Source organism: Nocardia sp. NPDC056541 (genome assembly GCF_042794235.1).
Lineage (GTDB): Bacteria > Actinomycetota > Actinomycetes > Mycobacteriales > Mycobacteriaceae > Nocardia.
On the sequence record NZ_JBHTUD010000023.1, the window covers coordinates 1 to 91,322 of the forward strand.

The following is a 91,322-nucleotide window of genomic DNA, read 5'->3' on the forward strand; positions in this document are numbered from 1 at the left end:
GGCGGCCCGGCCGCGGACCGGCCACTTCGTGGCCGTCCCTCCCTAGGGGTCGGGAGTGCGGTGGCTGGGTTGGGTGGGTTGTTGAAGACGGGGACAGGCTGGGTGTGGGCGGTGGGTTGTTGAGGAGGGGGACGGGTTGGGTGTGGGCGGTGGGTTGTTGAAGACGGGACAGGCTGGGTGTGGGCGGTGGGTTGTTGAGGAGGGGACAGGCTGGGTGTGCGGTGTTGGTTGGTGGGGAGGGGGACAGGCTGGGTGTGAGGTGTGGTTGGTGGGGAGGGGACTGGGTGGGTGTGGGGTGTGGGGAATGCGGTGGGTGGCTCGTAATAGTCGTTTGCGGGGCGGGTAATCAACGAGACGGTTGCCACGTGGGGACTTCGCTGCCGGGATCGGCCGGGGCGGCTACCGTCTATACATGACTGGACCGGCGCCCCTTGACCTTGCTTCGATCCGACGCGCACCGAAGGCCTTGCTGCATGATCACCTCGATGGTGGTCTGCGGCCCTCGACGGTGCTAGAGCTGGCCGCTGATTGCGGTTATGACGAATTACCCGCTGCCGATGCCGAGAGTTTGGGGGCGTGGTTTCGTGACGCCGCCGACAGCGGATCGCTCGAGCGGTATCTGGAGACGTTCGCGCACACGGTCGCGGTGATGCAGACCCCGGAGGGGCTGCGCAGGGTGGCGCGGGAGTGCGCGATCGACCTCGCCGCTGACGGAGTGGTGTACGCGGAGGTGCGGTTCGCGCCCGAGCAGCACCTCGAAAAGGGCCTCACGCTCGACGAGGTGGTCGAGCACACCCTCGCGGGGTTCCGGGAGGGCGAGGCGATCGCGGCGGAACAGGGCAACGTCGTTCGGGTGACGTGTCTGCTCACGGCGATGCGGCACGCGGCGAGGTCGCGGGAGATCGCGGAGCTGACCGTGCGGTTCCGGGATGCCGGGGTGGGCGGGTTCGACATCGCGGGCGCCGAGGCGGGATTTCCTCCCACCCGGCACCTGGACGCGTTCGAGTATCTGCGAGCCAATCACGCGCACTTCACGATTCACGCGGGTGAGGCGTTCGGCCTGCCGTCGATTCACGAGGCGCTGGCGTTCTGTGGCTGCGATCGGCTGGGCCACGGAGTGCGCATCACCGACGACATCAGCGTCCCGGGCGACATCGAGGACGCCCAGCTCGGCCTGGTCGCGAACTACGTGCGCGATATGCGGGTGCCGCTGGAACTGTGTCCCTCGTCGAATGTGCAGACCGGCGCGGTGCCCTCGCTGGACAAGCATCCGTTCGACCTGCTGGCCCGCCTGCGCTTCCGGGTCACCGTCAACACCGACAACCGCCTGATGAGCGACACCTCCATGAGCGAGGAGATGCTCAAGCTGGTCGACACCTTCGGCTACGGCTGGAGCGACCTGGAACGCTTCACCATCAACGCCATGAAGTCGGCCTTCATCCCGTTCCCGGACCGGCTGAAGATCATCGACGAAGTGATCAAGCCGGGTTACGCGGTCCTGCTCGGTTGACATGAATCAGGGGTGGCACCGTATCGGCGCCACCCCTGATCTGTCGAGAACTACTCGCTGACGAGGCGTGCTTCGAACGCACGCTGCAAGTCGCGGAACTGCTGGGCCTCCGACGCGTACGGCGGGTTCGGCGCCATCCGGTTCGGATCCGGGTTGAGCAGGTACGAGACGTACCAGCCCAGCGGGTTCGACTGTGCGAGAGCCGTTTCGACGCTGTCGTCATCGGCGTAGTCGGCCGCGTCGCTGAACAGTTCGACCGCGAGGTCGAGCTGTTCGATATCGACCGCCTCCGGTCCCTCGGCCAGATCGTCGACCAGACCGGTGAGCACGTAGACGTTCTCGTCGGTCACCTCGACCTCGAGCGAACCGTCCACCGCCGCGGTCTGCACCTCGGCGTAGGTCGACACCCGCGACAGCTCGTGCTCGTGATCGTCGGCCAGGTAGCGGGCCAGTGCGCGCTCGGAACCGAAGACGGTGATGGTGCTGCCGTCACCGAGGAAGATCGGCTCGTCGTCGAGGTAGCAGCGCAGGGTGAACTGCTCGCCGTCGGAGGTGACGATCTTGACGGGGTCGATGCCGACCTCGTCCCAGAAGGACTCCTCTTCGTCCTCGTCGGCCGCGGAGAGGTCGACGTTCTCGAACTCTTCCTCCTCCTCGGCGGCATCGTCGGCGTCGACCTCGTTCTCCTCGGCCGCCAGCAGCTCCGCCTCGGCGACGGCCACCGCGGCCGCGTCGACGTCGGGTGTGCTGACGACGCTGTCGATCGCGTCGAGCACGTCGTCCCAGCCCTTGACGATCGCGGCACCGACCTGGTCCCACAGCTCTTCACCGTCGCGGCCGACGAATGTGCTCGCCCCGCTGGCCAGCGCACCGAGCACCGGGTTGTTGCCGAAGAACTTGGTCACCACGTCGAGCTCGCACACCTCGGCGATATTGCGCACCATCGCCAGGGTGTCCTCGAGCTCGCCGACGACGTCGACGTCCGGGTCGCCCGCCGCCAGTTCCGGCACGGAGACCAGATCGAAGCTGAAATTCTCCTCCGGCTCCAGCTCAGCGGCCGAAAGTCCGGCGATGACCGCCCAGGACGGGTGGTCGACGAGGTCGTTGTCGGAGTTGGTGCGGATGAACGCCGCCAGCTCCGCAACGGACTCGAATCCGTAGAGGTCGTCCTCGTGACCGAGGAACGCCTCCCACTCGTCGTCACCGTCGCGCCAGCGCGGTGCCCACAGGGTGACGAGATCGCCATCGGTCAGACCGAGCTCGATCGGGACGATGTCTCCAGAAGCCATGACGCGAAGCCTAGCTAGCTCGAGCGCCGGGCACTATCCGGCCCGGGTGCTAATTGCCCGTCGGGCTGTGCACTCGGGCCGGCGAGCGATTCGTTCAGTGTCGCAATGATGTTGGAACGTGCCTCACCGGCGGTCTCGGTGGCCTGTTTGCAGGCCGACAGGATGAGTGCGGCGGCCTCGGTGGGCGCCAGCGTGGTGATGGCTTCGTCCAGCGTCAGGGCGACGAGGGCGCCGTCGCTGTTCACCTCGGCGGTGACCAGCCCGTCCTCGGTGGTGAACCGCCCGTTGACCTGCTTCAACCCGTACAGCGCGGCCTCGAGCGCCTCGAGTTTTCCGGTGACGCCCGCGACCAGGGCATCCATTTCCGCACTCACAGTGGCCTCATCCAACTCGTCTGACCGGTGTCGGCGTCGTCGATGCGATCGAGCTCGTCGACCGCCTGACGCCGGGTGGGCAGGTTCATCTTGTCGAGCAGTTCGTCGGGGATCTGCGCCTGCTCGCTGTAGACCTCGCGCAGGCGAGCCGCGGCGGCGATGGTCGAGCGCCGGGTCAGGCGCAGGATCTCGTCGGCCAGCGCCTGTGCGCCGAACTGGTATTCACTGCGTTCGAACTTGAGCGCGATCGGCAGACCCATGCTGGTCGCGCGGACCGAGATCGTGCCGGAGCGGTTGGTGCTGACCGCGGACTCCACATTGGGGACCTCGGGGATCGGCGTGCCGCTCATTCGGTAGGCCTGTAGAAGCCGTAGAACTCCATGCCACTGTTCTCCGTTCGGATGGAACTGATCGAAACCGGATCGCCCGCCTCGACGAGCTGCCCGTTGCCGACGACCATGGCGACATGGCCGTCCCACACCGCCAGATCGCCCGGCATCAGGTCACCGGGGGATACCTGAGGATTGCCGATGTGCTGTTCCTGCGCCAGCCGTGGCAGTTCGACCCCGGCCTCGCCGTAGGCGTACTTGGTGAGCCCGCTGCAGTCGATGCCCGACTGGGGGTCGTTGCCGCCCCAGACGTACGGGGTGCCGACGGCGCCGATGGCCGAGCGGACCGCGGTCGCGGCCTTCTCGTTGGGCGCCTCGACGGTGCTGCCGTCGGGCAGGGTGATCTTGACGCCGGTACCGGACCCTGTCGACGAACCGGCCGATGACCCCGTCGATCCGCCCGTGCCCGCGGAGGTCCCACCCGTGGTGGTCGACTTCGAGGAGCTGCTGCTGCTGTTGCTGCCGCCCATCGCTGTCGACAGGCCGGAACCCATGGCGCTGAGCACTGTGCTGCCGGTGCTCGCCGCGGTCGAGAGCAGGCCGGAACTCGAGGCCGAGGACACGAGGTTGCTCGCGCCGGACGAGACGCTCGCCAGCGACGTGCTCGACGGCGCGGGGGTGAGCTCCTGGATCGCGGAGGTCTGGGTGCCGAGTTCGTCCTGTACCCGGCCGACGACGCCCATGCCCTGACCGATGTGATCGATCGCCGAGCTCACCACGGCGGTCAGACCGGCCGGGGTGCCTAGGGTGGGGCTGAGCGCGGACACTTGCGACAGGAACGAGTTGACGATTCCGTCGAGCTCTTTCTGACCGGTCTCCACATAGGCGGCGGCCTGGTCGACGACGGTCGCCATCTCGGTGCCGTTGTCGCTCAGAGTCGCCGAGGAGGTCTGTACGCGCAGCGCCTTCGCGGTGGCCGCGTCGACGGCCTGGCCGTCCCACGCGGTGTTCACGTTGTTGATGCTGTTGCGGCCCTGCTGATAGATCTGGTCGAGGTTGGTCGAGGTCGAGCGCAAGCCGTCGGATGCGCCGCCGGTGCCGAGTACGCCGGTGCCGAAGCTCGACAGCAGATCGAGGAGGGGCTGAGCCAGGCCGCTGAGGTCGATCATGCTTCGGTACCGATGTCGCCCGCGGCGGCGCTGAGCCCGGCCGCGTTGTTCAGGTCGGTCTCGACGAGGGTGGTCGCGGCGCTGGCGGTGGCCACCCCCATGCTCCCCATGACCGCCGACAGCTGGGCGATCGACGCCACGTGACCGGCGTGCGCGGCGGAGTAAGCGGCGGTGAAATCGCCGCCGATGAGACCCATGATGGGGCCGAGCAGGGTGGGGTCGGAAGCAACCGAACCAGCCGCCGCCGTGGCCAGTTCCGTGGCCATCACCTCAGCAGCTGCGCTGTACGCGACGATGCCTTCGGCATCGGCCGACATTTTTTTCGTCATCGAACTTCCCCCAATCCTCGAGTTCCCGGGCAGAGTACGTCACTCAGTATCTTGGACGCACCGACGCCGCATTCGGTTCCCTACTACCGCGAAAATTTCCCCAGCGGTCGTAGGCGCGAAGCGCCAAGCGACCCTATCGTCTTTTCATGCGCACCGACACCGTCGATCATCCACTCGCCGCGGCCCTGCTCAGCACCATGCGGGACGCCCGGACCGACAACGCCACTTTCCGCAATGCTCTGGCCGATCTCACCGGCATCCTCATGTACGAGGCGCTGCGCGACGCGCCGGTGGTTCGCGAGCCCATCGACACGCCGGTCGCGGTCACCGAGGGCGTCCGTTTGGCGGCGCCCCCACTGCTCGTGCCGGTGCTGCGCGCCGGGCTCGGCATGGTCTACGCCGCAGCCGAACTCGTGCCCGAAGCCCGCGTCGGGTTCGTCGGCATCGCCCGCGACGAGCAGACCCACGAGCCGGTGCCGTACCTCGAGTCGCTGCCCGCCGACCTCACCGGCCTGCCCGTCTTCGTCCTCGATCCGATGCTGGCGACCGGCGGTTCCATGCGCCACACGATCGAACTGCTCGCCGCCCGCGGCGCGACCGACATCACCGCCATCTGCGTCGTCTCGGCACCCGAAGGCGTTGCCGCCCTCGCGGCCTCGGGCCTCCCGGTCCGCCTGATCACCGCCGCCATCGACGAGAAACTCAACGAGAACGCCTACATCGTCCCCGGCCTCGGCGACGCGGGCGACCGCCAGTTCGGCCCCCGCTGAACTATTGCTCGCCCGCTGCCAGCGACCGGCAGAACGTGGTGAGCTGGGAGAGGCGTTGGGCGGTGAGCTGTTTCGCGTCGTTCAGGTCGTCCCGGTCGGCGACCGGGGCGAATACCTCCAGGTAGCACTTGAGTTTGGGTTCGGTGCCCGAGGGACGCACGACGATGCGGAAGTCGTCGGCGTCGAAGATCAGTGCGTCGGTGCGGAGCCGGCCGCGGACCTGCGCCTGGTCGGTGAATTTCACCGGGGTGCCTGCGATGTCGCTGGGTGGGTTCGCGCGCAGGGCGGCGACCAGCACGCTCGCGGCGGCCTGGTCGGGCAGGCGCAGGGATACCTGCCCGCCCGCGTGCAGGCCGAATTCGACAGCGTAGGAGTCGAGTTCGCCTTGCAGCGTGGTGCCCTGAGCCTTCAGCAGGGCGACGAGGTCGGCGGCGGCCACCGCGGCCGAGATGCCGTCCTTGTCGCGGACCTTGGCGGGGTCGACGCAGTGCCCGATGGCCTCCTCGTAGGCGTAGACGAGTCCGTCGCCCGCCCTGGCCAGCCATTTGAAGCCGGTGAGGGTCTCGGCGTAGCGGGCCGAGCGCGCGGCGGCCAGCTTCGACAGCAGGCGTGAGGACACGATGGTCGTGGCGACCAGCGGGTCGGTGGGGTGCGTGCGCAGCACGTAGTCGGCCAGCAATACACCGGTTTCGTCGCCGCGCAGCATGTGCCAACCATCCGGGCCGGGCACTCCGAGCGCGCACCGATCGGCATCGGGATCGAGGGCGATCGCCACGTCGGCATCGACCCGCTCGGCCAGCGCGAGCAACAGATCGGCGGCGCCCGGCTCTTCCGGATTGGGGAAGGAGACGGTGGGGAAGTCGGGGTCGGGGGCGAACTGCTCCTCGACCACCCGCACATCGGTGAACCCGGCCGCGGCCAGTGCGCGCACCGCGAGTTCACCGCCGACCCCGTGCAGCGCGGTCAGCGCGATCCGCACATCCGCCCGTTCGCCGGGACCGCCGAGCAGCCGGGGCAATTCCGCGACCCGCTCGAGATAGCGATCGACCAGATCGGCACCGGAGGTCGAAACAGCTTCCCGTGCAACAGGTTCGACAACCGCCTCGATGCGCTTCTCGATCTCGCTGTCGGCGGGCGCGATCAATTGCGACCCGCCGTCGAGGTACACCTTGTAACCGTTGTCGGCAGGCGGATTGTGCGAGGCGGTGATCTGCACCCCCGCCACCGCACCCAGCTCACGCACCGCGAACGCCACCACCGGAGTCGGCACCGGGTCCGGCAGCACCGTGACGGGAAAGCCTGCGGCAGTGAAGATCTCAGCGGTCGCCGTGGCGAACTCCGCCGACCCGTGCCGCGCGTCCCGCCCGACCACCACGGCGCCACCGCCGAGGCAACGTTCGCGCAGCCAGTCGGCCAGCCCGGCGGTGGCCCGTGACACCGTCGTCACGTTCATCCCGTCCGGGCCCTCACGCAACGGTCCACGCAGGCCGGCGGTCCCGAAGCGCAGCATCTACACGCGCTCCAGAATGCCGCGCAGCAGCTTGCCCAGCCGGGGCGCCGCGGCTTGCCCCTCGGCCAGCACCTCCGCGTGCGAAAGATGTTCGCCGGTAACGCCCGCGGCCAGATTGGTGACCAGCGAGATGCCGAGCACCTTCGCGCCCAGTGCACGCGCTTCGATCGCCTCGAGCACCGTCGACATACCGACCAGGTCTGCACCGATGGTCGCGAGCATGCGGATCTCGGCGGGCGTCTCGTACTGCGGACCGATGAGCCCGGCGTACACACCCTCGGTCAGACTCGGGTCGATTTCCCGTGTCAGCGCCCGCAATTCGGGATCCCAGGCGTCGACCAGATCGACGAATCGCGCGCCTACCAGCGGGGTGCGCGCGGTGAGGTTGATGTGGTCGGCGATCAGCACCGGCTCACCCACCCGCAGGCCCGCCCTGAGCCCACCCGCGGCATTGGTGAGCAGCACGATCTCGGCGCCCGCCGCGATCGCCGCGGTCACCGGGTGCACCACCTGCTGCGGTGTGTAGCCCTCGTACAGGTGCTGGCGGCCCATCAGCAGCAGCACGTTGTTGTCGTTCACGGTGACCGAATGCACCGTGCCGCCGTGCCCCTGCGCACTGGGTTTGCCGAAGCCGGGTAACTCCGTCATGGGGATCGAGGCGCGCGGCGCGCCGATCTCGGCTGCTGCCTCCTGCCACCCCGATCCCAGCACCACGGCCACGCGATGACGCGGCACTCCCGTACGTTCGGCAATCGCCGCAGCGGCCTGTTCGGCAGTCATGGGCTGAGTTTATTGGAGCGCCGGCGCGCTCGAGTTCGCGGCCACGGGTGTCCCGACGATCGGTCGGGTCGTGCGGGGCCGGGAAGGTTCCTACCCGCGAGTAGGACAGGGTTCAGGTGCGGGCTATTCTCCCCTGCATGCCGTATTTGGAGCGCTCTGGTGATGTTTTCGTCCTGTACCTCGGCAACGAGGGTGAGACAGACAACGAGAACCGTTTCTCGCCGGACTGGATCGATGCCTTCCACGCCGCACTCGACGAGGTCGAGGCGTCCGAGGGTGCGGCCGCGCTGGTCACCGTCGCGACCGGTAAGTACTACAGCAACGGTCTCGACACCGATTACGTCTTCGGCAACCTGGACAAGATCCACGGCTACCTCGACCGGGTGCACTCGCTCTACACCCGCCTGCTGACCTTCCCGATGCCCACGATCGCCGCGGTCAACGGCCACGCGTTCGGCGCGGGCGCCATGCTGGCCACGTCCCACGATTTCCGCGTGATGCGCGGTGACCGCGGCTTCTGGTCGCTGCCCGAGGTGCATCTGGGCATGCCGTTCACGATCGGCATGAACGGCTTGCTGAAGGGTCGCCTGAGCAACCAGGTGTGCGTCCAGGCGATGACCACCGGGCACCGTTTCGGTGCCGACGAGGCCATCGCCGCCGGCATCGCCGATGCCAAGGCCGACGCCGACGAGGTGCTGCCCGCCGCGATCGCCCGCGCCGCCGCGCTCACCAGCCTGCGCAAGCCGATCACCCCGATCATCAAGACCGCGCTGCACGCCGAGACGCTCGCCGCGCTGGCCACGCCGGTCACCCCGGAGAACCTTCCCTTCGGCAACTGACCTCGCTCGCCGGTGCGCCGCTGTCGGGCACTGATGCAAGACTGGGGGTATGGCACCCTCGCGCACCGGCGAACTCACAGCCACCGCCTCCGACGCCGCGATTGTCGCTGCCTCGGACGAGCTGATCGGGCTCTCGCACGCGATTCACGCCGAACCAGAGCTGGCCTTCGCCGAAACGCGTAGCGTCGCGAAGGTCCTCGCGCCGCTGGTCGAGCGCGGATTCGCCGTCACGACGGGCGTCGCCGGGCTGTCGACGGCGTTTCGCGCGGTGTACGGCAGTGGCCCGCTCACCGTCGGCATCTGCGCCGAATACGACGCGCTGCCCGAGATCGGGCACGCCTGCGGGCACAACATCATCGCCGCGTCCGCTGTCGGCGCGGCCATCGGGCTGGCCGCCGTGGCCGACGCGCTCGGCCTGACCGTGGTGGTGCTCGGTACGCCCGCGGAGGAGAGCGGCGGCGGCAAGGTGCTCATGCTGGAAGCGGGCGCCTTCGACGACATCGCGATGGCGATGATGGTCCACCCTGGGCCTGCCGACATCGTCGGCGCGCGCTCACTGGCATTGGCCGACCTCGCCATCGTCTTCCACGGCCGCGAGGCGCATGCCAGCGCCGCGCCCGAACTGGGCCGCAACGCCGGCGACGCGGTGACCCTGACCCAGGTTGCTGTCGGCTTGCTACGTCAGCATTTGCGACCCGGCCAGCAGCTGCACGGTATAGTGTCCGACGGTGGCGTAGCCCCCAACATCGTGCCCGGACGCGCGGAGTTGCTGTACTACCTCCGCGCGGCGGATTCCGGCTCCCTCGACGACCTGATGCGGCGAGCGAAGGCGTGTTTCGAAGCGGGCGCCCTGGCGACCGGCTGCACCCACGACATACGGACGCTCGCGCCCACCTATACCGAGCTCACCCCCGATCCGGTTCTTTCCGCTGCCTACCGCGCGCAGATCACCGGACTGGGACGGGTGCCGATCGCGCCCGAGTTCGAGGTGTTGCGGCCGCTCGGGAGCACCGACATGGGCAACGTCACCAACGTCGTCCCCGGTATCCACCCGGTGATCGGCATCGACGCGGGCGGTGCGGCAACCCACCAGCCCGCGTTCGCCGCCGCCGCGGTGAACGCCTCGGCGGACCGGGCGGTGCTCGACGGCGCGCTGGCGCTGGCGCGTACCGCTGTCGCTATCGCGGGCGATGAAGTACACAGGGACAGGTTGTTGCAACGGCTGATCGAACGACAGGAGGACATTCGGTGACCATTTCCGGCCATCCGGGCACCGCACGCGCAGGCTCCGACGCGCTATCGATGGGTGTGGGCACCCACTCGATGGCGCGCGAGACCGCAGCGTGTCCGACCACGCCGGACACCGAACCAACTCTGATGTCGGGAACCGAGATCGTTGACGCATGGCTGGCCGAGCACACCGGCGACCTGGTGCAATGGCGCAGGCATATCCACGCCAACCCCGAGTTGTCGCGGGCGGAGTTCACCACCACCGAGTTCGTGTCGGGCTGGCTCACCAAGGCCGGGCTGACCTGGGAGGTGCTGCCGGGCGGCACCGGGTTGATCTGCGACTTCGGCCCCACCGATCGGCCGCGGATCGCCTTGCGCGCCGACATGGACGCGCTGCCGATGCAGGAGTTCACCGGTCTGACCTTCGCCTCGACGGTGCCCGGCGTGTCGCATGCCTGCGGGCACGACGCGCACACCACGGTGCTGCTCGGTGCCGGTCTCGCGCTGGCCGAGGCACAGGACAAGCTGCCGGTCGGGGTGCGGTTGGTGTTCCAGCCCGCCGAGGAAGTGATGCCCGGTGGTGCGCTCGATGTGGTCGCGGCCGGTGGGATGACCGGGGTCGACCGGATCTTCGCGCTGCACTGCGATCCGCGTCTGGAGGTCGGCAAGGTCGGGGTACGGACCGGGGCCATCACGTCGGCGGCCGACACGGTCGAGTTGGTGCTCGATTCGCCCGGTGGGCATACCTCGCGCCCGCATCTGACCAGCGACCTGGTCTACGCGATCGGCACCGTCATCACGGGGTTGCCCGGATTGCTGAGCCGCCGCGTCGATCCTCGAACCAGCACGATCATGGTCTGGGGTGCGGTGAGCGCGGGCAAGGCGCCCAACGCGATTCCGCAGACGGGCATGCTCACGGGCACCGTGCGTACCGGTGATCACGCCACCTGGCTGCTGCTGGAACCGCTGGTCCGCGAGATCGTCGACGGGTTGCTCGCGCCGACGGGCGTGCGCTACCAGCTCAACTACAAGCGTGGTGTGCCGCCGGTGGTCAACGATCCGACGTCGGCACTGATGTTCGAGAACGCGATCCTGGGGATGGGCGAGGACGCGTTGGCCGACACCCCGCAGTCGGGCGGTGGCGAGGACTTCTCCTGGTACCTGGAGGAAGTGCCCGGCGCGATGGCCAGGCTGGGTGTCTGGTCCGGCGTCGGCGAACAGCTGGACCTGCACCAGCCGACCTTCGACATCGACGAGCGCGCTTTGGCCGTGGGTGTTCGGACGTTGACGAACATCGTCCTGCAGGCATAGCAGTACGGGCCGACCCAGTCGGCTCACGACCGCCGGCCGCCGACACGACGTCAGCGGCCGGCGGGTCCGGCTTTACTATTCGGGGCGGCGGAACAGCTCAGGCGCCGGGCCCGACGTTCTTGCTGTTCCGGGTGCGCAGGGCGTGGACGTAGTCCTCTGGGGCGCCTGCCTTTTCGGCCGCGTCGGCGATGACGCCGATGTAGCGGGCCGAGGGGAGGCCGCCTTCGTAGGCGTCCAGGACGTAGAGCCAGGCCAGGCGGGACTCGCCCTGGGTGCCGGTGACCCGGATCCGGATCTTCTTGTGGATGCCGAAGTCGGAGCCCTCCCAGCGGTCGAGGCTGTCCTCGTCCTCGGGGGAGACGTCGTAGAGCACGACGAACACCCGGGAGCCGGGATCCTCGACGACGGTGGCCAACGGCCCTTCCCAGCCGATGTCGTCACCGGCGAAGGTCAGGCGCCAACCCTCCAGCCACCCGGTCCCGGACATGGGCGAATGCGGGCAGCGTTCCAGCATCTGCGTCGAGTCCATGTTGGACCCGTAGGCGGCATAGATCGGCACCATCGAACTGTAGCCAATAACCACGGTGGAATTCCTGTCTCCCACCCAGATCGGCTGACGGTCACACTTGCCGGTGGTGCCGAACGTGGCACAGAACACGCGCACCGTTGTTCACCGATCCGACCCGGGCACGTCACAGAGCACCTGAAATGATGGGGCGACAGCACGGACGAGCCCTCACAAGGGGCAGGTCCGATCAGGCGAGCACAAGGAGCGTGACTGGTGGCACGGATTGCGATCATCGGCGGTGGACCGGCCGGATACGAGGCGGCGCTGGTAGCCGCTCAGCACGGGGCCACGGTGACCCTGGTCGACGCCGACGGTATCGGTGGCGCCTGTGTGCTGTGGGATTGCGTGCCGTCGAAAACCTTCATCGCCTCGACGGGCCTGCGCACCGACCTGCGTCGCGCGCGCGACCTCGGCATCAATATCGATGCCGATCAGGCCAAGGTGCATCTGCCCGAGGTGAACGCGCGCGTCAAGGCGCTCGCACTGGCACAGTCCTCCGACATCCGCGCCAAATTGCAGGCCGCGGGTGTGCAACTACTTCCTGGCTATGGCGAATTGGTCGGGCCCGCACCGGGTTTGGCCCATCGCGTGCGCGCGAACCTGGCCGACGGGAGCTCCGAGGAGTTCGAGGCCGAGGTCGTGTTGATCGCGACCGGCGCGAGCCCGCGGGTGCTCCCCGGCGCCGAGCCCGACGGTGAGCGGATCCTGAACTGGCGCCAGCTCTACGACCTGCCGGAACTGCCCGAGACTCTGGTCGTCGTCGGATCCGGTGTCACCGGCGCCGAATTCGTGTCCGCCTACACCGAGATGGGTGTGCGGGTGAAGCTCGTGTCGAGCCGCGACCGCGTGCTGCCCGGCGAGGACGCCGACGCTGCCCTCGTGCTCGAGGAAGCCCTCGCCGAACGCGGCGTCGAGCTGGTCAAGCACGCTCGCGCCGACGCGGTGGAGCGCACCGCCGACGGCATCGTGGTGAAGCTGTCCGACGGCCGTACCGTCACCGGTTCGCACGCCCTGATGACCGTCGGTTCCACCCCGAACACCGAGAACCTCGGCCTGGACCGGGTCGGTATCGAACTCGACCGCGGCGGATACCTTCGTGTCGACCGGGTTTCGCGCACGTCGGTGCCCGGCATCTACGCCGCGGGCGACTGCACGGGTCTGCTGCCGCTGGCTTCGGTGGCCGCCATGCAGGGCCGGATCGCGATGTATCACTCGCTCGGCGAGGGGGTGAGCCCGATCAGGCTGAAGACGGTGGCCTCGGCGGTGTTCACCCGCCCGGAGATCGCGACCGTCGGTGTCAGCCAGACCGCCATCGACAACGGTGAGGTCCCCGCGCGCACAGTGATGTTGCCGCTCAACACCAATCCGCGCGCGAAGATGTCGGGGCTGCGGCGCGGCTTCGTCAAGATCTTCTGCCGCCCGGCGACGGGTGTGGTGATCGGCGGTGTGGTGGTCGCGCCGATCGCGTCGGAGCTGATCCTGCCGATCGCGCTGGCGGTACAGAACAATCTGACGGTCACCGATCTCGCGCAGACGTTCTCGGTGTACCCCTCGCTCACCGGCTCGCTCACCGAAGCCGGACGTTTGCTGATGCGCCACGACGACCTCGACTGAGCCCCTGACACCGTATTGTGAAACGAATCACAATGCGTTTCAGGTTTCGAATTGTGTTGTTCGCCAACGGCGCTCGTCGCTTCCGGGCAACCGCCACACCAGGTGTTTGCGCAGGCGGAACCGGGTGAAAGCGAAACCTGGTGCTGCGTTGCCTGTCCCGCGCTCATGTGGTTGACTCACCGCCGAGGCGCGATCAGTTGTGATCGCGTGGTGGAGCAGTGGGGGATTCCCTCCGGGAAAGGGATTACGAAAAGTGAAGCATCGTAAGCCGAGTCGGGCGCAGCGAGCGATGGCAAGCACGTCGTTGCCTTTGGCCGCCGCGGCAGCCGTGGCAACCCTCCTCGCGGCTCCGGCCGGCGCGGTCCCCAGTGACCAGCCGACCACGCCCGCGACTCCGGCTCCTGCGCAGCCGGGCCAGCCTTCGGGCGAAGTAGAAGCTCCGGAGACCCCGGAAACGGAAACCCCGGAGAACGTCAAGCCGGGTCAGACGAAGCCGGGCGAGACCAAGCCCACGCCGGCCCAGCCGGGTGTCACCAGCCCCGCGCCCGGTCAGCCGGAGCAGGGCACCCCCGCCAAGCCGACGCCGAGCCAGCCGGGTGTCACCAGCCCCCGTGTCGCGCCGCTGCCGGTCCCCGGTCAGGCGCAGCCTGCGGTCCAGCCGGAGCGCGCGGGCGCGACGCCCGACCAGCCGGGCACCACCAAGCCGGAGACGGGCACCACGCCGAGCCAGCCGGGCGCCACGCCGGGCCAGCAGCAGACGCAGCCCACCGTGCCGTCCGATCAGGGCACCGGGACCGGCACCCAGGCCGAGGTCGAGTCTCCGGACACCCTCGTCCAGGAGCCGAAGGAGCCGGCCTGGCAGGCGCCGCGCCTGGCCAACGCGCCCGCCGCGCCCGTCGTCGAGATGGAGGGCCCGCGTCAGGAAATCGGCGTCACCGTCGACGGTGCCGGAATCCTGGCGAACACCCACCACTACAACAACGCCTCGGGCTACGTCGGCACCGTCGGCTACCGGACGCCGGGTGGCGGTTTCGGTGACGCCGGTATCTCGGTGGAGTACGTCGGCGCGAACGAGGTCAAGGTCACCACCTTCAACGGTGGCGACGGCCGCAGCGACAACACCACCGTGACGGTGCTCGACACCACGCAGGCCAACCTGGCCAAGGCCGCGGTGGAGAACTGGATCAAGGCGCAGCCGGGCGGCAACGCCGCGCTCGATGCGGCCGCGAAGGCTACACTGCCCGTGCCGGGGGAGCTGCTTCAGACGGTGAACGTCGCGGGTGTGAACACCCAGTGGGGTGGCTCGATCCAGTACTGACACGCAGTTTGTCGTGTGGGGCGGTCGCCTTCGACCGCCCCACACGTGTGTCCCGGGAAAGGATTGGACTTGGGCACCGAGGGCGACGAGAACGAACGCGGCGATCGACAACGAGCGGCCGCGGATTTCGGCTCTCCCGTAGGAGATTTCGGGCCGCCGGTCGATGACGCCGGCTTCGGTGGGCCCGTTCCCGCCACGCCTCCGCCCGCGCCGTCCGGGGTTCCGGAGCGGGGTTGGCGACCGGCCGAACCGCCTGCCGGCGCACCGCCCGGCCCGTTCGGTCCGCCGGCCGGTGCGCCCGCGCCGGGTCCGTTCGGTGGGCCCGTCGCCGGTCAGCCGCCCGTTGCTCCGCCGCCTGCCGGTCCGTTCGCCGGCTCGGTGCCGCCCGGTCCGCCCGCGCGGCTCTCGGCTCCGCCTTCGGGCTCCACGCCGACAGATCAAGGCTCGGCGCCGGGCAGTGGCCAAGCGCCGCCTCGGTTGCCCGACGGTCGCCGTTCCGCGCCGACTTCGGTCTTCGGTGACGCGGTAGCGACGCCGCCGCCCGCTCGTCCGGGTCCCCCCGCGCCGTTCGGCGGACCCACTCCCGGTGGTCCGCCCGCTGCCGACCCGACTGTGCGTTTCGGTGGTGAGCCGCCGCGCGGTGAGAGTTCGGTCTTCGGCGACTCGGTCTTCGGTGATTCCGTGCCGGTGACGTCCGGTCGCGAACTCACCGAGGTGATCCGTCGCGGTCGCCCCGGCCCCAAAGATCCTGCGCCGCAGTCGCCGTCACGCGAGAGCGGGCCCGCCGCGGACACGGTGCGGCCGCCCGAGGGCTCCCGCACTCCGCTGGTTCCCGACAAGCCGAGGCCCGCCGCCGACAAGGCGTGGTGGGACAACCCCGACGATGACGGCGGGATTCCCAAGCCGCCATCCGAACCCGGCCTGTCGTGGGCCGACGACCCGATCGCGCGCCGTCTCGCGCCGAAGACGCCGGCCACCCCGGCGCCGGTGGAGACGGAACCCGACAACAAGCGCCTGCGCTGGATCATCGGCGGTGTGGCCGCGGCGGTTCTGCTCGTGGTGGCGCTGGTCCTGACGATCGGTCTGGTCAAGCGTGGTGGCGGCGCCGATCCCGGTGTCACGGCCGCGCCGGTTCCCTCGGTCGCGTCGGGCACCGAGTGCCAGTCCGTCGCCGAACAGTCGGTGACCGTCGGCAACGGACCGGGCGACACCAGCACCGGTGCCAGGGCCATCCTCGGCTTCCAGTACGCCTTCTACACCGACCGCTCCGGGGCGAAGGTGCGTGAGTTCGTGGCGCCCGACGCCGAGAACATCTCACCTGCCGAGACCATCCAGCAGGCGATCGACGGTCAGATCCCCGCTGGCACCACTCACTGCGTGAAGATGCGCGAAACCAGCGCTGGCCGCTACGACGTCGAACTGCGCGAAATGCACCCCGATGGCTCGGCCGTGGTCTACAAGCAGGAGATCATCACCACGAACACCGACGGAAAGTGGCAGGTCAAGTCCATCACCGCTCGGTAGCGTCTCATTGTATGAGACAACAATTTCATATTCTGGTGGGCGATATGCAATCGTAGGATGATTGCTTCTCTCGGCGTCCCCGGAGGTTCCCATGTCGCTGACAATTCCAGCATTGGCGGGCAAGCTCGCCGGTCTACAGAGCTCGGCGATCAGGGATCTGCTCAAACTCACCGCCCGCGACGACATCATCAGCCTCGCGGGCGGGCTGCCCGACGCCGCCCTGATGCCGCGCGAACGCATCGCCCTCGCCGCCGAGACCGCGCTGCGTGACCCCGCCGTGCTCCAGTACACGGAGTCGTCCGGCTGGCCTGCGCTGCGCGAGGTGATCGCGGCCCGGGAATCGGCCGAGATCGGCCGCTCGGTGCCCGTCGCCGAAGTCTTCATCACCCACGGCTCCCAGCAAGCTCTCTCGCTCCTGGCCGAAGTGCTCCTCGACCCCGGCGCCCTCGTGATCGTGGAAGATCCCGCGTATGTCGGTGCGCTGCAAGTATTTCGAGCCGCAGGTGCCCGAATCGTCGCCGTTCCCCTGGATTCCGACGGCATGCGCCTCGACATCCTCGAAGACCTGCTGGCCGCGGGCGAACGCCCTGCGCTCGTCCACACCGTCTCGAACTTCCACAACCCCGGCGGCGTCACCCTCGCGCCGCAACGCCGCCGCTGGCTCGCGGAACTCGCTGAGGCGCACGGCTTCTGGGTCATCGAAGACGACCCTTACGGCGAACTGTGGTTCGACCAGCCCGCCCCCGCACCGGTGGCCTCGTACTCGCCCCAGGTGATCCGCCTCTCCAGCGTCTCCAAGATCCTGTCTCCCGCCCTGCGCGTCGGCTGGATGATCGCCCCCGAAAGAGTCTCGCGCGCAGTGGAACTCCTCAAACAAGGCGCCGACCTCTGCGGCTCCTCGCTCACCCAGCAGATCACCACCGACCTGCTGACCGACACCACCTGGCTGGCAGCCCACATCGATGCGATCCGCGCCACCTACGGCACCAGAGCCCGCGCCCTGACCACCGCCCTGCGCACCACCTTCGCCGACCGCCTCCACTGCACCGACCCCACCGGCGGCATGTTCATCTGGGCCGAATTCACCGACAACACCAACACCGCCACCCTCCTCCCCACCGCCCTGGACTCCGGCGTCGCCTACGTCCCCGGCGCAGCCTTCGCCGTCTCCAGCACCGCCGACAACTCCCTGCGCCTCTGCTTCACCACCTCCGACGAGGCCACCCTGACCGAAGCGGTCGACAGACTGTCCTCGGCGATCGGCTAGCGACCGGCGCGCACCCGGCAGAACTTCCCAGCGCTCCGTGGCTCAGCCGAGGTATGGGCGCGGCCGTCGTTCGGCGAAGTGCTCGAGTCGCAGGCGTACGGTGGGATGCATCGGTAGATCATCCAGCTCGTCCGGTCCGACGAAGCGGACCTCGGTCGACTCGCTGCTGACAGCGAGCTCGCCGCCCACCACTCGACCGAAATAGGTGACAGCGAATTCCTGTCGCACCTCGCCGTCCGAGTACTCGATGACATGCTCCGGGTCGGTGTAGATCCCCAATAGTCCTGTGATCTCGGTGTCGAGGCCGGTTTCCTCTTTTGTCTCGCGTACGGCGCACTCTTCGAGCGTCTCGCCGATCTCCATCGCGCCACCCGGCAGCGACCAATTTCCGGAATCGCCCCTGCGCTGCATCAGGATTCGGCCTTCGCCATCCACGACGAGCATGGAGCCGCCAGGCACCAGGCTGTTCGCTTTCGGCGCGTGGGGATCGCGGTAGTAGTCACGCCGTGAGCTCACGCGAGAGTCCTTCTGGGTAGTGGGTTGCCGAACCCCAGATCTGTTCGAATTGCTCGGCGAACGAGGTGAATATTCCGTGGGGGGACAGCTTCCGCAGGTGTAGCGCCGGGTGCTGATATCCGCGGGCCCGAATGAGGTAGGGGGTCACGATCATCTGGTCGTCGAACCGGAACACCGAGTTGTAGAGATGGGTGGTGTGCAGACCGATATCGCAGCCGGGGGTATCTGTCAGCTCACCCAACATATTCAGTGCATTGCGGATCCGGCCGGGCAGCGTCCCGCTCATCTGCTCCAGCGCATCGCGTTCGGCGACATGGGGGCAGTCAGGGTCTGCGAAAGCCATTCGAATGCGAGTTCCGTCGCGGCACTTCGATGCGAGGATGTCCGCGGCGTTCGGAAGGAGTTCCAGCACAAACGGGTAGGCGTATCCGGCGATGTCGATCTGTTCGTCGGCGCCGAGAAGCAACGAAGTCCACAGCTCATTGGGAATGTCGGCCCGGTGTGCGTAGGCAGACTGAACCTCGGCGGTGGCTGAGGCCCCGGGCGTGAGGTCGGGCCGCGTCTGCGGCCACAGAAGGTCTTCGGACTCGTTGAGAACCCGCGCGACAGCGGCTCGCGTTCGACGATGCGGAACCCTGCCCGACAGCCATCGGTTGACAGTCTTCGCGTCGACGTCGACGGCCTCGGCCAGCGCGGCCGAGTCCAGCCGCGCGCGCAGCATCGCCGAGTGCAATCGCTGGGTCATTCCCGAACCATACGGCGCCTTTTCGGTACGTGCAGGACCTTTCAAATGTCCATCGAAACGTCCTAGACGTGGTTCAGGTGCGTCCCGCAATCCCATAGTTTCGGCTCTGACGCGGACCTGATCCCAGCGGAGGAATGACAGATGACAATACTGCTCGACCAAGCGCTCGTCCTGCGAATCCTGTACCCGGGCGGACAACTCACCGACCACCAGATCACCGCTGAGACCGCTGTCCCTCTCCGCCGAACACGACGTGCTTTGCGCACGTTGCACGGCAACGGACTGCTCCGACAGGTCTCATACCGGCATGCCTGGGAACTGTCGCCTTGCGGACGCGCCTACGTGACCACACCTGCCGGTCGGGCCATGCTCGACTTTCCCCGATCGGCGCTCGCCGAATGAAGGCAATCGCGATCGGATATCTACGCTCCGACATCTCCGGTTCGGCACAGAACTGGGACGAGATTCGAATCCGCTCACTGGCGAAGCGGTACGGCTACGACCTCGCGAAGACGATCGTGTTCAACGGAGGGATTCAGAATCCGATCTCCCAATTGATCGACGTCGCCCGGCGGGTCGAGGCAGAGGCCGTCATCACTCCTCGTCGAGATCATCTCGGTCTCGAGGCTCCGGAGCGTTTGGTTCGTATTTGCGACGTCATCACCGTCGATGACCACAACACATTCGCAAGGTCCTATTTCGGAGGAGTAGTTTGACCGAGCGACCGGGATGACGACCTGAAGTCTGCGCCTATCGGAATCCTCAGACCCAGTTGTAGGTGCGTTCTACGGCCTTGTTCCAGTCGGCGTAGCGGTGGGTGCGTTCCTCTTCGGGCATGGAAGGGGTCCAGGTCTGGTCGGCTATCCAGTTGGCTCGGAGGTCTTCGAGGTCGGACCAGTAGCCCACGGCCAGGCCGGCGGCGTAGGCGGCGCCGAGGGCAGTGGTTTCGCGGACTACGGGGCGGACTACGGGGACGTCGAGGATGTCGGCTTGGAATTGCATGAGGAGGTTGTTGCCGGTCATGCCGCCGTCGACCTTGAGGGTGGTGAGTTCCAGGTCGAGGTGTTGGGCGGCGGCGTCGGCGCGCATGGCGTCTACTACCTCGCGGGTTTGGAAGGCGGTGGATTCCAGTGCCGCCCTGGCCAAGTGGGCCTTGGTGACGAAGCGGGTCAGGCCCGCGATGACGCCGCGGGCGTCGGGGCGCCAGCGGGGGGCGAACAGGCCGGAGAAGGCGGGGACGAAGTGGGCGCCGCCGTTATCCTCGACGCTGCGGGCCAGGGGTTCCACTTCTTCGGCGGAGGAGATGATGCCGAGGTTGTCGCGCAGCCATTGGACCAGCGAGCCCGTGACGGCGATCGAGCCTTCGAGCGCGTACACCGCCGGCGTGTCACCGAGTTGGTAGCAGGCGGTGGTGAGCAGGCCGTGCTTGCTGAACACCGGCGTGGTGCCGGTGTTGAGCAACATGAAATTGCCTGTGCCGTAGGTGTTCTTGGCCTCGCCGGGGGACAGGCACGCTTGGCCGAACGTGGCCGCCTGCTGGTCGCCGAGAATGCCGGCGACCGGAATGCCCTCGAACGGACCGGAGGTGATGTCGGCGTAGACCTCCGACGAGCTGCGGATCTGCGGGAGCAGCGACATCGGAATGCCGAAATCCGCGCAGATCTGTGGATCCCATTGCAGGGTGCGAAGATCCATCAGCATGGTGCGTGAGGCGTTGGTGACATCGGTGAGGTGTTCACCGGTCAGCTTCCACAGCACCCAGCTGTCCATGGTGCCGAAACACAGGTCGCCTGCCTCGGCGCGCGCCCGCACGCCGTCGACATTGTCGAGGATCCAGCGCAGTTTCGGCCCGGCGAAATAGGTCGACAGCGGCAGACCGGTGCGGTCCGCATAGCGTTGCGGCCCTTGATCACCCGCGAGCTCGGTGCACAGCTGATCGGTGCGCGTGTCCTGCCACACGATCGCGTTGTACACGGGATCGCCGGTCGTGCGATCCCACACCACGGTGGTCTCACGCTGATTGGTGATCCCGACCGCGGCCAGATCCCCGGCCGAACACCGGCTGGTGCCCAGCGCCGCACCGAGCACCGACTCGGTATTGCGCCATACCTCCGCCGGATCGTGCTCCACCCAGCCGGGCTTGGGAAAGATCTGCCGATGCTCGCGCTGCGCGGTTCCGACGATCCGACCCTGCCGATCGAAGATGATGCACCGACTCGAAGTCGTGCCCTGATCGATGGCAGCCACATAGCGACGCATTGATGCAGGTTACCGAAAGTGGAGCCGGCGACCGCAAGATTTGTGGTCGGCGACGAATTTCGGACCCACGCCTCGCCGCGCACGTCCCCAGCGACGAGTGCGGACTACGTTTAGCCTGTACGCAGCGGCGCCGGGAACGCGGCGTTTGCCCCAACTGTCGGCTGGGACCGGCCGGAATCGGTCGGCGGCGAGGAGTCGAGCATGTCGCAGACACCGGAGTTTCCGTTCCTGCACCCGGGAGAGTTGGTTGCGGGCGGGAAAAGGGATCGGCTCGGACCCGGCGATCTGGGGCCGGAACATCGGCGGACCGCCTGGGAACGGCTGGGCAAGGATCAGTTCGACGTCCTGGTCGTCGGCGGCGGCGTCGTGGGCGCCGGTATCGCGCTCGATGCCGCGACACGGGGGCTGTCGGTCGCGCTGGTCGAGGCCCGCGATCTCGCGTCGGGCACGTCGAGCCGCTCGTCCAAAATGTTCCACGGTGGCCTGCGCTACCTCGAACAGCTCGAATTCGGCCTGGTCAGAGAAGCGCTGAAGGAACGTGAGCTGGCGTTGTCGACGCTCGCACCGCACCTGGTGAAACCGCTGCGGTTCCTCTATCCGCTGACCCATCGCGTGTGGGAGCGGCCCTACGTTGCCGCGGGCCTGACCCTGTACGACACCATGGGTGGCTCGAAATCCGTTCCAGGACAGCATCATCTGACCCGGCACGGCGCGATGCGGCTCGCCCCCGGCCTGCGCCGGGACTCGATGATCGGCGGCGTCACCTACTACGACACCGTCGTCGACGACGCCCGCCACACCATGACGGTTGCCCGCACCGCCGCGCACTACGGCGCGGTCATCCGCACCTCCACGCAGGTCGTCGGATTCCTGCGCGAAGCCGACCGGGTCGTGGGGGTGAAGCTGCGCGACACCGAGGACGGGCGTACCGGCGAGGCGCGGGCGAATGTGGTGATCAACGCGACCGGCGTGTGGACCGATGAGGTGCAGAGTCTGTCGCGGCAACGCGGCCGATTCCATGTGCGCGCGTCCAAAGGTGTGCACATCGTGGTGCCGCGCGACCGCATCGTCAGCGATGCCGCGATCATCCTGCGCACCACCACCTCGGTGCTGTTCATCATCCCGTGGGGCGCGCACTGGATCGTCGGCACCACCGACACCGACTGGAATCTCGACCTCGCCCATCCCGCGGCGACCAAGGCCGATATCGACTACCTGCTCGACCGGGTCAACGAGGTGCTGATCACCCCGCTCACGCACGCCGATATCGACGGCGTCTACGCGGGCCTGCGCCCGCTGCTGGCGGGGGAGAACGACGACACGTCCAAGCTCTCGCGCGAGCACGCTGTGGCCAGGGTCGCGCCCGGACTGGTGAGCATCGCGGGCGGCAAGTACACCACCTACCGGGTGATGGCGGCGGACGCGATGGACGAAGCCGCACAAGACATTCCGGCACGCGTTTCGCCGTCGATCACCGAGAAGGTGGCGCTGCTCGGCGCCGACGGCTACTTCGCGCTGGTCAACCAGACCGTGCAGCTCGCCGAGCACTACGGCGTCCACCCGTACCGGATGACGCACCTGCTCGACCGCTACGGCTCGCTGGTCGACGAGGTGATCGCGATGGCAGCGGGCAAACCCGAACTCCTGCAACCGATTACCGACGCACCGGCCTACCTCCAGGTCGAGGCGGTCTACGCCGCGGCCGCGGAAGGCGCGCTGCACCTCGACGACATCCTGGCCCGTCGCACCCGCATCTCGATCGAGTATTCCGATCGCGGCGCGAACTGCGCCGAGCAGGTCGCCCACCTCGTGGCACCCGTTCTCGGTTGGGACTCCGACGATATCGACCGCGAGGTGTCCACCTACCAGGCGCGCGTACGGGCCGAGATCGAATCGCAGACCCAACCCGACGACACGTCGGCCGACGCGTTGCGGGCCGCCGCTCCGGAACCGCGTCCGCAGTTGCTGGAACCGGTGCCACAGGACCGCTGAGCCATCAGACCGGGGCGCTGCGGGCTGTGAGCACACACGGGCGAGGTGATCTCACGGGCTCGGCTGGCAGCGTGGGCAGAAGTAGATGCCACGTTCGCGTTGAGTGATGCGGTCACCGGGGTCGTCTTCGCCGAGTAACTGGGAAGCGATCGGGGTGCCGCAGCGGGGGCAGGAACGGCGAGTGCGGCCGTAGACCATGGCGCGCCAAGGTGGTTGGTGTGCGGCTTTGCCGAGAACACGGTGAGCTTCGTCGACGAGCGCTACGAGATCGGGGATGTCGCCGACCGGGGTAACGGGGTGGACCCTGCGCAGGAAACAGATCTCGCTGCGGTAGATGTTGCCGATGCCTGCCAGATTGCGCTGGTCGAGCAGGGCGAGACCGACGGCGCGACGCGGGTACTCGGTGAGCCTGCGCAACGCCTCCGCCGCATCCCAATCCTGGCCGAGGAGATCGGGGCCGAGGTGGTCGATGACCGTGTGTTCGTCGGCGCGCAGCAGCACCTGAACCTTGCCGAGCGAGAAGCCGACGGCCTCGACCTCGTCGTTGGCGAGCACCACTCGCGCGGTGACCGCGGGTTTGGTCCAGCGCTGGCCGCGGTGGAACACCCGCCACACACCTTCCATCTTCAGATGGGTGTGGATGCTCACGCGGTCGGTGCGGATGAACAGGTGCTTGCCGTAGCTGACGACCTCCTCGACACGTTCGCCGACCAGATCCACGGTGGCGTACCGCGGAACCCGGAAATCGCTGCGGGTGAGCGTTTTACCGGCCAACGCCGTACGTAGGCGCTGTGCGGCGCGGAAGACGGTATCGCCCTCGGGCATTCGGCTACACCTGCCTGCGCAGCCGCAGACCGCTCGGGGTCATCGAGAAACCGGCTTCGATCAGGACTTCGGCGAAGAGGTTGCCGTGCACAGTGTCTCCGTTGATCTTGTCGATCACCAAGCTGTCGACCCGGCGATCGCGCACCAGCCCGGCCAGCGCGAACGCTGCCGCCCGGCGCAAGCCGATGTCCTCGGTGAAACTGAGCAGAGTTTTGCCGCCGCGCTCGGAGTAGAGCACCAGTTCGCCGCCGACCAGAACCACCAACGCGCCCGCTTTGCGACCGGGCCGATGACCGCCCTCGGCGTCGCCCTTCGGCCACGGTAGCGCGGCGCCGTAGGGGTTGGCGGGGTCGCATGCCGCGAGGGCGAGCGCGACGCCCGCTCTGGTGGTGTCGCGGTCGGTGTCGAACGAGCGCAGACGGTCGACGGTGTCGGTGGTGGAGAACTGGGCGCCGCCGAGCGTGTCGACGAAATAGCCGCGCCTGCACCGGCCGCGATCCTCGAACTCGGTGAGCACCCGGTACATCAGCTGGAAACCGCCGGATATCCCTTCGTTCTGCACCGAACCGCGGGTGAGCACGCCGTAGCGTTCGATCAGTTGATCGGCGGTGGCATGGGCGCGAACGGTGTTGTCCTGCACGCGTTCGGGCAGGATCGACCAGCGTCCCGCCAGTGTGGGCGGACCGGACCGGGTCGGCATCGCCGGTCGGGGCAGATACGCGCGGCCCCGGGGCGAGCGGCGCGGGGTGCGGTGCGCGGTGGTGGCGCGGGTGGTGCCGGACAGCAGGGCGCGCACCGGGGCGAAGGTGTCACCGGAGACATAGCCCGCCCAAACCAGCTGCCACAGAGCCTCCCCGGCGGCTTTGTCGTCGAGCAGGCCCGCGGAGTCGGCGAGTTGGCGAAAGAAATAGGCGCCGCCGCCGCGCAAGGTGGATGGCAGTTGCTGGACACGGTTCGCGGCGACGGGATCGGGTGCGTCGAGATCGACCGCCGGCCACGGTTCCAGATTCGCGCCGAGTGCGGCCAGGAGACCGAGCTGGAGGTCGGTGGGGTCGATCTCGTCGGCGGGAGGCAGGGTGAAGGGTGCCTGGTCGGCCAGGTGCAGGGCGACCCACCCGTCGCGGGCGGTGATCGCGCCGTGGCCCGACCACACCACCTCGCCGGTCGCCATCAGCTCGTCCAGCATGGCGGGTGAGTAGTCGCGCACTCGGGTGGGCAGAATCAGCGATTCCCAGGCCGAGGCCGGGATCGGCATGCCCGCAAGCTGTTCCACCACTGTCGCCACGCCGTCGACACCGCGTAGCTCGCCGGATCCGACGTGTTGCCAGGACGGCAGGAACCGGGCGAACGCGGCGGTGGACACCGGCTCGACCTCGTGCCGCGCGGCAGCCAGTGAACGGCGGCGCAGTCGGCGAAGGACCTGGGCGTCACACCACTCGCCACCAGCAGTGTCCGGCGTGAATTCACCTTCCACCACGCGTTTCTCGGCGAGCAATCGGTGCAGCGCCGTCACGGCGACGGCCGTTCCGAGGCCGAAGCGGTCGGCGACCGCGGTGGTGGTGAACGGTGCGTGGGTGCGCGCGTAGCGCCCGACGAGGTCGCCGAGCGGATCGGGGACCGGTTCGATGAACGCCGCGGGTACTCCGATCGGCAAGGGCACTCCGAGCGCGTCCCGCAGCCGAGCGGCATCCTCCACCGCCACCCACCAGGTACGACCTGCGAACGAAACCTCCAGCGCGCGTCGCGAATCCCGCAGTTCCGCGAACCATGCCGGTGCATCGGAATCGGCGAGCAGGTTGCCGCGGGCAGAATCGAGTCCCTCATCCGGCGTGCTGTGTGCGGGTTCGTCGGGTGAGTGGGTGCCGGTGTCCATCGCTTCGGCGTGGCGCGCGGCGGATGCGGTGCCGGGGCGGGGAACGCAGCGTGCTGCGGCTTCGGTGGGCGTGAGGGGACCGAGGAGACGGAGCAGGTCGGCCAGACCTTCAGCGTCGCGGGCCAGGCGCTCGGGGGTGAGGCGTTGGAGTTCTTGCTCGGTCAGGGTGATGACGGCGGGGTCGAGGAGTTCGCGCAGCTCGACACGGCCGAGGAGTTCGGCGAGCAGGCTGGAGTCCAAAGCCAGCGCGGCTGCCCGGCGTTCGGCCAGTGGGCTGTCGCCGTCGTAGAGGAATTGCCCGATGTAGGAGAACAGCAGGGCGCCGGCGAAGGGCGACGGGCTCGCCGTCTCGACCTCGATCAGGCGGATCTCGCGGCGGGCCACCTTGGTGAGCAGGTCGCGCAGGGCGGGCAGGTCGTATACGTCGCGCAGACATTCGCGGACGGTCTCCAGCAGGATCGGGAACTGCGGGAATTTGCGTGCCACGTCCAGCAATTGGGCCGAGCGCTGCCGCTGCTGCCACAGCGGTGCGCGCTTGCCGGGGTCGCGGCGCGGCAGGAGCAGCGCTCTGGCGGCGCATTCGCGGAAGCGGGACGCGAAAAGGGCGGAGCCGCCCACCTGTTCGGTGACGATGTCGTCGATCTCGTCGGGTTCGAAGGCGAACAGTTCGGCGCCGGGCGGTTGGTCGGTCGTATCGGGCAGGCGCACCACGATGCCGTCGTCGGAGGCGGTCGGGGCGGCATCGATACCGAACTGTTCCTGCAGGCGCGCCCCCACCGCCAGCGCCCACGGTGCGTGCACCGGGGTGCCGAAGGGCGAGTGCAGCACCAGGCGCCAGTCGCCGAGTTCGTCGCGGAACCGTTCCACGACCAGGGTCCGATCGGTCGGCAATTGGCCGGTGGCACTGCGCTGTTCCTCGAGCAGGCCGACCAGGTTGGCTGTCGCGTTCTGATCGAGTCCGGCGGTGCGCACCAACTGCGCGAGCCGTACCGCGGGCTTGCTCCGCTCGGCGGGTGTCTTCGTCCTCCCGGCGGTGGCGGTCTGCCCGTCGGCGGCTCCGGTGGGGCCGTCGACGCCGGCCGTCGCAGTACGCCCGGCCTTCTTCGAGCCCCGGGTTGTCGTGGTGGGTTCGGTCAGCGGGCCGGGAACTCCCGGCATGGCGTCGGCCGAGGTGAGCACCGCACCGGAGCCCATGTCGGCCACGATCCGGGACAACTCGTCGGCTGGTACCTGACCGGCCGTGCGAACGAATTCACCCAGCGCGGCGCCCAATTCGGCGGGACGGCCCAATCCGTCACCGTGCCAGAACGGCAACCGGCCGGGCAGTCCGAACGCCGGTGACACCAGGACCCGATCGAAGGTGATCTCCTCGATCCGCCAACTGGTCGCACCGAGCGCGAACACATCGCCCACGCGCGACTCGTAGACCATCTCCTCGTCGAGTTCACCCACCCGCGAAGCCTTTTCGCCCACCATGAACACCGCGAACATCCCACGGTCGGGGATCGCGCCACCGGAGGTCACCGCCAGGCGCTGGGCGCCGGGACGGCCGGTGATGGTGCCCGCGTCGCGGTCCCACACCACGCGCGGACGTAGTTCGGCGAACTCGTCGGACGGATAGCGTCCGGCCAGCAGGTCGAGCACCGATTCGTAGGCCGAGCGGGGCAGGTTCGCGTAGCTGCCGGTGGAACGGACGAGATCGAACCAGGCGTCGACATCGATGGGTTCGAGCGCGCAGGCCGCCACCGTCTGCTGGGCGAGGATATCGAGCGGGTGCGCGGGGATCTGGAGCTTCTCGATCTCACCGGTGAGCATGCGCTGGGCGGCGACGGTGCAGTGGATCACGTCGGTGCGGTGTTTGGGGAACAGCACGCCCCGCGAGATCTCACCCACCTGGTGCCCGGCCCGCCCGACCCGTTGCAGCCCACTGGCCACCGAGGGCGGCGCCTCCACCTGGACCACCAGGTCCACCGCGCCCATATCGATGCCGAGCTCGAGGCTGCTGGTGGCCACCACGCAGCGCAGCCGACCGGTCTTGAGGTCGTCCTCGATGATGGCGCGCTGTTCCTTGCTGACCGACCCGTGATGGGCGCGCGCCAACAGGTGCTCGGCCCCGTGGATCACCTCGGTGGACGGCCCGAGCTGGGCGGGTGGCTTGTGCTCGGTCTCCACCGGCTCGCCGAGGCGGGCGGCATAGGTCTCGTTGAGCCGCGCCGTGAGCCGTTCGGCGAGCCGCCGGGAGTTGGCGAACACGATCGAGGACCGATGCTCGAGCACCAGGTCGACGATGGCCTCGTCGACATGCGGCCAGATCGAACCCGGCTGATCGGAGTCGCCGCCCGGATCGGTCATATCGGCCACCGGCACCCGCACCGACAGGTCGAAGGTCTTCGGTGCGGGCGGCCGCACAATGGTGATCGGCGCGTTGCCGACCAGGAATCGCCCGACCTCCTCGGGCGGGCGCACCGTCGCCGACAACCCGATTCGTTGCGCGGGCTTGTCGGTGAGTTGATCCAGCCGGGCCAGCGACAAGGCCAGGTGCGCACCACGCTTCGACCCGGCGATGGCGTGCACTTCGTCGACGATCACCGTGTTGACCTCGGCCAGCGTCTCGCGCGCGGCCGAGGTCAACAGCAAGAACAACGACTCGGGGGTCGTGATCAGAATGTCCGGTGGGGTGCGCAACATCGCCCGGCGCTGGGCGGGCGGGGTGTCACCGGAGCGCACCCCCACCGAGATATCCGGTGGGTCGAGCCCCAGCCGTTTCGCCGTCTGCGTGACTCCTACCAGGGGTGCCCGTAGATTGCGTTCCACATCCACAGCCAGCGCCTTCAACGGCGACACGTAGAGCACCGACGTGCCCCGGGACGCTCCCGGCTCGGGTGGGTCCCGGTGAGCCAGCTGATCGATGGCCCACAGGAACGCGGACAGAGTCTTGCCCGATCCCGTCGGCGCGATCACAAGTGTGTTCTCGCCCGCAGCGATCGCATCCCACGCGCCGAGCTGGGCCGACGTCGCGCCGGGGAAGGCGCCGTCGAACCACTGTGCCGTCGCGGGGGAGAACCGATCCATAGCACCAAGTGTGCACCGACCCACCGACAACTTCGTCGCCGTCATGCACCCCGACCAGCGCGAACACGCCGATGACCGGGGAGGCGCCCAGCCCGGGTTGTGGCGTGGATCGCATTCGTCGCTACCCTCGACTCTCGTGCAAACGGTGCTGAGAGTCGACCTTGTCGGCCATGGCCTTACCGAGGCGGTACGTAAGGCGCGATTTCCTGTCGATGAACCCCTTGACGAGTCGGGGCGGGCCGCGGTGCGTGCCTGCGTGCCGCTCGATGAAGCGTTGGTGCGGACAGGGCCGGAGCGGCGGGTTCGCGAGACGGCGGAGGAATTGGGCCTGGTCGGCGAACAGGACGTGCGATTACGGGACCTCGATGCCGGGTCGTGGCGGGGCAGTGAGATGGGCAAACTCGCTCAGGACCAGTTGTTCGCCTGGCTCACCGACCCCGAATTCCGCGGGCACGGTGGGGAATCCATCACCGATCTGGTCGAGCGGGTGCGCTTCTGGCTGGCCGAGATCGCCTCGTCGGGTCGTAACACCGTGGCGGTGACGCACCCCGCCGTGGTGCGCGCCGCGCTGCTCGTGGTGCTCGACGCACCGGCGAAGTCGTTCTGGCGCATGGATGTTCCGCCCGCGAGCGTCACCCGGCTGCACTACCGGGGGAACTGGACCCTGCGACTCGGCAACGGATAACGAAGAAGGCCCCGGAGTCGAAACTCCGGGGCCTTCTTCGTAGTAGCGGGAACAGGATTTGAACCTGCGACCTCTGGGTTATGAGCCCAGCGAGCTACCGAGCTGCTCCATCCCGCGTTGCAAATACCACTTTACACGGGGTGGGGTGGAAGGCGAAATCGCTGGCCTGATCAGCCGAAATGGATGCCTTGCGCGAGCGGGAGTTCGGTGGAGTAGTTGACGGTGTTGGTGGCCCGGCGCATGTAGGCCTTCCAGGAGTCGGAGCCCGATTCCCGGCCGCCGCCGGTGTTCTTCTCCCCGCCGAACGCGCCGCCGATCTCCGCGCCCGATGTCCCGATGTTGACATTGGCGATGCCGCAGTCGGAACCGGCGAGGAACTGTTCGGCCTCGCGCTGGTCGAGAGTGAAGATCGACGAGGAAAGTCCCTGGGTCACACCGTTGTTCAAGGCGATGGCTTCGTCGAGTTCGTCGTAGGTCAGCACGTACAGAATCGGCGCGAAGGTTTCCTCGCGCACGAGTTCGGTCTGCGCGGGCATGCGGACGAGGGCGGGCCGCACGTAGTAGGCGTCGGGGCCGAGCGTCTCGACGCGCTCACCGCCGCAGACGATGTCGCCGCCCTCGGCCACCGACCCGACCAGTGCCTTCTGCATCCCGGCGAAGGCGCGCTCGTTGATCAGCGGCCCGACCAGGATGCCGTCGTCGAGTGGATTGCCCACGGGCAGTTGGCCGTACGCCGCGGCGAGCCGTTCGACCAGCTGGTCGGCGATCGAACGATGCGCGATCAACCGTCGCAGACTCGTACACCGCTGGCCCGCTGTCCCCGCCGCGGAGAAGACGATGCCACGCACCGCCAGTTCCAGATCGGCACTCGGCGCGACGATCGCGGCGTTGTTTCCACCCAGCTCGAGCAGGCATCGACCGAAACGCCCGGCCACCCGTGGGGCGACGGTGGCGCCCATCCGCACCGAGCCCGTCGCGCTCACCAGGGCGACCCGGCCATCGTCGACCAACGCCGAGCCGACGGTCGCGTCCCCTTGGATCAGCTGGTGCACTGCGGGATCCGCGCCCACATCCACCGCCGCGCGACGCAGCAGCGTGTGGCAGGCCAGTGCCGTCAACGGCGTGGTCTCCGACGGCTTCCAGACCACCGTGTCGCCGCACACCAGGGCGATCGCGGTATTCCAAGCCCACACCGCGACAGGGAAATTGAACGCCGAGATCACCCCGACTACGCCGAGTGGATGCCATGTCTCCATGAGGCGATGGCCGGGACGTTCGGAAGGCATGGTGGCGCCGTAGAGTTGGCGCGAGAGCCCGATCGCGAACTCGCAGACGTCGATCATCTCCTGCACTTCGCCCAGCGCCTCGGGGCCGATCTTGCCCGCCTCCAGGGTCACCAGCTCCGCCAGCTCGTCCTGATGGGCCACCAGCAACTGGGCCAGCCTGCGCACCAGGCCCGCTCGCACCGGCGCGGGGACCGTGCGCCAGGCCTCGAACGCGGTTGCGGCGCGGCCGATCGCGGCGTCCACGTCGGCGGGGGCGTCGACGGTCAGCGGCAACAGGACACCGCCGGAGATCGGCGTGCGCGCCAGCAGCGGGCCGGGCTCCGGCACCGCGGCGCCGAGGCCGTGCAGGAGCGCCCTGGCTCGCAGCGAGAGCTGCTCGGAGAAGTTCACGGTCTGCGTCATCGGTACTCTGCTCACCTTCTGCTGTTTGGTACGACTCACGGAAAAGTTCGGGAGAATTCGGTGGGGAACGGAAAGAAGTTTTCCCCGCGCGAGCCCCACGCTGCGTTAGCCTTCGCTGATGGCGGATACACCGGCTCGACCCCAGCTCGATGACATCGATCGACTATTGATCAAAGAACTGATGGCAGACGGCCGCGCCACATTGTCGAATCTGGCGGAGAAGGCCAGTCTCTCGGTCTCCGCGGTGCAATCGCGGGTCCGCAGGCTCGAAGCGCGCGGCGTGATCCGCGGATACGCGGCGCAGGTGGACCCCGAAGCGCTCGGGCACTTGTTGTCGGCGTTCGTCGCGATCACTCCTCTCGACCCGTCCCAGCCCGATGACGCGCCCGCCTTGCTGCAGCACATCCCCGGCATCGAGGGGTGCCACTCGGTAGCGGGCGAGGAGAGCTACGTCCTGCTGGTTCGGGTGGCCTCGCCTCGGCATCTGGAACATCTGCTGCAGGAGATCAGGGCCACGGCCAATGTGCACACCCGCAGCACCATCATCCTGCAGACATTCTATGACAGGTAGTGATCTTCCGTAATTTGATTCGTGATTCCGTAGAACTTCCGTAAATATTTGCGTATCGTCGGTTTCATGACCATCGAACTGGAGCGCCCTGGCGCGGCGGTCATCCCCGCCGACCGGGTCCACGAAATCCTGTCCTCGCACATCCTCGCGGACGGTTTCGAGCTTGTGCTCGACCTACACGAGTCGCACGGTCGCACGCTCGTCGACGAACGTGACGGCACCAGCTATCTCGACATGTTCGGCTTCTTCGCCTCCAACGCGCTGGGAATGAACCATCCCGCGCTGGCCGGCGACGAGAGCTTTCTCGCCGAGCTGGCCAACGCCGCACTGAACAAGCCGAGCAACTCCGATATCTATACCGTCGAGATGGCCCGCTTCGTTGACACCTTCGCCCGCGTGCTCGGTGATCCGCGCCTGCCGCACCTGTTCTTCGTCGACGGTGGTGCGCTCGCGGTGGAGAACGCGCTGAAAGTCGCTTTCGACTGGAAGAGCAGGCACAACGAATCGCACGGTCGCGCACCGGAACTCGGTACCAAGGTGCTGCACCTGACCGGCGCCTTCCACGGGCGCAGCGGTTATACGTTGTCGCTCACCAACACCGACCCGGTCAAGACCGCGCGATTCCCGAAATTCGATTGGCCGCGCATCGACACACCGCACACTTTCGCGGGCCCCGACATCGCCGCCCTCGAAACGCGGGCGCTGGCCCAGGCCGAACAGGCCTTCGCCGACAACCCGCACGACATCGCCTGCTTCATCGCCGAACCGATCCAGGGCGAAGGCGGTGACCGTCATCTGCGGCCGGAATTCCTCGCCGCCATGCAGCGGCTGTGCCATGCCAACGACGCGCTGTTCATCCTCGACGAGGTGCAGACCGGCGTCGGCCTGACCGGAACCACCTGGGCCTTCCAGCAATTGGATGTCGCGCCCGACGTGGTGGCCTTCGGCAAGAAGACCCAGATCTGCGGAATCATGGCGGGCGGCCGGGTCGACGAGGTGGTCGACAATGTCTTCCGGGTGAGCTCACGGCTCAACTCCACCTGGGGCGGCAACCTCACCGACATGGTGCGCACCCGGCGCATTCTCGAAGTGCTGGAACGGGATCGGCTGATCGAGGGCGTGGCACCGCTCGGCGCGTTCCTGCTCGACCGGCTCGGCAAGCTGGCCGCCGCGCACCCGGACGTGGTCAGCGAGGCGCGTGGGCGTGGGCTGATGTGCGCGGTGACGCTGGCGACGCCGCAGCTGCGTGATCGGGTGGTGACGGAACTGCGCGAACGTGAGCATGTGCTGCTGCTCGGCACGGGGGAGCGCGGCATCCGCTTCCGTCCGCCGCTGACGGTCACCGAGGACGAGCTGAGTCAGGCCGTCGACGCGCTGGACGCGGTACTCACGCGAGAACACGGGTAACTCGTCGGGCACCGGCTGACTTGACCGACATCTCACCGCCAGCCGCGTAACCGAGCCTCCCCGCGCCTCGATCCGGTCAAGATACGCGGGGAGGCGGAACAGTCAGTCCGAGTGCGCCCGCGACGAAACGGTGAACCGAGGCCAGACCGGCGGCCAGTGCCTCGTCCTCGCCGGGACGAGCCCAGCCGGTGACCGCCGCGGTGGCGTCGGGGCCGGGCGTCACGCCGATCTCGGCGACCATCTCGGCCGTCGTCGGAACGCAGACCGCCCAGGAGAAGTGCGAATCGTCCGCCCACTGCGCCGACCGGGCGGCCACGTAGCCGGGATCGGTGATGCCGCCGTCGGCCAGCGCGGGTCGGTCGTCGATGCGCTCGTCGGCGCGCAGCGCGCGCAGATACCAGGACCCTGCGTTGATCTCGATCGGTTCCACGCGAGCAGCCTAGTGTTCGACCGCTGGGCCACGGCCGCCGACCGCTGCCGAAGCCGCACGCGGGCGGCGGCTCCGGGCACGGGCCCAGGTGTCGTCGGCCGAGCCGGAATCAGGCTGTGCGGAGGGTGCCGCCACCGAGCAGGGAGTGAACCGCGGTGCGGCCGATGTCGAGCGCGCGGGTGAGCAGGTCGGTGTCGCGGGCCGCGCTGTCGATGGCGGGGGAACCGGCGGGTGGGTGGACTTGGAGGACATGATCGCCGAGGCCGTCGAGGTAGCTGTCCTCCATCGCCTGCTGCCCCGGTCGCTTGCTCCACGCCCGGAACGCACCGGGCGCGATGGCACGCATGTAGCCGCCGCCGACCACCCGGTGCAGCAGGGGCGCGGGCGGGCGGACTTCATCGGTCCGGCGGGTGCGCAGGACCAGGGCGTGGGTGGTGCCCGCGGCCACGGCGGTGCGGATCGGGACGGTTTCGGTGAGGCCGCCGTCGAAGTAGCTGCCACCCGCGAGGGCGACCGGTGGCCCAGCCAGCAGCGGAAGGCCCGCAGAGGCCCGTAGCGCCGTCATGAGGCTCTGTTTGTCGGTGATGTAGGGCCCGAGGTCCACCGACTGCCCGGTGCGGATATCGGTCGCGATGGGATGGAAGGTGGTGGGGTTGGCCAGAATCGCGGGGAAGTCCATCGGTTCGATGCCGTCGTACACGCGATGCACGAGATAGTGCAGATCGAACACGGGGCGACCGCGGAAGATGCGTACCGGATCGACCACGCGGCGCATGATCGCCGGATCGGTCCACGACCGCATCCCCGTCGCCGCGCGCCCGCACAGCAACCAGGCGCCGTTGATCGCCCCGGCCGACGTGCCGTACACGGCGTCGAACACCTTCGCCAGACCCAGCTCCTCGAGCGCCTGCACCATGCCGCTGGAATACACACCGCGGCTGCCACCGCCCTCGATCACCAGCGCGAGACGATTGCCGTCAGTACGGCTACCGGTTTCCCGGCGAGCCTGGATGACCTCGGCCACCGTTGCCGAACCCGGCGTCGAGAGCGGGTCCAGATCGGTGTGCGCAGTACTGGTCACCCGACCCACGATACGACAGAAGCAGGCCACCCAGCCGGGCGAGACGCATGATCTTCCGCGCCCGTTCACCGATCCGTCTCCGCGGTGCCGGACACGAATCCGTCAGCGCGGTTCCTCGCGGCCGCTCGGCGAACGACAACGGGCGCCGGTCCATGGAGACCGACGCCCGTTGTGGACAGCTAGCTGTTGTCTACTTGATCTCCGCCAGGACCGTGCCCTGGGTGATCGCCGCACCCGCCGCGACGGCGAGCCCGGTGACGACACCGGCCTTGTGCGCGTTGACCGGGTTCTCCATCTTCATGGCCTCGAGCACCACGATCAGGTCACCCGCCTCGACGGTCTGGCCCTCTTCGACCGCGACCTTCACGACGGTGCCCTGCATCGGCGCGGTGACCGCGTCACCCGACGCGGCACCGGCACCGGCGCCGCCACGCTTGCGCGCCTTCGGCTTCTTGCGCACCACACCGTTGCCCGCCGAACCGGCCGCACCGCCACCGAGGGTGAACTGACCGGGCAGCGACACCTCGACGCGACGTCCGCCGACCTCGACGACAACCTTCTGCCGGGGCAGATCGTCGTCGTCATCGTCGGACACGCCACCGGCGGTGTACGGCTCGACGGTGTTCTTCCACTCGTTCTCGATCCACTTGGTGTAGATGTCGAACTTCTCGCCGTCGCCGATGAAGGCCGGATCCTCGATGACCGCGCGGTGGAACGGGATCACCGTCGCCAGACCCTCGACCTCGAACTCGGCCAGCGCGCGGCGGGCACGCTGCAGCGCCTGCTCACGGTTCTCGCCGGTGACGATCAGCTTGGCCAGCATCGAGTCGAACTGACCGCCGATGACGCTGCCCTGGACCACACCGGAGTCGACGCGCACACCGGGGCCGGTGGGCTCGCGGTAGACGTTCACCGGGCCGGGAGCGGGCAGGAAGCCGCGACCGGCGTCCTCGCCGTTGATCCGGAACTCGAACGAGTGGCCACGCGGGGTGGGGTCTTCCTTGATCGACAGTTCCTCGCCGTTGGCGATCGCGAACTGCTGACGCACCAGGTCGATGCCCGCGGTCTCCTCGGTGACCGGGTGCTCCACCTGCAGGCGGGTGTTCACCTCGAGGAACGACACGGTCTCGCCCTGCACCAGGTACTCCACGGTGCCCGCACCGTAGTAGCCCGCCTCGCGGCAGATGCGCTTGGCCGACTCGTGGATCGCGGCGCGCACCTTGTCGGACAGGAACGGCGCGGGCGCCTCCTCGACGAGCTTCTGGAACCGGCGCTGCAGCGAGCAGTCGCGGGTACCGGCGACGACCACGTTGCCGTGCTGGTCGGCGATGACCTGGGCTTCGACGTGGCGGGCCTTGTCGAGGTACTGCTCGACGAAGCACTCGCCGCGACCGAAGGCGGCGATGGCCTCACGGGTCGCCGACTCGAACAGCTCGGGGATCTCCTCGATGGTGTGGGCGACCTTCATGCCGCGGCCACCGCCACCGAACGCGGCCTTGATGGCCACCGGGACGCCGTATTCCTTGGCGAACGCGACGACCTCGTCGGCGTTCTTGACCGGGTCCTTGGTGCCCGCGGCCATCGGCGCCTTCGCCTTCTCGGCGATGTGGCGCGCGGTGACCTTGTCACCGAGGTCGCGGATGGACTGCGGCGACGGGCCGATCCAGATCAGCCCGGCGTCGATGACGGCCTGGGCGAAGTCGGCGTTCTCGGAGAGGAAACCGTAACCGGGGTGGATCGCGTCGGCGCCGGACTTGGCCGCGGCGTCGAGGATCTTGTCGAACACGAGGTACGACTCGGCAGAGGTCTGACCGCCGAGGGCGAACGCCTCGTCGGCGAGCTTCACGAAGGGAGCGTCGGCATCGGGCTCGGCGTACACCGCGACGCTGGTGATTCCCGCGTCCTTGGCAGCCCGGATCACGCGAACCGCGATCTCGCCGCGGTTAGCTACGAGTACCTTCGTGATCCGTGCGCTGGCATGGCTGGGCACTGAGCCTCCTGTGTGCAATCTTTGGTCGCGTCGGGGAACGGGTCGCCGGTTAGGCCCCGTGCCCGGTATCGACAACTTTCGTCTCGGGCGAGTGTAGGCAGTGTGCCAACCCTGCTCGAACTCGGCTAGCCCTACTGTCGAGTAGGTCGCAGGTCACACTACGCGGCGTCCAGTGATGTGAACATGTTTCAAATGATCCGATTCGCGACACCTGGTTCGGTGCCCGTGACGATCGGTACCCGCACCGAGTTGCCCCATTCGATCCACGATCCGTCGTAATTGCGCACCGACCTGCGGCCGAGCAGGAAGGTCAGGACGAACCAGGTGTGGCTGGACCGCTCGCCCACCCCGCTGTAGACGACCAGGTCGTCGGCGGGAAGCGTGCCGTAGACCTCGTCCAGGTCGGTGCGGGAGCGGAAGCGGCCGTCGATCGTGGCGGCCTCGGTCCACGGGATGTTCACCGCCGTCGGCACGTGCCCGCCGCGCAGGGCGGCGTACTCCTGGTTGCGCGGTTTGTCCTCGAGCTCGCCGGAGTACTCCTGCGCCGAGCGCACATCGACGAGGGGTTCGCCGAGTCTGGCGAGTACGTCCTCGCGGAACGCGCGGGCGGTCGTGTCGTCGCGCGTGACCTCGGGGTAGTCGCTGGGCGTGGGGTAGGGCTGGTCGAATGTGGTGTCGCGTTCCTCGGAGATCCAGGCGTCGCGGCCGCCGTCGAGCAGGCGCACGTCCTCGTGGCCGAACAGGGTGAAGATCCAGGCGGTGTGCGCGGCCTGGGCGTTGCCGCGGTCGCCGTAGATCACGATCGTGTCGTCGCGCTCGATGCCCTTGGCGCGCATCAGCTCGGTGAAGCGCTTGCCGTCGACATAATCGCGGGTCACCGGGTCGCTCAGGTCGCCGCGCCAGTCGATCTTGACCGCGCCTGGGACATGGCCGATGTCATAGAGCAGGATGTCATCGTTGGACTCGATGATTCGTAAACCACGCACGCCGATGTTTGCGGACAGCCATTCTGTGGTTACCAATCGATGCGGGACTGCGTAGGAACCGAAGGCGGGGTGCGGATCCGGGGCGACGGGCACGGTGTGGTCCTTCACGCGAGTTGGGTGGGTGCGACCACTGTGTGGTCGCAGCCGATGGTAAGTGTGTGGTGGCACATCACGAATCGACACAATGGGCGAATAAAGCGCACGGATGTCCGATAAAGTCTCTGGAGAGGAGGGGTGAGCTATGTCCGATTCTTGGCCGCGACGGCGACTGCTCGCGATCCTACGTGGCGCCACCGAGCCCCTCGATGCCCAGGAACTGGCCCGCATCACCGGACAGCACGTCACCACCGTCCGATTCCACCTCGACGTCCTCACCCGCGAATCGCTGGTTCGCCAGTTCCAGCAACCGCCACGCGGCCGCGGCCGACCGCGCATCGGCTATCGCGCGGTGCAGCGCTCGGTGGGATATCAGGAGCTCGCGCAGGTACTGGCAGACCATCTCGGCCCCGATCCGATCGCCCGTTCCGCCGCCGCCGTGGCCGCTGGTCGCGCCTGGGGTGCCCGGATGGACATCGGCACCCAGCCGGTGGAAACCCTCGCCGACGCCAGGGACATCACCATGTCGCTGATGTCGGAGCTCGGGTTCGCACCCGAGAAGGAACCCGCCGGTGAGACCTCCGAGCACGTCCAGATCAACCTGACGGCCTGCCCGCTGCGGGAACTGGCCCGCTCACACGCCGAAGTGGTGTGTGGCGTGCACATGGGGCTCATGCGGGAGGTGCTCGAACGCAACGGCGCCCGCGGCCGGGTGGACGTGCAGCTGCACCCCTTCGTCGAGCCCGAGCTGTGCACGGCCCGGCTCGATCTGACGATGACCGCGCCCGACCGCACCCCGGCCGTGGAGCCGGGGGATGAGCACGTGATCGCGCCGTCAGTCCCGCGGATCCCGCCACAGTTGCGTGACACCGACACCGACGTCTTCGAGCAGCCGGCGCAACAGCGGTAGTCCGATCCCGATGACGCTGGACGGATCGCCTTCGATCCGGTCGACGAACCAGCCGCCCAGCCCGTCCAGGGTGAACGCCCCCGCGACCTTCAGCGGCTCGCCCGACGCGATATAGGTATCGAGCTCATCCGGTGTCGGCTTCGCGAAATGCACCGTGGTACTGCTGCATTCGGCCGACTCGGCGACGATTTCGCCGTCGCGCAGCCGCAGCACGCAGTGCCCGGTGATCAGATCCGCGCTGCGGCCCGCCATCGTGGCCCAGCGCTCGCGCGCCACCTCCGGGGTGTGCGGTTTGCCTTGGAGCTGCCCGTCGACGAGCAGCATCGAATCGCAGCCGACGACGACACAGTCGGCACCGAATTCGGGAATCGACGCGGCGACGTCGGCCGCCTTGGCACGAGCCAGGGCGACGACGACATCGTGCGAGGAGGTACCGGCGGGCAGAGCCGCCGACACCGCGTCCTCGTCTACGCCCGAGACCCGCACCACGGGATCGATACCAGCGGTGCGCAGGATCCCGAGCCGGGCAGGCGACGCCGACGCCAGCACCAGCCTGGTCACCGCAGCAGCGGCTCCGGTGACCGCCGCACCAGCTTCGGTCACCTCAGCGCAGGTGCGACAGCATCGGGTACACGTACGGCGAGAACGGGTTCGTGCCCCGATGCATCATCGTCGATGTGCCCCATGCGTCGGCCGGTCCGTTCGATCCGCCGACGGGTGCGTCGGCCGTCGCCGCGCTCAGGACGGCGACCAGAGCCGCGATGTCCTGATCGGTGGGCGAGCCCTTGAGAATGCGGAACAGTGGTTCGCCCGCGGCGTCGACGGTGGCCTGCGCCACCGTGCCCGCCGGCAGGTCGACCTCTTCGACGAGTGGTTCGACGACGAGCTCGAGCTCGGCGACTGTCAACACGTCTTCTTCTGCCACAGTTGTCACAGTGCCAGATCCTTCCTGCACTTACTTCGCTTCACAGCGCGGTTGACGCGATCATTCCCGGTGTGGCCGCGCCGATCAATAGTTGTCTTCCACAACAAGTGTGCGCGGCCTATCCGGGATATCGCGTTTTCAGAGCGGAATGTTGCCGTGTTTCTTCGGCGGCATGGTCACCATTTTGCGCTCGAGGAGCCGCAGCGCCGACACGATCTGGCCACGGGTGTGTGAGGGCGGGATGACCGCGTCCACGTAGCCGCGCTCGGCGGCGACGTACGGGTTCACGAGAGTGTCCTCGTACTCGTTCTGCAGCTCGAGGCGCAGCGCATCGACGTCGTCGCCGTTCTTGGCGGCTTCGAGCAGCTGCTTGCGGTAGACGAATCCGACAGCGCCGGAGGCGCCCATCACGGCGATCTGGGCGGTGGGCCATGCCAGGTTCACATCGGCGCCCATGTGCTTGGAACCCATGACGTCGTAGGCGCCGCCGTAGGCCTTGCGAGTGATGATCGTGATCTTGCCCACAGTGGCCTCGCCGTAGGCGTAGAGCAGCTTCGCACCGCGGCGGATGATGCCGTTGTATTCCTGGCCCGTGCCGGGCAGGAAGCCGGGCACGTCCACCAGGGTGATGATCGGGATGTTGAAGGCGTCGCAGGTGCGCACGAAGCGCGCGGCCTTCTCCGAGGCGTCGATGTCGAGGCAGCCGGCGAACTGGGTCGGCTGGTTGGCGACGATGCCGACGCTGCGCCCGTCCACCCGGCCGAAGCCGCAGATGATGTTCATCGCGCGCTCGGCCTGGACCTCGAGGAACTCGTCGTCGTCGAGCAGCCGGCGGATGACCTCGTGCATGTCGTAGGGCTGGTTCGGCGAGTCCGGGATGATCGTGTCGAGCTCGATGTCCTCGTCGGTGAGGGCATCCTCGATCGCACCGTTGATCGGGTCGGTCGGAGCGTGGCGCGGGGCCTCTGCGCGGTTGTTGCTCGGCAGGTAGCTCAGCAGGTCCTTGACGTAGTCGAGGGCATCCTGCTCACCGGAGGCCACGTAGTGGGCCACACCGGACTTCACCATGTGGGTGTGCGCGCCACCCAGGTCCTCCATCGAGACCTCTTCACCGGTGACGGTCTTGATCACGTCGGGCCCGGTGACGAACATCTGCGAGGTCTGATCGACCATCACCACGAAGTCGGTGAGCGCGGGGGAGTACACGTGACCACCGGCGGCGGCGCCCATGATCAGCGAGATCTGCGGGATCACGCCGGAGGCCTGCACGTTGCGGTGGAAGATCTCGCCGTAGAGCCCGAGGGAGACGACACCCTCCTGGATACGCGCGCCCGCGCCCTCGTTGATGCCGACCAGCGGACGGCCGGTCTTGATCGCCAGGTCCATCACCTTGACGATCTTCTCGCCGTACACCTCGCCGAGCGAGCCACCGAACACGGTGACGTCCTGCGAGAAGATGCACACGTCGCGGCCGTCGATGGTGCCGTAGCCGGTGACGACGCCGTCACCGAGCGGGCGGTTGTGCTCCAGGCCGAAATTCACGCTGCGGTGCTTGGCGAGGGCATCGAGTTCGACGAAGGAGCCTTCGTCGACCAGGGCGAGGATGCGCTCACGCGCGGTCATCTTGCCCTTGGCGTGCACCTTGTCGACCGCGGTCTCACCCATCGGGTGTTGCGCTTCTTCCAGCCGATTCCGCAGATCAGCCAGCTTCCCGGCGGTGGTGTGGATATCGGGGGCGCCCGCCGATTCCGATGCGGGCTGCTGCTGGACACTCGTCATGGGTTGCGAGTGTAACGAGTGACACCTCCGCGCACCACGGCAGTCTCGCTTACCGGCCAGTAGAGAAACCCCAGCTAGCTATGGTCATGACCGTTCACAGAGAACTCCAGTAACCTGCCGGGAATGAACAGGGCACCCATCGATGTACGGGGTCTGCGCAGCTCGCCGGGCCTGTCGTTCTACGACCGGATCGATGTAGTCGAATCGACCGGATCGACCAACGCCGACCTGGTTGCTCGCGCCGCCGACCCGTCCGCCGATCGTCAGGCTCTGCTCGCCGAGGAACAGGTGAGCGGTCGCGGCAGACATGCCCGCGCGTGGGTGAGTCCGCCCCGCGCGCAGATCTCGCTGTCGATCCTGGTGCGCCTGCCCGGCATCGACCCCGCCGCGCTCGGCTGGTTGCCGTTGCTCACCGGCATCGCGGTGGTCGACGCGCTGCGTGGCACCGCCGGTGTCGCACCGGAATTGAAGTGGCCCAACGATGTTCTGCTCGACGGCCGCAAACTCGCGGGCATCCTGGCCGAGGTCGCCGCGACCGGCATCGCACCCGCGGTGGTGGTCGGCATCGGGATGAACGTCGACCTCGCCGAATCGGAACTGCCTGTCGCCCATGCGACTTCGCTGAGCTTGGCCGGTGCGACCGACGTCGACCGCACCGCGCTGGTCGCGGCGATCCTGGCGGAGTTCTCGCGCCGCTTCACCGCGTGGGAGCGGTCGGGCTGGGCCACCGTCGATCTGGTGGCCGAATACCGTGAGCGATGCGCCACCATCGGCATGGAAGTGCGTGCCGAACTGCCCGGCGGGACGGTGCTCACCGGGGTGGCGAGCGATGTCGACGACACCGGGCGGCTGCTCATCGGTGAGCGGGCGGTATCGGCCGGCGACGTTTCCCACCTGCGCGGACAGTACTGACGACGGGCCCGGAGCCGGGCCCGTCGCCGAGACGGATCAGTGTGCGGCCGCACCCGCGGTCGCGCGCTCGGCCACCTCGCGCTCGCGCGCCAGCAGCCGGTCGCGCTGCTCCTCGAACCGCAGCACGTCCTTCTCCAGCTTGTCGATGAACAGCGCGAGTTCATCGCGCGCTGTCTCACCGCGCGCACCGAAGTCGTTGCGGTCGAAGACGTTCCACTGCTTGAGCACCGGCCGCACCACCTCGTCGAGGTGCTGGCGCAGGTCGTAGATCCCGTGCTTGGCCATCAGCACGCCGTTGCGCCGCCAGTTGGGCATGCCCGCGCCCGGCATCTGGAAATTGGTGAGCACCTTGGTGATCGCGGGCATCGCCTGGTCGGGGGCCAGGTCGAGCGCCGCCGCGCACAGGTTGCGGTAGAAGATCATGTGCAGGTTCTCGTCGGTGGCGACGCGGGCCAGCATCTTGTCGGCGATCGGGTCGTCGCAGACCCGACCGGTATTGCGGTGGCTCACCCGGGTGGCCAGCTCCTGGAACGTCACATACGCGACGTTGACCAGGAATCCACCCCAGTTCGCCGGTGCGTGCGCGCCCTGGGTCATGTGGACCATCCGCGCTTCCTCCAGCGCCACCGGGTCGACGCCGCGGGTGACGACGAGGTAGTCGCGGATCACGATGCCGTGGCGGTTCTCCTCGGCGGTCCAGCGGCCCACCCAGGTGCCCCACGCGCCGTCGAGGGAGAAGTTCTCGGCGATCTCACGGTGGTAGGACGGCAGGTTGTCCTCGGTGAGCAGATTGGTGATCATCGCCGCCTTGGCGACATCGGTGAGCCTGGATTGTGATGGCTCCCAATCGCTTCCGCCCATCGCGGCGAAATTGCGGCCTTCCTCCCACGGCACGTAATCGTGCGGATTCCAGTCCTTGGCGATGGAAAGGTGCCGGTTGAGGTTCTGTTCGGCCACTGGTTCGAGGGCCGTGAGGATTTCGAGCTGAGTCAGATCTTCGGTCACGCGTGCCTCCACTGTCGGTATCGAGCAAGCAGATAAGGGCAAAACCTGGCATCTAGCGTGTAATCCACAGTATCGCCTCGGCCGTGGCATCGAGAAATGCGGTGCGACTGTCGCAGAACCCGACGTCCCAGCGCGGTACTGTTCGGTCATGGGTTACCCGGAGGATGTCCTCGCGCCCGACGAGCAGTTGATCCTGCACCGCCACCCACACTGGAAGATGTTGGTGTGGCCCATCGTCACTCTCATCGTCGTGACCGCGATCGCCGGATTCCTCGGCGGCCTGGCCTGGCGCAACACCACCGGTCACGTGCGCACGGTGTTGCTGATCCTGATCGGGCTGGCCTGGCTCGGGCTGGTCGCGTGGCGGGTCGTCGCGCGCGTGATCGCCTGGAAGTCGACGCATTTCATCGTCACCGGTCGGCGGGTGCTGGTGCGCCAGGGCGTGCTCACCCATACCGGCATCGATATCCCGCTCAGCCGGATCTCCAGTGTGCAGTTCCGCCACGGTCTGCTCGACCGGGCGCTCGGCACCGGCACCCTGATCATCGGCTCCTCCTCGGAGGAGCCGCTCGAGTACGACGACGTGCCCCAGGTCCAGCAGGTCCATTCGCTGCTCTACCACCAGGTCTTCGAGGCGGGACGGTCCGCCAACGAGCAGCACTGGGGCGGCGGCTACCGGTGAGCTGCCCGTCCTCGCTGATCAGAAACATTTAACCTGTGCAGATGACCGCTGTTCTGCTGGCCGAAGACGACGAGGCGATCGCCGCACCCCTGTCGCGTGCACTGGGGCGTGAGGGCTACACCGTCACCGTCGAACGCTTCGGCCCGGCGGTGTTGCGCCGCGCCCTCGAGGGCAACCACGACCTGCTGATCCTCGATCTGGGCCTGCCCGGCATGGACGGGCTGGAGGTGTGTCGGCAGGTGCGTGCGAGCGGGGCCGATCTGGCCGTGCTGATGCTCACCGCCCGCACCGACGAGGTCGACTTCGTCGTCGGCCTCGACGCGGGCGCCGACGACTACGTGGGCAAACCGTTCCGGCTGGCCGAACTCCTCGCCCGCGTGCGAGCCCTGTTGCGGCGCAGCGGAATCGGGGACGACGCGGTGGAGGTCGGCGCGATCCGGCTCGAACCCGCGGCGCGGCGGGTGCTGGTCAACGGGGCCGAGGTGAACCTGGCCAACAAGGAGTACGAGCTGCTCAAGGTCCTCATCGACCGGGCGGGCCAGGTGGTGGCGCGCGAGACCATCCTGCGCGAGGTCTGGGGCGACGCCGACCTGCGCGGCTCCAAGACGCTCGACATGCACATGTCCTGGTTGCGTCGCAAGATCGGCGACGAGGGCCCGATGGCGGAGCGTCGCATCGTCACCGTGCGCGGTGTGGGGTTCCGGCTCAATACCGACGGCCCCACCTCGCACCGAGGCTGACGCCGCAGTGCGCCGTCGCATCCTGCGCTCGATCCTGACCGTGCTGACCATCACCACGGTGGTGCTCGGCGTGCCGCTGATCTACACCGCGTGGCTGTGGGTCGAAGACATCACCCGCAACGATCTGCAGAGTCGCCTCGACCGGATCTCGACCGAGGTGATCGCCCAGGAACGGGTCGACGGGACCGTCCACGACGGTCTCGACGTGCGCGCCATGAGCGCGCTGGTCCCCGAGGGCGGCAAGCTCACCATCGTCTATCCGGCCCCGCACGACAATGCCGCGCGCACCGATATCGGCGTCGCGGAGGTGGCGGATCCGCTGGTCGAATCGCTGTCGATGGGCACGTCCGGTTCGCTGCGGCTCGAGGTGCCCGCCGGGCCGATGCATTCCCGGCAGGAGCAGGCGGTCGCCGCGGTGGCGCTGGCCGTGCTCGCCTCGCTGGGTGCGGCGTTCTCGGTCGCGGTGGTGACCGCGCGCCGCGTCGCCGACCCGCTGCGCGATGTGGCCGCCAGGGCGGCCCGGCTGGCGATGGGTGACTTCCGGCCCGATCCGCGCCGACATGGCATCGCCGAACTGGACCGGGTCTCCGATGTGCTCGATTCGGCGACCGTCGAGATCGCCGGCCGCCTGCAACGCGAGCACGCGCTGGTGGCCGACGTTTCCCACCAGCTACGCAGCCGCCTGACCGCCGTTCGCCTGCGCCTGGACGAGTTGTCCACCCACGCCGACCCCGAGGTGGTGCACGAGGCCGAGGAGGCGATGGCGCAGGTCGACCGGCTCACCGACGCCATCGACGACCTGGTCCGCGCCTCCCGCGACGAAGACGCCACCGACCGCGATCCGGTGCCGGTGATGGCGGAACTGCGCGGTGTGGTCACCGAGTGGACCCACCCGTTCCACGAGACCGGGCGCGAACTGCTGCTGCTCGGCGACGAGTCCCTCCAGGCCCCGATCACCGGTTCGCGGCTGCGCGAGGCGGTCGCGGTGCTGGTCGACAATGCGCTGATGCACGGCGGCGGCACCTGCACGATCTCGGTGCGCACGGTCCCGACGATGAGCTCTCGCGACCCGCTGATCTGCGTGGAGGTGTCCGACGAGGGCGAGGGTGTGCGCGACGAACTGGCGCCGCACATCTTCGATCGTGGGTTCTCCGCGGGCGGGTCGACCGGTGTCGGTCTCGCGCTGGCCCGCGCGCTGGTCGAGGCCGACGGCGGTCGGCTCGAGCTGCAGCGGCGCCGTCCGGCCCTGTTCGCGGTGTTCCTGGGTTCCAAGCTCAACCGCCCGCAGAACGCGACCCTGACCGAGCCGCGCTGACTCAGGCTCGGCCGAGGTGCTCTTCTTCGACCAGTTCCTCGAACTCGGCCACGATCTCGTCGATCTCGTCGGGGAACACCCAGCGCCGCATCGCCCAGAAACGGAACGCCATCTGCAGCAGGTTGCCGATGATGAACGCGCTGAAGAAATCGGCCACGTTCGCGACGACGAAGCTCACATGGGGTTCGCGCAGATCGAGCCCGTAGATCGAGATCCACAGCGGGATATTGGCCAGGACCACCCCGATCCCGCTCACCGCGAAGAACAGCAGCGCCTCGTGATGCTTCTCCCGGCCGCCCCGATTCTTGAACGACCATTCTCGGTTGAGGATGTAGGAAGCGATCACCGCCACCACGCCCGAGATGATCTTGGCGGTGAGCGGCTTGTCGGCGAGAATCGTCCATTTCAGGAGGTAGTACAGGCCGCTGTCGATCACGAACGTCGTGGCGCCGACGAGGGCGAATTTGATCAGCTCTTTATGCCTGATCGCGATTTCTCGCAGGCGCGGGGGAAGGACGCTGACCACGTCGTCGACGATTGACACGAGTTCTGAGTGTACCGGTCGCAAACATTCGCATTCGACATGACAACATTGCACGACGTGAGTGCACGTTCATTCGATCCGTCAGCCATGCCCACCGTCACGATGGTCGGTGGGGGTCAGCTCGCGCGTATGACGCACCAGGCCGCGGTAGCCCTGGGCCAGCGTCTACGGGTGCTCGCCGAGCGGCCGGACGACCCCGCCGCCCAGGTCACCCCCGACGTCGTGCTCGGCAGCCACGACGACCTGTCCGCGCTGCGAAAGGCAGCGCGCGGTTCGCACGCGCTCACCTTCGATCACGAGCACGTGCCGACCGAGCACCTCGACGTGCTGGTCGCCGAGGGCGTGAACGTGGCGCCGCCGCCGCAGGCGCTGATCTTCGCCCAGGACAAGCTGGCCATGCGCACGAAGCTGTCCGCGCTGGGTCTGCCGGTTCCGGCGTTCGTCGAGGTCGCCGCGCCCGCGGACGCGGTGGCCTTCGGTGACGAGCACGGCTGGCCGTTCGTGCTGAAGGCCGTGCGCGGCGGGTACGACGGTCGTGGCGTGTGGATGCCCGCCGACGCGGCCGAGGCCACCCGGTTGGTCACCGACCAGCTCGCGCACGGTGTGCAGTTGCTGGCCGAGTCGAAGGTCTCGTTGAAGCGGGAACTGTCGGCGATGGTCGCGCGGTCGCCGTTCGGGCAGGCCGCGACCTGGCCGGTCGTGGAGACCGTGCAGCGCAACGGTCAGTGCGCCGTGGTGATCGCCCCCGCCCAGGATCTGGACGAGGACCTCGCCGCGCGCGCCGAGACCATGGCGCTCGAGCTCGCCGCGGGTCTGGGTGTGGTGGGCGTCATGGCCGTCGAGCTGTTCGAGACCCACGACGGCGAGCTCCTGGTGAACGAGCTCGCGATGCGCCCGCACAACTCGGGCCACTGGGGCATGGACGGTGCCTGCACCGGCCAGTTCGAGCAGCACCTGCGCGCGGTCCTGGACTACCCGCTCGGTGATACGACGCCGCTCGCCCCGGTGACGGTGATGGCGAACATCCTCGGTGCGGCCGAGGCTCCCGAGATGTCGATGGACGAGCGCCTGCACCACCTGTTCGCCCGCCTGCCAGAGGCCAAGGTGCACCTCTACGGCAAGGGCGAACGGCCCGACCGCAAGATCGGTCACCTCAACGTCCTCGGTGACGACGCCATCGAGGTCCGGGAAAAGGCCGAGCGGGCGGCGCACTGGATGTCGCATGCCGTCTGGACCGACGGCTGGGACCCGCACGGCGCGTGACACCACTTCTGCCACCACAGTTTTCGACCCCTAAGGAACCCACGTGAGCACCAACGGACCCCAGGTCGGCCTGATCATGGGCAGCGACTCCGACTGGCCCACCATGGAAGCCGCCGCCGAGGCCCTCGCCGAATTCGGCATCCGCTTCGAAGTAGGCGTCGTCTCCGCCCACCGCACCCCCCAGCGCATGCTCGACTACGCCCGTGAGGCCGCGGGCCGCGGCCTGAAGGTGATCATCGCGGGCGCGGGCGGCGCCGCCCACCTCCCCGGCATGGTCGCCTCGGCCACCCCCCTCCCCGTCATCGGCGTCCCCGTCCCCCTGAAATTTCTCGACGGCATGGACTCCCTCCTCTCCATCGTCCAAATGCCCGCAGGAGTCCCGGTAGCCACCGTCTCCATCGGCGGCGCCCGCAACGCAGGCCTGCTCGCAGCCCGCATCCTCGGCACCTCCGACGACTCCCTGCGCACCCGCATGGAACAGTTCCAGGCCGGCCTCGAGAAAATGGTCCTCGACAAAGACGAAGCCCTGCGCACCAAGCTCCTGGGCTGACGAGGTTCGTCGACGTCGGGTGAGGCGCTTGCGGAGCAGTGACTACGGTTGACGTCCGTGGCACACGATGATGCGGCGCAGTTTCGGCTTACGGTGGTTGATCAGGCGTTGCGGTTGTTCGCCGAGCGGGGGTACGAGGCGACGACGGTGGATGAGATCGCGGTGGCGGCGGGGATCTCGCGGCGGACCTTCTTTCGGCAGTTCCGGTCCAAAGAGGATGTGATCTTCGCTGATCACGAGTTCCAGCTGGCCTCGGCGCAGGAATTCCTGGAAGGGGTCGACGGGGATCCGTGGGAAGCGGTGTGCGAGGCCGTGATCGGGGTGTTCGAGCGGTTCACGCAGTGGCGCGACATCGCGGCGCGGCGGTATCAGGTGGTGCGGCGGGTGCCCGCGTTGCGTGAGCGCGAGATCGTGACGGTGTTCCGGTACGAGCGGCTGTTCACCGAGTTCCTGCGCGGCCGGTTGCCGGATGTGCCCGATCTGGTCCGGGTGCAGTACACGGCCGCCGTCACCGCCACGCACAACTACTTGCTGCGGCGGATGGTGCGCGGCGAATCGGGGGCGGCGGTCGCCGATCTGCGCACTGAACTGGCCATGATCCCGCGCGGGCGCAGGGCGCCGAGCGAGTCCGACGACCTGGTGCTCGCCGTGTTCCCCCGCGACATGCCGCCACGCAAGGTGGCCGATCTACTCACCGCGCGCCTCGGTAACCTGTGAGCGCCACCCCGAGCCGAAGCGCTCAGCGGTGACACTGAGTGCCACCCATATATCCGCATGTAGCGATAGAGTGTCGCGCGTATAATCCTCGGTAGATTGGCACTGCGTGCCGACGCCACACGCGCTGTGAGACCGCAGCGATCACGACCACGACCAGGAGTGTGCCCCCGATGGCTGGTAACCCCGACTTCGATCTGTTCAAGCTCGAGGACTTCCACGACGAGCTGCGCGGCGCCATCCGCGGCCTCGCCGAGAAGGAAATCGCTCCTTACGCCAAGGACGTCGACGGCAACGCCCGCTTCCCGGAGGAGGCGCTCACCGCGCTGAACGCCGCGGGCTTCAACGCCGTGCACGTGCCGGAGGCCTACGGCGGCCAGGGTGCCGACTCGGTCGCCACTTGTATCGTGATCGAGGAAGTCGCCCGCGTCTGTGGCTCGTCCTCGCTGATCCCCGCCGTGAACAAGCTCGGCACCATGGGCCTGATTCTCAACGGCTCCGAAGAGCTCAAGACCAAGGTCCTGGCCGACATCGTCAACGGCGAGATGGCTTCCTACGCGCTGTCCGAGCGTGAGGCCGGTTCCGATGCCGCCGCGATGCGCACCCGCGCCAAGGCCGACGGCGACGACTGGATCCTCAACGGCTCCAAGTGCTGGATCACCAACGGCGGCAAGTCCTCCTGGTACACCGTGATGGCGGTGACCGACGCCGACAAGGGTGCCAACGGCATCTCCTCGTTCCTGGTCCACAAGGACGACGAGGGCTTCGTGGTCGGCCCGCTCGAGCACAAGCTGGGCATCAAGGGTTCGCCGACCGCCGAGCTGTACTTCGAGAACTGCCGCATCCCCGGCGACCGCATCGTCGGCGAGCCCGGCACCGGTTTCAAGACCGCGCTGCAGACCCTCGACCACACCCGCCCGACCATCGGCGCGCAGGCCGTCGGCCTGGCCCAGGGCGCGCTCGACGCCGCGATCGCCTACACCAAGGATCGCAAGCAGTTCGGCAAGACCATCGCCAGCTTCCAGAACACCGAGTTCATGCTGGCCGACATGGCCATGAAGATCGAGGCCGCCCGCCTGATGGTCTACACCTCGGCCGCCCGCGCCGAGCGTGGCGAGAAGAACCTCGGCTTCATCTCCGCCGCCGCCAAGTGCTTCGCCTCGGACGTGGCCATGGAGGTCACCACCAACGCCGTCCAGCTCTTCGGTGGCGCCGGCTACACCACCGACTTCCCGGTCGAGCGCATGATGCGCGACGCGAAGATCACCCAGATCTACGAGGGCACCAACCAGATCCAGCGTCTGGTGATGGCTCGTAACCTGCTCAAGGGCTGATTCCCCGCACCGACCGGGTGTTCCACATCGCCTACTCTTCCTCGTACAGGCCGTTTGCGAGGAGTAGGCCGGAGCACCCGGTCGATTGCTGTGTGGGCACGCGGATTCGGGCCGCCGGCAGAGGGCGTACGTATGTTGGGACGATGACTGTTGATGCACCTGGCGCGCGCCCGAAGGCTGCCGTAGCCGTCCAGGATCAGGACGTCGCACTAGCCGCGATCACCGGCGTGTTCGGAACTCTCGAAGCCGCACTCGCGGCAAAAGACGCAGACGCCTTCGACAGCGTCTTCACCGCCGATGTGGCTTTCATCAATCCGGCGGGCTCTGTCTTTCTGGGCTGGGATGAACTGCATGCGTATCACCGGACCGCACTGCGGAACAGCCCGGACGCCGAAGCGAATTACACGATTCTCGCCGTGCGCTTCCTTTCCGGTGGGCACGCGATCGTCACTGTCGAGCAGACACTACGCACCCCGAGTTTCTCGGTAACCAACCGCGGCACATGGGTTTTCACCGAACACAACGACACCTGGTGGGTCAGTTCGGTACACAACACGAATGTGGCGGGCAGTGCCGGATAGCTGTTACGGGACGAGGTCGGCGTATTCGGGATGTTCGGCGATGTATTTTTCGACGTACCAGCAGGTGGGGATGATCTGGTAGCCGTGTTCGCGGGAGTCGTCGAGCCCGTATTTCACGACTTCGGCCGCTACTCCTCGGCCCCGGAACTCCGGAAACGTCATGGTGTGGTGGAAGTCGCGAACCCTGGGGTCTTCGCGTTCGGCGTAGTCGGCGTATCCCGCGAGGACATCGTCGTGGTAGATCTCGTAACGGGTGTCGGCGACGTTGTGCTCGAGCCTGGTGGTCATGCCTCGGATGCTAACCCGGTCAGAGGACCGCGCCGGGGTTGAGGATGCCTTCGGGGTCGAGTGCGTCCTTGATGCGGCGGGTCAGGGCCATGACGTCGGGGCCGACCTGGTCGGGCAGCCAGGCCTTTTTCAAGCGGCCGACGCCGTGTTCGCCGGTGATGGTGCCGCCGAGGGCGATGGCCAGGTCCATGATCTCGCCGAAGGCGCGGTGGGCGCGTGCGGTGTTGTCGGGGTCGGTGGGGTCGTGCACGATCAGCGGGTGGGTGTTGCCGTCGCCCGCGTGCGCGATGAGCGAGACGAGCACGTCGTTGCGTTCGCCGATGGCGGTGACGCCGGCGATCAGGTCGCCGAGCCGGGGCAACGGCACGCCGACGTCTTCGAGCAGCAGCGGCCCGATCTTCTCCACGGCGGGAATCGCGAAGCGTCGTGCGGCGGTGAAGGCCTCACCTTCGGTGGCATCGGCGGTATGGAAAACCTCCGTCGCGCCGGCCTTCTCGCACAGGCCCACCATCACTTGCGCTTCGTGCGCGGCGAATTCGCCGGGGGCGTCGGAGCGGGCGACCAGCAGCGCGGCGGCGGTGCGGTCCAACCCCATCCGCATCTCGTCCTCGACGGCGTTGATCGCGACGGTGTCCATGAATTCGAGCATGGCCGGGCGCAGGGTCGAGGTGATCGCCAGGATCGCGTCGGTCGCCGCGGTGAGCGAGCCGAAACTGGCCACGACGGTCGACTGCGGGGGCTGTGCGGGCAGCAGGCGCAGGGTGAGTTCGGTGATCACGCCGAGCGTGCCCTCGCTCCCGACGAACAGTTTCGTCAGCGACAACCCGGCCGAGTCCTTGAGTCGCGGCCCGCCGAGCCGCACCACGGTCCCGTCGGCCAGCACCACTTCCATGCCGAGCACATAGTCGGTGGTCACGCCGTACTTCACACAGCACAGCCCGCCCGCGTTGGTCGCCGCGTTGCCGCCGATCGAGCAGATCTCGAACGAGGACGGGTCCGGTGGATACCACAGCCCCTCCGCGGCGACAGCCCGTTTCACCTCGGCGTTGAGCAGTCCGGGTTGCGCCACCGCGATCCGGGTCACCGCGTCGACGCTGATCTCCCGCATCAGCTCGGTGCTGAGCACGATTCCGCCGTCCACCGCGGTCGCCCCACCGGACAGGCCGGTCCCGGCCCCGCGCGGCACCACCGGGACCTTGTTCGCGTGCGCCCACCGCAGCGTGGCGGCGACATCGGCGGTACCGCGCGCCCGCACCACCGCCAGCGGCGTGCCGGCGTCGGGATCGCGCGCCCAGTCCTGTCGGTAGCCCGCCAGCAGATCGGGGTCGATGACGACCGCCCCGTCCGGCAACGCCGAAATCAACGAATCGAGGTCACCGCTGCGCTCGTCCACCTGTTCACGCTAACCCGCGCACCCCGTCCGTCGCGGGCAGTTCGTCCTGGTCGATCGCGCACCGGGCGCGCACGTGAACCACGCCGGGGCAGAAGAATGCCTGGTGATCGACCGGATGTGATGTGGGCCCGAACAAGGAAATCCGCGCATCGATGTGATCTGGCGCGCCCCGTTGGTATATACGCCGTCCAATCCGTCACAATGCCCTGACAGGGTGTGTTCGACGGTGAATCGCCTCGCCGCCCAGCGTGTTTCGAGTTCTGCTCCACGGGTGCGCGCCGCGCGCATCGATCATGCGACGTTGTTGCGCCGCACCGCTTTTCGTAGGGAGGACTGGCGATGATGAAGGAACCGCAGGACCGCGGCGAGCTGGTGGGTGCTCTGCTGGCCGCGGAGTTCGCCGACGCGGGCATCGACACCGAGGTGATGCGTCGTGTGCACACCGGCGCACATCACGAATGGCTGTCCGCGCTGGAGTCGACCGGGATGTTCGATGTCCGTGCGCTGGCCGAGATCGCCGCACGCTGGGCAGCCGACCCCGCGTTGCTGCGTGACGCTCTGCTCGCCGAGGCCGATGAGCTCACCCGCCGTCGCTGCCTCGCCGCGTGGGCCTCGTTCGATACTCGCCCGATCGCGGCGGTCAGCCGCTAGCCGCTCGGCCCACCCGTTTGCCGGTTGCTCACCCTGACTTCATCTGCCGCTGGCAGGCTGGCCGCGTGCAGCATCAGGCGAGCGTCACCGAATCGGTGGCCGACCGGTTCACCCGTTGGTGTGCGGCGGTCGTCGCCCGGCTGCCGTGGGGGCTCGACCGGTATGTGCCCGCGACGTTCCTCGGCTTCGCGCTGATCAACAGCTTCACCTTCGGTGTCGACCTGCTGTTGCTCACACTGCTGCACGGCGGTTTCGGCTTGCCCGTCTGGCTGTCGATCACCCTCGCCTACATCGTGGCGTTCGGGCTGAGCTTCCTGCTCAATCGCACCTTCAACTTCCACTCCCACGCGCCGATGGGCAAGCAAGCCGCGGTGTATGTGGTGGTGGTCGTGGTGAACTACCTGGCGTTCATCCTCGGCGTCGGCTCGGGTCTCACCGCGCTCGGCCTGGAGTATCACCTGGCCAGGTTGCTCGCGGGCGGTTGTGAGGCCGTGTACATGTACTGCGCGATGCGCTGGCTCGTCTTCCGCCGCCGGTCGGCGGTGACGGCGACGACCGCCGCGTGATCGCGCGTCGGTGTGCCGGCGGAGTCAACCCCGGAGCACCTCGGTGCGATCGCCGTCGACCAGGACCACGTCGTCGTCGGTGAGCGCCCAGTGCGGGATGCCCTGGGCGACGCAGTGGGCCAGCATCGCGGCGGAGTCGCCATCCGGGTCGGTGGGGGAGTCCAGGTGGACGATCAGGCGACGATCGACCACACCCAGTCCGTCCCACCGTGGTTCGATGCCGGTGGTGGGTAGTACCTCGGCGGGGTCGTCCATGGTTTCCAGCCCGTGCAGGTCGGGTCCGAGCAGGCACGCGCCCGCGCTGTAGCCCGCGTAGACCAGCACATCCTCGCGCAACAACGCGGGCAGCACGGAATCGGCTCCGCTGCGGGCGAATTGGGCGCGGAGCACGAACGTGTTGCCGCCGCGCACCCAGACCATCGGGAACCCGCGCAGGTGCCGTTCCAGCCGCTCCGGTTGCCCGGCGTACTCGCGCAGATCCAGCACGTCCGGCGAATAGCCCTGTTGCTCCAGCAGTTTCACATCGCTCGTCACCGCCGCCGACCAGGCATCGGGCCACGCGTCACACGCGTTCGGAATCACCGCGACGCGTCCCGGCGCGCCGACGAGCCCGACGAGCCGATCGGCGAAACCGCCGAATCTGTAGGACGCCAGGAAGAGTCGCATCAGATAGTGAACGCCAGATTCTGTACGAGCCGCTCACCGAGCGCGGTATCACCCTCGACGACGACTTCGCCGGGGTGCCGGTCGGCGGTGGTGCGCCCGCCGCGCAGTCGCGCGAAAAGCCCGGAGTCCACGCGGATCACGGTGGTCGGCTCTTCGGAAACCTCGTCGAGAACCGACCCGCGCCCACCGGCGACCGACAGGTGTACCTGCCGGGTCACCGGACCGGTCAGGTCCAGCGTGATCAGCGAACCATCCGGCGCCTTGGCGCCTTTCACCACCGCACGGCCGAGACCGAGGGTCAGTTCGGTGAACGCGGCCTCGGCCCGCGCGCCACCCTCGGGCACGCTGCGCCCGATCCCGTCGGCGAGGTCGAGTTCGTGCATCCAGCAATCGAACAGCCGCACCCGCATGAACCGCCCGTAGGGGACCTGACCCACCGGTGAGACGGTCGGCGCCTGCCAGGCGTCGTCGTCCATGGCGGCCAGTGCCGCCCGGCGACGTTCGGTGGTCTCGTCGAACAGCGCGAGCAGCCGTTTCCCGGAGAGTGGGCGCAACCGGTCGACCCAGATCTCGTTGAGCACGGCCACTTCGTTGCGCACATGCGGCAGGGTTCGCACGTCGGTCTTGGGACGCAGGGGATCGTGCGGCGGCGGTGTCTCGCCGAGTAACCACGACTCGGTGCCGATCACGTGCGCGACCACGTCGAACAGGGTCCAGCCGGGCAGCGGAGACGTTCGGCGCCAAGCCTTTTCGTCGAGGTCGGTGACCAGCAGCGCGATGGCTTCCCACTGCTCGGCGAGCAGGTCGGTGAGTTGTTCGCGCCCCGGCGTCTCGATCATCCCTGTGCTCCTTCTGCTTCGCTCTGGTCGAGCGCGGTGAGGCCGGCGCGGATCGCCGCTGCGGTCGAATTCGGTTCGTGCGGGCGACGCAAGAGGAAACCCTTGGCGAAGGTGAGTTTGTCACCGTGCTTGCGCGGGACCACGTGCAGGTGGACGTGGCCGACGGTCTGGAACGCGGCGGTGCCGTCGTTGAGGATGAGGTTGGCACCGTCGCTCGCGAGCCCGCTCAGGCGCAGGGCACGGGCCAGACGGTGGCCGGTGCGGAAGATCCGGGCGCCGAGGTCGGGGTCGAGATCGTCGAGTTCGGTCGCGTGGACCTTGGGAACGATCAGGGTATGGCCACGGGTGATGGGACGGATGTCGAGGAACGCGCAGACCGCGTCATCGGAGTAGACCATGGTTGCCGGTGCGGCACCCGCCACGATCCGACAGAAGGCGCAGTCGTTCACGGCCTCGACCCTACGGTGTGATCTGGGTCGCGCAACAGCCCGAACCGGTCGCTACCATGACGCGCATCACGTCTCGCCGGATACGCGGGTGCCCGGCCTGGAGTCGGACGTCGAGGTAAGTAACCGACGTGGATGTGCGCTCTTGCATGTCCCCACCTGCGGTGACGAATCTCGGTGTGGGCACCGGCCGGTGTCCGCCGGGCCGGGAGCTGGTTGTCACTGCTGACGAGGGCCGCGGTGTCCGTTTTGTGGTCGTCAGTCCAGTTCTCCGTTGTGACGGGCATCTCCGCTAGGCTCACCGCGAGCCGAGTACAGTTGCCAGGATTTCAGTCGAACTTACTCACAGGTAACTTCGGCGCCCCGTTGTTCCCAGGCTCGAAGCCAGCACGAAAAGGAAGTCTGACTAGTGGAGACAACGCAAAACGTGGGCGAGGGTTCGCCGCGCGGAGCGCGTGTCGGAGTCGTTCGCGAGTCCGGCCCGGGTGAGCGGCGAGTCGCATTGGTGCCCAAGATCATCCCCGCCCTGTCCAAGCAGGGTGTCGAGGTGATCGTGGAAGCCGGTGCCGGCCTCGGCGCTCTCATTCCCGACGCTGCCTATGTAGAGGCAGGCGCGACCATCGGTGACCCCTGGTCGGCCGAGGTCGTCGTCAAGGTCGCCCCGCCCAGTGATGCCGAGGTGGGCAAGCTGTCCTCCGGGCAGACCCTGATCGGTTTCCTGGCGCCGCGCAATGCCGAGAATCAGATCGGCGCGCTGCGCTCCGCCGGTGTGCAGGCGTTCGCCGTCGAGGCGATTCCGCGTATCTCGCGCGCGCAGGTGATGGACGCGTTGTCCTCGCAGGCGAACGTGGCCGGGTACAAGGCCGTGCTGCTCGCCGCGTCGGAGTCGACCCGGTTCTTCCCGATGCTCACCACCGCCGCGGGCACCGTGAAGCCGGCCACCGTGCTGGTGCTCGGTGTCGGCGTCGCCGGTCTGCAGGCGCTGGCCACGGCCAAGCGTCTCGGCGGGCGGACCACCGGTTACGACGTGCGTCCCGAGGTCGCCGATCAGGTGCGCTCGGTCGGTGCGCAGTGGCTGGATCTGGGGATCGACGCCGCCGGTGAGGGTGGGTACGCCCGCGAACTCACCGACGAGGAGAAGGCTCAGCAGCAGCAGGCGCTCGAAGACGCCATCAAGGGCTTCGACGTCGTGATCACCACCGCGCTGGTGCCGGGTCGCCCCGCACCCCGCCTGGTCACCGCGGCCGCTGTCGAGGGCATGAAGCCCGGCAGCGTGATCGTCGACCTGGCCGGGGAGACCGGTGGCAACTGTGAGCTCACCGAGCCCGGCGAGGTCGTGGTCAAGCACGAGGTGACCATCGCCTCGCCGCTGAACCTGCCCGCCACGATGCCCGAGCACGCTTCCGAGCTGTACTCGAAGAACATTTCGGCGCTGCTGGAACTGATGCTGGTCGACGGCAAGCTCGCCCCCGACTTCGAGGATCAGGTCCTGGCGGATTCCTGCGTCACCCGTGAGGTGGAAGCCTGATGTACACCGAACTGCTCGCCAATATCGCGATCCTCGTGCTGTCCGGCTTCGTCGGCTTCGCGGTGATCTCGAAGGTGCCCAACACCCTGCACACCCCGCTGATGTCGGGCACCAACGCCATTCACGGCATCGTCGTGCTCGGTGCGCTGGTCACCCTGGGCAATGTGAAGGACCCCTCGCTGCTCGTACAGGTGATCCTGTTCGTCGCGGTGGTGTTCGGAACACTGAACGTCATCGGTGGCTTCGTGGTCACCGACCGCATGCTCGGCATGTTCAAGGGTAAGAAGAAGGCGGCCGAGTGATGCACGCAGTCGACAACATGACCTACCTGGTCAACGGCCTCTACATCGTGGCCTTCTCCATGTTCATCTACGGCCTGATGGGCCTGACCGGCCCGAAGACCGCGGTGCGCGGCAACCAGATCGCCGCTGTCGGTATGGGTATCGCGGTGGTCGCCACCTTGATCTCGGTGCGCCACGCGGCCCTGCTCAACTGGATTCTCATCGCCGCCGGTCTGATCGTCGGTGTGGCACTGGGTGTTCCGCCCGCCATCCGCACCAAGATGACCGAGATGCCGCAGCTGGTCGCGGCGTTCAACGGTGTCGGTGGTGGCACCGTCGCGTTGATCGCGTGGGCCGAATTCGTCGACAGCGCGGGCTTTTCGCAGCTGCACGAGGAACCGACCATCCACATCATCATCGGTTCGCTGTTCGCCGCGGTGATCGGCTCGGTCTCCTTCTGGGGCTCGATCATCGCCTTCGCCAAGCTGCAGGAACTCCTGTCCGGCAAGCCGATCAGCGTCGGTCGCCTACAGCAGCCGCTGAACCTGATCCTGCTCGTCGGCGCGATCGTGTGCGCCGTCGTGATCGGCCTCGGCGCCGACAACGGTGGCGTCTCGCAGCTGTGGATGATCGGCCTGCTCGTGCTCGCCGGTGTGCTCGGCCTGATGGTCGTGCTGCCCATCGGCGGCGCGGACATGCCGGTCGTGATCTCGCTGCTCAACGCTCTCACCGGTCTGTCGGCCGCGGCCGCCGGTCTGGCGCTGAACAACACCGCGATGATCGTCGCGGGCATGATCGTCGGCGCCTCGGGCACCATCCTCACCAACCTGATGGCCAAGGCCATGAACCGCTCCATCCCCGCGATCGTGGCCGGTGGCTTCGGTGGCGGCGGCGCGGTCGCAGGTTCGGGTGACGGTGAGGCCAAGACGGCGAAGGCCACCTCCGCCGCCGACGCCGCGATCCAGATGGCCTACGCCAACCAGGTGATCGTGGTCCCGGGCTACGGCATGGCCGTGGCGCAGGCCCAGCACGCGGTCAAGGAGATGGCGCTGCTGCTCGAGGGCAAGGGTGTCGAGGTCAAGTACGCGATCCACCCGGTCGCCGGTCGCATGCCCGGTCACATGAACGTGCTGCTGGCCGAGGCCGAGGTGTCCTACGACGCGATGAAGGAAATGGACGACATCAACGGTGAGTTCAACCGTACCGATGTGGTCCTGGTCATCGGCGCCAACGACGTCACCAACCCGGCGGCCCGCGACGACAAGTCGAGCCCGATCTACGGCATGCCGGTGCTCAATGTCGACCAGGCCAAGAGCGTCATCGTGCTGAAGCGCTCGATGAACTCCGGCTTCGCCGGTATCGACAACCCGCTGTTCTACGCCGACCACACCTCGATGCTGTTCGGTGATGCGAAGAAGTCCGTCGGTGCGGTCACCGAGGAACTGAAAGCGCTGTAAGACAGCCGAAGACAACCGCAAGAGGCTCCGCTGTTCGCGCCGAACAGCGGAGCCTCTTGTCGTTGTGCCGACTCCACGACTCGCAATCAGACGGTCATGTCTGTGGCCGGCGGGTGTGGGTATGCCGCAGCTGAGGCATGCCGACAACGGGAGGAGTTCGATCTCGTGGAGGAGATATTACGGCCGATCATCGTGCTGCTCGCTACGGCGGCGATCACGGTGTCGGTGGGTTTGCTGGTAGAGCGTGTGCTGCGCTACGCGGCGCGCCGCAGTCCCAGCGTCCATCTGCCATCGCTGCGGCGACTGCAACTGCCGCTGCAGATTCTGCTCGGGACGGTCACCTTGCACGCGGTCTATCCGCTCGCCGAGCTCGACCTGCGCCAGGACGTGGTGATCCGGAGCTTCCTGGCGACGGCGGCCATCATCGCCGCGGTGTGGTTGGTCATCCGGGCCACCGATGTGGTGGCCGAAAGCCTGCTGGGCCGCTATGCCCAACGCGCCAGCGAGGTTTCGCGCGTGCGCCAGTTGCGCACCCAGCTCGGACTGGTGCGTCGCATCGTCACTTCGGTGCTGGTGGTCACCACCGCCGCGGTGGCCATCCTGCTGCTGTTCCCGAGTCTGCGGACCCTCGGCACGTCGATGCTGGCCTCGGCGGGCGTGATCGGCATCATCGTCGGTGTCGCCGCCCAGTCGACGTTGAGCAATCTCATGGCCGGGTTGCAGATCGCCTTCGGCGACTCGGTCAAGATCGGCGATACCGTTGTCGTGGAAGGGGAGTGGGGAACTGTCGAGGAGATCACCCTGGCCTTCCTGACCGTGCGGATCTGGGACGACCGCAGGCTCACCATGCCGGTGTCCTACTTCAACAGCCAACCCTACGAGAACTGGTCGCGGGGCGGCTCGCAGGTCACCGGCACAGTGCTGCTGCACCTCGACCACAGCACCCCGGTACCCGCGCTGCGCGAGCATCTGCACACCTACCTGCGCGAGTGCCGGGAATGGGACGGGCGCAACTGGAATCTGCTGGTGACCGACAGCACGCCGACCGACATCGTCGTCCGTGCGACGATGTCGGCCGCCGATGCCGACGACGCGTGGACCCTGCGCTGTGCGGTCCGTGAGGAGCTGCTCACCTGGATCGGGCGCCACCATGCCCACGCGTTTCCCAAGATCCCGACTTCGATCACCCACTCCGCCGAGCAGGCAGGTGATCGCGTCGACGACCAGACGGTGCTGGCCACCGAGCCCTGGGCTTCGTCGGCGCGCTAGATCAGCAGGCCGCCGACGGCTGTCTCACTGGAAGCGCTGCGCCAACAGGTCGAGGGTCGCCATGGCAACCCGGTAGTCCGGCCGCTTGCTGTCCGCGGGCAGCTCGTAGACCTGACTCTTCTGGAAGGCAGGCAGTATCGCGAGCGCCGGATCTGCCTTCAGCTGGGCGATATCGCGGCCGTTGTCGACCGAGATCACGAACAGCACCGGAGCGTCGACGACGGTACTCAGTAGTTCGGGGCTGAAGGTCACCCAGTCGGCTGCCGCGGGCCGGGGCGGGTTGCCCGCCTTCGCTTCGATCTTGTCGTCGATGGTGAATCCGACCTCGGCGAGCAGTGTGGCCAGCGGGGTGTTGGGGGCCAGCAGGATGGGCTTGCCGTCCGATTGGGACTGCATCACGGCCGTCGCGCCCTGTGGCAGCTTCATGCCGGACTTCACCTTCGCGACCTTGTCGTTGTAGGTGGTGATCATGCTGTCCACCTTGTCGGGGCGGTTCACGATGTGGGCCACCGACTTCAACTGGTCCTGCCAGTTGGCGGCGTCGGAGGGTACGAGCGCGGTGGGCGCGACGGCCGTGAGCTTGTCGTAGTTCTTGATCGACTGCATGCCGGGGTATCCGGGCCCGCCGCCGATGATCAGGTCCGGCCGCTGGGCGGCGATGAACTCCAGGTTCAGGTCGTCACCGGAGGGCACTGCCTCGGTGCCCTGTTCCGCGGCATCCGCCGCCCAGGACGGGGGGAACTCGCCGGGCTTCAGCGTGATGCCCAGAATGCGCGGATCCGCGGCTTTCACCTTGGCGTCCAGGTCGAAGAGGTATCCGGCGAGAGCGCCGTTGAGGACCACGATGCGCTGCGGGTCGGCGGGCACTGTGACGAGGCCCTTGGCGGTTTCCACCTGGCGAGTGCCGGTGCCGGCGGCCTGGTCGGCAGTGGAGCTGCCGCAGCCCGCTGCCGTCGCGGCCACCGCGACGATCAGGAGCGCGACGGCGGCACGCATGCGCGCCGTCATTCGATGAACTGACATGAACGGTGTTCCTTCTTCTTTGGGGCAGGTTCAGGGGTGACTCGGCGGGCAAAAGGCCCTGCCGTTCATCGCAACGGCAGGGCCTTTTGTCGGTACCGATCAGGCGGATCGGCGTTCGGTGGATTCCACGTTTGTGGTGTCGAGCTGACGGATCAGCTCGTCGGTGCTGGTGACGGCACCGCAACGGCGAGCGACGTAGTTCAGCGCCATGATGTGTTCGTCGCGGCTGAAGTCGGCGGTGGCATCGTGGACGAGGAAGGGGCGCACGTCGCCCATGAACGCCTCCGCGGCACTGAGCATGCAGCCCATGTGGGTGTAGACGCCGGTGATGAGGAGCTGATCGCGACCGTAGTAGCCGAGTAGCTCACGCAGATCGGTGCGTTGGAAGGCGGAGTAGCGCCACTTGGTGACCTGGATGTCCTGTGGGTCGGGGGCGATGGCGTTGATCACCTCGGTATCGGCGCCCTCGGACATGCCGGTGCCCCAGAAGTCGGCGAGTATCCCGCGCCGTGACGGATGCTGGTCGCCGGGTTGCATCGTGTAGATGACCGGGATGTCGAACCGGTGGCAGTGATCGCGCAGGGTGGCGATGTTGGCGATGAGGGTGCGCGCGGGATCGCGGTAGAGATCGTAGGCGTCGAGGAAGTACTGCTGCATGTCGTGGATCAGCAGTGCGCTGCGGCCGGCCTCGGCGGTCCAGTCGACCTGGTCGGCGGTGAACTCGTCCGCGGTCGGCATGGGATAGGGCGCGATCGGGGGAATGGGCATGGGGAGTCTCCGTTGAGCGTTGGGTCGGCGGGGTCAGCCGACGGTGACGGGCAGGTCGGCGATACCGAGCGGCCCGAGGATGCGCTGGAATTTGCCGGTGGTCTCGGCCAATTCGGCGGCAGGGTCGGAGGCGGCGACGATCCCGCCGCCCGCGTGCGCGAGCAGGGTGGTGCCGTCGGCGGACAGCTCGGCACAGCGGATGCTCACCATCCACTCACCGTTGCCGTCGGCGTCGCACCAGCCGACCGCACCGGCGTAGAAGCCGCGTTCGCCCTCGAGTTCGGCGATCACGCGGGCGGCCGCCGCGGTGGGCGTGCCGCAGATCGCGGGGGTCGGGTGCAGTGCTACTGCCAGCTCCAGCGCCGACGGTCCGGCGAGCGGGACTGTCGCGGTGATCGGCGTGCCCAGATGCCACATCGCCGGTGTGGCCGTGAGTTCCGGTGCGGGAGTCTGTACTTCGGCGCACCGGTCACGCAGCACGGCGGAAACCTGGTCGGTCACGAAGCGGTGCTCGGCATGGTCTTTGGTGGAGGCGAGCAGTGCGTCGGCGGCGGTGCGGTCGGCGCCGCTGTCGTCGAGGATTCGCCGGGCCGAGCCTGCCAGTGGGTGGCTCAGGATCTGACTTCCGTTGCGGCGTATCAGGATCTCGGGGCTGGAGCCGACCAGGTGTCGGCCGGGATAGCGTCCGCCCGCGGCGGAGAGGTCGACCAGGAACCCGTTGGACATCGGGTCCGAGGCGACCATCAGGTCCAGGATATCCAGTGCTCGAACAGGTGTCGTCGTCCGAGCGCGAACAGCGCGGGCCAGCACCACCTTTCGCAACGGATGCGCGGGATTGCCGAGCAGTTCGACTGCGGTGGCGACGCGCTGGCGGTGTTCCTCCGGCGCGGGCAGCGCGGCATCGAGTTCGAAGCGGGGCAGCGCCCGCGAACCGGGTTGGTGCGGCGCCTCGGTGATCGTCACCGAATCCGGCGCCCACAGCGCGGTCGGAGCGCCGGGGGTGAACGGTAGCGCGCCGACGATGTGGCTGATCCGGCCGCTGCGCAGCGCGGTGATCGCGTCGTGTGCCGAGCGGAAGACGGTCCCGCCCGCGGTGGCGGACACGGTCCGCTGCGGACGGGACAGCAGGAAAGCGGGGTCTGAGCTGTCGGTACTGATGGTGATCATTCCTCTCGGTCACATGTCGAGCGTTGCGCCACCGTCGACCCGCAGGTCGTGCATCGTGATGTGGCGGGCGTCCTCGGACGCCAGGAAGTGGACTGAGCCCGCGATATCGGCGGGAGTGGCGATGCGGCGCAACGGAATTCCGAGGCGGTAGGCACTCGGATCGCCGTCGAGCAGCGCATGCTCGGCCGCGTCGTCGACGGTGCCGCCGAACATCTCACGCAGCATCGGGGTATCGGTGGAACCGGGCGAGACCAGGTTCACCCGCACGCCGAGCGGCGCGACTTGCAGGGCCAGCGAGCGGGTGAACGCGGTGGCGGCGGCCTTGGCGGCGCCGTAGGCGGCCATGGCGACGCGTGGCGTGGCGGCCGCGTTCGAGGAGACGACCACGATCGCGCCACGACCGGCGCGGACCATCTCGGCGGCCGCGCGCTGGGTGATCAGCATCGTGCCGGTGGCGTTGACGGTCAGGCAGCGTGCCCACTCCTGTGGGTCGAGTTCGAGTGCGGAGCCGCCGACCATGAGCCCGGCCGCGTGCACGACGACATCGGGTGTTCCGAATTCCGTGGTGAGACGGTCGAAGGCGGCCTGTACTTCGGCGCCGTCGCTGATATCCAGTTCGACGCCATGAGCGGATCGTGCCGTGAGTTCGGCGGCGACCTTGTGGACGGCGGGGTCGCGATCCCACAGCGAGAGAACTCCCGCCTCGCCGGCGAAACGGGCGGCGACCGCGGCGCCGATTCCCCCGGCGGCGCCGGTCACGACGACGATTCGCCCTCTGGACTCACCACTATGCATGAGGTTAGCCTAACCTGATTTCATCGTCGGTTGGTTAGCTTCCCTTACAGCTTCCGGCGAGGAACTTCGAAGATCCGCTGGAAAGAGGTGCTCGACTTGACCGATCCCGTGCTCCCCGGATTCACTCCGTGGCCCGCTGAGCTGGCACAACGATATCGAGAGCAGAACTGTTGGACCGGTGAGACATTCGGCGACGTGCTCACCGCGCGCGCGGTCGCGGCGCCGGACCGGATCGCGGTCCTGGACGACGCGAACAGCTGGACCTACGCCGAACTCGAGCATCGTTCCCGCTCGCTCGCCACCGGTTTGGCCCGCCTCGGCATCGCGCCCGGTGACCGGGTGCTGGTGCAGCTGCCCAACCGCGCGGAATTCGTCGAGGCGATCTTCGCGCTGTTCAAGCTCGGTGCGCTGCCGGTGTTCTGTCTGCCCGCCCATCGCAAGGCCGAGCTGGTGCCGATCGCCGAGGCCGCCGGGGCGAAGGCCATGATCACCTGCGGCACGCACCAGCGTTTCGACTACGCGGCGCTGGCCGCCGAGGTGCGCGGCGAGGTCGAGAGTCTGCGCCACCTGGTGCTGGTCGACTGCCCGTCGCTGCCCGGTGACGCGCACGACATCGACGAATTCCGGGACACCCCTACCGAATTGGCGGGCCCGTCGCCGAGCGATGTGGCGTTCCTGCAACTGTCCGGCGGGAGTACGGGTATCCCGAAGCTCATCGCGCGTACCCACGACGACTACCTGTACAGCGTGCGCCGCAGCGCCGAGATCTGTGAGCTCGACAGCGCCACTGTCTATCTCGCGACGCTGCCGGTCGCGCACAACTTCCCGATGAGTTCGCCGGGCATCCTCGGTGCGCTGTGGGCGGGTGGCGCGGTGGCGATGACGCCCGACCCGACTCCGGCGACGGCCTTTCCGCTGATCGAGCGATTCGGCGTCACCATCACGGGTCTGGTCCCCCCGCTGGCGCGGCTGTGGACCGAGCGCGCCGAGGCAGGCGAGACCGCGGATCTGTCCAGTCTGCGGGTACTCCAGGTGGGTGGGGCGCGGTGCCAGGACGAGCTCGCCCGCCGGATCGGTCCCGCGCTCGGTGTGACCTTGCAACAGGTGTTCGGCATGGCCGAGGGGCTGGTCTGCTACACGCGGCTCGACGACCCGATCGACGTGGTGGTCAGCACGCAGGGTCGCCCGATGTCGGAGTACGACCAGCTCGCCGTCGTCGACGACAACGGCGCCGAGGTGGCGCCGGGCTCTACCGGCAACCTGATCACGCAGGGCCCGTACACCATTCGCGGCTACTACGACAATCCCGACGCCGATGCCCGCAGCTTCACCGCCGACGGCTGGTACCGCACCGGCGACATCGTGTCCGTGCGCCCGGACGGCAATCTCGTGGTCGCGGGCCGCGCGGGTGACTGGGTGAACCGGGGCGGCGAGAAGGTATCGGCCGAAGAGCTCGAGGCGCACCTGCTCGAACATCCCGCGGTTCGCGACGCTGTCATCGTCGGCACGCCGGATCCGGTTCTGGGTCAGCGGATTTGCGCGTTCGTTCAGCCGATCGACCCGGCGCAGCGGCCCACGCTGATCTCGGTGCGCAAGTTCGTCCGCTCGCGCGGCGTGGCGGCGTGGAAGATGCCCGACACGGTCGTGGTCGTCGACGAATTCCCGGAAACCGGGGTCGGCAAGACCAGCCGCAAGGATCTGCGGCAGGCGCTCGCCGATGGTGCGCACGGCAGCTGACAGGCACCGGCCCAGCGCGGGTGGAGGGTTCTCGCTGACGAGGCCCACGACATCGCGCCGGGCCCGCGGTGGCACAGCCGTACTGCCACCGCGGGCCCGGATCCGGACAGCGCGATCAGGCCAGCAGTTCGATCCACGACCCGAGCACGGGATCACCTGCGAGCGTGGGAAAGTCGATGTCTGCATGTCCGGCCGACCGCCATTTCTCCACGAGCGACATGATGCGAACCGAGTCCAGGCCCGCATCGAGCAGGTCGGTGTCGGTGGCCAGTTCCGAGCGGTCGACGCCGAGCGCCGTTGCCACATCCGTGATGACTTGTTCGTCGGTCATCGCTCATTCCTCTCGATCGAAGTCGGCGACGCCGCGCTTCCAGTAGCCGGCGATCAGTGAGTCCTTCGGCCCGATCCCGAGTTCGCCGCGCACCACCTTGCGAATGCCGCGCAGACAGCCGGCCTCACCGGCGACCCAGGCGTAGACCCGCTGTCCGGCAGCCACTTCCACGCCACGTACGGCCTTCTCCAGTGCGTCACCGGTGCCCGGCTCGAGGTCGCCGCGGTGCAGCCAGCGCACCTCGATACCCGCGGGCGCATCGATCTCGATCTCTTCCTCTGGTCCGGTCACCTCGATGAACGCCCAGCCCTGCGCGGTCCGCCGCAGTCGTTCCAGCCAGCGCGCGATGGCGGGCAGCGCGGTGATGTCACCGACGAAGAGGAACCGGTCGTAGGACTCCGGGACGACGACGCCACCGGGAGGGCCCGCGATGTGGATCTTGGTGCCCGGGGTCGCCGCGCTCGCCCACTCCGAGGCCAAGCCGCCGGGGTGGATCGCGAAATCGATGTCGAGTTCGTTGTCGGCGACGCTGTGGCGGCGCACGGTGTACTCGCGCGACACCGGGCGCGGGTTGCCCCACTCGAGTGACTGACCGTCGCGCGCGGGCAGTCGCAGTACCCCGTCCTCGCACGGAAAGACCAGGCGCACATGCTCATCCGGCACATAGCTGTGGAAGGACGCGATATCGGGCCCGCCGAAGGTGATCCGGAGCAGCCCGGCCCCGACCGCGACCGTGCGGATCACCTCCACTTCCTGCAATCCGATCGGATACGGGACCTTCGCGCCGTGCTCACTGGCGAGCACCTCGGCGATGCGCGCGGCGTAGCCACTGCGATCTGTCACTGCTGTTCCTTTCCGTGCAGCGGCCCGGCGGCAAGCGCCACCACGCCGGTGAGAACCAGGACCGCGACGCCGTAGAACACGAGCGCGGAACCCGGTGCGAAGAATTGGCCGACGAATCCGGCGGCCATCGAACCGATCGCGGTGCCGGTCACCGACTGCACCATGAGAAGTCCGGCCATCCGGCCGCGCAGTTCCTCGGGCGCCTGCTGTTGCAGCAGGGTGTAGCGCAACACGATGTTCACCGCCCTGGCCAGGCCGAATCCGGCCAGGCCGAGGAACACCAGCGCCGCGTGTGACCACAGCCCGGCGGCGATCACGCCCAGCGGCATGAGGGCGAGCGAGATCAGCAGGGCGAGCCCGTTGTAGCGGGTGCGGCTCATCCAGCCGCTGGTGAGCGAGCCGATCACGGCGCCAGCGCCCGGCGCGGCGTAGAGCAGGCCGAGGGTGCCGGGGCCGGCGCCGAGTTCGACTTCGGCGAAGGCGGGTAGCAGCACCAGCGGGCCGCTGACCAGCATGGCGAGCAAGCCGGTGAGCAGGATGATGCGAATGGTTTTGTGCTGCACCGCGAATCGAATGCCGATCGCCAGCTCGCGCACCGGGTTCTGCAGGGCGCGGGCCGGCGGCGGCGCGGGCCCGATCGCGGTGATCAACCCGACCGTGGCGACGGTGGCGCCCGCGCACAGGAAGAACGCGACCGACACCCCCGCCTGTGCGACGAGCACACCGGCGATCGCGGGCGTGATCATGGTCCCGAGGTCAGTGGTGAGCGCGGTCAAAGCGCCCGCCGCCGCGATCTTCTCGCGACCGACCAGCATCGGGACAAGAGCCATCAACGCGGAGCCGCTGACGCCGCCCGCGAGTCCGTCGATGACGGCGGCCAGATAGATCACCGACAGCATCGGATCCGGCAGCACCGCGTTGATACCGAGGATCAGGAATCCGAAACCGGCTGCGCTGCGCGACCATTGGATCACGTTGCGCCGGTCATAACGGTCGGCGATCACACCGCCCGCGAGGCTGCCGACGAACAACGCGGCCGCGGTGGTCGTCGCGATGCCGGCGACCTGCAGGGTCGACCCGGTCAGTTGATAGACCTGCAACGGCAGGGCCACCATGAGCAGCCCGAGCCCCAGCACCGACACCAGCCGCGCCGCGAACGCGCACCGGAACGGACGCGAGGTCCGCAGCGGGCTGATGTCGATGAGCAGGCCGCCGACCGCTGTCACTTGAAGCGTTCCACGAGCAGATCGAGCGTGGTCATGACCGTGCGGTAGTCAGGACGCGAGCTGGTGGCGGGCAGCTCGAAGACCGTGTTCGCCTTGAACGAGGGCAGCGACGCGTACATCGGGTCGGCCCGCAGCTCGGCCAGGCTCCGGCCGCCGTTGAGCGGGATCATGAACAGCACGGGCGCGTCGACGGCGGTGTTCAGCAGCTCCGGGCTGAAGCTGATGAAGTCGGCGCTGCCTTCACGAGCGGGGTTGCCCGCCTTGGCTTCGAGCTGCTGGTCGAGGGTGAACCCGACCTCCGACAGCAGCGTGGGCAGTGCGGCGGTGGGCACGAACGCGGTCGGCTTCTGGCTCTTGAGCGACTGCATGATGACGGTGTTGCCCGCGGGCGCCTTGATGGCGGCCTTGGCCTTGGCCAGCTTGTCCTTGTAGTTGGTGATCAGCTGGTCGACCTTGGACGGCTTGCCGACCACGTCGGCGATCACCCGCAGCTGGTCCTGCCAGTAGGTGGTCTCGGTCGGCACCAGCACGGTCGGGGCGATCGCGCTGAGCTGGTCGTAGGCGTTCACCGACTGCTGCGCCGGGTAGCCCTGGCCGCCGCCGATGATCAGGTCGGGGCGCTGGGCGGCGATGAACTCCAGGTTGATGTTCTCACCGGTGGGCAGGGCCTTGGTGCCCTGCTTCGCCGCGTCCTCGGCCCAGCCGGACGGGAACTCACCCGGCTTGCTGGCGACGCCGAGCAGCCGCGGGTCGGCGGCGACGACCGGCGCCTCGAGGTCGTAGAGGTAGCCGGCCAGGGTGCCGTTGAGCACCACGATGCGCTGCGGATCCGCGGGGACGGAGACCGGGCCCTTCGGAGTCTGGACCTCGCGGGGGCCGCTGGGTGCGGCGGTGTCGCCCGACGAGGTGCTGCAGCCGGTGAGCGCTGCGATCAGCGCGAGAACCAGCAGGGCGAGGGTGGCGCGGAGCCTGCCCGATGATCGTGTGGTGAACATGGAAGGGGTTGTCCTCATCTTTCTTTTCGAACGGTGAAAAGCGGTGCGCTGCATGCTCAGCCGCCGATCACCGGGTCTGTGTCGAGAAGTGCCGCGACCTCGGCCCAGCCGGTGGGCGACACGATCTCGAAGTGGGAGTAGGGCAGTCGGCGCACCACGAGCCGGGCTCGTGCGGACTGCCAGCCCGCCAGTTGCGCCTCGGTGCGGCCCGGTGTGGTTCCGGTGTCGGCGGCGTAGAGCGCCATCGGGCCGTCGTAGTCGGCCGCGGCGGACGCGGTGACCAGGCCGAGCAGGGTGCTCGCGGCGTCGCGCAGCTTGGTAGCCAGTTCTGGTGCGTCATCCGGGATTTCGGGGAGCAGCTGGTCCAGATCGGCGGGGTCGGTGAGTGCGCGGGTGGCCTGTTCGGTGAGATCGGACAGGGCGAAGGCGTCGACCAATCCCGTGAACGCGACTTGCTCGCCCGCCGCCGTCAGCGCGGCGGCCATGGCGTGGGCGATGGTGCCGCCGAGGGAGTAGCCGAGCAGGTGGTAGGGGCCGTGCGGTTGGATTCGGCGGATGGTCGACACGTAGTGGGCGGCCAGGTCGTCGATGGTCTCGGCACGGAAGGTGTTGTCGCTCAGGGTCGGTAGCTGTAGGCCGATGATCGGGCGGTCGGCTCGCAGGAGTTTCGCGAGGGGGCCGAACTGCCAGGCGGTGCCGCCGACGGGGTGAACGCAGAACAGTGGATCGCGCGAACCGGTGGTGCGGAGTTCGAGGACATGGTCGAGTCGCGAACCCCAGGCATCCGTGTTTTCCGCATCGCCCGTTCGAGAGTTGTTGTTGTTCTGAGCGATCCGGTTGGCGAGTGCTCGTGGTGTCGGTGCTTCGAAGACATCGTCGAGGACGACCGCGAGCCCTGCGCGCCGGAGCCTGCCCATCACCCGAACGGCGGTGAGCGAGTGGCCGCCCGCCTCGAAGAAATCGGCGTCGGCAGCGATGTCGGTGGTGGAGAGCACGGCGGCCATCGCCGTGCGGATGGTGCGGACCAGGTCGGTGGCTTGGCTATGGCCGGTGCTGGTCGCGGTGGAGATCGCGCTGCGGTGATCAGTTGCCGCGCGGTGTGCCCGCTCAGCGTGCGCGGAGTCGCTGCCTGGCTCGCGGGTCGTGGAGGTGTCGGCGATCAGATCGCGGGCGCTCGGCGAATCCTGCGGGTCGTGTGGGGCAGCCGCCGGCACGGGGATGTCAGAAGCCGACCCGGCGTTACTCGATGTGGCCGTGGGGTTCTCGGCAGCGTTGACCGCGTAGTTCGGGACCGGCAGGGCCTTGCGATCGATCTTCTCGCTCGTCGTGCGGGGGATGTGGTCGAGGACGACGAACGCGGCGGGGACCATGTAGGCGGGCACCCGTGCTCGTAGGCCGGAACGGACGGTGGCGATGTCGATGTCGGTGTCCGCCTTGGCGACCAGGTAGGCCGCGAGGCGTTGATCGCCCGGGGTGTCCTCGCGCAGGATCACCGCGGAGTGGGCCACGCCCGGGCAACTCAGCAGGGCCGCTTCGATTTCGCCGAGTTCGATGCGTTGCCCGCGCAGCTTCACCTGACTGTCGGCGCGGCCCACGTAGTCGAGTTCGCCGTGCGGGCCCCAGCTCACGAGATCGCCGGTGCGGTACATGCGTTCGCCGTGTCCCAGCGGGTCGGCGACGAACGAACCCGCGGTCCGGGCCGGGCGGGCGAGGTATCCGCGCGCCAATTGCGTTCCCGTGAGATACAACTCGCCGATCACACCGACCGCGACCGGGCGCAGCTCGGTATCGAGGACACGCACATCGGCACCGCCGGCGGGCAGACCGATCGGGACATTGCCGCGGTCGGCGCCGGAGGTCTCGTGGTGGGTGATACACACCGCGGCCTCGGTGGGCCCGTACAGGTTGTGGACGCGGGCGCCGGTGAGGGCTCTGATCCGCTCCGCGGTCGGCGGCGGTAGCGGTTCGCCGCCGGTGATCACGCAGCGCAGCGCGGTGCAGCCGCTCAGGTCGGCTTCCTCGGCGAGCACGGTGAGCATCGACGAGGTGAGCTGGACCATGCCGACCCGCTCGGTCGACATCAGGTCGGCCAGGTAGTGCGGGTCGCGGTCGAGTCGACCCGACACCGGTGCCGCCACGACGCGCGCACCGACCAGCAGCGGCAGGAACAGCTCGAGCAGGGAGGCGTCGAACGTCGCCGCGGTGCGGTACAAGACGGTGTCGCCCGCGCCGAACCGGTGCCGTCGCTGCATCCACTCGAAGGTGCTGGTGATGGCCTGGTGGGAGACGCTCACGCCCTTGGGTTCGCCGGTGGAGCCCGAGGTGAACAGCAGGTACGCGGCATTGCGGGGGAGCAAGGGCGCGAGTCGGTCGAGGTCGGAGACCGAGGTATCGGCGAAATCGGACAGATCCAATGCTTCGACCTGTGCCACGGATGCGCGATCGGTCGTGAAGTTGTCGGCCGCGGTGGTGAGAACCAGCGCCGCGCGCGATGTTGCGAGGATCCTGTCGGCGCGCTGCGCGGGACTGTGGGGATCCAGCGGCAGGTAGACCCCGCCCGCCCGGCACACCGCGTGCGCGGCGACGATCGACTCGATCCCCCGCGTCATCGCCACCGCGACCACAGTTTCGGGCCGAACGCCCTCGTCGATGAGCCAGCGCGCGAGCCGATGGACCCGGCTGTCGAATTCACCGAACGAGAGCGTCACGCCGTTCGCGGTGACGGCCGGCGCATCGGCGGAGATCGTCGCCGTCACCGACCAGTCGGCCAGCGTGCTGCCGTGTGTTTCCGACGGCATCGCGGCAGCCATGGCTTCCTCGACGGAACCGTCGAGATCGGCGGCCAGCGTGGACAATACGGCGCCGAGGCGATCACTGAGCCGCGTGGCGACCGGGCCGGGCACTGCGACCACATCGTGGTGCAACATCAGCGCGAACTCGGCGCCGGGCAACGCGGTCACCGTGACCGGGAAGTCGGTCAGCCCGTCGACATCGACGTCCACCACCTGAACCCCACCGGGATCGGGCTGCAACAGACCGGCTTTCGGGAAGTTCTGGAACACGACGAGCGAATCGAACAGCCGCCCGAATCCCAGCGCCCGCTCGATGGTGGCCAACCCGAGGTATCCCCGGGCCTGGCCGTCGAACGAGGTCTGCTGCAACTCCCCGAACTGCTCGGTCACCGGCCGACCAGCCCCGAGCGACACCCGCACGGGCACGGTATTGCTGAACAATCCGACCATTCCGCCGACTCCGGCGAGATCAGCGGGACGCCCGGAAACCACGGTCCCGAACACCACATCGGTGCGCCCGAAGTGATCCGCGAGCACCATCGCCCACGCGCCCTGCAGCACGGTGTTCACGGTCAGCCCGTGCCGCCGGGCGTTCTCGGCCAAGGCCGTCGCCACGTCGGCGGCGAGCGGAACCCGCAGGCCGACCGGACGCTGTCGCTGGGCCGTCGCCGAATCCGCCGGGTGCGGTGCTCCTCCGCCGTTCGTGGTCGGCTCCGGCGTCGAGACGGCGGGCGCCGGTGCTCCGGCACCGCCCGGTGCGAACGCGGCCGGATCGGTTGCGGATGTAGGGGTGGCGGCGAGCAGGGTCGGTGCGCGCAGGCCGGTGAGGTTTTCGGTCCACCAGTGCAGGGTCGCGGTGGTGTCGCGGGTGGTGAGCCAGGTGAGGTAGTCGCCGAAGTAGGCGGGGGCCGGGAGGGTCTCGCCGGTGTAGAGGGCGAGGGTTTCCCGGACCATTGTCGGTACCGACCAGCCGTCGGCCAGGAGGTGATGGGCGATCAGAACCAGCCAGTGCGAGGTGTCGGTGAGGCGGATCAGGAGGCCGCGGATCAGCGGCGGTCGATCGATGTCGAACGGTGCGGCGCCGGCGCGCCGCACCGAAAGCCGTGCTTGCGCTGCGGGATCAGGTGACTCGCGCAGATCCTCGACCTGCCACGAGACGCCCGGTGCCCGCGGAACGATCTGCACCGGCTGGTCGAACTGTTCATAACTGAACGCCGCGCCGAGGTTCGGATGCCGCCGCAGCATGCTCGCGAACGCCGCACCCATGCGCTCCGGATCGACGGCGCCGTCGAGGGTGAAGCGGGCCGTCATCGTGTACACGTCGTCGGCGCCGTCGCGCAGTGCGTGGAACAGCAATCCCTCCTGCAGGGGCGACAGCGGGAGCACATCGGCGACCGGTCCGTAGGTAGCGCCGAACTCGTCCAGGTCGCTCTGCGTGAGCGCTGCGATCAGGCGACCGGGCGCTGTCGGGAGCGGCGACGAGACAGCGGCCGGCGACTCGAATCCCACGGCGGTCGTGGGATGTTGCGGCTCGGGCGCCGCCTCCGCGGCCAGCGCGGCGAGGCTGCGCCGGGTCAGTAGTTGCTGGGGCAGGAGGGTGAGGCCCTCGGCGCGCAGGCCGCTGCTGACGGTGATGGCGGTGATGCTGTCGCCGCCGACGGCGAAGAAGTCGTCGTCCATGCTGACGGTGTCGAGGCCGAGCGTCCTCGAGATCGCCTGGTGGACAGCATGTTCGGCGTCGGTGGCCGGTGCGCGTCCGGACTCGTCGGTCGCGGGGTCCGGTAGCGCCGTGCGGTCGAGTTTGCCGTTGACGGTGGTGGGCAGGGCGTCGAGGACGACGAGTCGAGCCGGCACCATGTGCTCGGGGACCAGGTCGGCCAGGCGGGTACGTGCGGCCGAGGTATCGAGGTCGCCGGTCGCGGCGACGACGTAGCCGATCAGGGTAGGGCGCCCGGCGATATCCCGGATATCGGCTGCCGAGGTGCGGATTTCGGTCAGACCTTCGAGTGCCGCCGCCACATCACCGAGTTCGACGCGGTGGCCGCGGATCTTCACCTGATTGTCGACCCGGCCCAGGTATTCGTAGCCGAGCCCGGGCACCCAGCGCGCCCGGTCGCCGGTGCGGTACATCCGCGCTCCCGGCGGGCCGTACGGATCGGCGACGAAAGACTGTGCGGTAGTGGCGAACCGGCCGAGATAGCCCCGCGCGATCTGCGGACCGGCCAGATACAGCTCGCCGACCTGACCGTCGGCGACGATCTGCAATCCGTTGTCCAACAGGTGAGCCCGCGAGCCCGCGACCGGCATCCCGATCCGTGGACCAGCGCCATCGATCGGTGCCCCGATCACATCCACCGTCGCCTCGGTCGGGCCGTACAGATTGACCGCCGCGAACCCGCCACGATCGATCGCGCCCCATAGCTCCGCCGAGCACGCATCGCCGCCGATCACCAGCGTCAGCGGCGGGCGCGCTGTCTCATCGGCGCTGTCGGCGCTCGCGAGATCCGTCGCTGTCGAGATCTTCCGGATCGCCTCGGTGCTCGCTGTCGCCGACTTCCGGCCGACCGGGCTCGACTGTGCCGGCGACGGTAGTTCGCTGGTCAAGCCGTGTTCGAGCAGGGCGGCGACCAACGACGGAGTGCCGTCGACGACGTCGATGCCGTCCCGGGCGAAAGCCTCGACCAGGGCGGCCGGGTCACGCCGGGTATCGCTGTCGTACACGTGGATCCGATGTCCGGCGGTCATCCACAGCAGTGGGTCGAGCGAGGCGTCGAAGGCGAAGGAGGTGGTGTGCGCGATGGTCAGCTGACGGTCGCCCACGCGGCCGGCGGCGGCGCTGTGGATCCCGGCGCGGTGTGCGGCGACGAGTGCGGCCAGGGAGCCGTGCTGTACGACAACACCTTTCGGCTGACCGGTCGAGCCCGAGGTGTAGATGACGTAGGCCGCGTGCTCGGGCCTCACCGCGAGCGCGAAGTCGGTGTCCGCGTGGTCGTCGAGCCGCGCACGGAAGCCGGCGTCGTCGATCGCGACGGCGTCGGCACCGAGCTGGGCCGCCAACTCACCGGCACTGAGCACCACAGCGGGGCCCGCGTCCGCGATCGTCGCTCGCAGCCGGGCGACCGGATGTTCCGGATCCAGGGGCAGATAGGCGCCACCGGCGCGCCAGACGGCGAGCAACGCGACGACGAATTCCACATCGCGGGGTAGCGCGAGGCCGACGATCGCATCCGGCCCGACCCCGGCCCCGCGCAGGAACCGCGCGAGCCGGTTCACCCGGAGTCGAAGTTCAGCGGCGGTGTACTCGGTTTGAGCCGAACTCAGCACCACGGCATCCGGTTGCTCGGCGAGCACGTGTTCGAGAAGGTCGGGGATCGTCGCGACCGACGGCTCGTCGTGAAGAGCCCGGGTTTCGTTGTCCGGGAACTGCATTGTTGTCGAGCGCGCGGCCAGCAGCCGCGTGCGCTCGGCGGGATCGAGCAGTTCGAGCGCACCCACCGCGATCTTGTCCGACCCGGTGAAAGACTCGATCACCCGGACCAACCCGGCGACCCGCCCGCACACCGTGTCCGCGTCGTTGGTTCGCGCGTCGGATTCGAATCCGAGCAGCACCGTGCCGTCGGGCAGCGGAGTGACGGTCAGCCCCAGGTCCTCCGGGGGCCCGCCCGCCACATTGCGCAGCACGCCACGCGCACCGTCGAAATCGAGGGTGAAGTCGAAGACCTTGAGGTTGATGCCGATCCCGTGCAGGAGTTCGCCCGCGCCGTGGCCGTGGAAGTCGCGGGCGAGGTCGTCGCCGCTGTAGCGCTGGTGCTTGCGGACCTCGCGCAGGATGTCGGCGATGCGGGGGCCCAGCTCACCGAGCCGGTCGCCCGCGCTCACCGTGACCCGCAGGGGCAGCACGTTCACCGCCATGGCCGGTGTGCGCAGGGCGGCGCGGCCGACCCGGCCCATCAGCAGCATCGAGACCACCACATCGGCGGTGCCGAGTTGGCGGTGCAGGAACGCGGCGTAGCAGGCGACGAGCGCGTCGGCCCACGTGATGCCGTGCCGTTCGGCGCTCTCGCGCAGTGCCGCGAGCAGTTCGGTGGACAGGATGGCCTCGGCGCGGATCGTCCGCTCGACCGCACCGCCCAGGTGGCGACCGCGGCCGTCGAGATCGGGCCACGGTGTGAGCTGGTCGCGCCAGTAGGCGCGGTCGGCCTCGAATTCGGGGCCTGCCCGATAGGCCTGCTCCTCGGCGACCAGCTCGGCGATGGTTCCGAAAGTTTGTTTCGGCGAGGGTGTTCCGCGTCGGAGGGAGGTGTAGTGGGCGGCGACTCGGCGCGAGAGCAGCGCCGCGCTGTAACCGTCGACGATGAGGTGGTGGTAGAGCTGCACGCACCAGACCACGCAGTCGGAGATCCGGATCAGCGTGTAGTTGTACAGCTGCCGGTCGACCATGCCTCGGCACCGTTGCGCGGCCTGCTCGCGCTCCAGCGCGACAGCCTCGTAGGCCAGAGCCAGCGGCTCCGCAGCCGCCCGTAGATCGACGGTCGGTCGCAGCACCGCTTCGGCATCGCTCACGAATTGCCTTGGCCCGTCGGCTGTTTCGGTGAACCGCAGCCGCATGTTCTCGGCCTCGGTGACGGTGCGACGGATCGCCTCGCTCAGCAGGTCGACATCGATCGGCGCGTCCCCGGTGATCTCCAGGACCTCGCCGACCAGGTAGCGCCCGGACTCGGGGTCGAAGCGCTGGGCGTTCCAGATGCCGAGCTGCGGTCCGGTCAGCGGCAACTCGAGACCATCTGTCACGGCAACTCCCTCACTCGTCACATTCACAATCAGTTAGGTTAGCCTAACTTAACTAATTGTGGAATACCTATGTTCGGCTGCCGCATCGCCGCAGCTCTAGCGCACCTTGGCGGCATCCTGCGCCAGCGGAATCACCAGTGGCGTAACGGTTTCCGGGTCGTCGACGATGCGGCACCGCAACGAGAAGACCTCGTCGACGAGCTCGGCGGTCACGATGTCGGCGGGCGCACCCGTCGCGACCACCCGCCCGTCGCGCATGGCTACGAGGTGATCGGCGTAGCGGAAGGCGTGGTTGAGGTCGTGCAACACGGCCACGACGGTCCGCCCGGATTCGCGGTTCAGTGACCGGCACAGATCGAGCAACTGGATCTGATAGGCGATGTCGAGGTAGGTCGTCGGCTCGTCGAGCAGGATCAGCGGGGTGTCCTGGGCGAGCACCATCGCGATCCACACCCGCTGGCGCTGACCGCCCGACAGCTCGTCGACCATCCGCGCCGATAACTCGGTGACACCGGTCGCCGCCATCGCCGAGGTGACGGCTTCCTCATCGGCCTTCGACCACTGCCGCAGCAGCGTCTGATGCGGATAGCGGCCGCGGGCAACGAGATCGGCGACCCGGATGCCGTCCGGCGCGGTGGAGGTCTGGGGCAGCAGACCGATCTGCCTGGCCACCTGCTTCGCCGGGTAGGAACTGATCGGTTTGCCGTCGAGCAGCACGGTCCCCGACTCGGGGGTGAGCAGCCGGGCCAGCGCGCGCAGCAGCGTGGACTTGCCGCACGCGTTCGGGCCGATGATCACCGTGAACTTGCCGTCCGGGATATCCACCGACAGCTGGTCGCTGATCGTGGTGCCCTTGTAGCCGAGGCGGACCCGGTCGGCGCGCAGGCGTGAAGTGTCGTTCATCTTTTCGCTTTCCTAGTTCCGTCGCGCCTCGGCGACCAGCAGATACGCCAGGTACAGGCCACCGACCGAGACGGTGACGAGGCCGACCGGCACGGTCGTCGGGGCGAACGCGTGCTGGGCGATCCAGTCGCAGGTGATCAGCAACATCGCTCCCATCGCCGCCGAGGGCGCGAGCGCGATCGACGGTGTGCGGGCCAGCTTGCGCGCCAGATGCGGTGCGGCGAGGGCGACGAACGCGATCGGGCCCGCGACCGCCGTCGCCACCGCCGTGAACGCGACGCTGAGCACGATCAGCCACAGCATCGCCCGGCTGACGTCGAGGCCGAACGCCCTGGCGGTGTCGTCACCGAGTTCGAGGATCTGTAAGCGGGGGGCCGCGGGGATCAGCGCGATCGCCAGCAGCGCGAGGATCACCACTGCGGGACCGACCTGCGGCCACGAGAGTCCGTTGAGCGTGCCAGCGCCCCAGGCCGCCGCCGACATCGCCGCGTCCAGGTCGGCGCGCAGGATCAGCCAGGTGTTGATCGAGGCGAGCATGGCGCTGACGCCGATGCCGACGATGATCAGCCGGAACCCGGCTACGTTGTGCCGGAACGCGAGGAGGTGGATCACCAGCGCGGCGCCGAGCCCGCCGATCACCGCACCGGTCGCGGTCTGCAGGTGCCCACCACCCAGGGTCAGGATGGCGATCAGCGCGCCGGTGTAGGCGCCGGTGTTGAACCCGACGATGTCCGGGCTGCCCAGCGGATTCCTGGTCACCGATTGCAGAATGGCGCCGCTCACGCCCAGCGCGGCGCCGAGGATCAGCGCGAGCAGGATGCGCGGCAGCCGCCAGTCCCACACCACCAGCCGGTCGAATCGCTCGTCGCCGATCACCAGCGCGCGGAGCACCCGCAGGGGCGGGATCAGGTAGTCACCGCTGCCGAGGGCCAGCACCGCTGTCACCACCGAGATCGTGAGCAGGACAGCGCAAACCACCAGGGTGCGCACGCCGATCCGGGCGGAGAAGCGTGTTCCGCGCGGCCGGACCACCAGCATCGCGCGGCCGAAATCGATCGTCGAACTCATGCGGCGGCACCTACTCTTGCGCGACGGGCCAGCCAGATCAGTACCGGCGCCCCGAGGAACGCGGTGACCAGGCCTGCGGGAACTTCATCGGGACGAATGACGAGGCGGCCCACGATGTCGGCCGACAGCACCAGGATCGGCGCCAGCACCAGCGAATAGGCGAAGATCCAGCGTTGGTCGGGTCCGATCAGCCACCGGGCCACATGCGGAACCGCGAGACCGACGAACGCGATCGGGCCCACCGCCGCGGTCGCGGTGCCGCACAGCAGCACCACCGCCAGCGCGGTGAACAGGCGTGTGCGCCCCACGTGCACACCCAGCGAGTGCGCCAGATCGTCGCCGAGCGCGACCGCGTTGAGCGAGCGCGCGCACAGCGCCGCGATGATCAGGCCCGCGGCGATGAACGGGGTCGCGCCGTAGAGGATCTCGAATCCGCGTCCGGTGAGTCCGCCGGAATCCCATTGACGCATTTCGTCGAAAGCCTTGGGGTGCATCAGGATCAAGCCCCTGGTCAGGCCGCCGAGAACCGCGGTGGCGGCGACGCCTGCCAGTGTCAGCCGCACCGGGTCGGTGCCGGATCGTCCGGCGGTGCCCACGCGGTAGACGACCACCGACACCAGGGCGGCGCCGAGAAACCCGAACCAGACGTACGAGGTGATCTCGCTCACGCCGAACATCGCGACGGCGATGGTGATCGCGAAGGCCGCTCCCGCGTTGACGCCGAGCAGGCCGGGGTCTGCCAGCGGGTTGCGGGTCAGGCCCTGCATCAAGCAGCCCGCGACGCCGAGCGCGAGCCCGACCAGTAGCCCGAGCAGAGTGCGTGGCACGCGGTACTCGGTGACGGTCACGTGATCGGGAGTGGTGCTCACGCCGAACAGTGCCTGCCAGACATCGCCGATCGCAATGGCTTTCGTGCCGACCAGCAGGCTGAGAGCACAGACTGCGACCAGCGCGAATGCGGCAAGAAGCCACCCGCACCAACGCGGATTTCTCATCAGGGTTCTCTCTCGCGGCGAAACTGGGTCGTCTTGGAGGTTAGCCTAAGCAAGGTCTTGATAGGTGAGGCTTACCTCGCTATGGTCACATCTCGCCCGGACCGCAGCTTGTGCGCCGCGCATCTCACCACGAGGAACACGAAAGGTTCACCCCCGTGAAAATCACCAAGTTCGCCCTGCTGGCCTCCACCGTCAGCGTTGCCCTCGGCATCGCTGCCGGAACCAGCCACGCAGCACCTGCCGCGGATGAGCCGATCAACTACACGTCCACCACCACCGAGACCTCGACGATCATCGGCACCGACGCGGGCTCGATGGTGGTCGAGGACGGCGTCTTCAAGATCAAGGCCGCCAACGGCACCACCGTCGCGGGTACCGAATTGGCCTTCCGCGTAGACGAATTCGTGTTCCCGATCGCCGCCGACATCTCCGGCCGCACCGCCACGCTGACCCCGCAGTTCGACCTGGCGCACGCCACCTACAAGCCGGTCGCGCTGCCCTACGAGAACGTGGCTCCGTGGAAGAGCGAGTACGACCGTGAGCAGGCCGCCTGGAGCCGCATGACCGGCACCATCTCCCTGGGCGCCAGCATCGCCACCCTGGTCGGCGGCCTCGGCGGCGGCGCGATCGGTTGTGTGCTCGGCGGCATCGCGGGCGCCACCATCGCCTCGGCCACCATCGTCGGCATGTTCGGCCCGTTCATTCCGGCCGCGGCCGTCGGCTGCATCGCCGGCATCATGGCCATCGGCGCGCTCGGCACCCTCGCGGGCCAGATCTTCATCACCGCCCCCGTCGCGATCATGGCCGCGGTGCAGTACTTCACCACCATCAACTCCCCGATGCCGAACAACCCCGCCCCGGCCACCAAGTAGCGGTCAGGGCCTCGGCCGAATCGGCCGACTACGAACCTCGCGGAGGGGACAACTCAGCGAGAGACGAATCCCGCCCGGTCAGCATCGGGCGGGATTTGTTGTGTCCGAACCACTTCGGTCAGTCGATGTCGGATGTCTTCTCGTTCGGCGCGGGGATGTGCCGGAGCAGCCCCATGACCAGCCCGGCGGCGACGGCGGTGAGCCCGATGCCGACCACCGAGTTCACCTGCAGCGCTTGGGTGTAGGCCTCGCGGGCGACGGTGGACAACTCGGCGCCCAGCGTTTCGGGCAGTGTCGTCGCGACGTGCAGGGCGCCCGCGAGGGTGTCCTCGGCCACCTGCGCGACCTCCGGCGGGAGTCCGGCGGGCAGCTGCTCCGACATCTGCCCGCGGTAGACGGCGGTGCCGATGCTGCCGATCACCGCCACGCCCAGCGCCGCCGACAATTCCTGACCGGTTTCGGAGATGGCGGAGGCGGCACCGGCGCGCGCCGGGTCGACCGCGCCGACGATCAGGTCGAGGCCGAGGACGAACATCGGGCTCAGGCCGAGGGAGAACACCACCATGCCGGTGACGATCAGCGCCAGGTCGTCGGCGCCGGCGAGCTGAGTGAACAGCGCGTACCCGGCCATGGCGATGATCAGGCCGCCGGTCATCAGGTACGCGGGCCTGATCTTGGGCGCGAGCGCGCTCACCACCCCGGCAGCCACGACCATCGCCGCCGCCTGCGGCACGGTCCACAGACCGGCCTCGAACGCCGAAAGGCCCAGCACCAGTTGCAGATACTGCGCGAGCAGCAGGAACAGCCCACCCATCGCCAGCATGGCGACCATCAACGCGATCAGTGATCCGCTGAACCGGACATTGCCGAACAGGCGCAGGTCGATCAGCGGATCGGTCAGGCGTTGCTGACGCAGGACGAACACCGTGCCGAGTACCAGACCGCCGACCAGCACGCCGACGGCCTCGATCGACCAGCCGTCCTTGGCGAGCTCCTTGATGCCGTAGATGACGCCCATCACCGACAGCAGTGACAGAACCGCGCTGAGAATGTCGAGCTTGCCCGGATTCGGGTCCTTGTACTCGGGCAGCAGGAACGGGCCGGTCGCCAGCAGCAGCACCATCGCGGGCACCGCCACCAGGAATACCGAACCCCACCAGAAGTTCTCGAGCATCGCGCCACCGACGAGCGGTCCGATCACCATGCCGACCATGAAACTGGTCATCCACACGCTGATCGCGGCGGTGCGCTGGCGGTCGTCGTGGAACATGTTGCGGATCAGCGCCAGCGTGGACGGCATCAGCGTCGCGCCCGCGATGCCGAGCAGCGCGCGGGTGCCGATCAGCATGTTGGCGCTGGTCGAGTACGCGGCGATCACGGAGGCGGCGCCGAAGGCCAATGCGCCGATCATCAGGAGTTTGCGCCGGCCGATGCGGTCGCCGAGGGTACCCATGGTGATGAGGAAGCCGGCGACCAGGAAGCCGTAGATGTCGAGAATCCACAGCAATTGGGAGCTGCTGGGTTCGAGTGCTTCGCTGATGCGCGGGATCGCCAGGTACAGCACGCTCAGGTCCATCGAGATGAGCAGCGTCGGCAGGGCGAGGACGGCCAGTCCGATCCACTCCTTGATCCCGGCCGTCGTGGCGGATTCCGGCGGGGACTGGTCGCGCTGAGTGGACGTCACCCTACGACCGTACCGACGCCTTCGCCTACGGTGCCAGCGAGTTTTCGCGTCGGTGCGCGTCGTAAGTCATTGGACATTCCGGGCCGAGGGCCACGATCATGGGCTCGGTGTCCACACGTAATGAACAGCTCAGGCTCGTCGATTCGCCGCGTCAGCCGCAGGATCAGGGCGAGCCGTTTCCGTGGTCGGCGACCATCGACTCCACCTATTCGACCCGCGACGCGATCGACGCGCTAGCCCTCGCCCCGTTCCTGCGTGGCGACCAGCCGTTCGCCCGCCAGGCCCACCTCGACCGGGTGCGCCCCGACGCGGCGCTGCGGCCCGCCGACGCGCGGATCGTGCGCTCGGTCGCCGACGACGACAGCAGCGCCTTGCTCGCGGCCGGTGACGGCTGGGCATTGCGGGCCGTTCGGTGGGCGAGCGGTTCGGCCACGATCGAAGTGACCGCGGTGAGCGACGAACTCGCCGTCGATGTGCTGGCGCAGGCCACCGATGGGGCAGCACTGTCACGCGACAGTGCGGCCACGGTCGAGATGGGATTCTGGCACATGGACGTCCGGCGCCCCGCGCGCAGACGGCGCCAGATCGCGGCGCCCGCGTGGGCGGAGATCCGTGGCAACTACACCGGCTCGGTGTCCACGAGCATGGAGCGATTGATGGGGCTCGGCGTCGCCGATATCAAGGGACGGCTGGTGCTGCTGCACGGTGAGCCCGGCACCGGCAAGACCACCGCGCTACGTGCGCTCGCGCGGTCGTGGGCGCCGTGGTGTCAGGTCGACTGTGTCGTCGATCCGGAAGAACTGTTCAGCAATCCCGGCTACCTGATGGAAGTCGCGGCGGGTGCCGACGGCGACGACGAGGACGGCCGCTGGCGGCTGCTGGTGCTGGAGGACTGCGACGAACTGATCCGTGGTGAGGCGAAAGAAGCAGCGGGGCAGAAGCTTTCGCGTCTGCTCAATCTCACCGACGGCATGCTGGGCCAGGGCCGCAACGTGCTGATCGCGATCACCACCAACGAAGACCTCTCCCGGCTGCACCCCGCCGTGGTGCGGCCGGGCCGCTGCCTGGCCCAACTCGAGGTCGGCCGGCTCTCGGCGACGGAAGCCGAAGAGTGGCTGGCCCGCCAGGACGGCGTTCCCGCCGAGTCGAGCTTTCCCGACGGCGCGACCCTGGCCGAACTGGTCGCCCACCGCGACGGCGGGATCCAGATCCGATCCACCATCGACCACTCGACCGACGTCGGCATGTACCTCTAGCGTTCCCGTGCGCAGACGGCCTCTCCGGCCTCGGCCGGAGCGCCGTCGGGCCTGCGGGTCAAGGTGTGCCGACGGGGCGGATGTGTGCCCTGACCAGCTCGGTGAGGTGACGGCCGACGCGGTCGAGCGGCTCGGTGCTGTGCTTGGCCAGCGACATCACCACCGCGCCCTCGATCGTGGCGATGACGGTCGTCGCCAAGGAGCTGGCGGTATCGGGGTCGATGTTCTCCGCGCGGAGCCGGGTCTCCAGTGTCCGCTCCCAGTCGTCGAACGCCTCGCCTGCCGCGTCGGCCGCCGCGGGTGACTCCGAGCGTCCGAGTGCCGCGGCCACGATCGGGCAGCCGGCGAGGAAGTCGCTGGACTCGACGACCTGTTTCCACGCGTCGGCGAACGACGCGATGGTCTCCTCCGGCTTGGTGTTCTTGCTGAAGGTCTCGATCAGCGTGGTCATCGCCCGGCCCGCGACTCGGGTGGCCTCGGTGATCAACTCGGACTTGCCGCCGGGGAAGTTCAGGTAGATAGTCCGGCGGGAGAGCCCGCTGTGGTCGAGCAGGTTCGCGACACCGGTCCCGGCGACGCCGTTGCGGCGCACCAGGTCGATCGTGCTCTGGACGAGTCCGTCGCGCGCTGCCATCGACATCCTTTCGATCGGTCCGATTGAAGTATACCGATCGGTGTACTACCGTCGAGTAAGTACACCGATCGGTGTACTCGACGTGATCCGCGGAGGAGCCGACGATGACAGCCCTGAGCGATCCGCTCGCCCTGCCGTGCGGCCAAGTGCTACCCAACCGGCTGATGAAGGCCGCGCTCAGCGAGGGGCTCGGTACCGCCGCCGGTGCGCCGGACGAACGGCTAGAGCGGCTCTACAGCCGGTGGGGCACCGGCGGTTTCGGTCTGGTGGTCACCGGCAACGTGATGGTCGACCACGACCACCTCGGTGAGCCGGGCAATGTCGTGATCGCCGACGAACGCCACCTCGACGACCTGCGCCGCTGGGCACGAACCGCCAAGGACGGTGGCGCCCGGCTCTGGATGCAGATCAATCACCCCGGCAGGCAGGCGAATCCGCTCGCGACCCGGTCGCAGCCGGTAGCGCCCTCGGCGATCGGGCTCGGTCTGCCCGGCATCCCGGCGCCGCGCGCGCTCACCGACGCCGAGATCGTCGACATCGTGCACCGATTCGCCGCCACCGCGCGGATCGCCGAGCGCGCGGGCTTCGACGGCGTGCAGATCCACGGCGCGCACGGCTACCTCGTCTCACAGTTCCTCTCGCCGCTGGCCAATCAGCGCGACGACCGCTGGGGTGGTGACCCGCAACGGCGGGCGCGATTCGTGCTGGAGGTGGTGCGCGCGATCAGGGCCGAGGTATCGACGTCGTTCGCCGTCGCGATCAAGCTCAACTCCGCGGACTTCCAGCGCGGCGGCTTCACCGAGGACGAGTCGCGCGAGGTGGTGCGCCGCCTCGCCGCCGAGCAGCTGGATCTGATCGAGATCAGCGGCGGCAGTTACGAATCGCCGGCGATGATGGGCCGGCCGGCGGCGCGTTCGGCGAGCACCGTCGCGCGCGAGGCGTACTTCCTCGAGTACGCCGAGTCGGTCCGGGCGGCCGCCGGGTCGGTGCCGCTGGCCGTCACCGGCGGATTCCGGTCCCGCGTGGCCATGGTCGACGCGGTCGAGTCGGGAGAGTGCGATGTGGTCGGCCTCGGCAGGCCGAGTGCGGTGGCACCGAATGCCGCGGGTGACATCCTGCACGAGCGCACCGCGCGACTGCATTCCCCGCAGATCTCGCTGCGCCTGCCCGCGCGCGTATCCACACTGTCCAATGTCAAGAGCCTCGAAGGTGCCCTCGACCTGCAGTGGCACACTGATCAGCTGCATCTGCTCGGGGCGGGCGACGAGCCCGACCCCGACCGCACACCGTGGCTCACGGTAGCGGCCATGCTGAAGCATCACGGCGTCGACGCGTTCCGAAGCAGAAGGGGATCGACCATGAACAACAAGGACCCGAAGCGGCGCAAGTTCGAGGTCGAGCGGGCGGTGGGTCGCTACGTCGCCAACCCGGCGGTCCGCGCGCTGAGCCGGATCGGCATCCGCACCTCGTTCGCGACCGAGCTCGAGACGATCGGACGCAAGTCCGGGCAGGCCCGGGTGGTGCCGGTCTCGGTGGCGTTCGACGACAGCGGCGCGTGGGTGATCAGCCAGCACGGGACCAGGTCGGGGTGGGCCGCCAATATCGGCGCGGAACCGACAGTGCGGGTCCGCCAGGGGAAGCGGTGGCGAACCGGGACCGCTGAGCTGCGCCCGGCCGACGATGTCGTCGCGCGGGCTCGCACCTTCGCACCCAATCCGGTGTTCGCCGGGCTGACCGCGGCCACCTTCCGCGCATTGCAGAGCACGCCGGTCTCGGTCCGGATCACCTTCACCGACTGACGACGTTCGCCGTGGCCGCGCAGGCCAGGGTGAGGACCAGCGGAACGGTCAGCGCCGCGGTGAGCGGGATCACGGCGGTGAGCCAGCCGATCATCGCGGGGCCCGCGAGCAGGCCGAGGTAGCCGATGGTGAAGACGCGCGACATGTCCGTGGCTGCTGTCGTGCCGCCGAGATTGCCCGCGGTGGAGAAGATCTGGGGGACGCCGCCCGCCAGGCCGAGGCCGCACATCGCCCAGCCGAGCAGGGTGAGTGGCAACCACGGCGATCCGATGACCACCGCGAATCCCGCTGCGGCGAGCAGACTTCCGTAGCGAACGATGGCGACCGGGCCGATCGCACCGGTCACCCTGTCCGCGAGGAATCGTCCGAGGGTCATCGTCGCGGAGAAGGCGCCGAAGGCAAGGGCGGCGTCGGCCTCGGAAGTATCGAGGCGCTCGCGCACCTGGAGCGCGCTCCAGTCGGCCGCCACGCCCTCCGCGAGTAGCAGCACGAACGCGACGGCCCCGAGCGAGAGCACTTTTCGGGCCCGCTGGTGTCGATCGCCGTGCTGGTCGGTGCGATTCTCGGCGCGGGGCCGAACAGAAGCGGCGGGACCGGAGGTTGCGGTCAGTGAACCTGTCGAGTTGCTCGCGTCGGTACAGTGTCGCAGGTCCGCCGGTTCGCTTGGGTCGGCTGTCGGCCGCTCTCGCGCGCTGTTCGCGGATCGCGCACCCTCGTTGTCGTAATCTTCGAGGTGCGAGGGTGATTCGGGCTGTTGACGGCCGAGCAGGTGCGGCACCAGGGCAGCGGTGACGACCAATCCTGCGATCCCGGCGCACGTCAACGTCAGCTGCGGCGGCCACTGCGCGTACTGCGCGGCCGCGCCCGCCAGCGACCCGACGAACCCGCCCGCCGAGAACATCGCATGGAAGGCGGACATGATCGGCCGGTGATACGCCCGTTCGACGTACACCGCCTGGGTGTTCATCGACACGTCGAGGGCGCCCATGCCGAACCCGAAGCACGCCACAGCGATCGCCAAAGTGATCGGGCTGGTCGCCAGTCCTGGGCCGAGCACGGTCACCGAGATCGCCGACGCGGCCGTGGCGACCAGTGTGCGGCTGCCGAACCGGTCGGCGGCCGGGCCCGCGAGCCGCATGCCGACGAGCGCGGCGCCGGCCATCAGCAGCACGAGCACGCTGAGCATCGAGGCCGACACCCCGGCTCGGTCGGTGATCGCCGGAATGTGGACCACCCACATCGCGAGCAGTACCCCGTTCAGCGTGAAGGCCGCGAACACGGCGGCGCGGGCCGTCCGAAACTTGCGGTCGATCGTCGCTGAACCCACCACTTCGACGGTACCGCCTCGGCGCGGGGGTACCCGGCAATTCAAGATCACCAGGCCCTACGAGTTCGCCGTTCGGGCGCTGTCTCGGTGCGGGCCTGGTGATCAACTGTCCGACTACTGCCGAGGCGTCCAGGCGCCGGTGGCGGCGGTTTCCTTGGCGTAGTCGGTGAAATCGCGCGCCTCGCGGCCGAGGGCTCGGCGGACACCGTCGGCGGTGGCGGTGTTGCGGCCGTCGAGGATGGTGCCGAACAGGTAGTCGAGCAGGCTGATCACGTCATCGGGGACCTGGTATTCGCTCAGGGCCGCAACGAATTCCGGCCGGGAGACGGGAACGAAGGCGATCTCGCGACCGGTGGCCGCGGCGATCTCGCCGACCGCGTCGGCGAAGGTCAGGGCGCGGGGGCCGGTGAGTTCGTAGAGCTGACCCGCGTGGCGCGCGTCGGTGAGCGCGGCCGCCGCCACCTCGGCGATGTCGTCGACGTGCACGAACGGTTCCGGCACATCGCCGTTGGGCAGCGCCACCGCACCGGCGAGCACGTCGTCGACGAAGGCGCCTTCGCTGAAGTTGTGCGCGAAGAAGGCGCAGCGCACGATGGTCCAGCTCAGACCTGAATTCTGCACGATCTCTTCGCATTCCAGCGCTTCGGGTTCGCCGCGACCGGACAGCAGCACCACCGAGCGCGCGCCCGCGGCTCGGGCGGCGGCGGTGAACGCGCGGATGATGTCCGGGGCCCCGGGTACGGCGAGGTCGGGCTGGAAGGCGAGGTAGACGGAGTCGACGCCGGCGAGCGCGGGCGCCCAGGTCTGCCGGTCGGTCCAATCGAAGGGGATCGCCGCGGTGCGTGAGCCGTGGCGGACCGGTCGGCCCGCGGCTTCGAGGAGGGCCGCCACCCGGCTGCCGGTCTTGCCGGTAGCGCCGGTGATGAGGGAAAGCTGCTGGTGAGAAGCGGTGTTTGTCATAAGACAAGTACACCGTCGCGCGGCCCGCGGCGACATCGTCGTGCCGCTCACGAACATGCGTTGTCGTCTACGGGTTGTCGTCTACTGTGGAGTGGTGGATGCGTTAGCCGGTCTGCTCGAAGGTCCACGCGCCCGCGGTGCGTTCCTCATGTGTTCGCTGCTGAACCCACCGTGGTCGCTGCGCGTGCAGGACGAAGCCCCGCTCACGGTGCTCGCGATGATCCGCGGAAAGGCTTGGGTCAGCACCGATTCCATGCCGCCGCGGCAACTCGGCGCGGGCGACGTCGCGGTTTTCCGTGGGCCGCAGCCGTATACGGTGGCCGACGATCCGGCGACCGAACCCCAGGTCGTCATCCAGCCGGGGCAGGTCACCACGACGCCCGAGGGCGAGATCCTGTGCGAGACACTGAGTCTGGGCGTGCGCCAGTGGGGCACCGATATCGACGGCGAGACGCTGATGGTCACCGGAACCTACGAATCCGCGGGCGCGGTGAGCAGACGGTTGCTGCGTGCGCTGCCGCAGGTCGCGGTGCTGCCGCGCGGCGAGCTCGATACCCGCCTGCTCGATCTGCTCGTCGACGAAGCGACCAAGGACCTGCCCGCGCAGACCGCCGTTCTCGACCGCCTGCTCGACCTGCTGCTCATCGCCGCCCTGCGTGCCTGGTTCGCCCGCGACGACGCCCCCGCCTGGTACCACGCCTACAGTGATCCGCTGGTCGGCAAGGCCCTGCGCCTGCTCCAGCACAATCCGGCCCATCCGTGGACGGTGGTCGCCCTGGCCGAAGCGGTCGGCATGTCCCGGGCCGCGCTGGCCCGCCGGTTCAGCGAGCTGGTCGGGGAACCGCCGATGAGCTTTCTGACCGAATGGCGGCTCTCGCTCGCCGCCGATCTGCTCGCCGAATCCGACGCGACGGTGGAATCCATTGCTCACCAGGTCGGATACGGCAGCGCCTTCGCCCTCAGCACCGCCTTCAAACGGCACTTCGGGGTGAGCCCGCGCGACCACCGGCAGGGGAGCGCGGCATGATGGCCCGATGAGCTATCCCGTCCTGTGGCCGATGCCGACCCGGTGGGCCGACAACGACCAGTACGGCCACGTGAACAACGTGACCTACTACTCCTACTTCGACACCGCCGTGAACGCCTGGCTGATGCGCGCCACCGGTACCGACATCACCGAGCTGCCCGCGCTCGGCGTCGTCGCGCAGACGTCGTGCCGATTCCACGGCTCGGTCAGCTTTCCCGACCAGCTCCAGGTGGGCCTGCGGATCGCCCGCCTCGGCACCTCGAGCATCACCTACGACCTGGCGATCTTCCGCGCGGGCGACGGCGGGCTCGAGCTCGCCGCCACCGGCGAATTCGTCCACGTCTATGTCGACGCCGACACCCGCAAACCGGTGGCGATCCCCGAGGTGGTGCGGACAGCGGCCGCGGAGCTCGTCACCGAGTAGCGTTTACGAGGCTATGACGCCGACCTCGGGGCGATGTCGACTCTGAAGCCCGTCGTGGCACAGCCTTCAGGATGCAATGACGCCGACCTCGGGCCATTCGCTGCCGCGGCGGGCGCGCAGGATGATCTGGCCCGCGGGCGAGTCGGGTGGTCCGGGGAGGGCGGCGAAGGTCTTCTTGTCGATGACCAGGGACGAGTCGAGTTGTTCTCGGCTCGGCCCCCATAGGTACTCGACCTCGGTGAGCTCGTCGCGAATCTTCTTGAAATACATCAGGTGCGCCATCGCCGGATCTCCGCGTAGACCTCCACCGATCAGCGGATCGTGACCGGCGGCTTGGAGACTATCGTGGCAGGAATCGAGCGATCTCGCCGCTACCTCGCCGAATTTTTTCGGGCGCACCGTCCGCTGTTCACGCGCGCAGCATGGTCTGGAACCGGCGCATACCGGAAATCCACCGGTCGTAGTCCGAACCCTTGTTGCGGTACATCTGCAGTACCTCGGGGTGCGGCAGGATCAGGAAGTGTTCGGCGGCCATCGCCTCGACGACAGTTTCGGCGACTTCTTCGGGGGAGAGCACCGCGCCCGCGGTCTTCACGGCCTTGATCGCCAGCGCGCCCGCCTCCGGGTCGTCGGGGATGAGCGCACCGGTGAGCAGCTGGGTGTCCACACCCATCGGACACAGGCAGCTCACGCGAATGCCCTTGTCGCCGTACGTAACCGAAAGCCATTCGGCGAAGCCCACCGCAGCGTGTTTGGTCACCGAATAAGGGGCGGAACCGATTTGGGTGAGCAGCCCCGCGGCGGAGGCGGTGGAGACGAAGTAGCCACTGCCACGCTCGAGCCAACCGGGAACGAGTAGTTTCGCGGCCCGCACGTGGGCCATCACATTCACCTCGATGGTGCTCGCCCACTGGGCCTCCGTGCTGTCCAGGCCGGGACCGCCGCCGATGCCCGCGTTCGCGAAATACAGGTCCACCGGACCGAATTCGCGTTCGGCGGTGGCGATCGATTCCGCCACGACCTGCTCGTCGGCCACATCGCCGCCGACCGCGATCGCGTTGTCACCGAGGTCGGCCGCTACCTTCGCCGCGCTGTCCGCATCGAGATCGGCGACGACGACCTTCGCGTCACCGGCGACGAGGCGATAGGCGAGTGCGGCACCGATACCCGCACCCGCGCCGGTGACGATCGCGACCTTGCCTGCTATCTCCATCCCCGCACAGTAACTTTTGGAGCGCTGGCGCGCTCGAGTTCGCGCCCCTGGCGGTCCCGTCGATCAGGTGCCGTTGCTTGCTCCTTCGTCGCCTACGCAACGGCACC

At 68.3% G+C, this 91,322-nt stretch carries 82 protein-coding genes and 1 tRNA gene; 36 read left to right on the forward strand and 47 right to left on the reverse strand.

All coding sequences use genetic code 11. From position 1 onward, the window contains the following. The first annotated feature begins 412 nt into the window (after positions 1 to 412). Complete coding sequence (locus ACFQ9R_RS29990; protein ID WP_378995355.1) at positions 413 to 1,510, forward strand: adenosine deaminase; 1,098 nt, start codon at positions 413 to 415, stop codon at positions 1,508 to 1,510. A 50-nt stretch (positions 1,511 to 1,560) separates the two neighbouring features. On the opposite strand, the gene ACFQ9R_RS29995 is transcribed toward ACFQ9R_RS29990, so the two are convergent. From ACFQ9R_RS29995 to ACFQ9R_RS30015, 5 genes are read right to left on the reverse strand one after another with little or no spacing between them, the layout of a single operon-like run. Beyond that, on the reverse strand, positions 1,561 to 2,799 hold the full coding sequence (locus ACFQ9R_RS29995; protein WP_378995357.1) for a primosomal protein: 1,239 nt from the start codon (positions 2,797 to 2,799) through the stop codon (positions 1,561 to 1,563). Positions 2,800 to 2,813: 14 nt separating this feature from the next. Then, positions 2,814 to 3,173 carry a YbaB/EbfC family nucleoid-associated protein gene (locus ACFQ9R_RS30000; protein ID WP_378635517.1) on the reverse strand — a complete coding sequence of 120 codons (360 nt, stop codon included), beginning with the start codon at positions 3,171 to 3,173 and terminating at the stop codon, positions 2,814 to 2,816. Continuing rightward, positions 3,170 to 3,523 carry a hypothetical protein gene (locus ACFQ9R_RS30005; RefSeq protein ID WP_101464284.1) on the reverse strand — a complete coding sequence of 118 codons (354 nt, stop codon included), beginning with the start codon at positions 3,521 to 3,523 and terminating at the stop codon, positions 3,170 to 3,172. The genes ACFQ9R_RS30000 and ACFQ9R_RS30005 overlap by 4 nt, the downstream gene beginning before the upstream one ends. After that, entirely contained in the window at positions 3,520 to 4,671 is a 1,152-nt protein-coding gene (locus tag ACFQ9R_RS30010) for an NlpC/P60 family protein (protein WP_378995359.1), read from the reverse strand. The genes ACFQ9R_RS30005 and ACFQ9R_RS30010 overlap by 4 nt, the downstream gene beginning before the upstream one ends. Then, positions 4,668 to 5,000, reverse strand: a complete 333-nt coding sequence (locus ACFQ9R_RS30015; RefSeq protein ID WP_378995362.1) for a hypothetical protein — start codon at positions 4,998 to 5,000, stop codon at positions 4,668 to 4,670. Before ACFQ9R_RS30015 ends, ACFQ9R_RS30010 begins: the two co-directional genes overlap by 4 nt. Before the next feature lie 146 nt (positions 5,001 to 5,146). On the opposite strand from ACFQ9R_RS30015, the gene upp reads away from it, so the two are divergent. Next, positions 5,147 to 5,770 (forward strand): uracil phosphoribosyltransferase, encoded by a 624-nt coding sequence (gene upp / locus ACFQ9R_RS30020; RefSeq protein WP_378995364.1) that lies wholly within the window; start codon positions 5,147 to 5,149, stop codon positions 5,768 to 5,770. A 1-nt stretch (position 5,771) separates the two neighbouring features. On the opposite strand, the gene ACFQ9R_RS30025 is transcribed toward upp, so the two are convergent. Beyond that, positions 5,772 to 7,280, reverse strand: coding sequence for a phospho-sugar mutase (locus tag ACFQ9R_RS30025; RefSeq protein ID WP_378995366.1), 1,509 nt, complete (start codon positions 7,278 to 7,280; stop codon positions 5,772 to 5,774). Next, positions 7,281 to 8,060 (reverse strand): purine-nucleoside phosphorylase, encoded by a 780-nt coding sequence (locus ACFQ9R_RS30030; RefSeq protein ID WP_378995368.1) that lies wholly within the window; start codon positions 8,058 to 8,060, stop codon positions 7,281 to 7,283. It abuts the gene before it with no gap. Positions 8,061 to 8,197: 137 nt separating this feature from the next. Between ACFQ9R_RS30030 and ACFQ9R_RS30035 the strand changes: the two genes are divergently transcribed. From ACFQ9R_RS30035 to ACFQ9R_RS30045, 3 genes are all read left to right on the forward strand, one after another. Continuing rightward, positions 8,198 to 8,899 (forward strand): enoyl-CoA hydratase-related protein, encoded by a 702-nt coding sequence (locus ACFQ9R_RS30035; protein ID WP_378995370.1) that lies wholly within the window; start codon positions 8,198 to 8,200, stop codon positions 8,897 to 8,899. Positions 8,900 to 8,948: 49 nt separating this feature from the next. Continuing rightward, a complete protein-coding gene (locus tag ACFQ9R_RS30040; RefSeq protein WP_378995372.1) occupies positions 8,949 to 10,151 on the forward strand; it encodes a M20 family metallopeptidase in 1,203 nt (400 codons plus the stop codon). Positions 10,152 to 10,276: 125 nt separating this feature from the next. Then, a complete protein-coding gene (locus ACFQ9R_RS30045) occupies positions 10,277 to 11,440 on the forward strand; it encodes a M20 family metallopeptidase (protein ID WP_378995494.1) in 1,164 nt (387 codons plus the stop codon). A gap of 97 nt (positions 11,441 to 11,537) precedes the next feature. Here the strand turns inward: ACFQ9R_RS30045 and ACFQ9R_RS30050 are convergent, their stop codons facing one another. Then, positions 11,538 to 11,999: a gamma-glutamylcyclotransferase gene (locus ACFQ9R_RS30050; RefSeq protein ID WP_056819179.1), complete on the reverse strand. Its 462-nt coding sequence runs from the start codon at positions 11,997 to 11,999 to the stop codon at positions 11,538 to 11,540. Positions 12,000 to 12,221: 222 nt separating this feature from the next. On the opposite strand from ACFQ9R_RS30050, the gene ACFQ9R_RS30055 reads away from it, so the two are divergent. From ACFQ9R_RS30055 to ACFQ9R_RS30070, 4 genes are all read left to right on the forward strand, one after another. Then, positions 12,222 to 13,622: an NAD(P)H-quinone dehydrogenase gene (locus ACFQ9R_RS30055; RefSeq protein ID WP_378995374.1), complete on the forward strand. Its 1,401-nt coding sequence runs from the start codon at positions 12,222 to 12,224 to the stop codon at positions 13,620 to 13,622. 289 nt (positions 13,623 to 13,911) lie between these two features. Next, entirely contained in the window at positions 13,912 to 14,940 is a 1,029-nt protein-coding gene (locus ACFQ9R_RS30060) for a hypothetical protein (RefSeq protein ID WP_378995376.1), read from the forward strand. Positions 14,941 to 15,009: 69 nt separating this feature from the next. After that, entirely contained in the window at positions 15,010 to 16,464 is a 1,455-nt protein-coding gene (locus ACFQ9R_RS30065) for a hypothetical protein (RefSeq protein ID WP_378995378.1), read from the forward strand. Between the two features lie 91 nt (positions 16,465 to 16,555). Then, the gene (locus ACFQ9R_RS30070; protein ID WP_378995380.1) at positions 16,556 to 17,731 is read left to right on the forward strand and encodes a PLP-dependent aminotransferase family protein; all 1,176 of its coding nucleotides are present in this window, start codon (positions 16,556 to 16,558) and stop codon (positions 17,729 to 17,731) included. A gap of 42 nt (positions 17,732 to 17,773) precedes the next feature. On the opposite strand, the gene ACFQ9R_RS30075 is transcribed toward ACFQ9R_RS30070, so the two are convergent. Together ACFQ9R_RS30075 and ACFQ9R_RS30080 are read right to left on the reverse strand one after the other, a co-directional pair. Further along, a complete protein-coding gene (locus ACFQ9R_RS30075) occupies positions 17,774 to 18,247 on the reverse strand; it encodes an NUDIX domain-containing protein (protein WP_378995382.1) in 474 nt (157 codons plus the stop codon). Beyond that, the gene (locus ACFQ9R_RS30080) at positions 18,231 to 19,202 is read right to left on the reverse strand and encodes an XRE family transcriptional regulator (protein WP_378995384.1); all 972 of its coding nucleotides are present in this window, start codon (positions 19,200 to 19,202) and stop codon (positions 18,231 to 18,233) included. The genes ACFQ9R_RS30075 and ACFQ9R_RS30080 overlap by 17 nt, the downstream gene beginning before the upstream one ends. Positions 19,203 to 19,390: 188 nt before the next feature. On the opposite strand from ACFQ9R_RS30080, the gene ACFQ9R_RS30085 reads away from it, so the two are divergent. Continuing rightward, complete coding sequence (locus tag ACFQ9R_RS30085) at positions 19,391 to 19,708, forward strand: hypothetical protein (protein WP_378995386.1); 318 nt, start codon at positions 19,391 to 19,393, stop codon at positions 19,706 to 19,708. 46 nt (positions 19,709 to 19,754) lie between these two features. Here the strand turns inward: ACFQ9R_RS30085 and glpK are convergent, their stop codons facing one another. Next, complete coding sequence (gene glpK / locus ACFQ9R_RS30090) at positions 19,755 to 21,251, reverse strand: glycerol kinase GlpK (protein WP_378995388.1); 1,497 nt, start codon at positions 21,249 to 21,251, stop codon at positions 19,755 to 19,757. A gap of 201 nt (positions 21,252 to 21,452) precedes the next feature. Between glpK and glpD the strand changes: the two genes are divergently transcribed. Next, entirely contained in the window at positions 21,453 to 23,243 is a 1,791-nt protein-coding gene (glpD, locus tag ACFQ9R_RS30095) for a glycerol-3-phosphate dehydrogenase (protein WP_378995391.1), read from the forward strand. Positions 23,244 to 23,294: 51 nt separating this feature from the next. Here the strand turns inward: glpD and ACFQ9R_RS30100 are convergent, their stop codons facing one another. Then, positions 23,295 to 24,068, reverse strand: coding sequence for an Fpg/Nei family DNA glycosylase (locus ACFQ9R_RS30100; RefSeq protein WP_378995393.1), 774 nt, complete (start codon positions 24,066 to 24,068; stop codon positions 23,295 to 23,297). A 4-nt stretch (positions 24,069 to 24,072) separates the two neighbouring features. After that, positions 24,073 to 29,013 (reverse strand): DEAD/DEAH box helicase, encoded by a 4,941-nt coding sequence (locus ACFQ9R_RS30105; RefSeq protein ID WP_378995395.1) that lies wholly within the window; start codon positions 29,011 to 29,013, stop codon positions 24,073 to 24,075. 43 nt (positions 29,014 to 29,056) lie between these two features. Here ACFQ9R_RS30105 and ACFQ9R_RS30110 point away from each other — a divergent pair, with 43 nt between their 5' ends. Then, positions 29,057 to 29,698, forward strand: coding sequence for a histidine phosphatase family protein (locus ACFQ9R_RS30110; protein ID WP_378995496.1), 642 nt, complete (start codon positions 29,057 to 29,059; stop codon positions 29,696 to 29,698). A 43-nt stretch (positions 29,699 to 29,741) separates the two neighbouring features. Here the strand turns inward: ACFQ9R_RS30110 and ACFQ9R_RS30115 are convergent. Together ACFQ9R_RS30115 and ACFQ9R_RS30120 are read right to left on the reverse strand one after the other, a co-directional pair. Continuing rightward, a tRNA-Met gene (locus ACFQ9R_RS30115) sits at positions 29,742 to 29,815 on the reverse strand. A gap of 53 nt (positions 29,816 to 29,868) precedes the next feature. Continuing rightward, complete coding sequence (locus ACFQ9R_RS30120) at positions 29,869 to 31,386, reverse strand: aldehyde dehydrogenase family protein (RefSeq protein WP_378995397.1); 1,518 nt, start codon at positions 31,384 to 31,386, stop codon at positions 29,869 to 29,871. 118 nt (positions 31,387 to 31,504) lie between these two features. Between ACFQ9R_RS30120 and ACFQ9R_RS30125 the strand changes: the two genes are divergently transcribed. After that, positions 31,505 to 31,957, forward strand: a complete 453-nt coding sequence (locus ACFQ9R_RS30125) for an Lrp/AsnC family transcriptional regulator (protein ID WP_056818059.1) — start codon at positions 31,505 to 31,507, stop codon at positions 31,955 to 31,957. A gap of 66 nt (positions 31,958 to 32,023) precedes the next feature. Then, positions 32,024 to 33,364, forward strand: coding sequence for an L-lysine 6-transaminase (gene lat / locus ACFQ9R_RS30130; protein ID WP_378995399.1), 1,341 nt, complete (start codon positions 32,024 to 32,026; stop codon positions 33,362 to 33,364). A gap of 76 nt (positions 33,365 to 33,440) precedes the next feature. On the opposite strand, the gene ACFQ9R_RS30135 is transcribed toward lat, so the two are convergent. The 4 genes from ACFQ9R_RS30135 to ACFQ9R_RS30150 all read right to left on the reverse strand — a co-directional run bounded on the left by ACFQ9R_RS30135 (position 33,441) and on the right by ACFQ9R_RS30150 (position 37,944). Further along, positions 33,441 to 33,794, reverse strand: a complete 354-nt coding sequence (locus tag ACFQ9R_RS30135; RefSeq protein WP_378995401.1) for a hypothetical protein — start codon at positions 33,792 to 33,794, stop codon at positions 33,441 to 33,443. Between the two features lie 109 nt (positions 33,795 to 33,903). Continuing rightward, positions 33,904 to 34,875, reverse strand: coding sequence for a patatin family protein (locus ACFQ9R_RS30140; protein WP_378995403.1), 972 nt, complete (start codon positions 34,873 to 34,875; stop codon positions 33,904 to 33,906). Between the two features lie 190 nt (positions 34,876 to 35,065). Then, positions 35,066 to 36,865, reverse strand: a complete 1,800-nt coding sequence (locus ACFQ9R_RS30145) for an acetyl/propionyl/methylcrotonyl-CoA carboxylase subunit alpha (protein ID WP_378995405.1) — start codon at positions 36,863 to 36,865, stop codon at positions 35,066 to 35,068. Between the two features lie 188 nt (positions 36,866 to 37,053). After that, positions 37,054 to 37,944, reverse strand: coding sequence for a sulfurtransferase (locus tag ACFQ9R_RS30150; RefSeq protein ID WP_378995498.1), 891 nt, complete (start codon positions 37,942 to 37,944; stop codon positions 37,054 to 37,056). A gap of 148 nt (positions 37,945 to 38,092) precedes the next feature. Between ACFQ9R_RS30150 and ACFQ9R_RS30155 the strand changes: the two genes are divergently transcribed. After that, the gene (locus ACFQ9R_RS30155) at positions 38,093 to 38,857 is read left to right on the forward strand and encodes a helix-turn-helix transcriptional regulator (protein ID WP_378995408.1); all 765 of its coding nucleotides are present in this window, start codon (positions 38,093 to 38,095) and stop codon (positions 38,855 to 38,857) included. On the opposite strand, the gene ACFQ9R_RS30160 is transcribed toward ACFQ9R_RS30155, so the two are convergent. The 3 genes from ACFQ9R_RS30160 to ACFQ9R_RS30170 all read right to left on the reverse strand — a co-directional run bounded on the left by ACFQ9R_RS30160 (position 38,783) and on the right by ACFQ9R_RS30170 (position 41,561). Continuing rightward, a complete protein-coding gene (locus ACFQ9R_RS30160; RefSeq protein WP_378662369.1) occupies positions 38,783 to 39,418 on the reverse strand; it encodes a nucleoside triphosphate pyrophosphatase in 636 nt (211 codons plus the stop codon). The two genes, ACFQ9R_RS30155 and ACFQ9R_RS30160, sit on opposite strands and share 75 nt — an antisense overlap. Before the next feature lie 43 nt (positions 39,419 to 39,461). Beyond that, on the reverse strand, positions 39,462 to 39,791 hold the full coding sequence (locus ACFQ9R_RS30165; RefSeq protein WP_378995411.1) for an acyl-CoA carboxylase epsilon subunit: 330 nt from the start codon (positions 39,789 to 39,791) through the stop codon (positions 39,462 to 39,464). Positions 39,792 to 39,920: 129 nt separating this feature from the next. After that, complete coding sequence (locus tag ACFQ9R_RS30170) at positions 39,921 to 41,561, reverse strand: acyl-CoA carboxylase subunit beta (protein WP_378995413.1); 1,641 nt, start codon at positions 41,559 to 41,561, stop codon at positions 39,921 to 39,923. A gap of 123 nt (positions 41,562 to 41,684) precedes the next feature. On the opposite strand from ACFQ9R_RS30170, the gene ACFQ9R_RS30175 reads away from it, so the two are divergent. Continuing rightward, complete coding sequence (locus ACFQ9R_RS30175) at positions 41,685 to 42,473, forward strand: biotin--[acetyl-CoA-carboxylase] ligase (RefSeq protein ID WP_378995416.1); 789 nt, start codon at positions 41,685 to 41,687, stop codon at positions 42,471 to 42,473. Positions 42,474 to 42,509: 36 nt separating this feature from the next. Here ACFQ9R_RS30175 and ACFQ9R_RS30180 read toward each other — a convergent pair whose 3' ends face one another. Next, on the reverse strand, positions 42,510 to 43,478 hold the full coding sequence (locus tag ACFQ9R_RS30180) for an acyl-ACP desaturase (protein ID WP_378995419.1): 969 nt from the start codon (positions 43,476 to 43,478) through the stop codon (positions 42,510 to 42,512). Between the two features lie 148 nt (positions 43,479 to 43,626). Here ACFQ9R_RS30180 and ACFQ9R_RS30185 point away from each other — a divergent pair, with 148 nt between their 5' ends. From ACFQ9R_RS30185 to ACFQ9R_RS30195, 3 genes are read left to right on the forward strand one after another with little or no spacing between them, the layout of a single operon-like run. Further along, entirely contained in the window at positions 43,627 to 44,160 is a 534-nt protein-coding gene (locus ACFQ9R_RS30185) for a PH domain-containing protein (RefSeq protein WP_378635591.1), read from the forward strand. Positions 44,161 to 44,201: 41 nt separating this feature from the next. Continuing rightward, positions 44,202 to 44,900, forward strand: coding sequence for a response regulator transcription factor (locus tag ACFQ9R_RS30190; protein ID WP_056818039.1), 699 nt, complete (start codon positions 44,202 to 44,204; stop codon positions 44,898 to 44,900). 7 nt (positions 44,901 to 44,907) lie between these two features. Then, the gene (locus ACFQ9R_RS30195; RefSeq protein ID WP_378995421.1) at positions 44,908 to 46,215 is read left to right on the forward strand and encodes a sensor histidine kinase; all 1,308 of its coding nucleotides are present in this window, start codon (positions 44,908 to 44,910) and stop codon (positions 46,213 to 46,215) included. A 1-nt stretch (position 46,216) separates the two neighbouring features. Here the strand turns inward: ACFQ9R_RS30195 and ACFQ9R_RS30200 are convergent, their stop codons facing one another. Then, entirely contained in the window at positions 46,217 to 46,759 is a 543-nt protein-coding gene (locus ACFQ9R_RS30200; protein ID WP_378995423.1) for a GtrA family protein, read from the reverse strand. A gap of 39 nt (positions 46,760 to 46,798) precedes the next feature. Between ACFQ9R_RS30200 and ACFQ9R_RS30205 the strand changes: the two genes are divergently transcribed. From ACFQ9R_RS30205 to ACFQ9R_RS30225, 5 genes are all read left to right on the forward strand, one after another. Further along, entirely contained in the window at positions 46,799 to 48,022 is a 1,224-nt protein-coding gene (locus ACFQ9R_RS30205; RefSeq protein ID WP_378995425.1) for a 5-(carboxyamino)imidazole ribonucleotide synthase, read from the forward strand. A 43-nt stretch (positions 48,023 to 48,065) separates the two neighbouring features. Further along, positions 48,066 to 48,572, forward strand: coding sequence for a 5-(carboxyamino)imidazole ribonucleotide mutase (purE, locus tag ACFQ9R_RS30210; protein WP_378995427.1), 507 nt, complete (start codon positions 48,066 to 48,068; stop codon positions 48,570 to 48,572). 57 nt (positions 48,573 to 48,629) lie between these two features. Further along, positions 48,630 to 49,289 carry a TetR family transcriptional regulator gene (locus tag ACFQ9R_RS30215; protein WP_378995429.1) on the forward strand — a complete coding sequence of 220 codons (660 nt, stop codon included), beginning with the start codon at positions 48,630 to 48,632 and terminating at the stop codon, positions 49,287 to 49,289. A gap of 170 nt (positions 49,290 to 49,459) precedes the next feature. Beyond that, complete coding sequence (locus ACFQ9R_RS30220) at positions 49,460 to 50,620, forward strand: acyl-CoA dehydrogenase (protein WP_067447997.1); 1,161 nt, start codon at positions 49,460 to 49,462, stop codon at positions 50,618 to 50,620. A gap of 143 nt (positions 50,621 to 50,763) precedes the next feature. Further along, the gene (locus ACFQ9R_RS30225; RefSeq protein WP_378995431.1) at positions 50,764 to 51,201 is read left to right on the forward strand and encodes an SgcJ/EcaC family oxidoreductase; all 438 of its coding nucleotides are present in this window, start codon (positions 50,764 to 50,766) and stop codon (positions 51,199 to 51,201) included. Between the two features lie 3 nt (positions 51,202 to 51,204). On the opposite strand, the gene ACFQ9R_RS30230 is transcribed toward ACFQ9R_RS30225, so the two are convergent. After that, positions 51,205 to 51,489, reverse strand: coding sequence for a GNAT family N-acetyltransferase (locus ACFQ9R_RS30230; RefSeq protein WP_378995434.1), 285 nt, complete (start codon positions 51,487 to 51,489; stop codon positions 51,205 to 51,207). Positions 51,490 to 51,508: 19 nt separating this feature from the next. Further along, complete coding sequence (locus tag ACFQ9R_RS30235; protein WP_378995436.1) at positions 51,509 to 52,882, reverse strand: FAD-binding oxidoreductase; 1,374 nt, start codon at positions 52,880 to 52,882, stop codon at positions 51,509 to 51,511. Positions 52,883 to 53,221: 339 nt separating this feature from the next. On the opposite strand from ACFQ9R_RS30235, the gene ACFQ9R_RS30240 reads away from it, so the two are divergent. Then, a complete protein-coding gene (locus ACFQ9R_RS30240) occupies positions 53,222 to 53,533 on the forward strand; it encodes a hypothetical protein (RefSeq protein ID WP_378995438.1) in 312 nt (103 codons plus the stop codon). Between the two features lie 65 nt (positions 53,534 to 53,598). Continuing rightward, positions 53,599 to 54,099 carry a GtrA family protein gene (locus ACFQ9R_RS30245; protein WP_378995440.1) on the forward strand — a complete coding sequence of 167 codons (501 nt, stop codon included), beginning with the start codon at positions 53,599 to 53,601 and terminating at the stop codon, positions 54,097 to 54,099. Between the two features lie 24 nt (positions 54,100 to 54,123). Here the strand turns inward: ACFQ9R_RS30245 and ACFQ9R_RS30250 are convergent, their stop codons facing one another. The 3 genes from ACFQ9R_RS30250 to ACFQ9R_RS30260 are packed head-to-tail and all read right to left on the reverse strand — an operon-like array spanning position 54,124 to position 56,053. After that, entirely contained in the window at positions 54,124 to 54,765 is a 642-nt protein-coding gene (locus ACFQ9R_RS30250; protein ID WP_378995442.1) for a Type 1 glutamine amidotransferase-like domain-containing protein, read from the reverse strand. After that, positions 54,765 to 55,604, reverse strand: coding sequence for a maleylpyruvate isomerase N-terminal domain-containing protein (locus tag ACFQ9R_RS30255; protein ID WP_378995444.1), 840 nt, complete (start codon positions 55,602 to 55,604; stop codon positions 54,765 to 54,767). Before ACFQ9R_RS30255 ends, ACFQ9R_RS30250 begins: the two co-directional genes overlap by 1 nt. After that, positions 55,601 to 56,053: an HIT family protein gene (locus ACFQ9R_RS30260; protein WP_378995446.1), complete on the reverse strand. Its 453-nt coding sequence runs from the start codon at positions 56,051 to 56,053 to the stop codon at positions 55,601 to 55,603. The genes ACFQ9R_RS30255 and ACFQ9R_RS30260 overlap by 4 nt, the downstream gene beginning before the upstream one ends. A gap of 406 nt (positions 56,054 to 56,459) precedes the next feature. Here ACFQ9R_RS30260 and ACFQ9R_RS30265 point away from each other — a divergent pair, with 406 nt between their 5' ends. The 4 genes from ACFQ9R_RS30265 to ACFQ9R_RS30280 all read left to right on the forward strand — a co-directional run bounded on the left by ACFQ9R_RS30265 (position 56,460) and on the right by ACFQ9R_RS30280 (position 60,585). After that, positions 56,460 to 57,578 (forward strand): Re/Si-specific NAD(P)(+) transhydrogenase subunit alpha, encoded by a 1,119-nt coding sequence (locus ACFQ9R_RS30265; RefSeq protein WP_378995448.1) that lies wholly within the window; start codon positions 56,460 to 56,462, stop codon positions 57,576 to 57,578. Further along, complete coding sequence (locus ACFQ9R_RS30270; protein ID WP_056818017.1) at positions 57,578 to 57,880, forward strand: NAD(P) transhydrogenase subunit alpha; 303 nt, start codon at positions 57,578 to 57,580, stop codon at positions 57,878 to 57,880. The genes ACFQ9R_RS30265 and ACFQ9R_RS30270 overlap by 1 nt, the downstream gene beginning before the upstream one ends. Positions 57,881 to 57,897: 17 nt before the next feature. Further along, positions 57,898 to 59,316 carry an NAD(P)(+) transhydrogenase (Re/Si-specific) subunit beta gene (locus ACFQ9R_RS30275; RefSeq protein WP_378995500.1) on the forward strand — a complete coding sequence of 473 codons (1,419 nt, stop codon included), beginning with the start codon at positions 57,898 to 57,900 and terminating at the stop codon, positions 59,314 to 59,316. Between the two features lie 165 nt (positions 59,317 to 59,481). Next, complete coding sequence (locus tag ACFQ9R_RS30280; protein WP_378995450.1) at positions 59,482 to 60,585, forward strand: mechanosensitive ion channel family protein; 1,104 nt, start codon at positions 59,482 to 59,484, stop codon at positions 60,583 to 60,585. A 24-nt stretch (positions 60,586 to 60,609) separates the two neighbouring features. Here ACFQ9R_RS30280 and ACFQ9R_RS30285 read toward each other — a convergent pair whose 3' ends face one another. From ACFQ9R_RS30285 to ACFQ9R_RS30300, 4 genes are all read right to left on the reverse strand, one after another. Next, on the reverse strand, positions 60,610 to 61,608 hold the full coding sequence (locus ACFQ9R_RS30285) for an ABC transporter substrate-binding protein (RefSeq protein WP_378995452.1): 999 nt from the start codon (positions 61,606 to 61,608) through the stop codon (positions 60,610 to 60,612). A gap of 99 nt (positions 61,609 to 61,707) precedes the next feature. Then, a complete protein-coding gene (locus ACFQ9R_RS30290; protein ID WP_378995455.1) occupies positions 61,708 to 62,376 on the reverse strand; it encodes an isochorismatase family protein in 669 nt (222 codons plus the stop codon). Positions 62,377 to 62,409: 33 nt separating this feature from the next. Then, positions 62,410 to 63,543, reverse strand: a complete 1,134-nt coding sequence (locus ACFQ9R_RS30295; RefSeq protein ID WP_378995457.1) for an isochorismate synthase MenF — start codon at positions 63,541 to 63,543, stop codon at positions 62,410 to 62,412. A gap of 9 nt (positions 63,544 to 63,552) precedes the next feature. Beyond that, complete coding sequence (locus ACFQ9R_RS30300; RefSeq protein WP_378995459.1) at positions 63,553 to 64,338, reverse strand: SDR family oxidoreductase; 786 nt, start codon at positions 64,336 to 64,338, stop codon at positions 63,553 to 63,555. Between the two features lie 87 nt (positions 64,339 to 64,425). Here ACFQ9R_RS30300 and ACFQ9R_RS30305 point away from each other — a divergent pair, with 87 nt between their 5' ends. Next, a complete protein-coding gene (locus tag ACFQ9R_RS30305; protein ID WP_378995461.1) occupies positions 64,426 to 66,075 on the forward strand; it encodes a (2,3-dihydroxybenzoyl)adenylate synthase in 1,650 nt (549 codons plus the stop codon). Positions 66,076 to 66,190: 115 nt separating this feature from the next. On the opposite strand, the gene ACFQ9R_RS30310 is transcribed toward ACFQ9R_RS30305, so the two are convergent. The 8 genes from ACFQ9R_RS30310 to ACFQ9R_RS30345 all read right to left on the reverse strand — a co-directional run bounded on the left by ACFQ9R_RS30310 (position 66,191) and on the right by ACFQ9R_RS30345 (position 80,019). After that, a complete protein-coding gene (locus ACFQ9R_RS30310; protein ID WP_358061797.1) occupies positions 66,191 to 66,406 on the reverse strand; it encodes a phosphopantetheine-binding protein in 216 nt (71 codons plus the stop codon). Positions 66,407 to 66,409: 3 nt separating this feature from the next. Further along, positions 66,410 to 67,249 (reverse strand): siderophore-interacting protein, encoded by an 840-nt coding sequence (locus ACFQ9R_RS30315; protein WP_378995464.1) that lies wholly within the window; start codon positions 67,247 to 67,249, stop codon positions 66,410 to 66,412. Beyond that, on the reverse strand, positions 67,246 to 68,475 hold the full coding sequence (gene entS / locus ACFQ9R_RS30320) for an enterobactin transporter EntS (RefSeq protein WP_378995466.1): 1,230 nt from the start codon (positions 68,473 to 68,475) through the stop codon (positions 67,246 to 67,248). Before entS ends, ACFQ9R_RS30315 begins: the two co-directional genes overlap by 4 nt. Then, positions 68,472 to 69,470 (reverse strand): ABC transporter substrate-binding protein, encoded by a 999-nt coding sequence (locus ACFQ9R_RS30325; RefSeq protein WP_378635651.1) that lies wholly within the window; start codon positions 69,468 to 69,470, stop codon positions 68,472 to 68,474. Before ACFQ9R_RS30325 ends, entS begins: the two co-directional genes overlap by 4 nt. Positions 69,471 to 69,526: 56 nt before the next feature. Further along, complete coding sequence (locus ACFQ9R_RS30330; RefSeq protein ID WP_378995468.1) at positions 69,527 to 77,053, reverse strand: amino acid adenylation domain-containing protein; 7,527 nt, start codon at positions 77,051 to 77,053, stop codon at positions 69,527 to 69,529. Between the two features lie 96 nt (positions 77,054 to 77,149). Continuing rightward, positions 77,150 to 77,956 carry an ABC transporter ATP-binding protein gene (locus ACFQ9R_RS30335; RefSeq protein ID WP_378995470.1) on the reverse strand — a complete coding sequence of 269 codons (807 nt, stop codon included), beginning with the start codon at positions 77,954 to 77,956 and terminating at the stop codon, positions 77,150 to 77,152. 12 nt (positions 77,957 to 77,968) lie between these two features. Next, on the reverse strand, positions 77,969 to 79,024 hold the full coding sequence (locus tag ACFQ9R_RS30340) for a FecCD family ABC transporter permease (protein ID WP_378995472.1): 1,056 nt from the start codon (positions 79,022 to 79,024) through the stop codon (positions 77,969 to 77,971). Further along, the gene (locus ACFQ9R_RS30345) at positions 79,021 to 80,019 is read right to left on the reverse strand and encodes an iron chelate uptake ABC transporter family permease subunit (RefSeq protein WP_378662344.1); all 999 of its coding nucleotides are present in this window, start codon (positions 80,017 to 80,019) and stop codon (positions 79,021 to 79,023) included. The genes ACFQ9R_RS30340 and ACFQ9R_RS30345 overlap by 4 nt, the downstream gene beginning before the upstream one ends. Positions 80,020 to 80,174: 155 nt before the next feature. Here ACFQ9R_RS30345 and ACFQ9R_RS30350 point away from each other — a divergent pair, with 155 nt between their 5' ends. Further along, positions 80,175 to 80,891: a hypothetical protein gene (locus ACFQ9R_RS30350; RefSeq protein ID WP_378995474.1), complete on the forward strand. Its 717-nt coding sequence runs from the start codon at positions 80,175 to 80,177 to the stop codon at positions 80,889 to 80,891. A 118-nt stretch (positions 80,892 to 81,009) separates the two neighbouring features. Here ACFQ9R_RS30350 and ACFQ9R_RS30355 read toward each other — a convergent pair whose 3' ends face one another. Next, positions 81,010 to 82,575: an MFS transporter gene (locus tag ACFQ9R_RS30355; RefSeq protein ID WP_378995476.1), complete on the reverse strand. Its 1,566-nt coding sequence runs from the start codon at positions 82,573 to 82,575 to the stop codon at positions 81,010 to 81,012. 98 nt (positions 82,576 to 82,673) lie between these two features. Between ACFQ9R_RS30355 and ACFQ9R_RS30360 the strand changes: the two genes are divergently transcribed. Continuing rightward, on the forward strand, positions 82,674 to 83,831 hold the full coding sequence (locus ACFQ9R_RS30360) for a DUF5925 domain-containing protein (RefSeq protein WP_378995478.1): 1,158 nt from the start codon (positions 82,674 to 82,676) through the stop codon (positions 83,829 to 83,831). A gap of 58 nt (positions 83,832 to 83,889) precedes the next feature. Here the strand turns inward: ACFQ9R_RS30360 and ACFQ9R_RS30365 are convergent, their stop codons facing one another. Beyond that, on the reverse strand, positions 83,890 to 84,465 hold the full coding sequence (locus tag ACFQ9R_RS30365) for a TetR/AcrR family transcriptional regulator (protein ID WP_378635667.1): 576 nt from the start codon (positions 84,463 to 84,465) through the stop codon (positions 83,890 to 83,892). Between the two features lie 104 nt (positions 84,466 to 84,569). Between ACFQ9R_RS30365 and ACFQ9R_RS30370 the strand changes: the two genes are divergently transcribed. Continuing rightward, complete coding sequence (locus ACFQ9R_RS30370; protein ID WP_378995480.1) at positions 84,570 to 86,264, forward strand: nitroreductase family deazaflavin-dependent oxidoreductase; 1,695 nt, start codon at positions 84,570 to 84,572, stop codon at positions 86,262 to 86,264. Here the strand turns inward: ACFQ9R_RS30370 and ACFQ9R_RS30375 are convergent. Both ACFQ9R_RS30375 and ACFQ9R_RS30380 read right to left on the reverse strand, forming a co-directional pair. Further along, positions 86,254 to 87,591, reverse strand: a complete 1,338-nt coding sequence (locus ACFQ9R_RS30375) for an MFS transporter (RefSeq protein WP_378995482.1) — start codon at positions 87,589 to 87,591, stop codon at positions 86,254 to 86,256. The two genes, ACFQ9R_RS30370 and ACFQ9R_RS30375, sit on opposite strands and share 11 nt — an antisense overlap. A 114-nt stretch (positions 87,592 to 87,705) precedes the next feature. After that, on the reverse strand, positions 87,706 to 88,551 hold the full coding sequence (locus tag ACFQ9R_RS30380; protein ID WP_378995484.1) for an NAD(P)H-binding protein: 846 nt from the start codon (positions 88,549 to 88,551) through the stop codon (positions 87,706 to 87,708). Positions 88,552 to 88,645: 94 nt separating this feature from the next. Here ACFQ9R_RS30380 and ACFQ9R_RS30385 point away from each other — a divergent pair, with 94 nt between their 5' ends. Beyond that, on the forward strand, positions 88,646 to 89,578 hold the full coding sequence (locus ACFQ9R_RS30385) for an AraC family transcriptional regulator (protein WP_378995486.1): 933 nt from the start codon (positions 88,646 to 88,648) through the stop codon (positions 89,576 to 89,578). Between the two features lie 7 nt (positions 89,579 to 89,585). Then, positions 89,586 to 90,002: an acyl-CoA thioesterase gene (locus ACFQ9R_RS30390; RefSeq protein WP_378995488.1), complete on the forward strand. Its 417-nt coding sequence runs from the start codon at positions 89,586 to 89,588 to the stop codon at positions 90,000 to 90,002. A gap of 66 nt (positions 90,003 to 90,068) precedes the next feature. Here ACFQ9R_RS30390 and ACFQ9R_RS30395 read toward each other — a convergent pair whose 3' ends face one another. After that, positions 90,069 to 90,284 (reverse strand): hypothetical protein, encoded by a 216-nt coding sequence (locus tag ACFQ9R_RS30395; protein WP_378995490.1) that lies wholly within the window; start codon positions 90,282 to 90,284, stop codon positions 90,069 to 90,071. A gap of 127 nt (positions 90,285 to 90,411) precedes the next feature. Further along, entirely contained in the window at positions 90,412 to 91,215 is an 804-nt protein-coding gene (locus ACFQ9R_RS30400) for an SDR family oxidoreductase (protein ID WP_378995492.1), read from the reverse strand. Positions 91,216 to 91,322: the final 107 nt, after the last annotated feature.

Excerpts from the sequence above, each read along its gene's own strand:
- ACFQ9R_RS29990 (WP_378995355.1), top strand. The coding sequence starts at position 413 with ATGACTGGACCGGCGCCCCTTGACCTTGCTTCGATCCGACGCGCACCG.
- ACFQ9R_RS30015 (WP_378995362.1), bottom strand. The coding sequence starts at position 5,000 with ATGACGAAAAAAATGTCGGCCGATGCCGAAGGCATCGTCGCGTACAGC.
- lat (WP_378995399.1), top strand. The coding sequence starts at position 32,024 with ATGACCATCGAACTGGAGCGCCCTGGCGCGGCGGTCATCCCCGCCGAC.
- ACFQ9R_RS30110 (WP_378995496.1), top strand. The coding sequence starts at position 29,057 with ATGCACCCCGACCAGCGCGAACACGCCGATGACCGGGGAGGCGCCCAG.
- ACFQ9R_RS30290 (WP_378995455.1), bottom strand. The coding sequence starts at position 62,376 with ATGCCCATTCCCCCGATCGCGCCCTATCCCATGCCGACCGCGGACGAG.
- ACFQ9R_RS30220 (WP_067447997.1), top strand. The coding sequence starts at position 49,460 with ATGGCTGGTAACCCCGACTTCGATCTGTTCAAGCTCGAGGACTTCCAC.
- glpD (WP_378995391.1), top strand. The coding sequence starts at position 21,453 with ATGTCGCAGACACCGGAGTTTCCGTTCCTGCACCCGGGAGAGTTGGTT.
- ACFQ9R_RS30250 (WP_378995442.1), bottom strand. The coding sequence starts at position 54,765 with ATGCGACTCTTCCTGGCGTCCTACAGATTCGGCGGTTTCGCCGATCGG.
- ACFQ9R_RS30085 (WP_378995386.1), top strand. The coding sequence starts at position 19,391 with ATGAAGGCAATCGCGATCGGATATCTACGCTCCGACATCTCCGGTTCG.
- ACFQ9R_RS30125 (WP_056818059.1), top strand. The coding sequence starts at position 31,505 with ATGGCGGATACACCGGCTCGACCCCAGCTCGATGACATCGATCGACTA.
- ACFQ9R_RS30310 (WP_358061797.1), bottom strand. The coding sequence starts at position 66,406 with ATGACCGACGAACAAGTCATCACGGATGTGGCAACGGCGCTCGGCGTC.
- ACFQ9R_RS30040 (WP_378995372.1), top strand. The coding sequence starts at position 8,949 with ATGGCACCCTCGCGCACCGGCGAACTCACAGCCACCGCCTCCGACGCC.
- ACFQ9R_RS30225 (WP_378995431.1), top strand. The coding sequence starts at position 50,764 with ATGACTGTTGATGCACCTGGCGCGCGCCCGAAGGCTGCCGTAGCCGTC.
- ACFQ9R_RS30120 (WP_378995397.1), bottom strand. The coding sequence starts at position 31,386 with ATGACGCAGACCGTGAACTTCTCCGAGCAGCTCTCGCTGCGAGCCAGG.
- ACFQ9R_RS30100 (WP_378995393.1), bottom strand. The coding sequence starts at position 24,068 with ATGCCCGAGGGCGATACCGTCTTCCGCGCCGCACAGCGCCTACGTACG.
- ACFQ9R_RS30170 (WP_378995413.1), bottom strand. The coding sequence starts at position 41,561 with ATGACGAGTGTCCAGCAGCAGCCCGCATCGGAATCGGCGGGCGCCCCC.
- ACFQ9R_RS30360 (WP_378995478.1), top strand. The coding sequence starts at position 82,674 with ATGGGCTCGGTGTCCACACGTAATGAACAGCTCAGGCTCGTCGATTCG.
- ACFQ9R_RS30395 (WP_378995490.1), bottom strand. The coding sequence starts at position 90,284 with ATGGCGCACCTGATGTATTTCAAGAAGATTCGCGACGAGCTCACCGAG.
- ACFQ9R_RS30340 (WP_378995472.1), bottom strand. The coding sequence starts at position 79,024 with ATGAGTTCGACGATCGATTTCGGCCGCGCGATGCTGGTGGTCCGGCCG.
- ACFQ9R_RS30045 (WP_378995494.1), top strand. The coding sequence starts at position 10,277 with ATGTCGGGAACCGAGATCGTTGACGCATGGCTGGCCGAGCACACCGGC.
- ACFQ9R_RS30105 (WP_378995395.1), bottom strand. The coding sequence starts at position 29,013 with ATGGATCGGTTCTCCCCCGCGACGGCACAGTGGTTCGACGGCGCCTTC.
- ACFQ9R_RS30025 (WP_378995366.1), bottom strand. The coding sequence starts at position 7,280 with ATGCTGCGCTTCGGGACCGCCGGCCTGCGTGGACCGTTGCGTGAGGGC.
- ACFQ9R_RS30205 (WP_378995425.1), top strand. The coding sequence starts at position 46,799 with ATGACAACATTGCACGACGTGAGTGCACGTTCATTCGATCCGTCAGCC.
- ACFQ9R_RS30380 (WP_378995484.1), bottom strand. The coding sequence starts at position 88,551 with ATGACAAACACCGCTTCTCACCAGCAGCTTTCCCTCATCACCGGCGCT.
- ACFQ9R_RS30175 (WP_378995416.1), top strand. The coding sequence starts at position 41,685 with ATGAACAGGGCACCCATCGATGTACGGGGTCTGCGCAGCTCGCCGGGC.
- ACFQ9R_RS30035 (WP_378995370.1), top strand. The coding sequence starts at position 8,198 with ATGCCGTATTTGGAGCGCTCTGGTGATGTTTTCGTCCTGTACCTCGGC.
- ACFQ9R_RS30185 (WP_378635591.1), top strand. The coding sequence starts at position 43,627 with ATGGGTTACCCGGAGGATGTCCTCGCGCCCGACGAGCAGTTGATCCTG.
- ACFQ9R_RS30400 (WP_378995492.1), bottom strand. The coding sequence starts at position 91,215 with ATGGAGATAGCAGGCAAGGTCGCGATCGTCACCGGCGCGGGTGCGGGT.
- ACFQ9R_RS30285 (WP_378995452.1), bottom strand. The coding sequence starts at position 61,608 with ATGTCAGTTCATCGAATGACGGCGCGCATGCGTGCCGCCGTCGCGCTC.
- ACFQ9R_RS30005 (WP_101464284.1), bottom strand. The coding sequence starts at position 3,523 with ATGAGCGGCACGCCGATCCCCGAGGTCCCCAATGTGGAGTCCGCGGTC.
- ACFQ9R_RS30270 (WP_056818017.1), top strand. The coding sequence starts at position 57,578 with ATGTACACCGAACTGCTCGCCAATATCGCGATCCTCGTGCTGTCCGGC.
- ACFQ9R_RS30335 (WP_378995470.1), bottom strand. The coding sequence starts at position 77,956 with ATGAACGACACTTCACGCCTGCGCGCCGACCGGGTCCGCCTCGGCTAC.
- ACFQ9R_RS30240 (WP_378995438.1), top strand. The coding sequence starts at position 53,222 with ATGATGAAGGAACCGCAGGACCGCGGCGAGCTGGTGGGTGCTCTGCTG.
- ACFQ9R_RS30300 (WP_378995459.1), bottom strand. The coding sequence starts at position 64,338 with ATGCATAGTGGTGAGTCCAGAGGGCGAATCGTCGTCGTGACCGGCGCC.
- ACFQ9R_RS30155 (WP_378995408.1), top strand. The coding sequence starts at position 38,093 with ATGTCCGATTCTTGGCCGCGACGGCGACTGCTCGCGATCCTACGTGGC.
- ACFQ9R_RS30070 (WP_378995380.1), top strand. The coding sequence starts at position 16,556 with ATGTCGCTGACAATTCCAGCATTGGCGGGCAAGCTCGCCGGTCTACAG.
- ACFQ9R_RS30345 (WP_378662344.1), bottom strand. The coding sequence starts at position 80,019 with ATGAGAAATCCGCGTTGGTGCGGGTGGCTTCTTGCCGCATTCGCGCTG.
- ACFQ9R_RS30255 (WP_378995444.1), bottom strand. The coding sequence starts at position 55,604 with ATGATCGAGACGCCGGGGCGCGAACAACTCACCGACCTGCTCGCCGAG.
- ACFQ9R_RS30325 (WP_378635651.1), bottom strand. The coding sequence starts at position 69,470 with ATGTTCACCACACGATCATCGGGCAGGCTCCGCGCCACCCTCGCCCTG.
- ACFQ9R_RS30230 (WP_378995434.1), bottom strand. The coding sequence starts at position 51,489 with ATGACCACCAGGCTCGAGCACAACGTCGCCGACACCCGTTACGAGATC.
- ACFQ9R_RS30365 (WP_378635667.1), bottom strand. The coding sequence starts at position 84,465 with ATGGCAGCGCGCGACGGACTCGTCCAGAGCACGATCGACCTGGTGCGC.
- ACFQ9R_RS30370 (WP_378995480.1), top strand. The coding sequence starts at position 84,570 with ATGACAGCCCTGAGCGATCCGCTCGCCCTGCCGTGCGGCCAAGTGCTA.
- ACFQ9R_RS30190 (WP_056818039.1), top strand. The coding sequence starts at position 44,202 with ATGACCGCTGTTCTGCTGGCCGAAGACGACGAGGCGATCGCCGCACCC.
- ACFQ9R_RS30295 (WP_378995457.1), bottom strand. The coding sequence starts at position 63,543 with ATGATCACCATCAGTACCGACAGCTCAGACCCCGCTTTCCTGCTGTCC.
- glpK (WP_378995388.1), bottom strand. The coding sequence starts at position 21,251 with ATGCGTCGCTATGTGGCTGCCATCGATCAGGGCACGACTTCGAGTCGG.
- upp (WP_378995364.1), top strand. The coding sequence starts at position 5,147 with ATGCGCACCGACACCGTCGATCATCCACTCGCCGCGGCCCTGCTCAGC.
- ACFQ9R_RS30390 (WP_378995488.1), top strand. The coding sequence starts at position 89,586 with ATGAGCTATCCCGTCCTGTGGCCGATGCCGACCCGGTGGGCCGACAAC.
- ACFQ9R_RS29995 (WP_378995357.1), bottom strand. The coding sequence starts at position 2,799 with ATGGCTTCTGGAGACATCGTCCCGATCGAGCTCGGTCTGACCGATGGC.
- ACFQ9R_RS30030 (WP_378995368.1), bottom strand. The coding sequence starts at position 8,060 with ATGACTGCCGAACAGGCCGCTGCGGCGATTGCCGAACGTACGGGAGTG.
- ACFQ9R_RS30060 (WP_378995376.1), top strand. The coding sequence starts at position 13,912 with ATGGCAAGCACGTCGTTGCCTTTGGCCGCCGCGGCAGCCGTGGCAACC.
- ACFQ9R_RS30010 (WP_378995359.1), bottom strand. The coding sequence starts at position 4,671 with ATGATCGACCTCAGCGGCCTGGCTCAGCCCCTCCTCGATCTGCTGTCG.
- ACFQ9R_RS30275 (WP_378995500.1), top strand. The coding sequence starts at position 57,898 with ATGACCTACCTGGTCAACGGCCTCTACATCGTGGCCTTCTCCATGTTC.